This is a genomic window from Moraxella sp. TY6 (genome assembly GCF_048551375.1).
GTDB lineage: Bacteria > Pseudomonadota > Gammaproteobacteria > Pseudomonadales > Moraxellaceae > Faucicola.
In genome coordinates, this window is sequence record NZ_JBLYZJ010000008.1 from 57,672 (window position 1) to 151,756 (window position 94,085).

Below are 94,085 nucleotides of genomic sequence, written 5' to 3' on the forward strand. Positions count from 1 at the left end.
GGGACAAGCTGTATCAACAGATTGAGGACAATCCCAAAGCGATTTTGGTCGGTACGCAAATGGTGGCAAAAGGGCATCATTTCCCCAATGTGACTTTGGTGGCGATTCCCAATGCCGATAGTGGGTTTTTGTCGTCCGACTTTCGCTCACCAGAACACACCGCCCAGCTTATCGTACAAGTCGCAGGGCGTGCAGGGCGTGCCGATAAAACAGGGCGTGTGTTGATTCAAACTCGCCAGCCCGAAAATCCGATTTTGCTGACCCTTGTGCGTGATGGCTATTGGGTGTTTGCCGAGCAACTGCTACAAGAACGCCAATTGCTCGGCTTACCGCCCTTTAGCCATGCCTGTTTGATTCGGGTGGAAAGCAAATCATTGGACAATAATAAAGTGATTTTGCAACACGCCATGAATCTGTTGCCAAATCGTGCCGACTTAACGCAACTGGGGCTTGCGGTGTCTAGCGTGGTCGATGCACCGATGGCGAAGCGAAATAGCCGTTATCATTCGCAGTTGTTGATTTTGGCAAAAAATCGGCAGAATTTGCACGCTTTGCTTGATGGTTGGTGGCAACAGGTGCAACAATTGGATAGCGTTAAAAAGTTTTATGCACGGCTATCGCTCGATATCGACCCAAGTGGGTGGGGTTAACCGTTTTACCATCAATCCTGTGCGATTTTGGGCGTAAGCATTACGCCCCTACAAAAATCTGTCTGATTTTTAATTTAAGTGACGGTAAATCACCACTTAGCCAAACTTTACTTTTTTGCTTAGGCTAAATATGCTAGGATGATAAAATAAAGGATAAAAACTAAAGTCGCCAAAATCATAAGGACTTTTATCATGTCAAACCGTTCTGCCCCCTTTATCGCCCCCCAATTGGTCGATGAAAACAACCAAACCCTTGACGATAAAAACAATAAAAAACAAGTCAAAGCCCTACTTTCAACTTTGCAAGCCGATATTGCCCAATTTCGAGATGATTTTTTTCCGCCACCCTTTTTGACCCAAATCCAAGACCTACCGATTTATCAAGGTAACTTAGCAGAAGTGCAAACCTACGAAGCGACTTGGCAACCTTTGATTGAACGTGCCAAAGGCTTTTATCCGTCCGCTTATTTACCGCCTGATTATTTGCCGTTGCCTGCCAGTTTGGAAATTCCGCAATTTGTTTATCATGTGCAAAAACTCCATCTCACTCGCACCAAAGCCAAAGAATCCAAAAGTTTCGGCTCAGTGGGGGCATTGGTGGCGAAGTGTGGCGATTATGACAGCGAGCAGTTATTGGCGATGGAAACGGCGTTAGATAAATACCCCAACGGCAAATTGGTCGCCCATCGTGAGTTTATTGATTTGCGTGCGTATGTGTTTTGCCGTGATGCCAAAGGTGAAATGCTAGAGCCCGAGCGATTGCGGTTTTATCGCACAGGCTTGGTAATTCAGGCATTAGAAGACTTTAAGCTAGTCGATAGTCGCCAGACCCCACGCAAAAAACGCAATGATGCTTATAAAAATCCGATTGCGGATAATGGACTATGGAAAGTTTTTATTAAAATTAATTAAACAAAAAATTATAAATTGGAAATCCTATGCTTTTAGCCAGCACACCCAGTAATTTAATGTTAGAGGCGACCCTATTTTTGGGGGCGGCGATTGTCTTTGTGCCACTTGCCAAACGCTTTGGTATTGCCACTGTGTTGGGCTATTTGCTGGTGGGGCTATTGCTTGACCCATTTACTGCCAAGTTGATTAAGCATCCCGAAGATTTATTGCATTTTTCGGAATTTGGCGTGGTACTACTGCTGTTTATCATTGGGCTAGAGCTTCAACCCTCACGGCTGTGGGCGTTACGCCGTTCGATTTTTGTGCTGGGGGGCTTGCAGGTCTTAGTGACAGGCGGTGTGCTGATGCTGCTTGTGTGGTATTTTTTACATATTCGGCTATCCACCAGTTTTGTGATTGGCTTTGGTTTGGCATTGTCGTCCACTGCTTTTGTGTTGCAATTATTGACCGAAAAAAAGCAGTTATCCAGTACCCACGGTCAGCATGCTTTTACCATTTTATTATTCCAAGATATTGCGGTGATTCCGTTATTGGCGATTTTGCCGTTTTTATCGGGCGCACAACAGCAAAATTATGACTGGATTTATTTTGCCAAAATTATCAGTGTGTTTGCAGGGCTGATTTTTGCCAGTCGCTATATTGTACGACCATTTTTTCGCTTTGTGGCATCCAGTAATGCCAATGAATTGCTGACAGCGGTAGCATTGTTTATTGTGATGGGCGTGTCATTATTGATGGATTATATTGGTCTGTCGATGGCGTTGGGGGCGTTTTTGACAGGGGTGCTACTGGCGGATTCGGAATATCGCCATGAGTTAGAAGCCAGTATTGAGCCGTTTAAAGGCTTGTTATTGGGGCTATTTTTTATGTCGGTGGGGATGCTCACGGATGTGAAGTTAATTTTGACCAAACCCGAAATCGTCATCGGTGGTGCAATATTGTTAATGTTGGTGAAGTTTGCCAGTATGTTTATCATTGCACGGCTGATGGGCAACCGCACCCCTACCAGTATGCGATTGGCAGTGACATTGGCTCAAGGCGGTGAGTTTGCGTTTGTGTTATTTAGTGTAGCAAGAGATCAACATTTATTAAATAGCCATCAACAAACCCTATTAAGCTTGACAGTTACCGTGTCTATGGCATTAACGCCTTTGGTATTTTTGTTGCTTGAAAAAATTGGCGAGCCGATTTTTGCCAAACGCCAACCCAAACGTGCCTTTGATAAAATCCCAGAAACCGAGCATCCTGTGGTAATTGCAGGGTTTGGGCGTGTCGGACAAATCATTGGGCGTGTGCTACGCATGCACAATGTGGAGTTTACAGCGATTGAACGCTCTGCCAACCAAGTGGACTTCGTACGCAAGTTTGGTAATCAGGTGTATTATGGCAATCCGCAAAACCCAGAGATTTTGCGAGCCGCTGGGGTGGGTAAAGCCAAGTTATTTATTTTGGCGATTGGTGACCCTGTACTGTCGGTGTCGGTGGCGACTTTTGTGGCACATAAATACCCCAATTTGACCATATTGGCTCGTGCTAGAAACCGTGACCATTATTATCGGTTAAGAGAAGCTGGGGTGAAATATATTTGGCGTGAAACCTATTTATCCGCCCTTGATATGTCGAGAGAATCGCTTGAGGTGCTTGGCTTTGATGCAGAAAAAGCTCGCCGTACCGTGCGGATGTTCCGTGATTATGATGATGAATTGATTGAACGCCAACAAGCGATTTATGATGATGAAGCCGAGATGATTGCCTCGGCTCAATCAGCGATTTTGGAATTAGAAAGTCTGTTTGACAGTGACATCGGTGAAGCGAGAAAAGAAGGCTTAACCGATGAGAAATTGCCAACTTAAAAAATATCTTTATCAAAGGTGGACGAGATTTTATGAATACTCAAGTCCGCCCCATTAAACTCTTCTTCGTCACCCAAGCGTAGTCCCATCACTTTTTGGATAAAACCATACACCAAAAAGCCAGTCGCTATCGCAAACATCACACCACCAAAGCTACCGACTAACTGAGCAAAAAAGCTTACCCCACCATGTCCACCAAAGGCTTTTTGTCCAAAAACCCCTACCGCAATACCACCCCAAAGCCCACACACACCATGCAATGGAATCACGCCTAGCACGTCATCGAGCTTGATACGGTTTTGAATCAAGGTAAACAAATACACAAACAAGCCCCCTGCCACGCCACCGACAAACAACGCTCCCAATGGGTGCATCACGTCCGAGCCTGCACACACGGCTACTAAACCTGCCAAAGGACCATTGTGCATAAAACCTGGGTCGTTTTTGCCGACTAACATAGCGACCAACGTACCACCGACCATCGCCATCAGCGAATTGACTGCGACCAAGCCAGAAATATTGCCGATTTTTTGGGCGGACATGACGTTAAAACCAAACCACCCAACAATCAAAATCCACGACCCCAATGCCAAAAATGGAATGGACGATGGTGGATGGGTACTGGCATAGCCATGCTTGTAGCGGTTACGTCTTGCCCCTAGCAGATACACCGCCCCCAAAGCGACCCAACCGCCAAAAGCGTGTACCACGATTGAGCCTGCAAAGTCATGGAACGGCACGCCAAATAACGATTCGATACCGCTTTGAATACCAAATTTACCACCCCAAACCACGCCTTCCATCAAGGGATAAAAAAACGACACAATCAAAAAAGTCGCTATTAACAACGGCAACATTTTGGCTCGCTCTGCCACGCCCCCAGACACAATCGCAGGAATCGCCGCCGCAAAGGTCAATAAAAAGAAAAACTTCATCAACTCATAGCCATTATCCGCCAATAACACATCGGTGCTGTGCAAGAAGTTGATGCCATACGCCAACGGATAGCCGATAAAAAAATACGCCATGGTCGATACGCAAAAATCGCCCAAAATCTTGCTCAAGGCATTGACTTGGTTTTTGGCTCGTACTGTGCCAAGTTCCAAAAACGCAAACCCTGCGTGCATCGCCAAAATCATCACTGACCCAATCAGCAAAAATAGCACGTCTAAACTTGAATGTAGCGGTGTCGCCATCGCTGTTCCCCTTACCCACGGATGGTATTAGCATCGTTATTTTTAAACAATACCAAACCCAAAGTTTGAATTTGTAGGGGCGTATTGAATACGCCCTAAAAAATGGGCTTATGCAATAAGCCCCTACAATATCTCTTAGGCTTGATATAAGTAATTTTTAAAATAATAGAACTTCAAAAACTGTGCCAATTTGAAAAAAAACCCCCACTTATCTAAAGTGGGGGTTAATTAAGCTTAAAATGCGGAATATCACCTTACCCAAATTTTAACACGGACACCGCTTCATATCACCGCCTGTCGGATAGCGGGCATCGACACAGTAGCGAAAAAACGTCTTTTCGTCCATCGGTTCAAGGTCTGGGTGATATTGTTGCATGTGTGAAAGGTAAGTTGGATAATCCGCCACACCCACCATCAAGCGAAAGCTTTGCTGTAAACGTTTTACCAACGTCATCAAGCGTGAAATATTTTTTGGGCTAAATATCACGTCTTTTTGGGCTTGTAGGGTAAATTTGATGAGTTTAGTCACCAAGGTTGTGCGATTATCCATAGAGCTGACCTATTTTTGGTAGGATATTATTAACAATGCACCAAAATAGTTTATTTAACCATTTTGGTGCAAGCAATTCTTTCATCACCTTAATGCGAAGCACCTGCACTCAATGGTACTGGGTCACGATACACAGCTTCCCCTTCGACCACGGTTGGGTTCGGATTAGCGAGGGCTTTGCTCAAGGCTTTGAGAGAGCCAATAATCATCACCACGAGTACCAACATAAAGAACCCGCACAACACCGCATTCACTTGGTTAGAGAATACAATGGTGTGCATTTCGGCAACAGTTTTAGCAGGTTTAATCAACTCACCTTTGGCAATGGCATTGCTGTATTTATCCGCTTGTGCCAAGAAGCCAATCGCAGGATTGCTATGGAAAATCTTTTGCCAGCCTGCATACATACAAGTGATGGTTAAGAAAATCGTTGGCGTAATCGTGACCCACGCATATTGTTGTTTTTTCATTTTAAACAACACCACCGTGCCTAAAATCAACGCCATCGCCGCCAAAATCTGATTACCAATACCAAATAACGGCCAAAGCGAATTGATACCGCCCAATGGGTCAACCACGCCTTGATATACGAAAAAGCCCCAACCGCCCACAGCAATCGAAGTTGCTAGCATATGCACACCCACATTATGTGAGTTTTTGACGCTTGGCACAAGAATGCCAATGGTATCTTGCACCATAAAGCGACAAGAGCGAGTCCCTGCATCGACCGCAGTCAAAATAAACAAGGCTTCAAATAAAATCGCAAAATGATACCAAAAGCCCATCATGGCTTCACTACCAAAGATTGATGACAAAATATGAGCCATACCAATCGCAAAAGTCGGTGCCCCACCCGTACGAGAAATAATTGAGTTTTCCCCAACTTGCTGAGCTAAAGTCGTCAATGCCTCTGGGGTGATGACAAAGCCGAGTTTTTGAACCGCAAGGGCAGCAGATTCAGGCGTTGTACCCAACAAAGCTGCTGGGGCATTAATCGCAAAATACATCCCTGGGTCAAGAATCGTGGCACAAATCATCGCCATTACACCGACCATTGATTCCATCAACATACCACCGTAACCAATGGCACGAGTGTCCATCTCATTATCGACCAGTTTTGGGGTCGTACCGCTCGATACCAACGCATGAAAGCCCGAAATCGCACCACAAGCAATGGTAATAAACAAAAATGGAAATAACGAACCTTTAAACACAGGGCCTGTACCATCAATGAACTTGGTCACCGCAGGCATTTTTAATTCAGGCATGGTAAACACAATCGCCAACGCCAAGCCAGCAATCACGCCAATTTTTAGGAAAGTTGATAAATAATCACGAGGGGCAAGCAACAACCACACAGGTAACACCGAAGCCACAAAGCCATAGATAATTAAAGCCCATGTTAACTGCGTGCCAGTTAGGGTGAAAATCGGTGCAAAGGTCGCACTTTTGGCAATATCACCACCAAACACAATCGCCATCATCATCAGCACAAAGCCAATAATCGACACTTCCATGATTTTACCAGGGCGTAAAAAACGCATATACACGCCCATAAACAGGGCAATCGGAATGGTCATGGCAATGGTAAACAAGCCCCAAGGACTGTTGGTCAAGGCTTTCACCACCACCAATGCAAGTACGGCAAGGATAATCACCATCACTGCCAATGCCCCAAGCATCACGACTGTCCCAGAAAACTTGCCCAGTTCGTCTTTTGCCATCTCGCCCAGTGACTTACCGTCACGGCGAGTTGAGAGGAATAGCACGGTAAAATCCTGCACCGCCCCTGCAAACACCACCCCAACCAATAGCCACAATGTACCGGGTAAATAGCCCATTTGAGCTGCCAAAATCGGGCCAACCAACGGGCCTGCCCCTGCAATCGCTGCAAAGTGATGCCCAAATAATACGGATTTATTGGTAGGAACATAGTCCAAGCCATCTTTAAGTCGATGGGCTGGGGTAACACGGCGAGGGTTTAACTCAAACACTTTTTTGGCGATAAATAAGCTATAATAGCGATACGCAATGCTATAAGTACACACGGCGGCAATGACCAGCCATACCGCATTGATGCTCTCACCACGGTGTAGAGCCAATGTGCCAAGAGCCACTGCTCCGATGACTGCTACGGCAAGCCAGAGCAGTTTACTCAGTAAGGGGTTTGACGGTGAGCCAAACGCTGAAGAAGAGGGTGTTTGCATAATCATTCCTTGTTTTTATCAATCTATAAAATCGCAAACCAATACTATGATAATCCTTTGCAAAGTTTAACATGAAAACATAGTTGTGTAACCTATTCCACTAAGTAATTAACCTAAAAATACTGAATTAAAACTGACACTTATTTCCTCACGGTATGCCCCATGACTAAAGCCACGCCAAACCCACAAATTCCACCGCCTCAGCATTATATTCCCAATCAAAAAACACCCACTGGCGTATCAGCTGACCCTACCACCGAAATGATGAGCGATAAGCAACGTGAACTTTACCAAACCCTAAAAACTGGGGCTGTGCCTGAGCAAATGCCCAATATTTCCCAAGTACAAAAAAACCAATTCAACGCCTCAACCCCAAAGACCAAAAAACCCTTTCAATGGCAGTTTTTATTACCCAAATATTGGGGGATTTGGCTCGCCTTTGCAATATTCTTACCGTTGGTGTATTTACCGTTGCGTTGGCAATTTAAAATTGGCAAAGCCCTTGGGGTTTTGATTTTTCGGTTTGCCAAACGCCGTCACCATGACACTTTGACCAATTTACGCCTTACCTTTGCCGAAAAAACCGAGGAAGAGCGACAACAAATGGCAGAACAGGTGTTTATCAATGCAGGGGTGGGGTTGTTTGAAAGTTTGTGTGCGTGGTTTCGCCCCAATGTGTTTACACGGCTGATAACTGTGTCTGGGCTACAACACGTCAAAACCGCTGAACAAAAAGGCAAAGCAGTAATGATTTTAGGGGCTCATTATACATTATTGGATTTGGGTGGGCTGATGGCAAGTTTGTTTATGCCTGTCGATGTGGTATATCGCCCACAAAATAACGCCTTGCTTGAATGGTTTATTTATAACGCTCGGCTCAGTCTATATCACGACCAAATTGACCATCATAATATGCGTCACCTTGCCAAAAATCTTAAACAAGGGCATCGGATTTGGTACACGCCAGACCAAGATTTTGGGCTACAACAAGGCGTGATGGCAAAGTTTTTTGGGGTGTCGGCAGCCACGGTCACGGCTCAACGGCGATTGGTAAAACTCGGTGATAAAAGCAATCCGCCTGCGGTGGTATTGGTGCATTTTTACCGAGAAACCCCAGTCGATATGCCCAAAGGCAGACGACCGCATTATCACATTCGCTTTACCCCTGTGTTGGACAATTACCCCAGTGACGATGAACTGGCGGATGCCAACCGCATCAATCAGCAACTGGAAAATCTGATTCGCATCGACCCCACACAATATATGTGGTTTCACAGACGCTTTAAAACCCAAGTGGATGGGACGAATTATTATAGTCGTTTAAATTAGCCATAGGACAGTTTTGTAGAGGTGTATTGCATACGCCCAAATTTCTAATTCTCATTTTTGATTTGATTCACTATATCACCAAATCATGCCTAAAAGTTGGAAGTAGAATTAAATCCATTTTTTTATTTTTAGATTCTCAAATCCTTATTTAATCTTTGCTATAATATAATTATGCCACAGTGGATAGGCGAAAAAGTCTTGCCATTTCCCACACATAGTTCGGCTGTTACCGCTTCTTTGACAATTAAATAATCAGAACCCAATAGTATAATCCCTTGTTTTAGTAAGGGTGTTTTAACTATAATAAATATTTTAATCTCTCATATTTGGAGAATCGCTTTGTCAACCCGCTCTACACTTCGCTTTTTAACACTTACCTTGCTTGCCTCAAGCACCTTGACTGCCTGTAATAAAACACCTGAAAAACCTAGTCAGCCCAGTTCAAACACTGCCACAAGTCCTGCCCCAGCCAGCCAAAACACATCATCAACCACCCAAAAAACCAACCTAAATTTACCAACTTATAATGTCGCTGTCATGGGGTCTAATCCACCCTATGTTGCACTTAATGAGAAGGGTAATATTACTGGATTGGAGGTTGATTTACTCAAGGCGATTGGTGAAAAACAAGGATTTAATGTTCAGTTCAATGCTACCCCTTTTATTGGAATATTAGATACGCTCAATTCACAGAAAGCCGATATAGTTGGCTCAGGTATTTTTCTAACACCCGAGCGTGTGAGCAAATATCAACCTACTAACCCTTATATGCAGGTAGGATTGGGGGCATTGACACTTAATGACCGTACCGATATCAATAAAATTGAAGACTTACAAGGTAAAAAAGTCTTGGGGCAAAAAGGATTCTTCCTATTTGAAGAAGTGCTAAAAAAAGATGTATTAAAAGGCAAAGTTGAGAATGCGATTCCTGCTAATACCACCTTCTTGGCAGTACAATCCATAATACAAAAAAAAGGAGATGCGGCCTTTGGGGTGGATGTATCACTCAATGATATCCAAAAACATATGGATCATAAAGTAAAATTAAAGCTTATCCAATATCCACATTCAACACCATATTATGTGAGCTTTTGGGTGAAAAAAGGGCGTAATGATGATTTGCTTAACAAAATTAACAAAGGCTTAGAGCAAATCAATCAAGATGGTACGTATGCCAAAATCATGCAAAATTGGACTGGTAAGCAGGGCGGTGTGCCGAACCCAAATGTGATAGCAACGATTCCTGCACAGCCTTAATTGACTATCAACAACAACCAAAACGCCTAGCTTATCTAGGCGTTTTTTTATGCCAAATTCCCTCAACCTAAACTACCCAAATTTGCTATACTAACGGCATTTTTAATTTTGTAATATCATTGAGAAAACCATGACCGAAACCACCCAAAACTCAGCCCAAACTCCAACGCAAAAACGCATCCTTACAGGCATTACGACTTCTGGCATTCCGCACCTTGGCAACTATGTTGGAGCGATTCGCCCTGCCATCCAATCTGCCATGCAAAGCGAAGACGAGGCGTATTTTTTCTTAGCAGATTTGCACGCACTGATTAAATGTAGCGACCCTAACATGGTTCACGCCTCCACCAAAGCCATCGCCGCCACATGGTTAGCCTGTGGTCTTGACCCAGAGCGAGTGACTTTTTATCGTCAATCCGACATCATCGAAATCCCAGAGCTATCATGGGTGTTAAGCTGTAACTGTGCCAAAGGCTTGATGAACCGAGCCCACGCCTACAAAGCCCAAGTCGATATCAACAACGCCACCCCAGACACCGACCCAGACTATGGCATCAGCATGGGCTTGTTTAGCTACCCTGTGCTGATGGCGGCGGATATTTTGATGTTTAACGCCACCCACGTCCCAGTCGGCAAAGACCAAATTCAACACCTTGAAATGGCTCGTGATATCGCAGGGACGTTTAACTTTAAATATTGCCAAGACAATCCGCTATTTGTCCTACCCAAAGAAGTCGTTGACGAAGACACCCCTCTACTGACAGGGCTTGATGGTCGTAAAATGTCAAAAAGCTATGGCAACACCATTCCGCTATTTGGCGAAGACCCACAAGTGGATGGTGAAAAGGCATTGAAAAAAGCCATCATGCGAATCGTGACTAACTCGCAATTACCAGAAGAACCCAAAAATGCCGATGACAGTACGATTTTTGAAATTTATCGTGCGTTTGCCACCCCTGCGGAACAAGCGGAACTGCGTCAGCGTTTTGAAACTGGCATTGGTTGGGGTGAAGCTAAAGAGATTTTATTTGAGAAAATTAACAGCGAAATTGCCCCTTTCCGTGAGCGTTATAATCATTTGATGGCAAATCCGAAAGAACTGGAAGAAATCCTACAATTAGGGGCAGAAAAAGCCCGCCGTGAAAGTCGTAAACGTATGGAAAAAGTGCGTAAAGCGATTGGGATTAAGCCACTGGCGAAATTGAAAAAATAAATGCTAATGGATAGCAAATGGTAGGGTGCGTTTTACGCACCTTTAAGTAAATGGATAAAATTATATATCGTTTTCCGTTCGCCCTGAGCTTGTCGAAGTGTAGCGAAAAACCGTTATGGTTCGACAAGCTCACCACGAACGGTTTTTATAACGCAATATTGTCCACTTGAATCAAGATAAGCTTTTCAAATGGTGCGTAAAACGCACCTTACAGCTACTAAAACTCGTACAGACAACAAAGGCAATCATGGAAATTAATTACAAAAACTTTCTCACCTACACCCATACGCTATACCAAACCGACAAAGCCTATGACGACAGCCAAGCCGACCGCCTTGCTCGTCATCGCCACCTTGAGCCAGACTCTGCTGAGTTTTTGGCAAGTTTTGTCATCAGCAAAAATGTCAAAAACGTGCTAGAAATCGGCACTTCGACAGGCTATTCTACGCTGTGGATTGCGTATGCGTTACACCAAATTAACGCCCAACCTCAAGACCCATCAGCCAGTTTAACTTCCATTGATATTGATGAATGGCGACTGTTGACCGCTCGCAATCATTTACGCACGTTACGACTGGAAGATGCAGTGACGTTACAACAAGTCGATGCCAAGGACTTTTTACACCAGTCAAATGAACGTTACGACATGATTTTTTTGGATGCGGAACGTAAGTTCTATGGGGAGTATGTGGCGGATTTGAAGCGATTGATGCGGTTTGGGGATGTGTTGGTAGTGGATAATGTCGTTTCTCATGCCGATGAAGTGGTGGATTTTTTGGCAGAGTTTCAACAAGATGACAGCTATCTTTGCTCTACTCTGCCAATTGGAGCAGGGCTTTTTATTGCTGTTAAACAAAATTATACCAATCCCAAAATTTAAAGTTGTAGGGGCGTAATGCTTACGCCCTATTGAAGATTTTAAATATTGGGCTTATTCAATAAGCCCCTACAAATACTATATGTATTGGGTTTGGTATTAAATTTCCCCCTTTAATTTCACAAAAAAAATGACCAGAACTTTTATTCTGGTCATTTTTTTTAATCAATCAATCCATTACAAGGCTTGTTGCTCTTGGTTTAGATTTTTTGACACAGCTTTATCCGTTTTTGCATCAGCTTTTGGTGCTTCAAGCGGTATATGCGTAGTCTTGGCTTGTGGCGTTAAGGCTGTCGGTACAGTCAAATAAGGCAATTTTAACGCTTGGCTGGTATAACCACGCACTTCATTGGTTAACTCGGCACTCTCATTGAGTTTTAGACCATATGATGGGATGATTTCTTTAATCTTACTAGACCATGTGGTTTTCATCTGATTTGGGAATACTTGGTTTAGCACTTTTAGCATAATCGGTGGTGAAGTCGATGCCCCTGGTGATGCACCTAGCAAGGCAGCAATGGTCGAATCTTTATCACTTACCACTTCTGTACCAAATTGTAGTACCGTACCTTTATCGGTCTTTTTGATGACCTGTACACGCTGACCTGCGGTAATCAGTTTCCAATTTTCACGTTTGGCATTTGGATAATATTTTAGCAATTCTTTATGACGGTCATCATCGTTTAGACGAGCTTGTCCCATCAAGTAGGTAATCAAATCGGTATTATCAACACCGACTTTCATCATGCCAATCACGTTATGGTTGTTGGTGACAGACAGGATGTCAGTGATTGAGCCATTTTTTAGGAAACGAGTATTAAACAAGGCAAACGGCCCAAACAACATGGTTTGTTTACCATCCAAACGGCGTGTATCCAAGTGTGGTACTGACATCGGTGGTGCACCGACTTCCGCTTGACCATATACTTTGACGTTGTGGCGTGTAGTTAAGGCTGGGTCTTCAAACGATAAGAACTGACCACCGACTGGGAAACCAGCATAATTATTGGCCTCAGGGATACCAGACATTTGCAATACTTTTAGGGCTGCACCACCTGCACCGATAAACACAAACTTGGCTTTTACGGTACGTTCTTTTTGGGTCGCAAAGTCATATACAGTCACGTTCCACGTTTTATCCGCATTTTGATTTAAGGCACGGACTTCATGTTGTAAGTGTAATTTGAAGTTGGGATGTTTCTTCAGTGAATCAGTCAATTGGTTGGTAATCACCCCAAAATTCACATCCGTACCCAATGGCATATAAGTCGCTGCGACTTTTTGTTTTGGGTCACGCCCTTCAATCAATAATGGTGCCCATTTACGGATTTGCTCTTGGTCGGTTGAGAACTGCATACCGTAGAATAGTGGATTTTTGGTAATGGCTTCATGGCGTTTACGCAAATATTCAATATTCTTATCGCCCCACACAAAGCTCATGTGCGGTGTTGGGTTGATAAAGTCTTGTGGGTTGGCACTTAAATGACCAGTCTTAACTTGGTGAGACCAAAATTGACGAGATACCTCAAACTGTTCGGCAATATCGACCGCACGGTCAGTTTCGACCACGCCATTTTTTTCTGGGGTATAGTTCAACTCGGCAAAGCCTGAGTGACCTGTGCCTGCGTTGTTCCAGCCGTTTGAGCTTTCTAACGCCACGCCATCAAGACGCTCGAAGACTTCCATTTTCCAGTTTGGTTGTAATTCTTGTAAATAAGTCGCCAGTGTCATGCTCATGATACCACCGCCAATCATTACAACATCGACAGGTTGTTCATTTTCAGGGGCAGGCACGGCTCGTTTGTATAACGGCCAATATAAAAATAGGATAAGGGTAAGAATCGCTAAAAATAGCAATATCCCTACAATTTTGAGAGATTTTTTCATAATTAGGTGATGTGCTTGGCATAAATTTAATTAACGGACGCCTATTTTAGCAATACTTTTTAATTAATCTTATCAAATTAACAGTATTGCTTTAAAATAACTACAAGAATGTCTTAAAATTTACACAAAAAGATACCTTTAGGGTAACGTGCTAGTAAATTGCGACTTGAAATAAAGCGTTGATAATCAAGCCTCTTTATATTATTGTACGCATCTGTAATGTCAAAATCTAAAAACCAACATCACCCATGACCAACCTCGCTATCCGTCTATATGAAACCCCAGTCCAATCGCTCCCCGAAGACCTCTACATTCCGCCAGAGGCGTTTGCGATTTGGCTTGAGCAGTTTGAAGGCCCTCTCGACTTTTTGCTATACCTTGTCAAAAAGAATAACTTTGACATCACCACCACCGCTATTTTGCCTATTACCGAACAATATCTCACTTATATTGACGAATTGGACGAAGCCCATTTTGAATTGGCAGGTGACTACCTGCTCATGGCAAGTACGCTGATTGCGATTAAAAGTGAACTGCTATTGCCCTCGCCCACCCTACCAGACGAAGAAAAAAATCCCACCAAACAACTTATCGACCGCCTTGAGCAATACGCCCAAATCAAGCACGTTGCCCAGCGACTTGACGGACTCATGCGACTGGAAAGGGACGTGTTTTTGGCGTTTGCCAGTTTGCCGAGTGCTGATGTACTTGCCAAAGAGATACCGCCTTACCCACCCACGATGTTGGTCGATAGCTTAATCAAAATGCAACTCAAGCCCGACTACCAAATGCACCATATCAAAGCCGATATCGTGCCGTTGGCTGACCGTATGGCGAGTATCAGTCGGATTTTGGCAAGTCGTGGCAAGGGGTCGTTCTTTGATGTGTTGGATAAAAATCAAGGCAGAATTGGCGTGGTGGTCAGCTTTGTGGCGATTTTGGAATTGGCGAAACAACGGCTGATTGACTTTATGGTCGAGGGCGACAATGATGCCGAACTTAACCAACTCACCCTTGTGTGGCTGAATAGTGAAAAGGCATAAATAACGACTGCCACGGTAATTTATTGTGCTTGTACTTATGTTGACTCAAGCGTACAATTATTACAGAAGTTTTAAAGATTGTAACCAAAGTTAGGACAATAAACCAAAATTTCTTTAATAATTAATAGTTTAATTGTCATTTATTTAACAATAATAGCCACACAATAAGGAGTGACGCATGAAAACTAAACTGTCTTCCCTTTCCACTGCCGTATTATTCGGTTTGACATCGCTAGTTAGCCAACAAGCTTTGGCAGATTATGGCGACTACGGCAAACAAACTGCCATTGACCTTGCCGAGCAGTATGCAGGACGTTATACAGGCACAGAACAAGAAGTCAAAGCCTCAAAATATGTCGAAGACCGTATGCGAATTGCAGGTAGCAAATACCAACCCACTCGCCAAGATTATTCTTTTGTTGCCAAACGTGGTGTGTTGGCAAAACAAACCCTTAACAGTAGCAATATCATCGTTGAGCAAGCAGGCACAGGCAACACAGGCAAAACCCTCTATGTGGGGGCTCACTACGATTCAAACCCATCAAATAAAACCACTGACCGCTCAACCTTACAAGGCTTAGATGACAATGCGTCTGGCTTGGGGGTTTTGACTGAATTGGTAAAAAATCTTAGCCAAATCCAAACCTTACATAATGTGAAATTTGTTGCTTTTAGTGGCGAAGAGTATGGCTTAGAAGGCTCAAAAAGTTTTGTCAACAGCTTGAGCGATAGCGAAAAACAAAATGCCATTGGCATGATTAACCTTGACAGCTTGATTACTGGCGACCATATGTACGCCAATACAGGCGACAAAGCCTATGACAAAACCGCCCAAAAAGTCGTCCCACAATACGCTGCCTTGCGTGAAAATGCCGAAGCGATTGCCAAATCATTGGGTATTGATTTACAAAAAAATGAGGGCGACTTAATCGCTGAAGAAGCCACCGAACCGTACAAACCCTATGGCGTTGGCTGTTGTAGTGACCACGAATCCTTTGACGAGGCAGGTATGCCTGTGGTTGCCTTTGAAGCGACCAACTGGCGACTTGGGCCAGAATTTGACGGCTATACCCAAACTGACAATCCAAAAATCCCAGATGGTTCAACATGGCATCAACCTGCCGAAGATAACAAACAATTTTTGACCAATGCCTTGGGTGAAGAGCGTATCAATCAACGAATGCGTGATTTTTCTAAAATTGTCACTCGTCTTATTGTTGAACAAACAGGGGCAGATGTTCAACAAGCCAATTTTAGTGCTATTGAACAACAAAACAAATTGGCAGGCTATTTACATAAACAAATCGCCACCACCCAATCCAATCATGGCGTATTTGAACGTGCTAACTACCTTGCTAGCAACGTATTGACTGACAATACCCCCAATGCCAACCGTGTTTGGTTTGATGCCAACCAAAGCTATCAAGACACCGCCATTAATGGTGAAGGCACGCAAGCCCAACTTGGACTATACGGCGAACACGCCATCAACCCACAATGGGCAATCGGTGCAGGCATCGAAGCCAACCATTACAAAGGCGAAAATGACAGCCCAGTTCGCAAAGACACAGGCTACGGTGTAAAACTCTACTCTATCTACGCTTCACCCCTGTCAGCTTGGTGGAATACCACCCTACTTGGCTATGGCAAACATGAGCTAGACACCAACCGCAGCGTTACTTTGGGCGGACAAAATGGCACACCTGTTATCATTGATAACCTCGAACGTGGTAACCTTGATGCCAATGTATTAAGTGTCAGCACCGAAACAGGCTACAACTTCCTTAACCGCCCTAACTACAAACACGGCGTGTATGTTGGCACAAACTACAGCGATATCAACTTTGACAGTTACACCAGTGGCGACAAATCTCGCACCGCACTTAACATTGGCGAAACCGATGCCCAAGCGTGGGATGCCGAAGTTGGCTACCAAATCCAAAGCCAATTTGCAGTCGCCAATAAACCTGTGAAAATCAAAGCCAAATTGGGCTACGTGAATGTCATTGATGAGCCTGTGGTAGATAGCATCACCACCAAAACGTTTGACGGTGTGACCCATACCCTAAACTACAAACAAGATGACCTCAATCATTACGGTCGCTTTGGCTTAGGATTAAGCAGTAACTTGGCAAAAGGCACTTGGGCTTATCTCAATGGTGAAACCACCTTTGCCAAAGACAATGACAGCGATGACGACTACTCAGTACAAGTCGGTATTCAACACGAATTTTAATCGCTAATCTGTAAGTTTTATTGTATTATCGCCATGCTTTGATAGCGTGGCGATTTTTTATGTGTAAAAAACGACATTTAAAGCACGTTTGGATGAAGAGAAAAAATTAACCACTTTACTAAATCAACTTTACACCCTTGAAAAACAACAGGAATTACAACAACGTTTAACTGCTGTTGGTTTAAAAGTTGATTAAATACTCGGTTATCATAATAATGCCAATATTTAAAATCTCAAACTGGGCGTATTCAATACGCCCCTACCAATCTCTAAAAACAACTTTAAACCATGACAAATTTTAGCCAAAAACACCAAACCACCCAAATCCACAGCCGTGAAATCGAAGCGATTTTGCACGCCTCAGAAATGCCTGTTACCGCAAAACAGCTTCGTTCATGGCTTGAGCTATCGCAAAGCGAGCTTGACACCGCCTTGATGATACTGCAAGACCGCCTATCGCAAGGGGCTTTGACATTGGCACATACTGCCAGTGGCTATCGGCTACAGATTGCCAATACCTTTAGCCCACTCATTCAAAAGGTCTTTCCACAACGCCAAGAAAGCCTCAGCCAAGCCCTACTCGAAACCTTAAGCGTGATTGCTTACAAACAGCCTGTGACACGAGCCGACATCGAGCAAGTGCGTGGCGTGACCGTATCGAGCAACATTTTACGGCAATTATTTGATAAGGGATGGATTGAGGAAAAAGGCTTTAAAGACACGCTTGGGCGACCTGCGTTATTACATACCACGGATGGGTTTTTGGATGCGTTTGGACTGGCAAGCCTTGATGACTTGCCAGAAATGCCTGTGATTGGGAAAGTTGTGGAATAGCTAATTTTATACTTGACGGGCAGGCAAGCCCCATTGATTTGGCTCTGGTTTGGTATCTGTCGCAAGCCATACCAACAGTAAAATCCCCACAAAAGGAATAATTGAAATCAACACCCACCAGCCCGATTTATTGATATCATGCAAGCGTCTAGCACTGGTCGCTAAGTTGGGAATCATAAATGCCAACATACCAATGCCGACCAGTATGCCATCTGTCCCTAACATACCATCAACAACGGCTAATAGGATGTAAATCATAATAAAAAATAAATAAAAATACCAATACTCTTTACGTCTAGCTCTACCATTGAAATTGGCATAATTTTGCAAACATTTTTTCACCCAATCAAAAAACCCATAATCCTCTTCGACTGCCCATACAGGATTAATCTCATTGCCTTGACGCATGACTTGTCCGCCCATTTGTTGTGGGGCTTGGTAGGGATTCATGGTGACTGGATTGGCTTGGGTTTGCATGGTACTCATGGTGGGCTGAATACTGGTAGCATGACCTTGAGCGTCAACTAAAAACTCGACCATCATGCCTGCCATTGGGGCATTTGGCTGTTGCCAAGCTTGGGTGCTAAATACGTAGTTTTGTCCATCCTCCCCTCGAATAATACCTTGCCCATGTTGGGCAGAAAAATTGGCGATTTGACCTTTCATATTGTTATCCTTATTAATTGTAGTTTATTGATTATTCAGCTTTATTACGTCTAAAAGGCGATTGCAACAGATGACTACGTTCATCATCACTATTGGTTTGCATAGGAATTTGTTGGGTTTGGTTCATGGTTAATAATGGTTGATTTTTACTGTTACTGAGGTCACGAATGTTTTTTTGAATGGTAATCGCCCCAAACAAGCTCATGGTATAAGCCATCATATAAAAGCCCTTTTCACTCAGCGTCAATGTGGCATTTAACAATCCCACCACAATCAACCCCACTGCAGAGGCTAATGCTACCCAGCTAATAATATAGTATAAACGGGTGGTCGGAATGCCTTCAGCACGGTCACGAATGGTCTTTTGTAAACTAATGGACGCATACAAACCCAACAACAACACCGCAAAATAATAGCCTTTTTCATTCAATTGCATGGTGGCATTAAACAAACCAAACAAATATGCCAATACACCAATCGCCATCACAGCCCACGAAGCACCAATATAGGCAGGGGTGGGTTGGGTGTGTTGTGAGTTAGGGTTCGTCATTTGTCATTCCTTTTGCCAATTTTTTATGAATATGATACGTCCATCCCATCATCTCATTGATTATTAAACATTCTTCCGTTTGGGTATGGCTTTATGGCATAACATAGCATATTATGCACAATTAGCAAGTTTTTATCTGAAATAATTCTACTTTGGTCAATCAAATTCGTGTATTTATCTTAGGAATTACGCAAACGTGAAAGAAGCGTTCGCCCTGAGCTTGTCGAAGGGTAACGTTTCCTATGGTTCGACAGGCTCACCATGAACGGAAACATGAAATTTGCACAAGTTCTATCTCTATAATGTTGACCGACTTTTTATACAGGTGATTGTTAGCCCTATGCCGTTTTCTGGATTGCTTATTATTCTGAGTTTGGTGATTGTCATTCCGTTGTGGTTTATTGTTCGAGCCAAGCGTCAGCCCACTGCCCAATTTCAGCCTAACCCCTTAAATCCCAATCATCTATCGCAAGCGTCAACCGAGCAACCGCCTGTGATTGCGTTGGGAAAATTACCCAACCTTTTTCAGCAAATTATCACCGATATCGAAGCCCAATTTGCCGAAATCGTCCGTAAAGACCAAGCGTCATTGATTGATAAAGACAGCTTTTTTACTGCAAAACGCTTGTTTTATACTCGCTTGCCAGAGATGGTCAATGATTATCTCAAACTCGACCCCCATTATGCCACGGCTGAAATTATTGATAAAGCCCAACACTTGACCAGCTATGACCTTGTGCAAAAACAGCTCAAAGCCATACTCAATGTGTTTATCCAAATTAACCAAAGTAGCAACCAACAGCAATTACAGCATATTCTTGGCAATCAACGTTATTTACAAGCCGTGTATCAACAAACAGGTTTAGTGCAAAATAACGAACTTTTATCCGTTATTACTACAAACACAAATAGCCCTACGGTTCAGCTAGACAGCCTAAATTTGTCAGCCGATTTAACCAAAAATTCAACCACCAATACTACCAATCAATTACTCGATAGTGATTGGCAGGCAGGTTATCAATATTTGCACCAATATTTACCACAAGTTCATAATCCGCAATCGGTAAAATTTTCCCAAAGTTTTGTCAGTTTGGTCGGTCAGTTGGTGTATATCGCCAGTATTACCCAACAAGCGACAAAACAGGAATTGGGTAAAGGCTTAAATAAACTACACATTCAAGCCGATTTACAACTAGAAGCCCTAGCCAATCTGTTAGCGTATCAGTTGCCACAGTCTTTGCAACAGGCTCATGCCTTGCCAAGCGATACAGTGATAAATTATGAAAATACCACTCGCCTATTGATTCAGCAATTATTGGAAATTTTGCATAATTTACTGGCGACCTTGGATAAGCCGTTACCCATTGCGGATAAATTGGCGTTGGTGCAGAATTTACATGATGATTTGGCGGATTTGGTGGAACAACAACTGTAAAATGATAGACAAAAAACATGGCTTTTTACACCAAATTTCTCTACAATAACCACCTATGTTAAGGCTATTATCCGCCTTATTCGCTTTTTTCTTACCACATTGTGAAATGTCATTCCCTGTCAAAGGACACCTTATGAAAGACGAAAAATTACAAAAAGCCCTCGCTCGCCTTGGTCTTGGCTCACGCCGTCAAATGGAAACCGTCATCGCCGAAGGGCGAGTCAGCGTCAACGGTACAGTTGCCACCATTGGCGACCGTGTTGGACAAGGCGATGAAATCCGTGTCGATGGTCGCCTACTCCGCTATACCGCCGAAAACGAAAAACGTCGCCGTATCCTAATGTACTACAAACCTGAAGGCGAAATCTGCTCAAGCCATGACCCTGAAGGTCGCCCAACCGTCTTTGAACGCCTACCACCGCTATCGCATGACCGTTGGGTGATGGTCGGACGTTTGGATATCAACTCGACTGGTTTGCTTTTATTTACCAATGATGGTGAATTGGCACACCGCCTAATGCACCCTTCCAACGAAATCGAGCGTGAATATGCCGTGCGTGTGATGGGCGAAGTCACCCCAGAGATGATTAATAATCTCAAAAAAGGCGTGATGCTCGATGATGGTATGGCACAATTTGATGACATCACCGAAAAAGGTGGTGAGGGTATCAATAAATGGTATCAAGTCAAACTTAAAGAAGGTCGTAATCGTGAAGTCCGCCGTCTATTTGAGTCGCAAGGGCTAAAAGTCAGCCGTCTATTGCGTACTCGCTATGGCTCGGTGAGCCTGCCTCGTGAGCTTCGCACAGGTCGCTATCTTGAATTGGATAGAAAAGAAATTGATACGCTGGCAAGCTTGGTAAATATCCGCCCTCGTCAAGGTACTGGGTTATATGGTATCGCCAAACGCCGTCAAGAACGCCATGAAAAAAAACCGCTAAAAGCTCGTAAAGTCAATCATTTACGCAGAGATAAGTAATCGCCAACCCAATACATATCGTACCGTAGGGGCGTATTGCATACGCCCTTTTTTATTGATGGCTTATTGGGGTGTATTCGCAATCAATACCAATTCGCTATCACCCCCTTGGGTGTCAAAACGTGCTTTGAGATAGCGATTACTAATCAGCAATTTTTGGGCGTTCTGCTCATACATAGCATCAAGCATATCATCAAATTGCTCGTTGATGGTGTCCAAATACTCATCCAATAACACTTTGGCAGTTTTGCCTGTCGTGCCGACTGCCAGTTGATTGGCTCTCACATTATCAAGGCGTTGGTAATTTTGTACCGCTTCTGGCAAATCTTCATTGAGGATTTTTTTTACCAAAAACTGATTTTCGCCCATGATGGCTTCGTCTTTAATTTGTTTGCTATCATAGTAGCCGAGCAATTTTTTGGCTTTTTGGTCGATGCTTTGCACTTTATCAATCACGGTTTTTGGCAGGTTTTTCGTGGTAACTTGGGTCAATTTTGGCATACTGTCAAAGTCAATACCTCGCCCACGTTTCATCGTTTGAAACAGTTTATACAAGCCAAACGATGCCAATAACGGCAATCCAACATAAATCAGTAATAATAAAGGGTATAAAATCAGTGGGTTAGCAAACCAATCCATTATTTTTCCTTAACATTTATCAATCTAAATACCCTCATTGTAGCATTTTGCGGATGAAGGTCTAGCAGGATTGGTTATAAGTTTGGTGAGTTTTTATAGAGATTTTTACATGGTACGAGATTTGACATAGCGATAAGTAGTCACTAATTGTTGGGTGGCTTGGTGCGACAATTCATCAAGCAAATCACCGAGTTGCTGATGCACGGCTTGTAATACATTGATTAAGACTTGTTCGGCATTTAGCTCACCATGAATCGGTTGTTGCAATGCTTGGGGGTTAAAACGTGCCAGTTGGTCGTATTGATTGACGGCTTGGGGTAAGGTTTCATTAATCAAACGATTGATAACAAACTGTTTTTCGGTCAGCCATGTCCCAGTTTGTGGGTCTGACTGTTGTTGCCATGCCAAATAGTTTGCCATACGGTCATTTATCGCCACCAGCCATTCCACCGCTGACAGAGGCATACGGTCTATTTTTTCCATATCCACCCCCACCAAATACACCAGTGACGGAATATTGCCATAACGTGTCCGCCAATAGCGTTGTTTGATTTTTTTGGAAGGTAAGACAGCTTGGGACTGGGCTTGGGGGCGTGATAGCGAATGTGGTACACTCATGCCTTGTTGGTAGCCCAACGCTTTTGGGGTGAGTACGGCATGGCGTGAAGCACCAACTTCAATACCCACAAAAGCGTGCATTTTATGCCAAATCACTGATAGCAGGGTTTTGAGTAACCACCCTACCAACAATAACATCAGCAACATTATCAACAATTTAACCAAAACCGTTCCTATTTTCGTGTTTTACTATTATGCTGATATGCGACTCCTACCACGGTTTTTCAATGGGTTATCGCCAATACCGCAATCTATTTAACACAAATAAAAACGCCACAAACATCCCCAAATAATACGCCAATTTTAATTCAAAGCTGTCATCTCGTAGCTTAAACGGCAATGCACATAACGTCACGCCAGTCGGTATCCACAACAGCATAAAAAACCAATTATCCAAGACCGACAGCCACCCATCAAGCCCATGATGTTTTCGCATCCCAGACAGCCCTAGCAATAAACAACTGATAATTAGCGTATGTATCAGCCCTTTGGGAATGGCTTTGGGATAAATAGATAACTCTTGTTTGGTATAATGGGGAAAATTCATGGCGTGCCTTTGAAATAAAATATAAAATTAAAATTTTAGGAATACATCGACATCAACCACAGCATCGCCACACAGCTAAACAATAGCCCCAATGTCAAGGCATTGCGTGACTGAATGGGGGGCTTGCCCGAAAAGCGATTTAGCACCATCGAACCTAACACAAAAAATGCAGGCAATAATACCCAAAAAATCAGCCCTGTGACCATTAACGTTGGCAAAATCATCGCCAACGTGTCACCCATATACAATCTAAAGCCAAACCCCGCTAGCCCTAACACCAACGCAAAAATTCCCAGTCCAATCGTCAAACCCATTGGGACGAGCGAAGGGGAACTGGGTGTAACATTGGATTCTGTCATCATTATTCCTTATAGCTTTATTTGGTTTGTTAAGCTTGGACACTACCCACCAACGCCAATTCGGCACGCATTTCATCAATGGCTTTTTTATAATCTTTTTGATTAAAAATCGCCGACCCTGCCACAAACATATCCGCCCCTGCTTCCGCCACGGCACGGATATTACTGGCTTTAATTCCCCCATCGACCTCAAGACGAATCGGACGACCCGAAGCCACGATACGTTGACGCACTTGTCGGATTTTATCCAATGTTCCCTCAATAAATGCCTGCCCACCAAAACCCGGATTGACACTCATTAGCAAAATTTGGTCGACTTTATCCATCACATAATCCAAATAATGCAATGGTGTGGCAGGATTTAACACCAGTCCGCACTCTGCGCCACCGTCTTTAATCAACTGAAGCGAGCGGTCAACATGCTGGCTTGCCTCTGGGTGAAAGGTGATAATATCCGCCCCTGCGTGCAAAAATTGCTCAATCATGCTATCCACAGGCGATACCATCAAATGCACATCAATCGAAGCGGTAATGCCATAATCTTTGAGAGCTTGACAAATCATGCTACCAAACGTTAAATTTGGCACGTAATGATTATCCATCACATCAAAATGCACCACGTCCGCCCCTGCCTCTATCACGTTCTGCACTTCTTCACCAAGGCGAGCAAAATCGGCTGATAAAATTGAGGGGGCAATTAAATAAGGGGTATCATTTTTGGGGTTGGATAGGGTTTTGACACTGGGTAAAGGTGAGGTGAGGTAATCATCGGTTGAATTTGGCATAAAACACCTAGCTTATGATGGGCGAAAAATTGGCAAACAAACTATCATTATTAAACTTAAAATAACACCAGTAGGGGCATATTGCATACGCCCAATACCTTAAAGCATGATGGCTAATTTGATTCACGATACTTTGGCAAGCTATTGTAGCAAAATTTTGACCCACAAAAAAGAATAAACCCAAGTCTTAGGGCAATAGACTTGGGTTTAGTTGGGCATTTCATATCGTTGTTATTGTTCTTCCTTGACAACACTCATCCTGAGCGAATCAACACTGCTATTCCTTAGCATCATCCTTGTGTTGATGGGTTCATTATAGGCAATCCGAATGCCTGTGACTATTCGCAAATGGCGGATATTGGTGTAAGTTTTTGCTTACATGGGTGTGCGTTTTTATCAGTTTATAATTTATGATAATTTTAATTATTCTCAAAAGTTTGGGCAACACCAATAAAATCTACTTGCAAAAAGTAACAAAAACAGGCATGGTAATAGGTTGCAAAAACGTATTTGCAACGGCTTGCTTTTTTAATTTTTAATTGTAAGGATATTATCATGAGTCAGCTTCGTGTTGGTCTAGTTGGGTGGCGTGGTATGGTCGGTTCGGTTTTGATGCAACGTATGCTTGCAGAAAACGACTTTGACGGTATTACGCCTGTATTTTTCTCTACCAGTAATGCTGGTGGTGATGCCCCTAAGATTGATGGCATTAACACAGGTAAGCTCGAAGATGCCCATGATATTGCGACCTTGGCAAGCTGTGATGTGATTATCACGTGTCAAGGCGGTGACTACACCAAAGCGGTGCATCAACCTTTACGTGATAGCGGTTGGACTGGTTACTGGATTGATGCGGCGAGTACCTTACGAATGACGGATGACAGCATCATCGTGCTTGACCCTGTTAATCGCAATGTGATTGACGATGCTATCAAAAATGGGCAAAAAGACTTTATCGGCGGTAACTGCACTGTGTCATTGATGCTGATGGCAATTGGTGAGTTATTCAAACGTGATTGGGTCGAATGGGTATCTGCCATGACTTACCAAGCCGCCAGTGGTGCTGGGGCAAACAATATGCGTGAGCTGATTAAAGGCATGGGCTATATCCATGATGGCGTAGCAAGCGAACTTGCTGACCCTGCCAGTGCAATTTTGGAAATTGACCGTAAAGTCGCCGAACTTCAACGTGGCGAAGGCTTTCCAAAACAATATTTTGGTGCACCGCTTGCAGGTAGTTTGATTCCTTATATTGACGTACAGCTTGATAATGGTCAATCCAAAGAAGAATGGAAAGGCTGTGTTGAAACCAATAAAATCCTTGGTAATCAAGGTGATGACGTGGTGCAAATTGACGGTATTTGCGTACGAATTGGGGCGATGCGTTGCCATTCACAAGGCTTAACCATCAAACTTAAAAAAGACATTCCCTTGGCAGAAATCGAAGAAGCCTTACGTAACAGTGGCAATGAATGGCTAGATGTGGTCGAAAATGATAAACCTGCATCTGTTGAGCGTTTAACGCCTGTTGCTGTCACTGGTACACTAAAAGTCGCTGTCGGTCGCTTGCGTAAAATGAACATGGGCGGTGAATACCTAACTGCCTTTACTGTGGGTGACCAACTACTTTGGGGTGCTGCTGAACCACTACGCCGTACTTTAGCCATTTTACGTGGCAAATTATAAGAAGTGACTATTAAGAAGTGACTTTGGCATCATACCTGTTTAAAATGCCATTTCACAAAAAATACCCCAACAAAAACACGTCTATGATGGCGTGTTTTTAGTATTTGTGTTATTTTATTGTGTGAAAACCTACTTGCAAAACATTTAGACTGGTATTTTATCGCAACTTTTGTTATAACTCTCTTATTGTTACGTGTAGTGATGGTTTAGCAACATTTAGTATTTTTTGTTACAAACAAAACCAAACCCAATTTTAGAATGCCCCAATAATATTAACAGTAATATTATAACCTTGGTTAATAGCTACTCACTGGTAATGTCTCTTTTTCGTACAGGCAAGGATTTTATTTATGTCTTGGCAGAAACGCTCTATCAAACTTATCTTCGGATTACCTTTATCACTTCCCATTGTTGCGTATGCTGTCAATATCGGTGATACCTATGTAAAATCTCAACAAAATGAACCGCTTGATGCCAGTATCAATGTCAGTGATATTGATCCTGCTACCTTTTCGGTAAAACTTGCCAATACTGAAATCTATCAACAGTTGGGATTATCCAAAGAAACTGATATTAACGTTCGCTTTGTCCCAAGTAGCAGTGATGGTGGTCAAATTATTTTAAGCACCTCACAGCCTGTCAATACGCCCTTTACAGATGTTGTGCTAGATGTTGCTAATAAGGGCGAAACCAAAACATTACCCAAAACCCTATTATTGCCGATTGATGAAAAAAGTAAAGTCTTGACACAATCAAACACATCATTGGTCAAAACTGAAGCCACCAAAACCATTGTTGGTGAAAGTAACCCTGTTGAGCTTCCTGTCGTTAAAGAAGCCATACCTGTCACCACCAATGAGCCTGTTGTTGCTGATATAGCAGACCCAGTGACCATGACTAACCCCAGCAACGATAACGATACTCAATCGTATAAAAACCTTGTGATTAGCGAAACTCGTCACTATGGCCCATTATCTGATATGGTGGCGAATAACGATACACCCACAATTACGCCTATTCCTCAACCAACAGAGCCTACCCAAACGCCCCAACCAGCTAAACAATCAAGCAAACAGCCAAATAAACAAGGCAATACCCCCACAAACACGCCCTCTAGCTCTGATGAAAGTGTCACCTATGTTGTTCAACGTAATGATAACTTATGGACAATTGCCAGTGAACTAGCACATCGTAATAAAAAAGATGTCAACACGGTGATGAAAGAAATCATGTCTGCCAACCCTCATGCGTTTGTCGACAATGACCCAACCAAACTCATCGCCAATACCGAGCTAAATGTTCCTCGTTATCAAGTTATGCCCTCACAGATTGGGGTGAAATCAGCGAATAATCTCAAAAAACAATATAAAGCCACTCAAGCCAAGACTATCAAACAGCAAGTCAAACGCCCAACAACCAGTGCTAAATCAAATACATCAGCAAAACCAACCATTGCAAAAAAAATCACCCCAAAACCAACTGCCCCAAAAGTTGTGCATAAAACAGAAATGAAAATTATCGCCCCAAGTCAAAATAATGGAGCAACACAAGGTTCAAACAAAAGCACATCAACCCTAACAAAAGGGGTATCGTCACAAATCGTTAGCCAAGTTCAACAAAAACGCCAATTCACTGCCCAACAAGCCAGCAAAGTCGGTCAATTAAACCAAAGCCTTGTCAATGCTGAAAAACGCTTAAAACTCCAAAACAGTAAATTAGCCCAACTTGAACAACGCTTAAAAGAACTGAATAAACAATAAAATTGAAATGATAAGATTAAGGAGAAAGGCATGGATCCTATGATGATTGGTATCGCCGCTGTCGTAATTGTGGTAATATTGCTGGGCGTGTTCTTGGTGATGAAAAAACGCCAATCAAGTGACAATACCACACCAACGGCAAATTTAAACCGCCCAAAAACATTGGCAGAGCAACAACAAGAACTACAAGCTCAACGCCAACAACAACCTACGACACCTGCTGTTATGGCAACACCAGTCGAAGAACCTGCCTCCACTACTGATCTAGAGCTAACGACGGCTCAAGACTTTATTGAAAAACAAGACTATGGCAGTGCAGCTCAAACCCTTAAACAAGCGATTCGACAAAATCCTAAGCGTGCTGATTTACAGCTAATGCTACTCAACACCTTTGCCTTAGCCAAAGATTACGCCAGCTTTAATGCTTTTTACCCAAATGTCGCAAAGCTTGCTGATCCTGTCGTAAGTTTACAAGCCAAAAACCTAAAAAACCTACTTGATGAAGAGCAATCTTTTATTGAGCAGATTCAGCACCAAGAAGAGGTGATTGTTGATGATGACAAGCCTTTAGAGTTTGATTTTCTTGACCAAGCGGAACAAAGCCTTACCACAACATCACCTGCTCCTGCTGTCGCACAAGTGGCGAATATCCCTACGCCAATGCCTGTGGCTGATAACGACTTTTCCTTTGATTTGGGTATCGACACACCTGTTACTGCAAGCAAACCAACGCCAGCCCCTGTTGTTGCCCCAACGCCTGTGGTAGAAGAAGAGTTAGACTTTGATTTTGATATGGATATGCCTGCGGTCAGCAAAGCACCCAATCCATCAATTAGCCCATCAGTTATTCCATCCACACCTGCACCTACGGTAGTTTCAACACCTGCAGTGGAAGCGGATCTAGACTTTGATTTTGATATAGATACGCCTGCTGTCAGTCAAGCACCTGCACCTGCTGTGGTCGCACCCAAACCTGTGGCAGAAGAGCCATTAGACTTTGATTTTGCGATGGATACACCAAGCATCAATGAGCCAATGGCTAACCCTGCACCCACTACTGAGGTATTTGCGGTATCCGAACCCACTGTTGCCATTCAACCTGCCACCACTCAACCTGTTGAAACGGCTCAAACCGTGGCGATTGACGACAGCTTTGATGACTTTGATTTTGACATCAGTACAACTGAGCAACCTGCTCGTGTAACCGCTGTCGCTGACATCCCTGCTGTACCTGCCAACAAAGCAGATATGGTTGAAGATTTTGACTTTGATTTGTCTGACAATTGGGATGAACCAAAAGCAGATGCCCCCACTATGCCAACAGCTAGCCAAAATCCAACACCAGCCCCATCGGTTGTGAACGTTGAGTCTGAGCCATTATTAGCTGATGATTTGGTATTTGACCTTGATACTGACCCCGTTGCTCCTGTCGCACCTCAATCAACCGTTGCACCACAGCCTATGCCGTCTGTAGAAGCGGATAATCTATTTGATTTTGACGCCAATGAGGTTGATTTAACCGTACCAACACCAACCACTGCTTCTGTTCCTCAAGCTGAAATGATTGCAAAAGATACTGCGGTAGACTTTAGCTTTGACGAAGATTTTGCATTGGATATGCCAAGCACCACTGCAGAGCCTTTGGTAGAACCTGCTTTGACTATTGCAACTACCAAAGAGAATACCCCTGTCGCCGATAGCATTGACTTTGGCTCAGACTTAGATTTGGATTTTGGTACACTTGAAACCGAACCTCAAGCAACGACTCTAACCGCTCCTGTCGCACCTAATTTTACCGTTGAACCCGAAGTTTTAGGGGATAATGTCGAAGATACATTAAGTCAGCTTGATGCCTTATATGCCCCCTCTGCGGAACAACCACCTAGCGTAACTGCTGATACCGTCACCGTAGCAGAGCCTGCTCCAATAGTTGATAGCATTGAAGGCGTTGATGAATTTGATTTTGATTTAGACTCAAGCTCAGATAGCGTAGAAGCCCCTGTGGTTGAAACGCCAGCACCAACGGTGGAAGCCCTTACTAGCGAGAGTGTTACAACAAATCCTGCAAGTATTGAACAGCCAGTGGCTACACCTGCTGAAATCACAACAGATGCGGTTACTACAGCAATGCCTGTCAGCAATATATTAGGCAATACATTTGATTTTATTCAAGAATTGGATGTCACTCAGCTCAATATTGACCTTGCAGAACAATATATCCAATTGGGTGAATATGACAGTGCCAAACGCCTATTGGATGAAGTTAGCAACACCAATGACATGGCATTACAAAGCAAAATCAATAGCTTACTTGAAAAAATCGGTTAATATTGATTGATTACAAAAAAGGACGGTTCATTGGGCTGTCCTTTTTTATCACCCCCTTACCATAAGTCAGCATAAGTTGAATGACCATGATAAACAAAGTTTTAGGCTCACACGCTCATAATCTTACGGTCTTACATTACACCCATGTCAAAATATCAGCACAGCGTGTTTTAGCTGTACCTCTTAGCAATCATAAACCACGCAATCAGCACATACAAAGCCTCAGTGCCTCAAATGTTGAAGAAGAGCTTATCCCTTCAGCGATTCACCTTAGCCAAACAGAAATCCATCAATTAGAGCAATTTGATACCACCAAAAAACCGATCAATACCTCACTCCCTTCTGCCCATCCATCTTCAGAAAATGCCTCTCACACGACTAGTCACCCTCAGTATGTGAGTGACCCACAAAATCATAGACAAACTGTCAACCCATCAGATCAACCACTGGCAGAGATTATATTGCCCAAACCTAGCTTGATGAGTCGGCTATGGCAAATGCTAGGTGTTACCTTAATTTTTGCTATTTTTGGGTCACTATTGGACTGGTTAACCAACTTAATTAAACTGTTTGGCTCGGTAGGCAATGCGGAAATGGTATGGCTATTTTTACCAATTTTAACGGTATTGGGGCTAGTGAGTGGCTGGTTTTTTGGCACAAAAGCTGTGGATATGATTTTTGGGTTATTTCGCACCACGCCTTATGAAAACAACCCAAGCAACGATGATTATTCATTTTCATCAGGCTTGCTAAAAGCCATGGGCATTGGGTTGTTATTGGGATTGATGGGTTGGGTATTGCTGTTAATGCTAAATTAGGCAATAAAATCAACTGCTTTCAGACTATGTTTAAAACTTTGGGCTTTTGCGACATAACTTTTTGCAGAGAGCTTTAACATTTCGATTTGTTGCTCACTCAAAGTTTTGACGACTTTGGCAGGGCTACCAATGACCAGTGAGTTATCAGGGATTTGCATATTTTCGGTGACAAGGGCATTTGCTCCTACGATACAGTTTTTGCCAATCACCGCATTGTTTAACACCACTGCCCCAATGCCGATAAGGCTGTTATCACCGATGGTACAGCCATGAAGCATAGCAAGATGCCCGACAGTCACGCCTTTACCGATGGTGACAGGAATGCCAACATCCGTATGAATGACGCTGTTTTCTTGAATGTTGGTGTCATCGCCTAGGCTGACTGGGGCATTATCGGCACGAATCACCGCTCCGAACCATACGCTGACGTTATCGCCAAGCACGACATCACCGATGACTTCTGCTGAGTCAGCGACCCAGCCTGTAAAGGGGGCTTTGTATTGGGGTTGTTTGTCATTCCATTGATATAGCATGATTGTTCCTTAGGTTGGTTAAAAAAGGGCGTATTCAATACACCCCTACTCGTTATAAAACAGAAAAATTATAACCCTGCTTTTAAACTCGCTTCAATAAATTTATCCAAATCCCCATCCAGTACCGCTTGGGTATTGGATGTTTCCACGCCTGTGCGTAAATCCTTAATCCGTGAATCATCCAACACATACGAGCGAATCTGACTACCCCAACCGATATCCGACTTACTATCCTCAAGGGCTTGCTGTTTTTCCATTCGCATTTGCATTTCACGTTCGTACAATTTGGCACGGAGCATTTTCATCGCCGTATCACGGTTAGCGATTTGGCTACGTTCATTTTGACACGCCACCACAATACCAGTCGGTTGGTGGGTAATCCGCACCGCAGAATCCGTGGTATTAACGTGCTGACCACCTGCCCCACTTGAGCGATATGTATCAACCCGCAAATCGGCAGGATTGATGTCGATTTCGATATTATCGTCAATCTCTGGCGACACAAACACCGCTGAAAACGAGGTATGGCGACCATTGTTGCTGTCAAACGGCGACTTACGCACCAAGCGATGTACGCCAATTTCGGTGCGTAACCAACCAAAGGCATAATCGCCTTTGACATGAATGGTTGCCGACTTAATGCCTGCCACACCGCCTGCCGATACTTCCATGACTTCGGTTTTAAAGCCTTTGGCTTCCGCCCAACGCAAGTACATTCTAAGCAACATTTCCGCCCAATCTTGGGCTTCTGTACCGCCAGAGCCTGACTGAATATCGAGATAGCAGTCATTGGCATCCATTTCACCGCTAAACATACGTTTAAACTCAAGGTCAGCGACTTTGGCATCGGCTTCGTCCAGCTCGGCTTGTACGTCTGCCAACAGGCTTTCATCTTCGGCTTCTTGAGCCAGTTCGAGCATGGCACGAGCGTCTTCGAGTTTGTCATCAAGGGCGGTAATCACGCCAACGATGTTGTCCAGTTGGGCTTTTTCTTTGCTGATTTTGGTGGCACGGGCTGAGTCGTTCCACAATTCGGGGTTTTCGAGTTCTAGGTTGACTTCTTCGAGGCGTTCTTGCTTGGCTTCGATGTCAAAGATACCCCCGAAGTTGGTTGCCACGGTCGGCAAGGTCTTTGATGCGTTCTAAATATGGGTTGATTTCCATGATGATTTACCTTTAAATCTTGATTAAATACAATTAAAATCGGATATTATAGCATGATTGTTATGAATAATAAAAAAGGTGCGTTCAACGCACCCTACATAAAAATCAAGTCTAAGTAAAATTTTACCCTATTGGCTCAATTTTTTCGCCATCTTCTTTGACAAACACCTCTGTCAAAGGCGTATCAATCAAATCGAGTACGACTTCCGAGGGACGGCATAGCTTTGCCCCTGTATCACTCACCACAATCGGACGATTGATTAAGATCGGCTCGACTAACATGGCTTGAATTATCTCATCATCGCTGATAGTCGGATTATCCAGTCCACGTTCCGTATAAGGGGCGACATTCACTCGCAAAAGCTGTCTTGGTGTGATGTCCATTTTGCCAAGTAACTCACGCAAGGTCGCCTCATCTGGCGGTGTTTCCAAATAGTAAATCACCGTTGGCTCAATGCCAAGATGTTTAATCAAAGCTAACGTATTGCGAGATGTGCCACAGTTTGGGTTGTGGTAAATCGTGATATTTTGCATGGATTTTCCTTTTTTAATCATTGAGCAACTGGCAACCACACCGCCAAGGCGACTAACGTGGCTATCAACACAGGTAAAGTTAAAATAATGCCGACTTTGATATAATATCCCCAACTGACGGTGATATTTTTACTTGCCAAAACGTGCAACCATAGCAAAGTCGCCAATGAACCAATTGGGGTAATTTTTGTGCCTAAATCACAACCTATCACATTGGCATACACCATCGCTTGCTTGACAACAGGGTCTTGAATACTCGCCCCATCAATCGCAAGGGCTTGAATTAGCACGGTTGGCATATTATTCATCACCGATGATAGCCCTGCCGACAGCAAGCCTGTGCCAAGGGTCGCTGTCATCACGCCTTTATCCGCCAGTTGGTTGAGGCTATGCGATAAATAGTCGGTCAAACCTGCATTTTTTAGCCCATACACCACCAAATACATACCAAGCGAAAATATCACCACTTGCCAAGGGGCATTTTTGAGAATGGGAAAAACAGCGATTTTCTGCCCCATTTTTGCCACCATGAACAATATGACCGCCCCAATCCCTGCAATCAAGCTAATCGGCACGCCCATCGGCTCAAACACAAAAAAGCCCACCAACAGCAACGCCAACACCACCCAACCCATGATAAAGGTGTTTTTATCACGGATAGCCGACTGGGGTGGCTCTACCAAATCCAAGCCATACACCAGCGGAATGTCCTTGCGATAAAAACCATACAGCACCAACAGGGAGGTGACGACCGCCACCAGATTGACAGGTAGCATGACTTTGGCATACTCGGTAAAAGAGATGTCAAAAAAATCTGCGGATACAATATTCACCAAGTTTGACACCACGAGCGGAATACTTGCCGTATCAACGATAAACCCTGCCGACATAATAAACGCCAACGTGGTCGCAGGTGAAAAACGCAATGTGGTCAAAATCGCAATCACAATCGGGGTCAAAATCAACACACCCCCATCATTGGCAAACAATGCCGACATCACCGCCCCAAGTAATACGATAAATACAAATAATCGTTTAGCACTACCTTTTGCCATCTTGGCAATGTGTAGGGCAATATAGCGAAAAAACCCCGCCTCATCCAATAGCAAACTAATGATGATAATCGCAATAAAGGCAAAAGTCGCATTCCACACAATATCCCACACCATAGGGATATCGGCAAGCGTGATAACACCCAAGCCCAATGCCACCAATGCCCCAATGCTAGCCGTCCAGCCAATACCCAAACCTTTGGGTTGCCATATCACCACGACCAAAGTCGCTAAAAAAATCAACAACGCAATAACCATTGACGACCTTCAGAAATCTGCTAAAATTGCGAGATACTATAATCTATATATTTGGATATGTAAATATATGAATAAAACAGATTTTTTAAAAGCCTTAAGTGACCCCTCACGCCTCAAGATTGTGTTACTCCTGCAACAAAAACAAGCGTTATGCGTGTGTGATATTATCAGCGAGTTACAACAGCCTCAACCGACCATCTCACGGCATCTCAATCAACTCAAGCAAATCGGGATTTTGGAAAGTGAGCGTAAAGGTACTTGGATTTGGTATGCGATTAGCCCCAATCTACCAAACTGGGCAAAAGCAGTGATTAAGAGTTTGGAAGAGTAGCGTATATTGGATTTAAATCCGCCAATCTTCCACCACCCAATGATGAGCAAGGGCATGAGCGTGCAAGATATCATCTGGACACACGCACACTGGCACATCCGCCCATTCCAATAACGGCAAGTCGTTACGAGAATCCGAATACGCATAGGTTTTGCCAAAACTAATGCCTTGCTGACTCTGCTCATCAATCCACGCCTGCAAATTCAGCAATTTACCGTCTTTAAAATTCGGTCGCCCTGCCACTTTACCTGTATAACCCTCCGCTGTCAGCTCAAGCCGAGTCGCCAACACATCACTTTCCGCCACACCAAACAACTTAGCAATCGGCACAACCACAAAATCATTGGTCGCTGACACCACCAAAATCTTATCACCACGCTCACGATGAGCCTTGATAGTATCCATCGCTTTAGGTCGCATATTGGGAATTATCCAACGCTCTAAATATTTCTCTCGCCAAGCATATAAATCATCCAGTTGTTGCGACTTTAAAAAACTCGCCACAAATTCATTATACTCAACTGGGTCAAGGGTGCTGGCGATATAGTCTTGATAAAATTTATCATTGGCTTCTTCATACACGGCTTTATCCACCAAGCCTTGCTGTACGATAAACTGCCCCCAACTGTGGTCGCTATCCACATCAATCAAGGTATGGTCGAGGTCAAATAACGCAAGGTCTTGGGTGGTCATGGTGGGTTCTCTTTTGGGTTTGGTATGATTAATTTTCCGCACTATCCACCGTCAAGCTATCACCAAATCGCCAAGTACGAATAATCCGAAGCTCTAAGATATCTTTCATATCTTTGGTAAACGCCCCAAATGGAGCAGCTTTTCGCACAGAATTTTTGGCAGCCTCATCAAGAATCGGTGAGCCAGACGACTCTAGCACTTGCAAGGCTTTCACTTTACCTGTTGGATCAATAATGACCAATAAACGCACATCACCTTTTAAGCCTTTGGCACGAGCTTCTTGCGGATATTGTTGATTACCGATATGGTAGGCTTGCTGACGGAAATTTTCGATATATTTGGCGGCTTCACCTGTGGTGGTTGAATTACTGCTGATGGTTTGCACGGCAGATTTTTTGGCAAGCAGTTGTTGATTGGTACTAATTTTAGTTTCAAGTGTGGCTATTTGCTGTTGTAGGCGTTGCTCTTGTGCCTCAAGATCACTGGTGTCCTTTTTCTTTTTATTGTCATTTTCTTTATTGACTTCTTGCCAACTAATAGTAGTGCGTAGATAGCTTTCTTGGTAGGCTTGTTGGCGAGTTTTTTGTTGTTGGGTCACGATATCGTCCGTTTGATTGACACTATCCGACTCGACAGGGCTGATGGTATTGTTTTCAAAACGCACTTTTTCATCCGACTCACCACCACCTTCTTGACTGGCATTGGCAATAAAATCAGCTTTTTCGTTTTTTTGGATATTTTCGGTCAAAACCGTGGTCACTTCCTGCACCGCTGCTGTGGGTGATGCTCGGTCTTCAAAACTGATACCAAAAATCAGCAAAGCATGCAACCCCACAGCCGTCAAGGTCGAAAACCATAACACACGGTCATCGTGATGGGCGATTTTTTTAAAATGATAACTGCGACTGTCTTTGATATGTACCAAAACTCACACCTAATTACTTGGCAAACACACTATTTTACAACAACTCGTCTATGAAAGTTTATACAATTTTACCATAATAGACTAAACCAACGATTTTACCAAAAAATGCAACGACTAAAACATTTATTTCTGCCTTTTTATACCCTATAATCAGCTAATTATAACCAAATAACCAACCAATTAAAGAGAATTGCCTGTGACCACCCACGCCCATCAGATGCTTGAATTTTTGCAACCGTATGTTCGGCAATTTTCTACTGCGTCCTTACAAAAAGCACAATATCTGTATGATAAACTGGAAGATGGGGTGCAACAAGAATTTTTCATCCCTGCCAGTGAAGCCCAAGTTAATCAAGCCTTGACCCGCTTTGTGGTCAATAATGTCAAACAATTGCTTGACCTGCATTTAGAATTACACAATGGTTGGTTGCGTCTGTATGCCACAGTCAATTACCAAGGGATTTTTGCCAAACTGGCGGTCAATCTCGGTTTGGTACACGTCCAACTCGACCGCCATCGCCAACGCTTTGTATTTAACCAACTGGGCGATACCGAAGTATTAAGCCTATATACCAATTCCTACCTCAAAACCCAAGCCATTAATACCGCCATTTGGGGTTTTCATCGAGTGTTAAAACGTGACCCTTTGGGGTTAATTTTGGGTAAAATTAACTTGGTACGCCAAAAAGAAGACGTTTTATATTTGGACATCGGACGTTGGTTAAAAAAGAGCGAAAAAATCATGTCCACGCTCAATAAAGTGCAAGTCAATCATGGGCTATTGGTCGAAAAACAACTACTGCTCAAAGCCAATGCCAACATCGCTGAGGTCTTGAATCTTGGCGGTTCGCAACAACTCATTAGCGAAGCGGATAATCCGAATCACCAATAATTTTCCACCGCAATATTCCCCTCGCCTCGGCGGTTCATGGTTAATCCCCTCGCTTTTAGAGCCTCTTTGGTGTCCTCCACCATCTGTGGATTACCACACAACATGATATGACTGGACGCAGGGTCAAATGTCAGTCCTGCCTCTTGCTCCAACTGACCATTAGCAATTAACACAGGCAACCGTTCCGTCAAACCTGCAAAATTTGGCTCACGAGTGATAATAGGTATAAAGCGAAAATTTGCACCGTTTGCCTCGCTATAGGTGGCTTGTAGCGTGTGGATTTCATCAAGATAGGCTAATTCTTGGCAAGTTCTAGCACTATATACCAACACAATTTCACGATACTGCTCCCATACCTCAAGGGTTTTGAGAATAGACAAAAATGGGGCAAGCCCTGTCCCTGTCGCCAGTAACCAAAGGTCTTTGGGCAAAGGAGCTTGATAACGTGCTAACGTCAAAAATCCAAATGGCGTGGTATTCAAATATAAGTGGTCGCCCACCTGCAAATATTGCAATTTCGCCGTCAATGCCCCATCTGGAATCACCACCGAAAAAAACTCAACAAACTCATCATAGGGCGATGACACCACCGAATACGCTCGAAAAATCAGTTCATCACTGACCGATTCGTTCATGCAAACCTCAGCAAAATGTTGCAATTCACTGGGCTTCATACCCAACCGCACAAACTGCCCTGCGGTGAACTTAAGCCCTTGTGGACGAGTCACACGAAAACTAAATAACGTATCCGCCCATTGCTTTACAGCCAATACTTCTACGCTAACTGCGGTGATATCTGACATCATTTGACCTTATTTTAAACCAAAAAAAAATGTATCTTAATGGTGGTTAAGATACATTTTTTTCACACTAAATGGTAGCTAAATACGATTAATAAATTTTTACCAAAGTCAATATTTTAGCCAATCCATCTGGGAAAATACCCAAGTATAACACAGCAAGCGTCACCAACATCACCATAATACCACCTGCTTGGATACCCCAGTGATTCACTGCATCGTAAGCTGGCTTATCTTGAGGACGTTTGAACAAGGTTACCATCAAGTGCAAATAATAATACAAACTAATCGCACTACCTAAAATAACCATTGCCACCAACCACCAGCTTTGTGCTGATACCATCGCAAAAATCGCAAAGAATTTGCTGATAAAACCAGCAGTTAACGGAATCCCTGCCAATGACAATAACATCACGGTCAATACTGCGGTTAGAATTGGGCGTTGCCAAAAAATCCCACGGTAATGGTCAATATGCTCGGCTTCACCATGACGTTTGTAAGGGCTAGACATAATAGTCACCACACCAAATGCACCGACTGTCGTCAAAGCATACACCGCCATATAGAGGCTCGCAAAACCGACCGATTGGTCTTTTACACTGCTAATGATTGCCAATACATAACCCAAATGGGCGATTGAAGAATAAGCTAGCATACGTTTGACATTGGTTTGACGTAATGCCAATAAGTTACCCACAATCATGGATAAACTCGCAATCACCACAATCACCGCATTAATCGCAGGTAAGGCAAGCGTGGCAGTGGTCAATAAGAAACGTAAGCCCAACGCCAACATAGCAACTTTGGCAACACTACCTAAAAAAGTCGCCACAGGTGCTGGTGCACCTTGATACACATCCGAAGTCCATGTATGAAATGGCACAGCCGATAGTTTAAAGGCGACCCCAAATACCATCAAGGCAGAACCGACCACCACCATTGGTTGGCTAAAGGCTTGCTGTATGCCAGTCACCACACCCATACCGATACCACGGAACGCCAAAGAACCTGTCGCTGAATAAATCAACGCCATACCCATCAACATCGTGGCAGAAGCGGTCGCAGATAGCACCAAATATTTCAGCCCTGCTTCCAACGATTTGCCTCTGGCATAAGTATACGCCAACATACCATACATCGGCACAGACAATAGCTCAAGACTCACAAAGAACGAAGCCAAATGGTCGCTACAGACCATAAACAACGCCCCAAGCGTGGCAATCAACATCAACAAATACAGCTCTTCTCGGGTATCATCATAGCCTTCGATATAGCCATACGCCAACGTAAAACATGCCAATGAACTCACCAAAATCACCAACATATTAAACTGGGCAAAACCATCCACCACAAACAAGGAACTAACAAACCCTTGACTGGGTGAAAAATACCCCAACATTTGGGCAATCAGTACCAACAACGCCACATTCAAACCGACAACACTGAGCGTACCTGCTACCATATTTGAGCGTTTGACCGCAATGGCAATCATCACCACCACCACTGTCAATGATAAAATCAACATGGGGGCAAATGGCATGAGCATATTGCTACTTAACGGCATTACTGCATTCATTATTTGACCTCCATATACGCAAATGGCTCTTGTGATACAGGGGCAACATTGAGCTGATGATACGCTTGCTCAATCCACTGCATACTATGGTCAGAAGTATCCAAGAATGACTGTGGATATAGACCCAACCATAACAAACCAAACGCTAACACTAACAAAATTGACGCTTCACGTACATTGATATCACGCAACGGTGATACCTTTTCAATCGTGGCAGTTTTTTCGCCAAACAATGCACGGTAAATCATAATCAAAGCGTACAAACCTGCCCATACCAAACTAAAGGTCGCCAATACCACCACTACAGGATGTGATTTAAACGAACCCAATAAAATTAAGAACTCACCAATAAAGTTACCTGTACCGGGAATCCCCATCAAGGCAGCACTAAAGAACATCAATAGCGGTGGGTAATAACGCATTTGTCCCCACATACCACCCATCAACGTCAAATCACGGGTATGTAAGCGTTCATACAACTGACCACTCATAATAAATAACGCCGCTGAACTTAAACCATGAGCCAGCATTTGAATCATCAAACCTTGGAAACTCATCAACGTGCCTGCATAAATCGCCAACACCACAAAGCCCATATGCGAAATACTTGTATAAGCCAATAGACGCTTGATGTCATTTTGCATAAATGCCAACCACGCCCCATAAAAAATACCAATACCACCCAACATAATTGCAATCGGTGCAAACTGGGCTGACGCTTCTGGAAACAATGGCAACACAAAGCGTAATAAACCATAAGCGGCTGTTTTAATCAAAATACCTGCCAAATCCACCGAACCTGCGGTTGGGGCTTGGGCGTGGGCATCTGGTAACCAGCCATGCAATGGGAAAATAGGCAATTTAACCGCAAAACCGATAAAGAACATCAACATAATTGGATATTGCCATTTACCCAAATCAGTCCCCAATAGCTCCATATAACTAAAGGTCATTTTGCCTGTATAAGACGCATTAATCATCACCAAAATCAAAATACCAATCAGCATGATTAAGCCTGAGGCTTGGGTATAAATAAAGAACTTAGTCGCTGCGTATTCTTTGGTTTTGCCACCTGTGGCGTTATGTCCCCAAATTGCAATCAAGAAATAAATCGGAACAAGCATCATTTCCCAAAAGAAAAAGAACAAAAACATATCAATGGCTAAAAATACACCGATGACCCCACCCAAACTCCATAATAAGTTAAGATGGAAAAAACCCACACGGCGAGTAATCTCACCCCATGAACACGCCACTGCCATCATACCTAAGAAAGCCGTCAAAGCCACCATCAGTAATGACAACCCATCAATCGCCAAATGGAAGCTCACACCCAAGGTATCAATCCAAGGTAATTGGAACTCAGCAAACCATGTGGGTTTGGTCGAAGGTGAAATTAGACTATTCGCCGCACCTACAAACGAACCTTGATGCCACATTACCACCGTCAGCATAAAGGTGATAAACATACCAATAAAAGCAATCCATCTTGGCAAGCGTTCATCAACCTTTTCTACCAACCAACACAGAAACCCTGCAATGATAGGCAAAAAAACCAAGGCGGGTAATAAGAGATTATTTTGCATAACTATTACTTCCCTATCATCATCATTACCAACACCAACAACACTGCCATACCAACACCAAAGCTAGCAGCATACCCTCGTAGCGAACCTGACTGGAAATAACTGGCAATACGATTACCTACCACTGCAAATGCAGGCAAGATACCCCACGTTTTATCCACTGGATCAGATTTTAGCAAACCACCAATCAATAAGAATGGCTTAACAAACACGATATCATACAAGGCATCAAAACCTAAACCGTTATAGCACCAGTAATACATCGCACGACCAATACTTGACTGTTTAAACTGGGTCAAAATCGCCCCTTTATTCAATACATACAAGAAGCCTGCCACCGCAAAACCAGCCAACATCGCACCCATCGCAATAAACTCTGCCGTGTGCTTGCCGTGTGCTTCGCCTGCTTTTTCAAGCAATACCCCATGACTATCTGGCAATACGCCTGCCAATGGTGGTACAAGCATCGCACCCACAGCGGTCGATAACACCAACAACACAACCAAAGGAATTTGATATGACAAACCTGTCAATTTGTGAGCATGGGTTTTTTCTTCACCAAAGAAAGTAAACCAAATCAAACGGAAGGTATAAATCGAAGTCAAGAATGCCCCAAACACTGCCATATAAAATAGATAGATATGACCTGTGGCAAAGGTTTCCCAAATAATTGCGTCTTTAGAATAAAAACCGACCGTTACCCAAGGAATCGCTGCCAACGCACCGCCACCAATCACAAAACACCAAAATACGAGGGGAATAGTTTTGCGTAAACCACCCATTTTAAAGATATTTTGTTCGTGATGAACACTAAGAATCACCGCACCTGATGACAAGAATAACAAGGCTTTAAAGAACGCATGGGTCATCAAATGGAAAATCGCAATTTTCCAAGCCCCTACGCCCAATGCCAAAAACATATAGCCGATTTGGCTCATGGTGGAATACGCTAAAATACGCTTGATGTCAGTTTGTGCCAACGCACAGAAACCAGCCACCAACAAAGTCGTTGCACCCACAACACCCACCCAACTGATTAATACATCAGGGGTCAATAAAAATACAGGGTGTAAACGAGCGATTAAATAAACCCCAGCGGTCACCATCGTAGCAGCGTGAATCAACGCAGAAACAGGCGTTGGGCCTGCCATTGCATCGGCAAGCCAAGAATGTAACGGAATCTGAGCCGATTTACCCATCGCACCCAACACCAACATCACGGCAGCGATATTAATGGTTGGATAATAACTACCAAAAATCTTCACCGTAGAACCTGCCGAAGTGAGCATTTGCCCCACGTTGGCATTGATATCACTAATATTGAGCGTACCCAACTCACAGAATAATAAAAACAAACCAAATGCCAAAAACACATCACCCACACGAGTCACGGTAAAAGCTTTCATGGCTGCTCGACCGTTGGCACGTTCATGGTAATAAAAACCAATCAATAGGTAAGAACAAATCCCTACCCCTTCCCAACCAAGGTACAATAGCACCAAGTTATCCGCCAATACCAATAACAACATACTGGCAACGAATAAATTCATATAACTAAAAAAACGGGCAAAGCCAACTTCACCACGCATATACCATGACGCAAACAGGTGAATCAAAAAGCCCACCCCAGTAATCACGCCCATCATGGTCACGCCTAACCCATCGAGAGCCAAGCCAAATTTGGGTGCAAAACTACCGACTTGCATCCATGTCCATAGCGGATAATGTACCAAAGCCCCTGCTGGGTGGCTGGTCAAAAATGCACTACCTGCCACCAAGGCACATAATGCTGACAAACCCATACTACCCACGCCGACAATGGTCGCCACATTTTCGCTTAGTTTATCACGCAAGGTCGCTAGGATAATAAACCCTAATAGTGGCAGGATAAACGTTAAAGGTAACATACTCATTTTTATTTCACCCTTTCATCTCGTTTGCCGTATCCACATCTAAATGACCACGCTTATGATAAAACTGCAAAAGAATAGCCAACCCAATCGCCACCTCGGCAGCCGCCAAAGTTAGCACCAAAATAAACATAATTTGCCCATCAGGATTGACCCAACGGCTACCTGCCACCACAAAGGCAAGGGCAGCAGCATTCATCATAATCTCAAGGCTCATCAGCATAAATAAAAAATTGCGTCTTACCATCACACCACAAAAACCGATGGCAAATAAAATCGCTGACAAGATAAGACCATGCTCTAATGGCACATGCTCTAATGGAAAGTGTCCCATTATGCCTTCTCCTCCTGAACTTGGCGTAACTCAACTGTCGCTCCTACTGGCGTATCAATCACATTATTGATAGCAGGGGCAGTTACATTACCCATCACACTATTATGACTATCATTTTCATCATCAATGGCTTTTCTTGCCAAATGATAGGCGGCCACCAAACCTGCTAACAATAAAAAGCCTGCAATCTCAACCAATAACAAATATTCTGTGAATAATTTTGCCCCAATCATCTTAGCAGACACAGTTTCACCACCAATATAAGCAGGCATTACCCCAGCTTGGTCATTATGATTCATGCCAATAAGGCTCACCACAATCAACCCAGTGATAAATGCCAAACCTGTTGGCACAGCCCATGCTGATGACGTTAACCAACCACGCTCCATCAACACATTTTGTGTGCCTAAATTGAGCATCATCACCACAAACACGAACAATACCATGATTGCCCCTGCGTAGACGATAATTTCTAATGCCCCTGCAAAGGGTGCTCCAATGGCAAAAAATACCCCAGATAATGCCAACAAAGTGACAATCATATTGAGCAAAGCATGCACAGGATTATCTCTGGTAATCACACGCAAACTGGCAATAATAGCCACCACTGACAATAAATAAAACCCAATCACTGACCCAGTTATCATGGCAATAAGCTCCGTAAATCAATCGGTGCTGACTCATTTTGAGCCGTCCCTTTAGGTTTATCTTTAATCGCCATACCTGTCACACGATAGTAATTATAATCAGGAAATTTACCTGGCCCTGAAATTAATAAATGCTCTTTTTCATACACCAAATTTTGGCGGTTATATTCACCCAATTCAAAATCTGGGGTCATCTGAATCGCCGTGGTCGGACAGGCTTCTTCACACATACCACAAAAGATACAACGTGAAAAATTAATGCGGAAAAATTCTGGATACCAACGCCCATCTTCTCGCTCGGCTTTTTGCAAACTAATACAGCCGACAGGACAAGCCACCGCACACAGGTTACACGCCACACAACGCTCATCACCATCTGGGTCACGAGTTAGCACAATACGTCCACGAAAACGAGGCGGTACAGGCACTGCTTGCTCTGGATACAAAATCGTATCACGCTTGCGAGTGGCATGGCTTGCCACCATCACCAAAGTACGCATGATTGTACCAAAGCCCGTTATCGTATTTTTTACCATATCTAAGTACATAGGTTCTTCTCCACCCCTTATTCTATCACTTAGCCTAGACCATTGCTTCGCCATAGGACAAAGGCAGCCGTACCCAATAGATTAATGAGCGTAATCGGCAAACAAATTTTCCAACCAAAATTCATCACTTGGTCATAACGAGGACGCATCAACGCCCCACGAGCTAGTACAAACATGGTCATAAAGAACAATGTTTTTAGCATAAACCAAAAAATTGGTGGAATAAAACTCAAACCATCAAATAATGGTAACCACCCACCAAAAAACAACACAGTAATCAGCGATGACACCAACACAATATTGACATACTCACCCACAAAGAACATACCAAACTTCATGCCTGAATACTCAACATGATAACCCTCAGCAAGTTCTTGTTCGGCTTCTGGTTGGTCAAATGGGAAACGGTGCGTCACCGCCACACCTGCCACCATAAAAGTCAAAAAGCCGAATAACTGACCAAAGATATTCCAATGCCAAAAACCGCCTGCTTGTGAATACACGATATCACGTAAATTAAATGAGCCAGCCAATGCCACCACACCCATTAATGATAAACCTAAAAACACTTCATAACTAATGGTTTGGGCTGCCGAACGCAAGCCACCTAACAACGCATATTTATTGGCAGATGCCCAACCGCCAAACATCACCGCATACACTGCCAAACCTGCCATCGCAAAAAAGAACAAAATACCAATGTTCCAATCTGCCCCACCCAATGATGGTGATACAGGCACGATGATATAGGCTGCCAACGCAGTAAATAACGAAATCGCAGGGGCTAACACAAAGATAAATTTATCCGCAAATTTGGGTGTCCAGTCTTCTTTAAAGAAGATTTTGAGCATATCGGCTGCCACTTGGAGCGAACCTTCCCAACCGACACGGTTTGGGCCATAACGGTCTTGCCATAACGCCAACATACGGCGTTCGTAAGGAATCATCAAGGCAGCAAAAATCACCACTGCCAAAAAGATAACGATAGACTGGACTGCCAAAAATAGCATTGACCAAACTTCTGGCGACATCATCCCTGCTAACCAAGCAGGTAGCTGAGGCATTTCTCGAATAGCGTGTTCCATTATACCCCCTCAGTTGGCGTGGTGGTGTGGGTCGTTGGGTTGATTGACGATGAATTGGCTTTTTTAACATCCACGGTAAAGTTAGTTTGAGCCAATGCACCCATCAATGCAGGCACTTGACCGACTGGATAACCAATACAGTTTTCTGCCAAATAATCAACGATTTGTACAGGCAAGGTCGCTTGTGCATCATTCACCGTTACCGTAATCGCATCGCCTTGTTGTAATTGCCACGCTTGTGCATCGTCAGCCGATACGCTAAACACAGGGGCAATCAGTTGTGACTGCATCACCTCACTGCGAGCGGTCAACGCATCACTGGCAAAAATATTATAAATCGGTACAAGTTGGTTACTGGCAGGTGTCACGGTTGGGGTGACATAATCACGTTTTGGCAAACGGGTCATACGGTCAAATAAACGCACACCGGGGTCACCGTGTTTTAGGTGTCCGCCTACTTTGTCTTGGTATTTATTCCAAGCTTGTGGTGAGTTCCACCCTGCTGACCATGCAAACGGAATCATCGCAGAATCAGTCTGTGTACCGACATAACCTTCTTGTGAGAAAGTCAAACCTGTGTCAATATCTTTGGGTTGCTCTGGCTCATGCACCGAAATCGGGGCTCGCATGGCGGTACGACCAGAATAACGGCGTGGCTCACGAGCAATTTTTAGCCCTGTAATGCGATAATCAGCACTTGGGGCAGCTTCGGTAATGGCTTCTAGCACAGGGTGGGTATTGGCAACCGCAGTCACCACATCGTCAAGCTGTGTCCAGTCAATCGCACGACCATTGAGTTCTGACTCAACAGCGTGTAACCAACGCCAGCTCTCTTTTACCATACTTTGTGGGCGGTAATACACAGGGTCATACACTTGGAAGAACCGCTGGGCTCGACCTTCAGCAGATACCAATGTACCGTCAGCCTCGGCAAAAGTTGCCACAGGTAGCACCACATCGGCTTGGGCGTGCCACGCATAATGCTCATGGTCTAGCACAATCACGGCTTTATTGGCGGTTAATTGGGCAAATTGGGCTTGGGTCAAACGACTGGCAATGTCATTTTCCATCACCACCACCACATCGGCATCGCTCGCTTGATTCGCCAGTTCATCAATACCCAAACCACCCAATAGATTGACACCAATGCTATTGGCATTTGGGACAGTCAAATACAAACTGGCTTTATCGGTATAGCCTTTGGTCATTTGCATCCGTTGTGGGCGTTTGACTTGTTTGGCTTGTTCGGCAAATTGAGCCTCGTCCATGGTTTGTTTTAGCTGTGCTTGCTCTTCATCAATCTTGGCAATTTCAGCATCCACTGCGACATTATGCGTATCGACAATGCCTTTTTCATAAGTCATCACATCGCCACGTTTTGGCTGAATGGCATTGGCAATTTGAGCTGCCGATTCAATGATGGCGGTGCTACCCAACGCTGTGCCTGAAATAATCAGCGGATTGGTGGCTTTTAGCAAAGTTTGGGCGATATGTTTGGCAAAGGCTTGCATATCGCTGTTATCGCTACTATCAATCACTAAGTCTTTGGGTAATTGATTGGTGCTAAGTCCGCCCAACTGCTCGGCAATGGCAAAGCCCAATTGAGCGATATCGTCTGGGGTCGCCACACAACTGACTTCGGCAATATCATCAAGACGAGTATCTTTGACATCAATGATAAAAATGGGGCTGTAGTCTTTTTGTCCAATGCGTGCCACTGGCTCTGCCAACCAATCTTGGGTTTTTAGGGCATCTGCCATCGCCTTGGCTTTGTTTTTGGCAGCTTGACGTACCGCCAACGCAACACGAGGACTGGTTTGGGTAATATCTTCACCCAAAATCAAAACCGCATCATGTTTTTCGATATCACGCAAGGTTGGTGTCACTACATCTTCGGTGGTTAACACATCAATGCACTTTTGCACCAAGTCTTTTTGTGCCTTACTCACGCCAATGCTAAAGTTTTCTGCACCGACCAAGCGTTTGAGGGCAAAGTTAGATTCAAGGCTAGCGACTGGTGAACCAATGCCCACGATTTTTTTGCCTTGTAAACGGGCTTTCACCGCATCAATGGCATAATCGACACTCACAGGCGATTGTTTACCATTAATGGTTTCAAGGGCTTGAATCGGACGGTCAGCACGGTTGACATACCCATAACCAAAACGCCCACGGTCACACAAGAAATACGCATTAACATCACCATTAAAGCGATTTTCGATACGGCGAAGTTCACCATAACGCTCACCTGCCGAGATATTACAACCTGTCGAACAGCCATGACAAATGCTAGGTGCATACTGCATATCCCATTTGCGATTGTAGCGGTCAGAGTGGGTTTTATCAGTAAATACCCCAGTTGGACAAACTTCGGTCAAGTTACCAGAAAATTCGCTTTCCAATTGACCGTCTTTATCACGCCCAAAATACACACGGCTGGCAGACGCATACACGCCCAAATCCTCGCCCCCTGCGTAGTCTTTATAATAACGTACACAGCGATAACAGGCGATACAACGGTTCATCTCATGGTTGATAAACGCCCCCAAATCTTGGTTTTGGTGGGTACGTTTGGTAAAGCGATAACGGCGACGGTTATGCCCTGACATATAAGTCATGTCTTGTAGATGACAATGACCGCCCTCTTCACAAGTCGGACAGTCATGCGGATGGTTGGTCATCAAAAATTCGACCAAACTTTTGCGGAAGTTTTTGACTTCGGCATCTGTCACTGAAATATACATATCAGGGGTAGGATTGACCATACACGACATGACCAAACGTCCACGCCCTGCTTCATAATCTTCTTTGTTATTGTATTGCTTGACCGCACATTGACGGCATGACCCCACCGAGCCTAACGCTGGGTGGTAGCAAAAATACGGAATGTCGATACCCAAAGACAAACAGGCTTGGAGCAAGTTATCCGCACCATCGACTTCAACATCTTTTCCGTCTATATGAATAATTGCCATGTTAATTCCTTACGCTTGCCCAGTGGCTGTTTTGACAGGTTGATAAACTTCCACCTTCCCACTATTGTTGCTAGTATGAGTAGTGCTACTGTGAGAAGGAACGCCTGTTGGCGATAATTTCTCAACAACCGCTTGACTGGCTAATTTGGCTTCAAATTCTGGTTTAAAATATTTTAACGCACTCATTAAGGGTTCCATCGCCCCTGGGGCATGAGCACAGAAGGTTTTACCCAGCCATAAATCTTTGGTCAATTGTTGCAATACATCAATATCGACCTGTTGACCTTGCCCTTCATTCAATGCGGTTAAACATTTGACCGCCCACGGCAAGCCATCACGGCAAGGCGTACACCAACCACAAGATTCACGAGCAAAGAATTTTTGCAAATTCAACTGTAACGCCACCATGTCTTGCTGTTCGTCAACGACCATAATCAAACAAGTGCCTAGACGGCTACCTGCTTTCATGATGGGTTCAAAATCCATCGGTAAATCCAAATGCTCATCACTGGCGGTCAAAAAGTCAGTTGACGCACCCCCAGGTAGCCACGCTTTAAGTTTACGACCATCTTTCATACCTTTGGCATAATCAAAAATAATCTCACGAGCAGTCGTACCAAATGGCAATTCCCATAAACCGGGTTCATTCACCAAGCCAGAACAGCCCATGATTTTCGTACCGGGGTTTTCGGATTTGCCTTGAGCAAGCCCTTTATACCACTCCACGCCATGTAGCATAATCGCTGGCATATTGTTGAGTGATTCAACATTATTCACCACGGTTGGGCGACCCCATGCTCCAGAGATTTGCGGAAATGGTGGCTTGGTACGAGGATTGGCACGGCGACCCTCAAGCGAGTTAATCAATGCGGTTTCTTCACCGCAGATATAACGCCCTGCCCCTGTGTGAACGTGCAAATCAAAACTATAACCAGAGCCAAGAATATTATCACCCAATAAGCCATTGGCACGGCATTCGGCAAGGGCATCGTTTAAGCGTTTGGCTGCCTCAATATATTCACCACGAATAAAGATATAACCTGCGGTCGCCCCAATCGCATAACCCGAGATAATCATGCCTTCAATGAGCTGAAACGGTAGGCGTTCCATCAATAGGCGGTCTTTGAATGTGCCAGGTTCCATCTCATCGGCATTACAAATCAAATAGCGAGGTCCGCCGTCTGGTGGGGTCATAAACGTCCATTTTAACCCCGCATTAAAGCCTGCACCCCCACGCCCACGCACGTTGGCATCTTTAATCATGTTGCCGACTTCTTTGGTGGTTTTGCTAAGGGCGATTTTTAAGCCCTCAAAACCTTTTAAGCTTTCATAAGTGGCTAAATCAAGCACCGATTCATGGTGTGCCAAACGCCATGTTAGAGGCTTGGTTTCACTGGTAGCGGTGGCTTTGTCGCCATAAATAGGAATGGTCTGCTCACCAAGCTGACTGGGTGATTTACCAATTTTGCGGTTATTGATTTGACGGGTCAAATTCATCATACATATAGCTCCAATAACTCAGCGACTTCTTCTGGTAACACAGGCCCATAAGTGTCTTCATCAATGAGTACCGCTGTGCCTTTGTCGCAGTTGCCGAGGCAACAAATCGGCAATAAGGTAAAGCGATTATCAGGGGTGGTTTGACCAAAGCTAATGCCCAACTGACGCTCAAACGCTTGTCCCACACTCTCACTGCCGACCAAATAACAGCCAATTGAATCACACACCATAATGATATGGCGACCGACTGGCGAGCGGTAGATACGGTTATAAAAAGTTGCTACACCCTCAACATCAGTCACAGGAATTTGCAAAATATTGGCAATGGCATTGACTTGGGCATCATCGACCCAGCCATTACGGCGTTGCACAATTTTGAGTGCGTCCAATGAGGCAGCACGGGCTTGGGGATAATGGTGCATAAACTCATGGATTTCATGAATTTCTTCTTCGGTTAATATGCTATTAATATCAACCTTTGGCGTTTTATCAGTTACTATTTTCATGATAATTCTCTTTTATCTATCCACATCCGCCATGACTACGTCAATTGACGCCAAGTAAATAATCAAATCCGACACAAGGCTACCATTAATCACACTTGGCATCTGCTGTAAATGGGCAAAAGTCGGCGTGCGAATACGAGTACGATAGCTCATGGTTGAGCGGTCAGAAATCAAGGTATAATTGGTAATCCCTTTTACTGCCTCGACCATCATAGACGTTTCGCCTGCTGGCATGACAGGTCCCCACGATACCGAGATAAAGTGGTTAATCAAGGTTTCGATGTCATTTAAGGTACGGTCTTTTGGTGGTGGCACTGCCAATGGGTGGTCAGCTTTATACGCACCTGATGGCATATTGTTTAGACATTGTTCAATAATACGCAGTGACTGACGAATTTCTTCGATTTTGACCAAACAGCGGTCATAAGCGTCGCCATTGTAAGCAATTGGCACTTCAAAATCAAAGTTTTCATAGCCAAGATAGGGGCGTGCTTTACGCAAGTCATATTCCACGCCTGTGGCACGCAGACCTGCCCCTGTCACACCCCATGCCAATGCCGATTTGGCATCGTATTGGGCGACTTGTTGGGTACGCAGTTGTAGCACCTTGTTTTTCATGGTGGCTTTAAAATATTCATCAATACGTTTTGGCATCCAGTCAAGGAACTCTCTTACCAAGCGTTCCCAACCATTTGGCAAGTCCATCGCTGTACCGCCAATCCTAAACCATGCTGGGTGCATCCGATAGCCTGTCACCGCCTCGATGACATCGTAGGCTTTTTGACGATCGGCAAACATATAGAATACAGGGGTCATACCGCCTGCGTCTTGGATAAATGTTCCCCAAAACAGCAAGTTATTGGTAATACGGAAAAATTCACTCATCATAATACGAATGGTGTTGGCACGGTCTGGCACGGTAATGCCTGCCAATTTTTCCACTGCCATGATGTACGGCAATTCATTCATCACACCGCCAAGATAGTCGATACGGTCGGTATAAGGGATAAATGAGTGCCAAGTTTGGCGTTCGGCAATTTTTTCTGCCCCACGGTGGTGATAGCCGATATCAGGAATACAGTCGATGACTTCCTCACCATCGAGCTGTAGCACGACACGGAATGCACCGTGAGCCGATGGGTGGTTTGGTCCAAGATTGAGGAACATAAAATCTTCATCACGCCCAGAGCGTTTCATGCCCCACTCTTCTGGGATAAAACGAAGATTTTCCTGCTCAAACATCTGTTTACCTTTATCAAGGTAATACGGTGGTACTTCGGTCGCACGAGAGGCGTATTCTTTACGTAGTGGGTGACCTTCCCAATATTTTGGCAATAAAATACGAGTGAGGTGCGGATGACCGTCAAATTTAACACCAAACATATCCCACACTTCACGCTCATACCAGTTGGCATTTGCCCAAATCCGAGTGGCGGTAGGAATGTTGAGGTCGCCTTCTTTGAGGGCAACTTTGACACGGATATCACTGTTACGCTCAAGCGACATCAAATGATAAAACACGGTAAAGTCGCTATCAGGCTGACCGTCACGGTGCTGACGCAAACGCTCGTCAATGGCGGATAGGTCTAGCAACATGACATAAGGCTTTGGCACAGTGCGAAGTGTCATCAATACGTCAAGTAAATCTTGTTTGGCAACCCAAATGGTGGGCGTACCATCAACGGTTTGTTGGGTCACAAACGTATGATTTTTTTGCGTTAAGACTTCTAAAATACTAAAGTCATGGCTGTGATTTCCAGAACTGGGATTTATACTCATCATTTATTCCGTATTACAAGAAATTAGTTTAAAATTTCTAATCAATCTAACCAAATACCTAATTTATTTGCTTGGGTCTATTTGTTTGGGCGTAGGCTTTACGCCCCGACTGCTTACCTATTAGGTTTGATATCACCCGAATCACTCAATATTATCTGGACTACGTAAGTTTTTGACAGCAATACGGTCAGCTTGTTTACGGTCACGCTCAGGTTGCATAATCGGCTGATAAATCCCATCGTCTTTAACATGGATACCCAGCGGACGGCGTTCTTTGGTCACTTGCTCTTGCAATAACATAATCGCTTGAATCAATGCCTCTGGGCGTGGCGGACAGCCTGGAATATAAACATCAACAGGGATAATTTTATCCACCCCTTGCACCACCGAATACACATCGTACATACCGCCAGAATTGGCACACGCACCCATCGAAATGACCCATTTTGGCTCAAGCATCTGCTCATACAAACGCTGAATAACAGGGGCCATTTTCATAAAACACGTCCCTGCCACAATCATCACATCTGCTTGACGAGGTGACGCACGAATCACCTCTGCCCCAAAACGTGACAAGTCATGCACACCTGTCAAAGTCGTGGCATATTCCACATAACAGCAAGACGTACCAAAGTTAAAGGGCCAAAGCGAGTGTTTACGCCCCCAGTTGGCAAGGCTATGGGTCAAATCTTCAAGACGTGTCATCACCACGTTTTTATTGACTTCTTCTTCGTCAATGATTTGACGTGTCTGAGCGGGGAATCTATCCGCATCAGGATTGGCTTTGGTCAACGTGTATTTCATAATCTACAACCTTACATCGCTAAAACGTCATCGGTAAACTCATCACAAAAAACCCTGTCAGCATGGCTCACAAGGCTTAGGGATTAGTTAAACGTATTTTTGTTTGTGGTTTTGTTCATTGCCCCAGATAATTGGGCAGGGATTTTGCCTGTAGGGTCAACTTCTAACTCTTCAATACCATTAAAGCGGGTGATATCCGCCAAATTAAACCCAGCAGGGGCTTGTGTGAGGCGTGGGGCTTTAGGCTTACGGTCAATGGGCGACCAATTTAACGCACCCAGTTTTAGCAAATAATATAACCCAATCAGTAGCTCTACCACGAAAATCAACACGGTAAAAAAGCCTATCCAACCTGCTTCTTTCACAGACACCGCATAGGTGTATAGGTACAAGGCTTCAAGGTCAAAAATCACAAAGAAAATCGCCACAATATAGAATTTGGCAGACAGGCGAATACGAGCCGTCCCTGCACCGACCACACCTGACTCGAAGTTCTCTTGTTTTTGGAAACCCTTGGATGTACCGCCGAGCAAACGTGGCACGACCAACATAAAAATGCACAGCCCAACCGCCGCCAAAATAAAGACTATCGCTGACCAATCAAAGGCTGGAATCATAGGAACGCTCCGACACTACTCATCAGTGATTTAGTGAGCTGGCAAGTTCATATTGAACCATCGCCTCTACTCAGCCAAATCGTTTACACTAGAAACTAGAAATACAATATTAGCCGTCCCAGCCTTGTGATGATGATAATGATAAAGTAGGCGTTTGGCTGTCAACACAATAAGCCTTTGACCGCCTTGATACTGGCACGGATAAACCTTCGCTTGACATGAATTGCTAGCGTTTGGTAACTTATTATTGCTGATAACTGGCTAAAACACGCATAGTTTACTCATTTTAACAAAAAAATGCTAGGGGCAAGGCAAAAACTTGCCATAAAACCCACAAATTTCTCGCATAAAAAAACCTTACACAGGGTAAGGTTTTTGGTGACTTTTCATGTAAATTGAAACATCTTTTTAGCATACGACTTACGCAAAAATGCCATTTGTAGGTTGGGTGGAAGAATGGCACTCAACATAAACCATTAAAATTGTTGGGTATCGCAAGCTCTACCCAACCTACGATTTGGTTAAATACGTAAGTCCTATAGCAAATATTATTGTTCAATCACATCCACGCCTTTGGGTGGGGTAAAGCTAAACTGACTGCTTGGAATACTGGTATTACGTTTGATATTGCTATATTTAATGGTGGTGACTTGCCCCAAATTGTCATTAAGCACCATCATCACAGGATTACCACTGTTAAAGGCAATACCTAGACTTTTAAAACTACCATTGTTATTTTTTGGGTAAAGCACATAATAATTTTTGCCTGCGGTGGGCTGAGTCACGTTGAAGTTTGCACTGATGGTGCTAGGATTGCCTGACAATAACAACGCAGGGGTATCGCCTACTTGACTATTGACACTTTGGCGAGTGGCTTGATTAAGGTCTTTGTCATAAATCCACAAGCGACTGCCATTGGCAACGACCAACTGTGACGCTGAACCATCAATCTGCCAACGGAAGTTATTGGGGCGTTGGACTGCCATTGTTCCGCTAAAATTACGGTTATTTTTGCCACCCACGGTGCTTTGGTTAAAGTTGGCGGTCATGCTTTTGACATTGGATAATAAAGCATTGAGGTTTTTGGCAGCTGATGGGTTATGGTTGGTGCTAGCTTTGGCGACTGCACTGGCAGATGGTAACCCCATCATCACAGGGGTAGCCATCAACATGGCGATTGATAAAGTGGGGGTTAATAGTTTTTTCATTGAATTTGACATCTGTTTTGTCCTCATAATGATAAATAAATGATAACTACAAATACATGAATTTGATGAGTGGTATTGTGACGCAATTTTTCTTACGCTTCTAGTTGAGCCATGCAATGGTTATTGGGCGAGTTGTAACAATTGTAACAGGTTTCAAAATGATGTTTCAAAATAACATAAAGGCAAGCAACAAAAAACCCAATAAGCAAGCCTATTGGGTTTATTTTGTTAGAAGTTAAACTGAAATTATTCAGCCGCGCCTTCAACAAATACATAACGGCGGTTGAATTTGCCTTTTACTGCAAATTTTACCACGCCATCAGTCAAGGCAAATAGGGTATGGTCACGACCCATGCCTACGCCTTCACCAGCGTGGAATTCTGTACCACGTTGACGAACGATGATGTTGCCAGCGACAACTTTTTCACCGCCAAATACTTTTACGCCCAACATTTTTGGGTTTGAGTCACGACCGTTACGAGTCGAGCCTGCTGCTTTTTTATGTGCCATGTCAGTTTCTCCTAGCGAGATAAATTAGGTTAGGTCAAATCGCAAATTAAGCGGTAATCGCTGTAATTTTTAGCAAAGTGTACCATTGACGATGACCTTGCTCTTTGTGGTAATGCTTACGGCGGCGGTGTTTTACGATGCGTACTTTTTCGCCACGACCGTGTTCAACAACTTCAGCAGTCACAACCGCACCTTTTACAACAGGTTGACCGATTTGGATGTTAGCACCGTCAACAATCATCAATACGTCTTCGATTTTGATAGTGTCGCCTTTTTCAGCTTTTAAAAGCTCAACTTTAAGAAATTCGTCTTTTACGACACGGTGTTGTTTACCGCCACTTTTGATTACTGCATACATTTTGGTTGCTCCAAAACTACCCGTACACCGTGGCTGTTACCTTAACAACACTTCTTAACGGATACACAGGGATAAAATTTGAATGCGAAATTCTATAGGTTTTTGGGGCAAAATGCAAGGTATTTTGCTTTTTTAGCAACAATAATTTTAATTTTTAAATAAATTGCTATGGCTGTCAAGTGCAACCAATTTGATATCATCGTCTAACACTTCATACACTAACAATAAATCAGGTTTGACATGGCATTCTCGGTATTGTTTGAGCTTGCCTTTTAATTGATGGTCTTTGAACTTTTCGGGCAAGGGTAAGTCATTGCTCAAACAATTTAACACTTCAATGAGCGAAGCGGAAAAGCCATGTTTTTTCAAGTCTTTAAAAAATTCATTGGTAGTTTTAATGGCTTTCATTGACCGCCCTTACCAACTCATCGACATTATCAAAACTTAATAAGTCATCACTTTGTGCCTGTGCAATGGCTTTGAGGAGTTTGGCAGTCGGTACTTTGCTCACGTTTTGTGCGGTGTCATTTTGATAGGATAAGGACAAAGGGATTTCTTTGGTGCTGACGATTTGGTTAAAAAACATTTTGATGGCTTGGGTGGGTGATAAGCCATAACTGGCTAACACTTCGGTGGCTTGGTGTTTAAGACCTTCATCAATCCGCACGTTAAAATTGGTCGCTGTCATGGTTTTACCAGTATTTGTATATAAATTTATGGCTATTGTATGGTTTTTTTTATACAAATTCAATGTAAAACATGATGATTTTGATAGGTAATGCTTTTTATAATCATCACTTTAGCAAAAATTTACTACTTCACGGTTTTGGGCTGTGATATATTTAATGCGTTTATGCCAATTTTTGCCAAATTAGGCTTATAATACACGCCAAATTTTGATAGTTAGGGTCAAAGATGACAGCCAATAACAGCAATCCCATTACCTATAACCAAATCCAAGCCATTGTTGCTCAAGATTTTGACACCATGGATAAACAAGTTTTTGGTAGCCTAAACTCCAAAGTCAAATTGGTCATGGCAGTCAGCCAACACGTGATTGACGCAGGGGGTAAGCGGATGCGTCCGCTAATTTCGCTGTTATGCTCTCGCATTTGTGAGGATAAGCCATTTGAGCCTGCGATGCACTTGGGAGCGATTACTGAGATGCTCCACACCGCCACATTAGTGCATGATGATGTGATTGATGCGTCTGGCATGCGTCGTGGCAAACCCACTGCCAATGCGACTTGGGACAATCCGACAGCCGTGCTAGTAGGGGATTATTTGATTGCTCGTTCGTTTAATTTGATGGTGGATTTTGGTTCGTTGCCGTTACTCAAACTATTTTCGGATGGAACGTGCGATATCGCTGAGGGCGAGGTGTTGCAACTCCAACATCAACATGACCCACAAGCCACCGAAGATGATTATATGAAAATCATTGACGGCAAGACTTCACGGCTATTTATGATGGCAAGTCAAGGCGTGGCGATTTTGCATAGCCGCCCAGAGTTTGATGAGGCGTTTGGTAAGTTTGGACAGCATTTTGGCAATGCGTTTCAGATTATTGACGATGTGTTGGATTTTACAGGTGACAGTGCGGTTTTGGGCAAAAATGTCGGTGATGATATCGCTGAGGGCAAGCCAACTTTGCCTTTGATTAAGGCATTGGCAATGACGACTGGCGATGTGCATGAGAAACTACGCATTGCGATTCAGACAGGGGAAGTGGCGGATACGGCTGAGATTATTGAGATTGTGAAGTCAAGTGGTGCGTTGGATTATTGCCGTCAAAAGGCGATTGATGAAAGTGACATCGCTCGTGAGGCGGTGTTGACCTTGCCAGAATCACAATATCGTCAAGGGTTGTTGGATTTGATTGCGTTGGCAGGGCAACGCTTGTATTAAATTTTGGTCACTTCAATCATCTGTTGCCAATCCTCGACCAGTCCTGTAGGGAGTGGCAAATCTTTTTCAAAATAATACTTAAAACTTGCCAAAAAAATCGTGGACATCATGGTGGCTTGATAGTCTAAGGTTGCGTCTGATACATGGCTCATGGTTGGATGTTTTTTGGCAAGCTCAATAAAATTCTGCTTGCCCATATTGAACATATCTAGATATAAGTTGTGACGGCGAGTACGAATCTTCCATAATGCCAACATTTGCTTGCGATGTTCAAACATTTTTTGGGTATGATTTTCCATAATCACTTGCAAAAATTTGGGTTCTGCATTTAGACGGTCTAAAAATACTTGGTTAATTTCTTGTTTAAAATCATCAATCATTTGTTCCGCAAGGTCACTTTTACCATGATAGTATTTATAAAAAGTGGCACGATTGACCAACGCTTTGTCGATAATCGCTTGAATCGTGATGTCGTCATAATCTTGCTCGGTAAGCAAATCAATAAACGCCGTGCGAATTGCGACATGGGTTTTAATAATGCGTAAGTCCATTGCGTGTAACTCTCTAGCAAAGTAACGGGAGTTTTTTTACAATTTTAACAAATTTTAAAGAAATAAGCATACGGTTTTGGGTATTTAGTTTATTAAACAGTCGCTTTGTTACACATTGTTGGTTTAACTTAACTGTGTTTTTTATTTAAAATATAACCGTGATAATTTTTAGACAGCTAAACAATTATTTTTATCATCCCATCGAATAAGTAAACAATTTTAAATGATGATTTTGCCTTGTTATATTGGTTGTTTTGTCTTATTGAATTTACCCTATCCAAACAAATGTATCGTTACCCAAATTTAAGAGGTGTTTATGAAATACCCCGTTTTATTGCTAGCCTCATTGGTAAGCACCAGCCTATTAGTGGCTTGTAATAAATCCGACCCTGCCGCTGAGCAAGCGGCCGCCATGCAAAATATGCCCCCACCGACTGTGAATGTGTTGCCTGTGCAGTTTCAAGCCGTGCCATTAACCAAGCAATTATCGGGTAAAATCGTGGCGTATCAAGAAGCCGTGGTCACACCACAGGTGTCTGGGATTATCGAAAAACAACTGTTCCGTGAGGGCAGTTTTGTCAAACAAGGTCAGCCGTTATTCCAAATTAATGCCGATAATTACACGACAGGATTGGCAGGCAGTCAAGCTCAGTTGGAGCAAAGCCTAGCAAGCGTGAATACCGCTAAAGCCAATTATAACAATGCGGTGGCAAGTTTGGAAAGCCGTCAAGCGGAATTGGCATTGGCTCAAGCCAATCTCAATCGTTTACAAACCCTAAAAGGTACAAATGCCATTTCTGCCCAAGAATATGATGCAGGCGTGACCCAAGTGCGTACTGCTCAAGCGGCGGTCAAAAATGCCCAAGCCCAAATTGGTGTGGCTCAAGCCAATATCAATGCAGCCGAAGCAACCAGTCGTGGGGCAAAACAAACGGTTAATAACAATCAAATCAATGTCAATCGTACCATTGTCAGAGCCCCCATCAGTGGTGTGACAGGGCGTTCTGCGGTGAATATAGGGGCATTGGCAAATGCAGGGCAAACCACGCTATTGACCATTTCACAGATGAATCCTGTTTATATTGACATGAGCCAATCATCTGCCGAAATGCTTGCCCTCCGCCAACAACTGGGCAATGGCTCAATGCAATCCCCTGATAAAGTGCAAGTACAATTAAAACTACCCGATGGTTCGATTTATCCGCAAATCGGTCAGTTATCGTTCCGTGAATCTCGAGTGGATTCTGCCACTGGTACGGTGAATTTGCGTGCGATTGTGGGGAATGATGCAGGCTTGCTCCTTCCGGGTATGATGGTGACGAGTGAAATCATTCAAAGTGTGATTAATAACGCCGTGCTATTACCATCCACAGCGGTCACCCAAACGCCAAAAGGTGATGCGACCGTTAATTTGGTCGATGCCAATAGCAAAATCCAAGTCCGCCCGATTAAGACCAATGGCACGTTTAGAGGGCAATGGATTGTCACCGAGGGGCTTCAACAAGGTGAAAAAGTAGTGATTACAGGTGGTGCAAAAGTCAAGCCTGACCAACAAGTCGTGGCAAAACCTTACACCCCAGAAAGTAACGGAGCGTTATCGGCACAGCCACCAGCTCAAGCCCAAACTCAAGTGCAAAATCAGCCAACGGTGAAATCCAATGCCAGTGCAAGCACCGCTGTGACAGCAAATCCAACTGCCAGTAGTCCAGCCAAACCCTAACCCCATCGCAAATACAGGTGAATTATGTCACGCTTTTTTATCGACCGCCCTATCTTTGCATGGGTGATAGCCATTATGATTATGCTTGCAGGGGTGTTGTCTGTTTTTAAACTCCCTGTCGAGCAGTACCCTCGCATTGCACCGCCCACGGTGTCGGTCAATGCCATGTACCCCGGTGCATCTGCCCAAACCATCGAAGATTCTGTCACCCAAGTCATCGAACGCCAAATGAAAGGCTTGGACGGCTTGATGTATATGTCATCCACCAGTTCATCGAGTGGTATGGCACAGATTACCTTGACCTTTGAAAACGGCACAGACCCAGATACCGCTCAAGTCCAAGTCCAAAACAAACTCCAAGCCGCCACCAGTTCATTACCAGAAATGGTGCAACGCCTTGGGGTCACGGTCAATAAATCATCAAGTGGCTTTTTGATGGTATTGGGCTTTGTATCCGAAGACGGTAGCATGAGTCGTGCCGATATTGCCGACTATATTTCTGCCAATGTGGTTGACCACATTAGCCGTGTGGAGGGTGTGGGCAATGTGAATTTGTTTGGCTCACCTTATGCCATGCGAATTTGGCTTGACCCTGCCAAACTCCAAAGTTATGGTTTGATGCCTCAAGATGTCGTGCAAGCGGTACAAGCTCAAAATGCCCAAGTATCGGCAGGACAAATCGGTCAACAGCCTTCTAACAATGAACGTCAAGCCATTAATGCCACTGTCACCGTGCAAAGCTATCTACAAACACCAGAGCAGTTTCGCAATATTTTACTAAAATCTAGCAATGATGGCTCACGAATTCGCCTAGGCGATGTGGCAACCGTTGAGCTAGGCAGTGAAAACTATAACGTTGTGGCTCGATACAACGGTAAAGACTCAGCAGCTATGGGGATATCATTGGCTTCTGGGGCAAATGCGTTGGATACTCGTGAAGCAGTCGATGCTCGTATCAAACAGCTTCAGCCAAATTTCCCCAAAGGGCTAAAGGTCATCGTCCCTTATGACACCACGCCATTTGTTAAATTATCTATCGAACAAGTCGCCAAAACCTTGGGCGAGGCGATTTTATTAGTATTTGTGGTGATGTTTTTGTTTTTACAAAGTTGGCGAGCCACCATCATTCCGACCCTTGCCGTGCCTGTGGTGTTATTGGGGACGTTTGCGGTACTGTATATGTTTGGCTTTAGTGTCAACGTACTGACCATGTTTGCCATGGTCTTGGCGATTGGTCTATTGGTCGATGATGCGATTGTGGTGGTGGAAAATGTCGAGCGGATTTTGGAAGAAGACCAAAATATCTCGGTCGTTGATGCTACTCGTCAGTCGATGGGTGAAATTAGCAAAGTCGTAATTGGTATTGCGTTGATTTTATCTGCGGTATTTGTACCGATGGCATTTTTTGGTGGTTCGACTGGGGTGATTTATCGCCAGTTTGCCATTACCCTGATTACCAGTATGACATTATCGGCGGTTGTGGCATTGGTGTTTACCCCTGCGTTATGTGCCACGATTTTAAAACGCTCAAAATCACATGAAAAACATGGTGAAGGTCAAACAGGATTTTTTGCCGCCTTTAACCGTGGTTTTGAAAAGTTAAGCCGTGGTTATGAAAATTTTGTCGGTAAAAGTATCAAGCTAAAATGGCTGTATGTCATCGGTTATGCCGTGATTATTGCGGTGATGGGCTTGCTATTTATGCGAATCCCCAGTTCATTTTTACCCGAAGAAGACCAAGGCGTGATGATGACACTGGTGCAATTGCCTGCTGGTGCAAGCCAAGACCAAACCCAAGCGGTACTTGATAAAGTCAATGCGTATTACCATGAAGCTGAAAAAGCCAATGTTGAATCAGTGTTAACCATCAATGGTTTTAGCTTTGCAGGACAAGGGCAAAACATGGGCTTAGCGTTTGTCAAACTTAAAGATTGGTCAGAACGCCACGGTGAAAAAAACAGTGCTAAAGCGGTGGCAGGGCGAGCGATGGGTTATTTTATGACCCAAATGAACGAAGCCCAAGTGTATGCCATCGTACCGCCTGCGATTACCGAACTGGGTACAGCGACTGGTTTTAACTTACAACTACAAGACGGTGCAGGGCTAGGACATGATGCGTTGCTAGAAGCTCGCAATATGCTACTGGGCATGGCAAGTCAAAATAAAGACGTGACAGGCGTGCGTCCCAATGGGCTAGAAGACTCACCACAATATAAAATCAACGTAGACTATGACGCTGCCAATGCGATGGGCGTCAGCTCAACAACCATCAATGGTTTACTTAGCACAGCTTGGGGTAGTAGCTACGTCAATGACTTTATGGATAGAGGACGTATCAAAAAGGTCTATCTACAAGGTGATGCTGATAGCCGTACCACCCCAGACGACCTTACCAAATGGTATGTCCGCAATAACCAAGGCGTGATGGTACCCTTTAGCTCGTTTGCCACAGGTGAATGGCGTTATGGCTCACCCAGCCTAAACCGCTACAACAGCCTTGCCTCGATGAATATTCAAGGCAGTGCCGCTATGGGCAAAAGCACAGGCGATGCCATGAAAGCCATGCAAGATATGATTGCCAAGCTCCCTCAAGGCATTACTTACGAATGGACAGGGCTATCGCTAGAAGAACAAAAATCTGGGGCTCAAGCTCCCCTACTCTACGCCATTTCGATTTTGGTGGTATTCTTATGTTTGGCGGCACTGTATGAAAGCTGGTCGATTCCGTTTGCGGTATTGCTAGTCGTGCCATTGGGCGTACTTGGAGCGGCGATTTTCACAGGTATGCGAGGCTTTGCCAATGATATTTATTTGCAAGTCGGTCTATTGACAGTGGTGGGTCTATCCGCCAAAAATGCGATTTTGATTATCGAATTTGCCAAAGAACGCCAAGATGCAGGCTACAGCCTCTATGACTCGGTCACTGTGGCGGCTCGCCAACGTCTACGTCCGATTATTATGACTTCACTTGCATTTGGTATCGGTGTTGTGCCATTATTCTTGGCAAAAGGGGCAGGTTCTGGTAGCCAAACCGCCATTGGTACAAGCGTATTGGGTGGGGTAATTAGTGCGACCTTACTCGGGGTGTTCTTTATTCCAATGTTCTATGTGTGGATTCGCTCAATCTTTAAGGACAAACCTAAAGATAAACAAGTGACATTAACAAAAGAAGAGGTTGTTGAAGTTTAAATATCATAAATCCCCCTTTATGTAAAGGGGGACTTTCTGCTCATAAGTAACTGAACAAATTTAAATTATAGTCTTATTTTCCGTGGGTAACGCTCTGCTAACCCACGCTACAATATGGACTATTATAAGATAATTTTATTTTTGTGCTTATTAAATTTATGTATAAGACAAAGTCCCCTCTTTTATAAAGAGGGGGTTGGGGGAGATTCAAACAAATCCTTTTAATCCATTTATTTTCCCAAAGTTTCCAAAGGAAAAGCCATGAAATCCTTAAAGCATACCACCACTGCTCAACCAAACAAAATTAATATGAGCAAAATTGGCGGACTTAGCGTGTTGTTTTTAAGCCTAACCGCTTGTCAAACCATTCCCAAAGCCCAAACTGAGCCTGTCGTTGCCAATCCACAGATTGCCACCGAACAGCCTTACCAAACCTACGATAGCCAAACCATCAGTAATGCCAATCAACCCAGTATTGCCCATCAGCGTTGGCAAGATTTTTATAGCGATGCCAATCTTAAACAATTGATTGCACTGGGACTGGAAAACAACAAAGGCATTGAAGCCCAAATTCTTGCCATCGAATCTGCCAAAGCCCAATACCGCATTAAAGACAATGCCAACGTGCCGAATCTCAGTGCCACAGGCAGTGCAGGTTATAAAGGCGATTTTGACGGTAATAATAGTGATAATTATAGCGTTGGCTTAGGTACATCCTACGAATTTGACTTTTGGGGCAAAGTGGCGAATCAAAAACAAGCCAGTTTAGAGCAATTTTTTGCCACCGCTGCCGCCAAAGATACCGCTCAAATCACCTTGATTAGCAATATCGCCCAAGCCTATGTCAACTACGGCTATATCAATTCACAATTGGCACTCGCCGAAAAAACCCTCAAAAACCGTGACCAAGCCTACCAAATCAACCGTAAACGCTTCCAAGCAGGACTGGATTCCGAGCTAACCTCTGCCCAATCGCTTGCTTCGGTAGAAAGCGTGAAGAAAAACATCGCCCAACTCACTACCCAACGCCTACAAGCCCAAAATGCCATCAGTGCGTTGGTGGGATTGCCTGCTGATAACCGTGTGCTAGCCCTATTACCCAAACAAGCCGTTAAGCAAATCACGCAACAAAAAGTCTTTAGCACAGGCTTGCCCAGTGAATTATTGCTATACCGCCCTGACCTACGTAAAGCCGAACATGAGCTAAAAGCTGCAGGGGCAAATGTTAACATCGCACGTGCCAGTTATTTTCCCAATATCAGCCTTTCTGCCAATGCAGGTACAGGTAGCCTAAGTTTGGGCGATTTGTTTAAATCGGGCAGTTTTAGTTGGGGAATTACACCCAGCATCAATTTACCGATTTTTAACCCCAGCTTAACCCAACAATATAACATTAGTGAAATTGCCCAACGCCAAGCCTTGAGCCAATATGAACAAAACATCCAAACTGCTTTTACCGAGGTAAAAGATGCCCTCGCCACACGTGCGACATTAAACGCCCAATTAAACGCCAGTGTTGGAGCGACCAACGCCAACAAAAAGAGCTATGATATTTCTTATGCTCGCTTCCGTGCAGGGCTAGATAATTATCTGGGTGTGCTAAGTGCCGAAACAGGGCTATATAATAGCGAACAAGAAATCCTTGCGATTGGCAAAGAGCGTTTGTTAAGTGAAATTACACTGTATAAAGTCCTTGGTGGCGGTGCAAATGTCGATGTACCACTAGAAGCACCCATCGACACGCATAAAAACGCCAGTGACTATATCACTGATATTGCTAAAAAAGCAAAACAGTAAAATAACCTAATTTTGGGTTAGGCTAAACTATAAGCCATTGCCATTGCTATCATTTAAATCTCCCCCAATCCCCTCTTTACAAAAGAGGGGGCTTATCCCAAGTTCAGGTTAAAACGCATAACTGGCGATACCGTGAGCGATTTTTTTACCCTCGTCATTGACAAGCAACATCCGACTGGTACAGCCTTTCCGCCCCATTCGTAAAATTTCAGCCGTGGCAATAAATTCCTTGCCACGTCCGGGGGCGAGATAATCAATACGCAAATCCACCGTTGCCAAGCGTTTGACTTTTTTGGTTTGCTCCTCAAACGTGCCTTGATTGCGTTTATAAATCTCAAACATCCCCACCAAACCGCCAATGGTATCCAAAATCGTGGCGGTCATGCCCCCATGCAAAATCTGAAAATTGGGGTTGCCGATTAACTCTGGTTTTAGTTCAACACGCCCGACCATTTCCCCGTTTTCATAACTAAATTTGCTGGAAGTGTGAGCATTGAATGGGCTAAGCCCCATGATAAAGGCTAATCGCTCGCCTATTTCGTCAATATTGGCGTGTGTCTCTTGGCTATGGTCGGCTTCAGATTGCAATTCGATTTCATCGACTAAGTCGCTATGCTCTTGAACATCAGGCTCTTGAACACCAAGTTCTTGAACATCAGTATCTTGAAAATTGGACTGTTGAAAATCGTCTAAATCGAGATTATTGTTTGGTTGATTAGCGTCATGATTAGTTGATAAATTCACAGCCCACTCCTTGCGTATGTTAGAATATCGCTTAAAATCTGGCTATTGTAACAAATTTACACCTTTATTCTAAGCAGTTGAAAGAATTTTATCCAAAAGCGAGGCTGACATGACCTATATTTTTAACCGCTCTTTCCCCAACACTCGCCTACGCCGTCTGCGTTATAACGACAATATCCGTGCAATGGTACAAGAAACTTCGCTTGAACCGAAACATTTGATTGCCCCTGTGTTTGTACTTGATGGTAAAAATCAACGCCAAGCCATTGCCAGTATGCCGAATGTCGAACGTATGAGCGTGGATTTGCTGATTGACCATGCCAAAGAGTTATTAAGCCTTGGTGTAACCACCATTGACCTATTTCCTGTCATTGACCCAAGCCTCAAAACCCCTTTGGCAGAAAATGCCTATGACGAAAACGGACTTGCCGTCACCGCCATTAAAGCGATTAAAGATGCCGTACCAGAAATGGTGGTGATGACCGATGTTGCCCTAGACCCTTACACCAGTCATGGACAAGATGGTGTGCTAGACGACACAGGCTATGTGGAAAATGACCGCACCGTGGAGATTTTGGTCAAGCAAGCCCTTAGCCACGCACGAGCAGGGGCGGATATCATCTCGCCTAGTGACATGATGGACGGACGCATTTTGGCACTTCGCCAAGCCCTTGATGGCGAAAAATTCGTCAATACCGCTATCATGGCATACTCTGCTAAATATGCCTCTGCCTATTACGGTCCTTTTCGTGATGCGGTCGGCAGTGCAGGCAATCTCAAAGGCGGACATAAAAAACAATACCAAATGGACTTTGGCAACCGTGCCGAGGCGTTACACGAAGTCGCCCTTGATATCCAAGAGGGAGCGGATATGGTGATGGTCAAACCCGGACAGCCGTATCTTGACCTTGTGCGAGAAGTCAAAGACACCTTTGGCGTGCCAACTTACGCTTATCAAGTTTCTGGCGAATATGCCATGCACATGGCGGCGATTCAAAACGGCTGGCTCACCGAGGCGGTAATTTTGGAAAGTTTAATGGGCTTTCGCCGTGCAGGGGCGGATGGGATTTTGACGTATTTTGCGATGAGTGCAGGTAAAATGCTGAATAATTAAGCAACAGGACAAAATTAAACTTTGAATCCCTCCCCTAGCCCCTCCCAAAGGGAGGGGAATTCCCTCCACCTTTGGGGGTGAGAAGCACTGCTTCGTAAGGGTGGGGGTAAAGTAAGAGTAGGTAGTAAAATTTGTCCAATTATTTACCCCCAACTTTTACAACTAGAATTTGAAACTTTTTGTTACTTTTTAAGATTTTGCTCAACTTTTTGGGCGAAATATGGTTTAATAGCGTGATATTTTTGGTAATGCGATTTTTACGCAATTTAACTATCATGTTGATATCCCCATTATTTTGGCGACACGACTAAATTTTATATTAAACCGCTTGGCTTACGGCTTGGCGGTTTTTGTGTTTTATTTGTTTAACGATTTATTAATTTTCACTCTCTTATTGTTTGGAGTTTTATATGACCACCCCGATTGACCTTAACGTACCAAGCTATGTCAAACACCAAGGCGTGATTGATTTTGTACAGAAAATCGCTACTTTAACCAAACCTGACCGCATTGAATGGTGCGATGGCTCGGAAGAAGAAGACCAGCGTTTGTTACAGTTGATGGTCGATAACGGTACGATGGTAAAACTCGATGAAAGCAAACGCCCCAATTCGTTTTTGGCGTGTTCTGACCCGTCGGATGTGGCTCGTGTCGAGGGTCGCACCTTTATTTGTAGCGAAAAAGAAACCGATGCAGGGGCAACCAACAACTGGGCAAACCCTAGCGAAATGCGTGAAACTTTGAACGGCTTATTTGACGGCTGTATGCAGGGTCGCACCCTGTATGTCGTGCCTTTTAGCATGGGGCCTTTGGGCAGTCATATCGCTCATATTGGTGTGGAATTGTCCGACTCACCGTATGTCGTGGTGAACATGAAACGCATGGCTCGCATGGGTAAAGCCGTGTTTGATGTGTTGGGTACGGATGGGGAATTTGTCCCTTGTGTGCATAGCGTGGGCAAACCGTTGGCACAGGGCGAGCAAGATGTGAAATGGCCTTGCAACGACAATAAATACATCGTGCATTACCCAGAAACTCGTGAAATCTGGTCGTATGGCTCTGGCTACGGTGGCAATGCGTTACTTGGCAAAAAGTGCTTGGCACTGCGTATCGCCTCGGTGATGGGTCGTGAGCAAGGTTGGCTTGCCGAGCATATGTTGATTTTGGGCGTGACCAATCCGCAAGGCGAAAAACACTATGTCGCCGCCGCCTTCCCTTCTGCGTGTGGTAAAACCAACTTTGCCATGCTGATTCCACCGCAAGGTTATGAAGGTTGGAAAGTTGAAACGGTTGGTGATGATATCGCTTGGATTAAGCCGAATAAAGACGGCAAACTATATGCCATTAACCCAGAGGCAGGCTTTTTTGGCGTTGCCCCTGGTACGTCGAATTTAACCAATCCTGTCTGCCTAGACACTTTACATAAAGACGTAATTTTCACCAATGTGGCACTCACCGATGATGGCGATGTATGGTGGGAAGGGATGTCAAAACAAGCCCCAGAGCATCTAATTGACTGGCAAGGCAACGACTGGACAGCGGAAGACGGCAAAAACGGCAAAAAATCTGCCCATGCCAATGCTCGCTTTACCGTGTCTGCCAGTAACTGCCCAATCATCGACAAAGACTGGGAAAACCCTAACGGTGTGCCAATTTCTGCCTTTATCTTCGGTGGTCGCCGTGCCGATACCATGCCGTTGGTAGTAGAAAGCTTTGACTGGGTCGATGGCGTGTATAAAGCCGCCACCATGGGTTCGGAAGTCACCGCCGCCGCCGAGGGCAAGCAAGGCGTGGTACGCCGTGACCCATTTGCGATGTTGCCTTTCACAGGCTATAACATGGGCGACTATTTCCAACACTGGCTCGATATGGGCGAAAAAGTTGCCGAACTTGCCAAACAAAACAACACCACTGCCCCAAAAATCTTCCAAGTAAACTGGTTTAGACGGGATGCCGATGGCAAATTTGCGTGGGACGGCTATGGGCAAAATATGCGTGTGCTTGAGTGGATTTTGCAACGTACGACTGGCAAGGGCGAGGCGGTGGAAACACCGATTGGCTATATGCCACGTTATGAAGATTTGAACTGGGAAGGGCTAGACTTTAGCCAACAGCAGTTTGAAACGGTGACAAGTCTTGATAAGGATAAATGGCAGGCGGAATTGGCAAGCCATGATGAGTTGTTTGATAGATTGGGTAGTCAAGTGCCAGAGGCATTAAAACAGGCTCGTCAAACGACTGGTAGCCGTGTTGAGGCGATGTGATTTTCTCATTGATTTTCTGATACTGTTAAAAAGCCCAATTTGATGAATTGGGCTTTACCTTCATTAGTATATATTTTGACAAATACTTCGTTGTGACTGATTCTTATACCATTCTTGCAACTGTAGGTCGCCACCCACATTGATTCCCCAATAGTAAGACGCATCGAAAAATAAACTTTGGTTATTACTGATTTGAAATAACAAAGCTTCACAGGTTATAGTTTTTTCTAAGTCATCTACCTCATTAAAAGTTATGATTTTTTCAATTCGATTTGAGGCATCATCATCAACCAAAAGTAATTTAATGATAGAATTTTTATAAAATGGCATATCTTCAATTTCTGGTATCTCTTTATAATCTATAACATCACTTTTACTCACTGTAATTAGGCTATCTTTTGCTTCGATTTTTACATAACATTGATTAAAAGCAATAAAAAATACTTGGTTATTATTTATCAATTCAATTTCATTGCCTTTCATTGACACTAAACCGATTTGGACTATGTCTGTTATGTCATCACTTTTCAATATATTTAAAATATTTTTCATTGTCATAATTTTTTTGTTTTAAACTCAAACATTTTGAAAAATCAATTTACCACAACCCTACCCACGACCACCAATCCAAATTTACAAATATCGTCATTAAACCCCCAAAATGTTACCCAAATCTATCTTGGCAAGCCCAAAAAATTAAGGCACAATAGCTTATACAAAGAAAAAACAAAAATTTAAAAACAAATGGACAAAATGGGCTAACCCCCACCAACTCCAAGTAATGGAAAAATGCAAAGAGGCACTCACCATGCGTGAACACCTATTTAACCACCCCCTAAAAAACGTCATACTTGCCGTTGTCATGATGCTATTTTTGGCAATCAGCTTTAAAATCGGTGGCGACCTATCAACCGATAACCCAAGCGTCAGCCAAACCGACAGCGTGATTAGTACACTTAATCAGCCTAATCAACCTGTAATACCAACTACCGAGTAGAGAATAAACAAGTAGTTGGTCGCTAAAGTTTCTTAAACTGTTAAGGGTTAAACGGTTCGTTGTGTTATTTTGTTAGGCTTACACGACATACTGTTTCATCGCCATTATTAGATAGACAGCCCTGTTCTAACTTTTTACTCTTATTATACATTTCGATATAGTTCCCATCGCTAGTAATATGGTAGAAAGTATCATCTTCTTTAGACCACATAAAATTCTGATATTTACCTTTATAGACAGTAAAAGGCTTGTGTTCAAAATTTTCACCAATGATGGTAACATTACCATTTTTTTTGATAGTCATTAACCGATTGTTAATTGTACCGCCATTAAAGTTAAATTCTGCCTCCCCTACGAAGGGCAGTTTTGGTGAGGTTACAGCGATTGCAGATGAGCAAATAGCTGATAAGGTAGCAAGTAAGAGAAGTTTTTTCATATTAATTCCTTGTTTTAGTGACAGTTTACTGTTTTGCCTTGTGTGTTAATGCAAGATTTTTTACCATTTGCTGTCGTAACTTGAGCTTTGCCATTAACAAATCCGAGTGAATCAGCATAATCGTCTTCTTCATAGTAACGATATTTGATAGGAATCACAATCGCACCAGCTTTATTGATAAAACCATATTTATCGCCTTTAATAAACACTGCTAAACCATTCGAGAAATCCCTAGCATCACCATCAACGGATACAGCAACTTTGCCTGTTTTATCGATGTATTGTGTCTTAATTTTTTGGGAATTACTTGGTAAGCTGACTCTAGCTAATCCTTCTGAAAAACTATTTGCAGAATCGAATCTTGCAGGAATAATCATGCGATTATTTTTATCAATGTAACCATAACGATTATCATCATTACCTACAACCGCTAAGCCGTCGCTAAAGTTTTCTGCACTGGTATATTGAAACGGAATCACAGTTTTACCAGTTTTATCAATAAAACCATAAATACTTTGCCCAAAGATATTTGCGTTAGGGTCAGTTTTTTTACCAACTGCTACCAAACCTTCAGAAAAATCATTCATTTCTAAATCTTCACCACCCTCACCGACTATATTCGGTGCATAAACAAATGGAATAATAGTTTTGCCATTTTTATCAACATAGCCACCGATATACTCATTATTATTTTGCGGTTTTACCACACCTGATAGACCTTCAACAAGACAGCCAACATATTCAGCCCCTTTGACAGTGGGTTTGGCACATTCTGCATGAGAGAATTGCGTTAATAATAGAGATGTAGCTATAGCAGTAGCTTTTAGGGATATGTTCATGATAGTTTGGAATCCTTTGGTTTTAACAAAATAATTGACACTAGTTTACTTGAATTGCAACTTAAAACAAATAAATTTAAAAAGAAATTTGCAGATTAAAGCTAAAAAATCATTAATTTTCATGTTTTACGATAATATCTTTAACTATTAACTAGTGAGATTATTCCCCAATTTTAAGTCGATGATTGAAATCAGATAACATCACAGCCAAAATTTTTCCTATTCCTTAGAATATCCCTTTTTTTTATCAAGTTTATACTATAATAGTCGCTCGTCAATTTTTATCCCATCTAAACGGAAACGACTATGAGCCAACTCAACCCCCAACAACTCGAAGCCATGAAAGACGTATCAGGCCCTCTACTGGTCTTGGCTGGGGCTGGGTCTGGCAAGACTTCCGTGATTACTCGCAAAATCGCCTACCTCATTGAGCAGTGCCAAATGCCTGCCGAGCGTATCACCGCTGTGACTTTTACCAACAAAGCCGCTCGTGAGATGAAAGCCCGTGTGCAAAAACTATTGCCTGCGGAAAAAACTCGTGGCTTGACCGTTTCGACCTTTCACCAGTTTGGGTTACAGTTTTTACGCTATGAACTCATGCACACGCCACTCAAGGGCAATTTTTCGATTATGGACAGCGAGGACAGCAAACGCCTACTCATGGATTTAATGGTGCGTGACAACATGAGTGGGGCGGAAAGCCGAGAATTGGTCGGCAAAGCGATTAAGATGATTTCAGATTGGAAAAATGACTTGATTCCGCCCGAAAAAGCCATGGAAACCCTATCCGACCCAGAAGATATGCTATTTGCCACGCTGTACCAACTGTATGAGCGGAATTTGCGTGCCTATAATGCGGTGGATTTTGATGATTTGATTGTGCTACCCACCATGATTTTGCGTGACAACACCACCGTGCGTGACAAATGGCAGGCTCGGATTCGCTATTTGTTGGTGGATGAGTACCAAGACACCAACACCGCCCAATATGAGTTGATTAAACTGTTGGTGGGCGTGCAACCACGTTTTACCGTGGTGGGCGATGACGACCAGTCGATTTATGCGTGGCGTGGGGCAAAACCTGAAAATATGGCGTTGTTGCAAGAGGATTTTCCAAGGCTAAAAGTCATTAAACTGGAGCAAAATTACCGCTCAACGTCTCGCATTTTGCACGCTGCCAACTCGGTGATTACCAATAACGAGCATTTATTTGAAAAAAAACTCTGGTCGGATAAAGGGCATGGCGAGCTGATTCGAGTGATTAATTGTCGCAATGACGATGACGAGGCGGAAAGGGTCGCCAAAGAAATCATCACCCATAAACTGCGTAACGGCAACGACTGGGAGCAATATGCCGTGCTATACCGCAGTAACTTTCAAGCTCGGATGCTCGAGGCTCAACTGCGACAGCTACAGATTCCCTATAAACTGTCTGGCGGTACGTCATTTTTTGCTCGCAGTGAAATTAAAGACATCATGAGTTATCTACGCTTGATTTTGAACCCTGAAGACGATTCGGCATTTTTGCGAGTGATTAACACGCCAAAGCGTGGATTAGGGCCTGCGAGTCTTGAGAAATTGGGGCTGTTTGCTCAAGAACATCAGATTTCACTCCTTATGGCAAGCGGTCACAGTGGCTTGACCCACGTTTTGCCCAAAAAAGCCAGTGGTGAACTTGCCGAATTTGCCGAGTTTATCGAACGCTATACCCAAGAGTTGTATCAGCACCCAGACCCTGTGCCACTCGTTAAGCAGATGATTGACGAAACAGGCTATATGGACCTTGTGCGTCAAGAGGCGAAAACCCCACAGCAAGAAAAGATACGCATTGACAATATCGAAACCCTGTACGCCAGTATCCAAAATTTGATAAATAAAGCCGATGATGACGATGACCGCACCATTGATGCGGTGATTCGTAAACTGGTGCTACTCGATATGCTCGAGCAACAGCAAGAAGAAGAAAATACCAATAAAGTCAATCTGATGACGCTACACGCCGCCAAAGGCTTGGAGTTTGACTATGTGTATATCATGGGGCTTGAGGAAGAATTGCTACCGCATAAAAACTCCATCATCGCCGAAAGTATCGAAGAAGAACGCCGTCTGATGTATGTGGGTATTACTCGTGCAAGAAAGGAACTGACTCTACTCCACGCCAGCCAACGCCGTGGTGGTGGACAAATGAAAACCACCTCGCCTAGCCGATTTTTAGAAGAATTGCCACTCGAACACCTTGATGCACCGAGCATGAAAAAAGCAGGGGCAAGCAATCAACCTAAGAAAACGGCGGATGATTATTTGGCGAATATCAAAGCGTTGTTAGAGGGGAAAAAATAATAATAGCGTCAATATTATAGGTCAAAAGCCCCCTCTTTTGTAAAGAGGGGGTTGGGGGAGATTCAAAGCAGATAATAACAAATATGTGTTACCTATTTTATCAGTTGTAACCAAATATGTCTTTACCCTATCAGATGTAACAAAATATTAAATACTTGATATATAAGAACTTTATTAAAACCTCACTCATTTATCCGCCTCAAAATGTAAGCAAATATTGCAATAATTATTACAAAATATTTCAAACTGGTATTAGAGTAACATTTTGGGAAAATTTAGTTGCATAACATTACGTCATATCATTCAAACACTGACAAACTTTTTGATTTATCTTGGTATTATGTGTTCATCGACAGCGAAGTACAAATAATCATTAAATGGCTTCATCGCTAACACAATGATTATCATTCATTACCCCCTTAAACTTTCTCGCTGTACATGACTTCTTACTAAGGAGAAGAAAATGAAAACTCTAACTAAAACTTTATTGGCATTGACTGCTGGTACTTTAATGACTGCTGGTGCAAATGCTGCCCTATATCAACACACTTCTCACAATGCTTATGCAGGTCAACCTTACGTTGGCGTAAAAGCTGGTCAAGTGACTGCTGATGTTAATAACGTAGATAATGACAATGCCACTGTTTATGGTATCTATGGTGGTTATAACTTTGATCCAAATTTTGGTGTAGAAGCTGAGTACGTTGGCTCAGATAAAGAAAAAGTCAATGGTTTTGATGTAAAAGGTCATACCTTCGGTGCTTATGGTACTTATCGTATGGGTATCCCAAATGTACCTGTATATGGTAAAGCCAAACTGGGTATCGCTCAAGCTAAAGGTGAAGTCAGTACCACTGGTTATTCAAGCGATGCGAGCAAAACTGGCGTTGCAGGTGGTTTAGGTCTTGGCTTTAACGCAACACCAAACATTGCTGTAGAAGCTGAATATGATTGGTTGCCTTCAGTAGAAAATATTGACACTAACCTTTGGACCATCGGTGCTCATTATAAATTCTAATGCCACTTAGCGTCAGTTGACCCATCGTTTTATCAGATTGGTTAATAGAAATAAAAAGCTACAAATAAAAAGCGATAACTTTCGGGTTATCGCTTTTTTTAGTACAATATCTTTTGGCAGAAATCTGTTACTGCCTCAAGCGAGTGAGTTTAATTAAAAGCAAAGCAAGGACATCTCATGCAAGTACAAGTCAAAATTCTCAATCCAAAAATTGGACAACAAGCCGATTTTCCCCTACCCACTCGTGCCACGGATGGTTCGGCAGGTATCGACTTACGTGCCTGTATTGATGCCCCATTGACCATCAAAGCAGGCGAAAGCGTGTTGGTCGGCACTGGCTTGGCGATTTATATCGCTGACCCTGACTATGTGGGATTGATTATGCCTCGCTCTGGCTTGGGGCATAAACATGGCATTGTATTGGGCAATTTGACAGGCGTGATTGATGCGGATTATCAAGGTGAATTGATGGTATCAGTGTGGAATCGTAGCCAAACTGACTATACACTTCAACCTGCGGAACGCATGGCACAATATTTGGTCGTACCTGTAATGCGTCCTACTTTTGAGGTGGTCGGTGAATTTTCGGATATCAGTGTGCGTGGGACTGGTGGTTTTGGTTCAAGTGGTACACATTAGTAACACATTTTTGCCATATAAAGGTAACAATTTATAACAATGTTGTTATTTGATTTGTTTTTATAATGAAAGTCGTATTTGCCTTTGATTATGATAAATTATAAGTTGTGATTGCCATGTTTCCTACGTTTCTCCACCCTTTTTTACCACAAAAAAAACTCTTTAAGGCTTATGATATTCGTGGCGATGTCACGTTATTTACGGATGATTTTGTGTGGGCATTGGCTCGTAGTTTTGCCAAATTATTTGGTAATGCCAATAATGGTGATGTGGTAATTGGCTATGATGTGCGATTACACAGTGCTGGTATTGCCCAGTTTTTGGCGTATGCGTGCCATCAAGCAGGCTTGCAAGTGCATTGGCTTGGGCAAGTGACCACACCCATCATGGCATTTATGGCAAATGAATACACAGGCAATGGGCTAATGGTCACCGCCAGTCATTCCGAAAAACATATCAATGGTATCAAGTGGTTAGTCAATGGTGAATCACCCAGTAGCCAAGATATTCAAGATTTATTCGAGTGCCTTGCTGATGAAGCGGTGATACTACCTGATGAGGCATTATTGGCAACCATCACCCACCACGCCAGCCAGCTCACCACCACGGATACTCAAGCTTATTTTACCCAATACCAATCCGCCATCTACCAAGCCATTGACACCATCAATCAACAACGCCAACCGCTCACTCACCATAGCAATAGCCATGACTGCACCGTAGCCACCCCTCAGTTATTGGTGATTGATTGTATGAATGGGGCGACCAGTCACTATGCCAAAGGGCTATTTGAAGGATTGGGCTATACTTGTGTGATGCTTAATGAGCAAGCTGATGGCACATTCCCCAAAGGCAATCCAGACCCCACAGAAGTAGGACGGCTAGACGAACTTTGCCAAGCCGTGCTTGATTATCAAGGGGACATGGGCTTGGCATTTGATGGCGATGGCGACCGTTTGATGGTGGTCAATCGCTTGGGGCAAGTGGTATCACCCGACCACTTATTATATTTGCTTGCAAAAGTGGCATTAATGGAATTACCACCACAACATTTGGCTCACACGCCCATGCCGTTTTCAAATCACCAAATCACTCCCTCGCTGTTACCCAAAGCTGAAGTGATTTTTGATGTCAAATGTTCCCACCATATTCCCAATCTCATTGGGCAACAGGGGGCGATTCCTGTGATGGAAAAAACAGGCAGTAGCCTCATGCGAAAATCCCTACAAAATAAATCTCGCTTTTCGGTATTTGCAGGCGAATTATCTGGGCATTTTTTATTTAATGACGGCTATTTTGTGTTACATGATGATGCCATGTATGCTGGCGTACGCTTGCTCAACTGGCTACAGTACCAACCCCAAGACTTGGTGACGCTACTTGAATCCTTACCCCAAGGCGTGAGTACAGCGGACATGTATTTGGCGGTTGAAAATGCCGAGGCAGGGCAAAAAATCATCTCAAACATTGTATCCATCAGCAAACGCCCATTTCGTGCCATCAAACGTAGCTTTGCCATCAAAAATATCAACACCATTGATGGGTTACGCTTGGATTTTGCCCACGGCTTTGGTATTGTACGCAAGTCAAATACAGGTAATTTTTTGACGGTGCGGTTTTCGGCAAATACCCTAAAAGATTTACGCCAAATACAGGGGGTTTTTGTCGATTTATGCCGTTCGGTGGATAAAGAACTTGCCCAACAAGTAGCACAGATTCAGCCTGTTTAGATATTTTACACGAATACCCAATGCAATAAACATCGCAATGTGGGTGAAAGGCACTGCTTCGCAAGGCATACCCAATATTTAAAATTTCAAACAGGGCGTATTCAATACGCCCCTACGACTTTAATTTTCAAGTTTAGTCTCACCTATTATTGCTAACTCAATTGAGAAAAAGGAATCCTCATGGCACTTGACCTCGCACAAGCCCTACAAACCGCTGAAGTATTGACCGAAGCCCTACCCTATATCCAACGTTTTGAGGGCAAAGTGATGGTGGTCAAATACGGTGGTAATGCCATGACTGATCCTGAGCTTGAAAGTTCCTTTGCCCGTGATATCGTACTCCTTAAAGCGGTCGGTATCCATCCTGTCATTGTGCATGGCGGTGGGCCTCAAGTCGATAGCCTGCTCAAAGAACTGGGTCGCACCTCTGAACGTATTGATGGTATGCGAGTGACCGACAAAGCCACGATGGACGTGGTCGAGATGGTACTGGCTGGTAGTGTGAACAAGCACATTGTCAACCTTGTCAATAAACACGGCGGACACGCCATCGGACTGGCAGGCAGTGATGCCAATTTGATTGTGGCACGCAAATTGCCGATGAGCAAAGTCAATGAAAATGGTGATGTTGAAACCATTGATTTGGGGTTTGTGGGGGATGTGGTCAAAGTCAACCGTGAAGTGATTGACTTAATGATTGATTCCAAGTTTATCCCTGTCATCGCACCGTTAGGGGTTGATAGCGAAGGCAATACTTACAACATCAATGCCGATGTGGTCGCAGGTAAAGTCGCTGAATATATGGGGGCAGAAAAGCTAATTTTGCTCACCAACATCAAAGGCGTACTCGATAAACAAGGCAATGTTGCCACAGGCTTAACGCCCAAAAAAGTCGATGAAATGATTGCGGATGGCACGATTTCTGGCGGTATGATTCCCAAAATCAGCTATGCTCTAGAAGCGGTCAAAAATGGGGTCAAAAGTGCGGTTATCGTGGATGGGCGTGTGCCACATGCGACCTTACTTGAAGTCTTCACTGACCAAGGTGTTGGCACATTAATTAGCCGTGAAATGGAATAATTGATATTTTGGTACTTATTGTTAATATATTTTACCAACAAAAATTCTCAATTTTTTGACAATCCGATATAAGATACTTAACAACATCACCCAAAATAGCCATCGTTTGAGCCAACTGGGAAGCTGATAGTCATTTGCTTTTATGGTTGGCTTTATATCAAGGCTTGTTTGCCACGTTAATAATGGATATGCCGTCTGATATTGGGCAAGTAATTGATACATGGCTTGATATTGCTGTTGACGATGGTATAACTGCTTTTCGATTGCATACCTATCTCGCAAGGTAATGATTTTTAATAAGTTACTTTTTGAATCACTGATGGTCAGTGCATAAATTTGCTCATAGTTCAGTGATTTCTCATCAATTGATTTATCAATCTCCTGTAATAACGCCTCATCTTGCCAAACTGCTGAATAATCCCCTGCATAATGTTGATTGAGATCCATGCTAAATTTTAGCAAGGTTTTGGTTTTATGTTGCAATTCATCATTAATATACAATGCTGATATTCTTAACTTAATCACTGCCTTAGCACTGGCGGATGGGCTGATAGTTGAGGCGTTCACCGCTTCTAATTCAGCCGTTTCGGTCAAGCGATAATTGAGCATGGTTTTGGTTTGGCGTGGCGTAATAGCGGATTTTTTGGCTTTTTTTGAAGCAGGGTGTGAGGCATTAGACGGATTTGCTTGCATCAGTTCATGTTGACATTGATATTTTTCGTACTTTTGTTTGGCAATTTTACATTGCTCTAACGTCACTTCCCACGCCAATTGATTATGAAATTCAGTCAGCCAAACTGTGACAATTTTCCCTGTATCATTACCCCTCACGGCAACGTAACAAAGCTCGTCTTTGGGGCTATAAAAAAGCAAGGATTGGCGATGCGTCCCCGGTTGTGTGCCAATATCAATCACACCACCATTGTCGAGCAAATGTGTGAGTTCAATGGCTGTCATTTGGGTACGTTCACGCAAACGTTTGACAGCGTGTTTGGATAAATAGCTAAAATGCCCGCCTGTCTTAGCGACTCGAAAAAGCTTATTTTCTCGCCGTTTCTGTTGAGCTTTATTTTTTGCTCGATGTACCTGCCTTTTGCCCATGTGATGCTACCTGCCAACAATGCTGTATCAAATTTTTGTCAATTATTTTACTTGTTATAACACAAATTTTCATAATATTTATATACTTTTTTTTAAATTTGGCGTAAGACAAGAAAATTGTAACCAATTATGACAATGATAGAAAAGTTCATAAAATAAACCAATTAACAACCACAAAACCGCCCATTTTTCCAGTTAAATAACCAAAAGTTATATTATGTCAAAAAATATTTTCACAGTTTTTGTGTAAAGTATTGTTATAGTATCCTAACTTATTTGTTAAAGTTCAAACTGATGTCACATTTTGGAGTGAGCCATGTTTAACCCAAACCGTTTTCATACCCAATCATTAACCAAAGCCTTGATGTTAGGTGGTTTTTGCATGGCAACCTTGGTTGGTTGCAATCAATCCAATACCGCCAGTCAGTCTGCTCAAGGCAATGCCAGCACCCCTGCCCCTGCCAGTAACGCCACGGCAACAGGTAATAAAACCTTGGCTATCACTGCCATTGTAGAGCATCCTGCCCTTGATGCGGTGCGTAAAGGCGTGCTGGATGAGCTAAACACCCAAGGCTATGCTGATGGCAAAAACCTGAAAGTCAATTTCCAATCGGCTCAAGGTAATACCGCCACCGCAGGACAAATCGCCAAGCAATTCGTGGCAGATAAACCTGATGCGATTGTTGCCATCGCCACCCCATCCGCTCAGTCTGTGGTCGCTGCCACCACGAGTATTCCTGTGGTCTTCGCTGCCGTCACTGACCCTGTGGAAGCCAAATTACTCAAATCATGGGACGCTTCTGGCACAAATGTGACTGGCGTGTCTGACCTACTACCACTTGACCCCCAAGTTGATTTGATGAAAAAAGTCGTGCCAACCCTCAAAAATATCGGCTATGTGTATAGCCCTGGTGAGGTCAATTCGACTGTGGTACTAAAACAGCTAGAAGCCAAAGTAAAACCCATGGGTATCAACGTGGTGGCTGTTCCTGCCCAACGTAGCACCGATATTCCGCAAGCGGCTCGTAGCCTACAAGGTAAAGTGGATTTGATTTATACCTCGCTTGATAACAACGTGGTATCGGCTTATGAGTCATTGTACCAAGCTGCCAAAGAAATCAAAGTGCCATTGATTGCCTCGGACACGGACTCTGTGCCTCGTGGTGCGGTGGCGGCTTTGGGTATCAACTACGAAGAATTGGGACATGAAACAGGTAAAATCGTGGGTCGTATCCTAAAAGGTGAAACTGCAGGTAGCATCAAGCCTGCCACCATGCCAAAGTTGGATTTATACCTTAGCCCAAAACACGCTCAAGAAGTCGGTATTACCTTATCACCAGAATTAATCAGCCAAGCCAAACAAGTCGAACCACCTGCCAAAGCGAAATAAGGCGATGGTATGTTACGTTTGATAGCGTATCGGCTATATTGTCAATGCCATAACCAAGCCCTGTTTGGGACTTGGTTTACCCTTACCCCTGACTGTCTATTGAATTAATAGGCAGTTTTTACTTTTATCTGATTTGTAGAAATTTGCTATGTCATTACTTGCTCTATTTAGTGCCTTAGAAAGTGGTTTAATTTATGCACTGGTCGCCTTGGGCGTGTATATTTCGTTTCGTGTGTTGGACTTTCCAGACTTGACTGCTGATGGTAGCTTTCCTTTGGGCGGTGCGGTTGCTGGGATTTCTATCCTCGCAGGGTTCAACCCTTGGTTAGCCTGTATCTTTGGTATGTTGGCAGGGGCAATGGCAGGGGTCGTCACCGCTTGGCTTCATGTCAAACTCGGCATTTTACAACTATTATCCAGTATTTTGGTGATGGTTGCCCTCTACTCCATCAATCTACGTATTATGAAAGCCCCTAACTTGCCGTTATTGGGTGAGCCAAGTGTGTTTCAAGCCTTGGTCACGGACACCAATGGTTTTTGGATGCGATGCCTGATTATTGGGGCGGTGGTGATTGCAGGTAAGCTATTTTTGGATTGGTTTTTTAGCACCGAAACGGGACTTGCCATGCGTGCCACAGGCTCAAACTTGCGGATGTCACAGGCTCAAGGCATTAACACCTCCAAAAGCATCGTACTGGGCATGGCGATTTCTAATGCCTTGATTGCATTGGCAGGGGCATTATTTGTCCAAACGCAAGGCGGTGCAGATATTTCTATCGGTGTGGGAACGATTGTGATTGGTTTGGCAGCGGTGATTATTGGAGAAACCATTATCCCTAGCAAACGTATGTTATGGATTACCTTATCGGTGATTGTGGGGGCGATTTTATATAAATTATTTATTCAAATTGCCTTATCAAGCGAGCTGTTACGCAGTATTGGCTTTGGCTCACAAGATTTGAATCTAATTACCGCTTTACTGGTCATTGTGGCGTTAATTTTGCCAAAAATGAAAGCCAAAGCCCTGCAACAAAGACACAAAAACGTCTAGTGGCTAATCCCCCTATTTTGGTTTCTTTTAAAGGACATTTCACTGATGATGCAAGCTGACAATTTACGCCTAACCTTTAACCCTAACACCCCCATCGAAAACCCTGCCTTGCGTGGCATCAGCCTACGCATCGAAGAAGGGGAATTTGTGACCGTCATCGGCACGAATGGGGCAGGTAAATCCACCTTTCTCAACACCATCGCAGGCACATTGCGAGTGGACAGTGGCAAAATTTTACTCAATGACATTGACGTGACCAAAAAATCAGCCCACCAACGCTCGCATTGGGTCGCAAGGGTGTTTCAAGACCCGATGGCTGGGACATGCGAAAGCCTAACCATCGAAGAAAACATGGCTCTCGCCTATAAACGTGGCGAGTCACGCTTTTTAAGAGGGGCATTAAATGCCAAAAATCGTGAAATTTTTCGTGAAAAATTGGCGATTCTCAAACTCGGCTTAGAAAACCGTTTGACCGACCGAATGGGCTTATTATCTGGCGGACAACGTCAAGCCGTGAGCCTACTAATGGCAAGTTTGCAACCGTCCAAAATTTTGCTTCTTGACGAACATACCGCCGCCCTTGACCCAAAAACAGCGGCTTTTGTCTTAGAGCTAACCGATAAAATCGTTGCGGAAAACAACCTCACCACCATGATGGTCACTCACTCCATGCAACAAGCCCTGCACCACGGTACACGCACCGTCATGCTTCACCAAGGGCAAGTCGTACTGGATGTGGCTGGGGAAGAACGTAAAGGCATGACCGTGCATGACTTACTGGATATGTTTGAAAAAACACGTGGCGAAGTGATTGAGGATGACAGCCTAATTTTGGGCTAATTGACAAAATTTAACGCAAGGGCGTAAGCTTTACGCCCCGATAATTTTAATTTTTGGCTTCGGTATTATTTGTGTTTTTTGACACTAATACGCACAGGAGTCATCTTTTTATCAGATTTGACAGGCGTGGTGGCATTGGGATAATAACCTTGAAAATTTTCTGGTATTTGATGAATCGCACCAACGACCAATGCACCATTTGTAAGATTTAACGTATTCATTTGACTACTCCTTATGACAGGTTTATGAATATCGACATCCATAAAGTAGCCATATTTGGTTAATTTTTATAATTTAAAAGTTTAATATTTTTAAATCACTGGTTGATAATTAGCCATTTTAAAGTAGATACTTAATTTTGAATATCATCTTTTTGTGACAATTTAATGAAAAAAAGCGGTATTTTTATTGTTTTTGTAAAAAATTTAGCCGATTTATCCAAAAAAATTACATTTCATCAACTTTTGCAACTGTTCACAATCTAATCAGTCAAAACTTTTTTCAGCATAATATTCGTCATCTTTTAACAAACATTTTGGTAAAAACAACAAATACCGCCCAAAATTAACACAAGCTATGTATTTTATTACACAAATTTTCGCCAAAATTCGCCATAATTTGCAGACAAAATCAATTTTATTAATTTGGAGGAAATATCATGGTCGATTTAAAATCGTTATTTACCAAGGCTATCGAAGATAAAACCTTAAATGTGAATGAATATATTTTTATGCCTGAACGGGTCGATATGATGATAAAAGATGGTCGCCTAAGCTGTGTGTTAAACACCAATGGTAAGGTGGATTTTATTTATCACAAAAGTGGCATTACGGAAGTGCGGTCTGGCTTGCGGAAAAGCCCATTTACCTCGTTCCGTAATGAGTTGCATTATGGCGTATATGATGATGTGGTGGATGAAGTGATTGAAGCAGTGGAAAAAATCGTCAGCAGTCAGTCAAAATACTTTAACTTTGCGTCTGATTCAGCGGTTTAATCTGACAAATCATCAATTTGACAAATCAAAGGCTTTATCAATCGCCTCATCAAGCCGTTCTACCGCCGTAATCTCAATCCCTGCAAACTGCTCAAGATGCGTTTTTGGGGCATTGGCTTTTGGCACAATCGCATGGGTAAAGCCGTGTTTTAACGCCTCTTTAATTCGCTCTTGCCCATTTGGCACAGGGCGAATCTCCCCAGATAGCCCCACTTCACCAAATACCGCAAGCTGATTCGGCAATGGTTTTTCTTTGATACTGGATGCACAGGCGAGCAAAACCGCCAAATCCGAGCCAGTTTCTAGCACTTTCACCCCACCGACCACATTGACATACACATCTTGCCCGCTGGTATGAATCCCACCATGACGGTGCATAACCGCCAACAGCATGGCAAGGCGTTGATAATCCAAGCCAATCGCCATCCGTCTGGGCTGACCTTGCGTGTCATCGACAAGGGCTTGTACCTCCACCAGTAGCGGACGAGTTCCCTCACGGCTGACCATGACTACCGACCCTGCAATCGGCTTGTCATATCGGCTTAAAAATATCGCTGAGGGATTGGCGACTTCTTTTAGCCCTGTGTCGGTCATGGCAAAAATACCCAACTCATTGACCGCCCCAAAACGGTTTTTCACCGCTCGAATCATGCGAAAACGACTGTCAGACTGCCCCTCAAAATACAGCACGGTATCGACCATGTGTTCTAGCACACGAGGGCCTGCCAATGCCCCTTCTTTGGTGACATGACCGACCAAAAATAGTGCCGTGCCTGTCTGCTTGGCATAGCGAGTGAGAATGGCGGCGGATTCACGGATTTGGCTGACGCCTCCCGGAGCAGATTGAATGGCTTCAGTAAATAGGGTCTGTATCGAGTCGATGACGGCAACGGCAGGTTGCTCTTGGGTAAGGGCGTGGCAGATGGTTTCGACATTGGTTTCGGCAAGCACTTTAAGGCGGTCATTGGGTAGCCCTAGACGACTGGCTCGCATGGCGACTTGTGATAGGCTTTCTTCGCCTGTGACGTATAACGCACTACCTGCAAGGTTATCGTTACTTGCCATGTGAATAGCAGTCTGTAACAGAATGGTCGATTTACCGATACCAGGGTCGCCACCAATCAGCACGACTGACCCTGCAACCAGTCCACCGCCCAGTACACGGTCAAATTCGCCCACGCCTGTGGGTAGCCGTGTGTCAAGTGACATCGGCACGGCATTCAGGGGAATGACGGCGGATTGTTCGCCTGCGTAGTTGTTGGCTTTTTTGGCGGTGGGTTTGTGGTGGGGCATGAGGGTGACGGTGGGGGCTTCGGTAAGGCTGTTCCATGCACCACATTCGCCACATTGTCCAGACCATTTGCCGAAGTTTGCACCGCATTGCTGACAAACATAGGTAGATTTTGATTTTGCCATTGACTTATAAATCCTGCGTTCTTAAAAGCTGTATTTCGCCTGTAATATTTCTTAGCTTTCTATTCAAGTTAATTTGTAAAAATTCAAAATCTTTTGGGTCTGTATCATTTTTTAGGACAATCATCAGTTTATAATCTACTTTGCCACTGTCAGCATTTAATCGTAGCAATCGTTCGTAACACACCATACTACCAATAAACTTGCCTTTAAACTCTTCTATCACTTCAAACCAAAGTTTTTTACTAAAGACTTTGACATTCAGACCTGCACTTTTTAATAAAGTCATCAACTCTGAAGGTTTAGCATCTAAAATCAATTGATTTTCAAGGCAATTTTTTATCTCAGTTGTTAAGTCCGTCAACTCTATCAAAAAAACGGTTTGCCCCTTGGTTTTGATGTAATCCACCTTTTTGAAAGCTAAAGGATTATGGAAACCAAGTGTTTGTAAAAAAGCATCATTATCCAACACACTAGCGATTAAAGTGGATTGCTCAATAACGCCATGCTCATCGACACTGTGCCGAATGGTTTCTTCTTGCATTTCAATCATCGAAGAAGCCACCTTTTTTTGCAAAAGTAAGCGAGGCATACGGCTCTAGTAATTTATTACGCACCAAAGCAATCTTACCCACATTGTTAATTTCTTCTTCATCAAAACTTGCTAAATGACCATCCTTTTCAAAATATTGTGTAGAAACAAAGTTTTGTTGCTCTAAACTACTCGTATAAACGTCTAACGCTTTGAGCATATCGGAGCTATGGGTAGTGATGACAACAAACACGCCATTTTCGGCAAGTTTGACTAAGATTTTGGCGAGGATAGCTTGCCATTCGGGGTGTAGGTTACTTTCAGGTTCGTCAATAAAAACAAATGAGCCTTTATTGATGATATTTTTGCTTAATACGGCTTGAATTACACCTAGATTGGTCATGCCAAAGGATACCAAGTTTTTGGCAATGGCTTGTCCTTGATTGGTTTCAAAGGCTAAATCATTGCCATTACTGCTAAATTTGCCGTTAAGGTAGCTTTGTAATTCATCAGCACATTCTTCAATAAAGGCAGGGCGTTCACCATGTTTGAAATTGGCGAATACCAACTCTCGTAAGTCTAAAAAATGTTGGGGGATGCCTGTTAAACGTTCATCTTTGATATTTCCTGCTAAATAGAAAAAGTTTCTATCACTCACCAAACCTTTTAGAAATGATGCTGATAATCGCCAATAAATAGGTGATTCAAAAAAGACTAAGCGATTAAGGTTTAATACTTTACCAATGTTGTAAGACATTTGGGAAATTATTATCTCATTCTTCTCAATATAGATAGAAACCTTATCTTTAATTTCAAAAATTAGTTTATCTTCGCTATGTCTTATTAATTGCTCAATAGTTGAAATTTGGAAGTTTTCTTTGAGTTCTGTTATTAAAAACTCTTTAACTATACCAAAATACGTGTATTCAGGTTTATCCAACATCTTATAAATAGTGTTTAAAATTAGTTTATTATCTTCGAGCAACCTTAAAGCATTTGTTTTCTTTATATTGAAACTTATATTGATTTCTGAGTTATTAGTTACATTTTTTTCATTTTTCGTTAGTTTTCTTATATGTTCATCTATTTCTTCATTAAACATAGGAAGTAAACTATTAAGGCTATTTTTAATATAACTCAAATCACTATAATAAACCAAATTTTCAGCATTAATTAAATCCATCTTTTTTTCATTAATAAAAGCAATTGAATGCAAGACAGCACTATTTTGAGATGAAATTATGAACTCTTGTAGTATATTTGAGTTTTGTAAAAACTGATTAAATTTCTTAAACAGTTCAATCTTATAAACATCTTGATTTAAAACTTTTAGAACCGAATACAAAAACTTAGTGACAAAACTTTTCCCTGTGCCATTCTGCCCAGCCAGCACCGTCAGCGGATTTACCGTAAACTCCGCTTTCTCAATCGCCCCCAAATTTTCAATATACAGTTCTAATTCCATCTTATTATCCTTGTCTTAAACCAACAACTCACGTTTACCACTTTTACCCATCCCACTGACCAAGCCCCCCGCCTCCATCGCATCAACAATTCTCGCAGCACGGTTATAACCAATACTAAACTTACGTTGAATACTAGAGGCAGATACCTTGCGAGTTTCCAGCACAAACGCCACCACATCATCATATAAGGCATCTTCATCGCCTGTCCCAATACCCCCAGAGTCCGAACCACTCGGTGAAGTCAGTTCAAAATTATCAAACATATTATCAATATAGTCAGGCGAACCACGCTCACGCCACGCATCACAAATGCTATTGACCTCAGCATCACTGATAAACGCCCCATGAACACGAGTTGGCTCATTTTGGCTAGGGGCTAAAAACAGCATATCCCCATGCCCAAGCATATCCTCTGCACCACCTGCATCCAAGATGGTACGAGAGTCGACCTTTGAGTTGACACGCAAGGCGGCACGCACAGGGATATTGGCTTTGATAAGCCCTGTGATGACATCGACTGAAGGGCGTTGGGTCGCCAAAATCAAGTGAATCCCTGCGGCACGAGATTTTTGGGCAAGGCGAGTAATCAATTCTTCGGCTTGTTTGCCCACCTGCATAATCATATCGGCAAATTCGTCCGCCACAATGACGATTTGTGGTAATGGCTTGAGTTTGGGTGGTTTGTCTTGGCTGACGCTGTCGTGCATCCGCCATAGTGGGTCGAGCAATGGATGACCTTGTTGTTCTGAGGCGATGACTTTTTTATTGTATTCGTCCAGTTTTCGCACTTTAAACAACGACATCAGTTGATAACGGCGTTCCATTTCTGCCACACACCACGACAAGGCACTGGCAGCCTCGGTCATGTCGGTGACGACTGGGGTCAATAAATGCGGAATGTCATTATAATTGGCAAGTTCAAGCTGTTTGGGGTCAATCAAAATCAAGCGTAATTGCTCTGGGGTGTATTTGAGCAATAGCGACAATAACAATGAGTTGACTAACACCGATTTACCAGAGCCAGTCGTCCCTGCAACGAGCATATGAGGGGCTTTTGCCAAATCCGCAATCACAGGCTTGCCAGAAATATCTTTACCCATCGCCATGCTCAGTAGCCCATTGGGGTCGGCAAAGGCTTCGGTTTTTAATAATTCAATCAGCCGTACCATTTGGCGGTTGGGGTTTGGCACTTCGATACCAATATACGGCTTTCCCGGTATGACCTCGACCACACGCACTGATGCCATTGACAATGAACGAGCCAAATCCTTGGAAATACCTGTGACTTTACTGGCTTTGACCCCCGGAGCAAGCTCCACCTCAAAGCGTGTGACCACAGGCCCTAGTTGGGCATTGACGACATTGGCTTTGATGTTGAATTCTTGTAGTTTAATTTCGAGTAATTCAGATAGCTGTTGCAGTTGTTCACGGCTATAGCTAGGCTGTTGATTGGGGTCTGGCAATTCCAGCAAACTTAATTCAGGCAACGGACTAAGGCTTGCTCGATATTGTGCGGTTTGCATGGCACGAGATTTACTGGCAAATAATGCGTCATTATGAATGTCTAGCGGAGCTTCGGCAGGAATAATGCCAATTTCTACTGAGCGATGGTCAACGCTAGGGCGTTTGGCGGTGTCAATTTTTTGAGCTTGAGCCACTGGCTGAGGGGCTGAAATCACTGGCTGAACTGTAGGTTCAACAATCACATCAGCGACAGGTTTCGCCATGAATGCCATCGGTTCTGAGTCATCAGCCGCCCCACCATCATTATCTTGATAAATATCCACTGTATCGCTATGTGTTTTTTGATAATCCGCTTGAGGGTATACCTCCTGCTCTGCTAAATTCGGTACAGGATAATAAGTCTGCATCCCCAACAACTTAGCCACGGAGATAGGTTCTTCAACTGGTGGCGGTGGTGGTGTGGGTGTATTTGCTTGGTTGTCCCAATGGTCTGGCAATAGCACAGGGCTAGACACAATCACCATTTCTTCACTGTCATCGGTGGTATGTTGTGGCATTGTGGTAGGTTTAACAGGCTCGGTGCGTTTAAAAGGGTCAGTTTTGTTTGTGATGACCTCATTTTGTAATTTGGCATCAATCTTTTTGGTCAATTTGGTATTGGCAAGGTGTGCCGAACTGATGGGTCTAAACGGATTTGAACCGTCATCACTATCCATCCAAGCATATTCTTTGGCATCACTAAAGCCTGTTTCATCCAAAAAGTCATCCAGTGGGCTGTCATAGCCCATATCAACCGTATGATTTGATGCTAAAACCTCATCATGGGCAGGCAATGGCAACGGCAGTTGAAGGCTATCAGTGGATTTTTTGCCTGTTTTTTTATCATTTGCCAAACCATCATCGGCAAGCGTATCAGTGGCTTGTTCGGCTGATTGATTTGCAGATTTAGCAATATAAGTTTGCCAAAAATGCTTAACATCCAAATTAAAACTAAACACCAAGGTAATAAGGCTAAATACCAATAAAAATAGCAAGGCTATCCAATGACTTAATAGACCTGCCAATCCTGAAGCCACCACTTGCCCAATAATACCTTGATGCAACCAGCTAAATGTCAGCAAGCCTGTCAGCCCTGCACTACCAATCAGCAAAAACACATAGCCTAACGTGCGAAATACCCCCATCGGTTCGGTTTTGGGATACCACACTCGCCACGCCTCATAACAGGTAATCACAATCAGCCACCAGCTTGACACCCCAAGAAAGGTATACAACATATCCGACAGCCATGCACCGCCCTCGCCCACCAAATTACTGACAGGTTGGTTAAGACTACTGACATGCGACCAACTGGGGTCATTGGCAGAATAGCTCATCAATGACATTAATAACAACAAAGCCACAATCAGCCAAAGTAGTGTCAAAATACTACGGCGAAAATAGAACGACAAGTGAACCTACCTTAATTTTTATGCAAATTTTATGGGGTGTTTATAAAACGATTATCATAGCAAAACTTTGGCTAATCGTGGGTAGGTTTTTTGCCCATTCGGATGATTTCACTTAGCTTTTAGGCGGTTTTTGTCGAATGATTGTTTTTTCCAATCCGATTTATCAATTCACCAATAGCCCTTGCTATTTTTGGCATAAAACCCTATCTTAATAACCATACCAATTAGCCATCACTGATTGACTTCATTTCGTTAGACATAACCCTGTTATCAAAGGGCGTAAGCATTACATCCCTACAAAAACCAATATTATTTCCATATGAAATCACAAGATAAGGAACGACCATGGGCGATACCATTCACCACAATCTAATCATTTTAGGCTCAGGCCCTGCAGGCTATGCCGCCGCTGTATACTCGGCTCGTGCCAACCTCAAACCTGTCATCATCACAGGGATGCAACTGGGCGGACAGCTCACCACTACCACCGAAGTGGATAACTGGATTGGCGATGCCCACGGCTTGACAGGGCCCGAGTTGATGGTACGTATGCAGGCTCATGCTGAGCGTTTTGGCACGCAGTTGGTATATGACCACATTAACGAAGTCAATTTAAGCCAAAAACCCTTTACCCTAGTCGGTGGCAACGCCACTTATACTTGTGATGCACTCATCATAGCGACAGGGGCATCGGCTCAATATTTGGGCTTAGAAAGCGAACAAAAATTCATGGGACAAGGCGTGTCTGCCTGTGCCACTTGCGATGGGTTCTTTTATAAAAACCAAGATGTCATTGTCATCGGTGGGGGCAATACGGCAGTTGAAGAAGCCTTATATTTATCGAATATCGCCAAACACGTCACGCTCGTGCATCGCCGTGATAAGCTAAAATCCGAAAAAATCCTTCAAGACCAACTATTTGAAAAACAAAAAAATGGCAATGTCAGCATTGAATGGAACTACCAACTTAAAGAAGTAGTCGGTGACAGCTCAGGTGTGACAGGCGTTATCCTCGAAAATGTCAATGACCAAACCACCAAGCAACTGGATGCAACAGGGCTATTTATCGCCATTGGTCATAAACCCAATACCGAGATTTTTGACGGTCAACTGACCATGAACAATGGCTATATCGTGGTAAACAGTGGCTTAAATGGCAATGCGACAGCGACCAGTGTTGACGGTGTATTCGCTTGTGGTGATGTGGCAGACCATGTGTATCGTCAAGCCATCACCTCAGCAGGCACAGGCTGTATGGCGGCGTTGGATGCAGAAAAGTATCTTGATGCGTTGGCGATGAATACCCCAACCGCCTAAATCTAACTAATCACTTGCTCAATTCAATTAGAAATAAGACAATGGTCAAAGGGCGTATGCAATACGCCCCTACAAAAACTTATCTTGTTTCTATTTTAAAGCACTATATCTATGCCTCTACCGCCCAACTGTCGCTATGACTTCCCTACCCCTCACCAAATCGCCCAAATTGACCCCAATGGTGAGGGGTTAATTGGCATTGGGGCAGACCTTGCGTGTGATACACTGATTGAGGCGTATCGGCATGGGATTTTTCCGTGGTTTAGTGAGGGCAACCCTATCGCATGGTACTGCCCCGACCCACGCTGTATCATCTATCCGCAAGATTTTCAGCCCAGTAAATCACTGTCACGGCGTATCAAAAATAGCGACTGGACGCTACGCATTAATACCGACTTTGCCCAAGTGATTCATGCCTGTGCTGAAGTGCGAGCCTATGCTGATGGCACTTGGATTGGTGAAGACATGATTGAGGCTTACACCCAGTTGCACCATCAAGGCATTGCCCATAGTGTAGAAGTGTGGGATGGTGAAACGCTGATTGGTGGGCTATATGGGTTAAAATTGGGACAAGCATTTTTTGGCGAAAGTATGTTTCATCGTGTCACGGATGCGTCCAAAGTGGCGTTTTTTGGCTTGATGAAACTTTGCCAAGCCTCTGATTTTGCATGGGTGGATTGTCAGTTACCTAATGAACACTTGATAAGCCTTGGGGCGGTGACGTTGCCAAGAGAGCAGTTTTTGGCACAACTGGCAATACAAATTGATTTACCCAGTTATGATTGGTCAAAGTTATCTGATAAACATATCAAAGTAAGTGAGTTATTAAGCCAAAATAATCCTTTTGATTTAGGCAAGGGCAAAATGTAAATGCAATCACCTCCAACTATGCCCACACTAAACAGCCAAATCACCCCACTTCACCAGTGCAATTATCTGCCTGACCGAGCCTCACGCCTCGAATTTATCGAACTTACCGAACCCAACAGCCTACCAACTGCCCAATTTTCGCAATTCACTCGCCAAGGTTTTCGCCGTAGCGGTCAACACCTCTACCGCCCCATCTGCCATCATTGCCAACGCTGTATTGCCACTCGCTTACCTGTTGCTGACTTTCAGCCGAATCGCACCCAACGCAAACTTTGGCAGAAACTCAACAACATTGACATCATCCTTACTGAATTATCAGAACTAAACGAACAGCATTTTAACCTTTATGCTCGCTATATTTGTGAGCGTCATAGTGATGGCGATATGTATCCGCCAAGCCTAGCCAGCTTTCAGCGTTTTTTACAATTTTCATTTACTGATACCTTTGTGATGGAATTTTGGCAAGCCGACACCCTTATCATGGTGGCGGTGTGTGACCGTTTGGACGATGGCATTTCCGCTGTTTATACGTTTTTTGAACCGTCATTGCCTCAGCTAAGCCTCGGCACATTGGGAATTTTGGCTCAAATCGACTATGTTAAACAGCATCATCTTGATTATGTATATCTTGGCTTTTGGATTCCAGACAGCGATAAAATGCAGTATAAAGCCAATTTTCACCCCATTGAGCTATTAATTGACCGCCAGTGGCATCATTTTGACGATAAAGTTACCGCCCAACAGATATCACCCTATCTACAACACGCTATCAAACAACATTATGGCACTCGTTGGCAAAATGGATGATTACGCCTTATATTAAAAGATTACAAGATTTTTTGCATAATCATCGCATCGGTCGCACTACCATTGGCATTTTTATAATAGCCCTTTCGAGTATTAATCAGCTTAAAACCATTTTTATGATAAAACGCAATCGCAGGGGTATTATCGGAACGCACCTCAAGCATTAAGGTTTCCGCTTGCCTATTTACCAATGTCACCAATAAACTATCTAGCAATCGTTGAGCAATGCCTTGTTGGGTAAAATTTGGGTGGGTAGCAATTCGCAGAATTTCAGCAGTTTCAAAGACACTTGAGTACAGGCAATAACCCATCACTTGCTCATCTGTTGTTTCAAGCAATAAACCATTATAAGCTGATTTGAGCAATCCTTCGATGGCTACTTCGTCCCAAGCATCTTGAAAGTAATGGGATTCGATATCAGCAATTTGTTGGAGCGTATTCATAGTTACAAACCCAAGCCATTATTTAATGAAAAATTTAACACATAAAAAAAGAGCCATCAAACGATGACTCTTTTTTAGCACTAACTTAGAATACAAATTAGTTAGTAACGTTGGCAACAACACCAGCACCAACAGTACGTCCGCCTTCACGAATCGCAAAGCGAAGACCGTTGTCCATAGCGATTGGGTGGATTAGCTCTACAGCCATCTCAACGTTATCACCAGGCATTACCATTTCTAC

Annotated in this window: 84 protein-coding genes and 2 pseudogenes (1 of these 86 only partly in view); 37 read left to right on the top strand and 49 right to left on the bottom strand. The window is 43.5% G+C overall.

Annotated elements, in window-relative coordinates; all coding sequences use genetic code 11:
- From ACK1U4_RS07520 to ACK1U4_RS07530, 3 genes are all read left to right on the top strand, one after another.
- Positions 1–650, top strand: the final stretch of a protein-coding gene (locus ACK1U4_RS07520) for a primosomal protein N' (RefSeq protein WP_419400612.1). It extends 1,585 nt beyond the left edge of the window; the window shows 650 of its 2,235 coding nt (coding positions 1,586–2,235); its start codon lies off the left edge, out of view; the stop codon is at positions 648–650.
- Positions 651–842: 192 nt separating this feature from the next.
- Positions 843–1,562, top strand: a complete 720-nt coding sequence (locus ACK1U4_RS07525; protein ID WP_419400613.1) for a hypothetical protein — start codon at positions 843–845, stop codon at positions 1,560–1,562.
- Between the two features lie 26 nt (positions 1,563–1,588).
- Positions 1,589–3,415: a monovalent cation:proton antiporter-2 (CPA2) family protein gene (locus tag ACK1U4_RS07530; RefSeq protein WP_419400614.1), complete on the top strand. Its 1,827-nt coding sequence runs from the start codon at positions 1,589–1,591 to the stop codon at positions 3,413–3,415.
- Here the strand turns inward: ACK1U4_RS07530 and ACK1U4_RS07535 are convergent.
- The 3 genes from ACK1U4_RS07535 to ACK1U4_RS07545 form a co-directional block, all read right to left on the bottom strand.
- A complete protein-coding gene (locus ACK1U4_RS07535) occupies positions 3,412–4,611 on the bottom strand; it encodes an ammonium transporter (protein ID WP_419400615.1) in 1,200 nt (399 codons plus the stop codon). The genes ACK1U4_RS07530 and ACK1U4_RS07535 overlap by 4 nt on opposite strands.
- A 265-nt stretch (positions 4,612–4,876) precedes the next feature.
- Complete coding sequence (locus ACK1U4_RS07540; RefSeq protein WP_419400616.1) at positions 4,877–5,161, bottom strand: YbdD/YjiX family protein; 285 nt, start codon at positions 5,159–5,161, stop codon at positions 4,877–4,879.
- An 89-nt stretch (positions 5,162–5,250) separates the two neighbouring features.
- On the bottom strand, positions 5,251–7,368 hold the full coding sequence (locus tag ACK1U4_RS07545; RefSeq protein WP_419400617.1) for a carbon starvation CstA family protein: 2,118 nt from the start codon (positions 7,366–7,368) through the stop codon (positions 5,251–5,253).
- Positions 7,369–7,632: 264 nt separating this feature from the next.
- Between ACK1U4_RS07545 and ACK1U4_RS07550 the strand changes: the two genes are divergently transcribed.
- From ACK1U4_RS07550 to ACK1U4_RS07565, 4 genes are all read left to right on the top strand, one after another.
- A complete protein-coding gene (locus ACK1U4_RS07550; RefSeq protein ID WP_419400696.1) occupies positions 7,633–8,697 on the top strand; it encodes a lipid A biosynthesis acyltransferase in 1,065 nt (354 codons plus the stop codon).
- A gap of 339 nt (positions 8,698–9,036) precedes the next feature.
- On the top strand, positions 9,037–9,954 hold the full coding sequence (locus tag ACK1U4_RS07555) for a substrate-binding periplasmic protein (protein ID WP_419400618.1): 918 nt from the start codon (positions 9,037–9,039) through the stop codon (positions 9,952–9,954).
- A gap of 130 nt (positions 9,955–10,084) precedes the next feature.
- Entirely contained in the window at positions 10,085–11,167 is a 1,083-nt protein-coding gene (gene trpS / locus ACK1U4_RS07560; protein ID WP_419400619.1) for a tryptophan--tRNA ligase, read from the top strand.
- A gap of 247 nt (positions 11,168–11,414) precedes the next feature.
- Positions 11,415–12,047 carry an O-methyltransferase gene (locus ACK1U4_RS07565; RefSeq protein WP_419400620.1) on the top strand — a complete coding sequence of 211 codons (633 nt, stop codon included), beginning with the start codon at positions 11,415–11,417 and terminating at the stop codon, positions 12,045–12,047.
- 174 nt (positions 12,048–12,221) lie between these two features.
- On the opposite strand, the gene mqo is transcribed toward ACK1U4_RS07565, so the two are convergent.
- Positions 12,222–13,931, bottom strand: a complete 1,710-nt coding sequence (gene mqo, locus ACK1U4_RS07570) for a malate dehydrogenase (quinone) (RefSeq protein WP_419400621.1) — start codon at positions 13,929–13,931, stop codon at positions 12,222–12,224.
- Between the two features lie 248 nt (positions 13,932–14,179).
- Between mqo and ACK1U4_RS07575 the strand changes: the two genes are divergently transcribed.
- The 3 genes from ACK1U4_RS07575 (at position 14,180) to scpB (ending at position 18,044) form a co-directional block, all read left to right on the top strand.
- A complete protein-coding gene (locus ACK1U4_RS07575; RefSeq protein ID WP_419400622.1) occupies positions 14,180–14,974 on the top strand; it encodes a segregation and condensation protein A in 795 nt (264 codons plus the stop codon).
- Positions 14,975–15,152: 178 nt separating this feature from the next.
- A complete protein-coding gene (locus ACK1U4_RS07580) occupies positions 15,153–17,210 on the top strand; it encodes a M28 family peptidase (RefSeq protein ID WP_419400623.1) in 2,058 nt (685 codons plus the stop codon).
- Between the two features lie 288 nt (positions 17,211–17,498).
- Positions 17,499–18,044 (top strand): SMC-Scp complex subunit ScpB, encoded by a 546-nt coding sequence (gene scpB / locus ACK1U4_RS07585; protein ID WP_419400624.1) that lies wholly within the window; start codon positions 17,499–17,501, stop codon positions 18,042–18,044.
- Positions 18,045–18,050: 6 nt separating this feature from the next.
- On the opposite strand, the gene ACK1U4_RS07590 is transcribed toward scpB, so the two are convergent.
- Positions 18,051–18,710, bottom strand: a complete 660-nt coding sequence (locus tag ACK1U4_RS07590) for a DUF805 domain-containing protein (protein ID WP_419400625.1) — start codon at positions 18,708–18,710, stop codon at positions 18,051–18,053.
- Positions 18,711–18,741: 31 nt separating this feature from the next.
- On the bottom strand, positions 18,742–19,260 hold the full coding sequence (gene yiaA, locus ACK1U4_RS07595) for an inner membrane protein YiaA (protein WP_419400626.1): 519 nt from the start codon (positions 19,258–19,260) through the stop codon (positions 18,742–18,744).
- A 340-nt stretch (positions 19,261–19,600) separates the two neighbouring features.
- Here yiaA and ACK1U4_RS07600 point away from each other — a divergent pair, with 340 nt between their 5' ends.
- Positions 19,601–20,695: a hypothetical protein gene (locus tag ACK1U4_RS07600; protein ID WP_419400627.1), complete on the top strand. Its 1,095-nt coding sequence runs from the start codon at positions 19,601–19,603 to the stop codon at positions 20,693–20,695.
- A gap of 133 nt (positions 20,696–20,828) precedes the next feature.
- A complete protein-coding gene (rluB, locus tag ACK1U4_RS07605) occupies positions 20,829–21,674 on the top strand; it encodes a 23S rRNA pseudouridine(2605) synthase RluB (protein WP_419400628.1) in 846 nt (281 codons plus the stop codon).
- 63 nt (positions 21,675–21,737) lie between these two features.
- On the opposite strand, the gene ACK1U4_RS07610 is transcribed toward rluB, so the two are convergent.
- From ACK1U4_RS07610 to rpe, 5 genes are all read right to left on the bottom strand, one after another.
- Positions 21,738–22,313, bottom strand: coding sequence for a hypothetical protein (locus ACK1U4_RS07610; protein WP_419400629.1), 576 nt, complete (start codon positions 22,311–22,313; stop codon positions 21,738–21,740).
- 105 nt (positions 22,314–22,418) lie between these two features.
- Positions 22,419–23,096 (bottom strand): hypothetical protein, encoded by a 678-nt coding sequence (locus ACK1U4_RS07615; RefSeq protein WP_419400630.1) that lies wholly within the window; start codon positions 23,094–23,096, stop codon positions 22,419–22,421.
- Positions 23,097–23,163: 67 nt separating this feature from the next.
- Entirely contained in the window at positions 23,164–23,478 is a 315-nt protein-coding gene (locus tag ACK1U4_RS07620; protein WP_419400631.1) for a hypothetical protein, read from the bottom strand.
- A 35-nt stretch (positions 23,479–23,513) separates the two neighbouring features.
- Complete coding sequence (locus ACK1U4_RS07625) at positions 23,514–23,837, bottom strand: hypothetical protein (RefSeq protein WP_419400632.1); 324 nt, start codon at positions 23,835–23,837, stop codon at positions 23,514–23,516.
- 29 nt (positions 23,838–23,866) lie between these two features.
- Positions 23,867–24,622: a ribulose-phosphate 3-epimerase gene (rpe, locus tag ACK1U4_RS07630; RefSeq protein ID WP_419400633.1), complete on the bottom strand. Its 756-nt coding sequence runs from the start codon at positions 24,620–24,622 to the stop codon at positions 23,867–23,869.
- Between the two features lie 555 nt (positions 24,623–25,177).
- On the opposite strand from rpe, the gene asd reads away from it, so the two are divergent.
- From asd to ACK1U4_RS07650, 4 genes are all read left to right on the top strand, one after another.
- On the top strand, positions 25,178–26,308 hold the full coding sequence (asd, locus tag ACK1U4_RS07635) for an aspartate-semialdehyde dehydrogenase (protein WP_419400634.1): 1,131 nt from the start codon (positions 25,178–25,180) through the stop codon (positions 26,306–26,308).
- Positions 26,309–26,658: 350 nt separating this feature from the next.
- Positions 26,659–28,068, top strand: coding sequence for a FimV family protein (locus ACK1U4_RS07640; protein WP_419400635.1), 1,410 nt, complete (start codon positions 26,659–26,661; stop codon positions 28,066–28,068).
- Positions 28,069–28,098: 30 nt separating this feature from the next.
- A complete protein-coding gene (locus ACK1U4_RS07645; protein ID WP_419400636.1) occupies positions 28,099–30,396 on the top strand; it encodes a FimV/HubP family polar landmark protein in 2,298 nt (765 codons plus the stop codon).
- An 86-nt stretch (positions 30,397–30,482) separates the two neighbouring features.
- The gene (locus ACK1U4_RS07650) at positions 30,483–31,214 is read left to right on the top strand and encodes a hypothetical protein (RefSeq protein WP_419400637.1); all 732 of its coding nucleotides are present in this window, start codon (positions 30,483–30,485) and stop codon (positions 31,212–31,214) included.
- Here the strand turns inward: ACK1U4_RS07650 and ACK1U4_RS07655 are convergent.
- The 4 genes from ACK1U4_RS07655 to ACK1U4_RS07670 all read right to left on the bottom strand — a co-directional run bounded on the left by ACK1U4_RS07655 (position 31,211) and on the right by ACK1U4_RS07670 (position 34,755).
- The gene (locus tag ACK1U4_RS07655; protein WP_419400638.1) at positions 31,211–31,747 is read right to left on the bottom strand and encodes a gamma carbonic anhydrase family protein; all 537 of its coding nucleotides are present in this window, start codon (positions 31,745–31,747) and stop codon (positions 31,211–31,213) included. The genes ACK1U4_RS07650 and ACK1U4_RS07655 overlap by 4 nt on opposite strands.
- 68 nt (positions 31,748–31,815) lie before the next feature.
- Positions 31,816–32,911, bottom strand: a protein-coding gene (prfB, locus tag ACK1U4_RS07660) for a peptide chain release factor 2 (protein ID WP_419400639.1) whose coding sequence is annotated in 2 segments (ribosomal slippage) — positions 31,816–32,838 and positions 32,840–32,911 — 1,095 coding nt in all. Because the reading frame shifts where the segments join, the coding sequence is not laid out codon by codon here.
- Between the two features lie 123 nt (positions 32,912–33,034).
- Complete coding sequence (gene arsC / locus ACK1U4_RS07665; RefSeq protein ID WP_419400640.1) at positions 33,035–33,445, bottom strand: arsenate reductase (glutaredoxin); 411 nt, start codon at positions 33,443–33,445, stop codon at positions 33,035–33,037.
- Positions 33,446–33,462: 17 nt separating this feature from the next.
- A complete protein-coding gene (locus tag ACK1U4_RS07670; RefSeq protein ID WP_419400641.1) occupies positions 33,463–34,755 on the bottom strand; it encodes an arsenic transporter in 1,293 nt (430 codons plus the stop codon).
- A 67-nt stretch (positions 34,756–34,822) separates the two neighbouring features.
- Between ACK1U4_RS07670 and ACK1U4_RS07675 the strand changes: the two genes are divergently transcribed.
- Positions 34,823–35,086, top strand: coding sequence for an ArsR/SmtB family transcription factor (locus ACK1U4_RS07675; RefSeq protein WP_419400642.1), 264 nt, complete (start codon positions 34,823–34,825; stop codon positions 35,084–35,086).
- A 12-nt stretch (positions 35,087–35,098) separates the two neighbouring features.
- Here ACK1U4_RS07675 and ACK1U4_RS07680 read toward each other — a convergent pair whose 3' ends face one another.
- Positions 35,099–35,779: an HAD family hydrolase gene (locus ACK1U4_RS07680; protein WP_419400643.1), complete on the bottom strand. Its 681-nt coding sequence runs from the start codon at positions 35,777–35,779 to the stop codon at positions 35,099–35,101.
- Between the two features lie 28 nt (positions 35,780–35,807).
- On the bottom strand, positions 35,808–36,704 hold the full coding sequence (locus tag ACK1U4_RS07685) for an energy transducer TonB (protein WP_419400644.1): 897 nt from the start codon (positions 36,702–36,704) through the stop codon (positions 35,808–35,810).
- A gap of 196 nt (positions 36,705–36,900) precedes the next feature.
- On the opposite strand from ACK1U4_RS07685, the gene ACK1U4_RS07690 reads away from it, so the two are divergent.
- Positions 36,901–37,596: a hypothetical protein gene (locus ACK1U4_RS07690; RefSeq protein ID WP_419400645.1), complete on the top strand. Its 696-nt coding sequence runs from the start codon at positions 36,901–36,903 to the stop codon at positions 37,594–37,596.
- On the opposite strand, the gene ACK1U4_RS07695 is transcribed toward ACK1U4_RS07690, so the two are convergent.
- From ACK1U4_RS07695 to ACK1U4_RS07785, 19 genes are all read right to left on the bottom strand, one after another.
- A complete protein-coding gene (locus ACK1U4_RS07695; RefSeq protein WP_419400646.1) occupies positions 37,587–38,399 on the bottom strand; it encodes a ferredoxin--NADP reductase in 813 nt (270 codons plus the stop codon). The genes ACK1U4_RS07690 and ACK1U4_RS07695 overlap by 10 nt on opposite strands.
- Positions 38,400–38,487: 88 nt before the next feature.
- Positions 38,488–39,972 carry an NADH-quinone oxidoreductase subunit NuoN gene (gene nuoN / locus ACK1U4_RS07700; RefSeq protein ID WP_419400647.1) on the bottom strand — a complete coding sequence of 495 codons (1,485 nt, stop codon included), beginning with the start codon at positions 39,970–39,972 and terminating at the stop codon, positions 38,488–38,490.
- The gene (nuoM, locus tag ACK1U4_RS07705) at positions 39,972–41,558 is read right to left on the bottom strand and encodes an NADH-quinone oxidoreductase subunit M (RefSeq protein ID WP_419400648.1); all 1,587 of its coding nucleotides are present in this window, start codon (positions 41,556–41,558) and stop codon (positions 39,972–39,974) included. The genes nuoN and nuoM overlap by 1 nt, the downstream gene beginning before the upstream one ends.
- A 5-nt stretch (positions 41,559–41,563) precedes the next feature.
- Complete coding sequence (gene nuoL / locus ACK1U4_RS07710; protein ID WP_419400649.1) at positions 41,564–43,471, bottom strand: NADH-quinone oxidoreductase subunit L; 1,908 nt, start codon at positions 43,469–43,471, stop codon at positions 41,564–41,566.
- Between the two features lie 7 nt (positions 43,472–43,478).
- Positions 43,479–43,802, bottom strand: coding sequence for an NADH-quinone oxidoreductase subunit NuoK (gene nuoK / locus ACK1U4_RS07715; RefSeq protein ID WP_419400650.1), 324 nt, complete (start codon positions 43,800–43,802; stop codon positions 43,479–43,481).
- Entirely contained in the window at positions 43,802–44,449 is a 648-nt protein-coding gene (nuoJ, locus tag ACK1U4_RS07720; protein WP_419400651.1) for an NADH-quinone oxidoreductase subunit J, read from the bottom strand. The genes nuoK and nuoJ overlap by 1 nt, the downstream gene beginning before the upstream one ends.
- A complete protein-coding gene (gene nuoI / locus ACK1U4_RS07725; protein WP_419400652.1) occupies positions 44,446–44,997 on the bottom strand; it encodes an NADH-quinone oxidoreductase subunit NuoI in 552 nt (183 codons plus the stop codon). The genes nuoJ and nuoI overlap by 4 nt, the downstream gene beginning before the upstream one ends.
- Before the next feature lie 29 nt (positions 44,998–45,026).
- Positions 45,027–46,061: an NADH-quinone oxidoreductase subunit NuoH gene (gene nuoH, locus ACK1U4_RS07730; protein WP_419400697.1), complete on the bottom strand. Its 1,035-nt coding sequence runs from the start codon at positions 46,059–46,061 to the stop codon at positions 45,027–45,029.
- Positions 46,062–46,081: 20 nt separating this feature from the next.
- Positions 46,082–49,057 carry an NADH-quinone oxidoreductase subunit NuoG gene (gene nuoG, locus ACK1U4_RS07735; RefSeq protein ID WP_419400653.1) on the bottom strand — a complete coding sequence of 992 codons (2,976 nt, stop codon included), beginning with the start codon at positions 49,055–49,057 and terminating at the stop codon, positions 46,082–46,084.
- Between the two features lie 9 nt (positions 49,058–49,066).
- Positions 49,067–50,554 carry an NADH-quinone oxidoreductase subunit NuoF gene (gene nuoF / locus ACK1U4_RS07740; RefSeq protein ID WP_419400698.1) on the bottom strand — a complete coding sequence of 496 codons (1,488 nt, stop codon included), beginning with the start codon at positions 50,552–50,554 and terminating at the stop codon, positions 49,067–49,069.
- On the bottom strand, positions 50,554–51,063 hold the full coding sequence (nuoE, locus tag ACK1U4_RS07745) for an NADH-quinone oxidoreductase subunit NuoE (RefSeq protein WP_419400654.1): 510 nt from the start codon (positions 51,061–51,063) through the stop codon (positions 50,554–50,556). The genes nuoF and nuoE overlap by 1 nt, the downstream gene beginning before the upstream one ends.
- Before the next feature lie 12 nt (positions 51,064–51,075).
- Positions 51,076–52,842 carry an NADH-quinone oxidoreductase subunit C/D gene (gene nuoC / locus ACK1U4_RS07750; RefSeq protein ID WP_419400655.1) on the bottom strand — a complete coding sequence of 589 codons (1,767 nt, stop codon included), beginning with the start codon at positions 52,840–52,842 and terminating at the stop codon, positions 51,076–51,078.
- Positions 52,843–52,983: 141 nt separating this feature from the next.
- Entirely contained in the window at positions 52,984–53,646 is a 663-nt protein-coding gene (locus ACK1U4_RS07755) for a NuoB/complex I 20 kDa subunit family protein (protein ID WP_419400656.1), read from the bottom strand.
- A gap of 83 nt (positions 53,647–53,729) precedes the next feature.
- Positions 53,730–54,260, bottom strand: a complete 531-nt coding sequence (gene ndhC, locus ACK1U4_RS07760; RefSeq protein WP_419400699.1) for an NADH-quinone oxidoreductase subunit A — start codon at positions 54,258–54,260, stop codon at positions 53,730–53,732.
- Between the two features lie 551 nt (positions 54,261–54,811).
- A complete protein-coding gene (gene lolA, locus ACK1U4_RS07765) occupies positions 54,812–55,483 on the bottom strand; it encodes an outer membrane lipoprotein chaperone LolA (RefSeq protein WP_419400657.1) in 672 nt (223 codons plus the stop codon).
- 234 nt (positions 55,484–55,717) lie between these two features.
- On the bottom strand, positions 55,718–55,981 hold the full coding sequence (gene rpmA / locus ACK1U4_RS07770) for a 50S ribosomal protein L27 (RefSeq protein ID WP_419400658.1): 264 nt from the start codon (positions 55,979–55,981) through the stop codon (positions 55,718–55,720).
- A 46-nt stretch (positions 55,982–56,027) separates the two neighbouring features.
- Positions 56,028–56,339 (bottom strand): 50S ribosomal protein L21, encoded by a 312-nt coding sequence (gene rplU / locus ACK1U4_RS07775; protein ID WP_419400659.1) that lies wholly within the window; start codon positions 56,337–56,339, stop codon positions 56,028–56,030.
- Between the two features lie 147 nt (positions 56,340–56,486).
- Positions 56,487–56,747 (bottom strand): type II toxin-antitoxin system YafQ family toxin, encoded by a 261-nt coding sequence (locus ACK1U4_RS07780; protein ID WP_419400660.1) that lies wholly within the window; start codon positions 56,745–56,747, stop codon positions 56,487–56,489.
- On the bottom strand, positions 56,734–57,027 hold the full coding sequence (locus ACK1U4_RS07785) for a type II toxin-antitoxin system RelB/DinJ family antitoxin (protein ID WP_419400661.1): 294 nt from the start codon (positions 57,025–57,027) through the stop codon (positions 56,734–56,736). Before ACK1U4_RS07785 ends, ACK1U4_RS07780 begins: the two co-directional genes overlap by 14 nt.
- A 227-nt stretch (positions 57,028–57,254) precedes the next feature.
- On the opposite strand from ACK1U4_RS07785, the gene ACK1U4_RS07790 reads away from it, so the two are divergent.
- Positions 57,255–58,247: a polyprenyl synthetase family protein gene (locus ACK1U4_RS07790; RefSeq protein WP_419400662.1), complete on the top strand. Its 993-nt coding sequence runs from the start codon at positions 57,255–57,257 to the stop codon at positions 58,245–58,247.
- On the opposite strand, the gene ACK1U4_RS07795 is transcribed toward ACK1U4_RS07790, so the two are convergent.
- A complete protein-coding gene (locus ACK1U4_RS07795) occupies positions 58,244–58,798 on the bottom strand; it encodes a TetR/AcrR family transcriptional regulator (protein WP_419400663.1) in 555 nt (184 codons plus the stop codon). The two genes, ACK1U4_RS07790 and ACK1U4_RS07795, sit on opposite strands and share 4 nt — an antisense overlap.
- Before the next feature lie 316 nt (positions 58,799–59,114).
- Between ACK1U4_RS07795 and ACK1U4_RS07800 the strand changes: the two genes are divergently transcribed.
- The 3 genes from ACK1U4_RS07800 to ACK1U4_RS07810 all read left to right on the top strand — a co-directional run bounded on the left by ACK1U4_RS07800 (position 59,115) and on the right by ACK1U4_RS07810 (position 65,504).
- On the top strand, positions 59,115–60,518 hold the full coding sequence (locus tag ACK1U4_RS07800; protein WP_419400664.1) for an efflux RND transporter periplasmic adaptor subunit: 1,404 nt from the start codon (positions 59,115–59,117) through the stop codon (positions 60,516–60,518).
- Between the two features lie 24 nt (positions 60,519–60,542).
- A complete protein-coding gene (locus tag ACK1U4_RS07805; protein WP_419400665.1) occupies positions 60,543–63,707 on the top strand; it encodes an efflux RND transporter permease subunit in 3,165 nt (1,054 codons plus the stop codon).
- Between the two features lie 261 nt (positions 63,708–63,968).
- Entirely contained in the window at positions 63,969–65,504 is a 1,536-nt protein-coding gene (locus tag ACK1U4_RS07810) for an efflux transporter outer membrane subunit (RefSeq protein ID WP_419400666.1), read from the top strand.
- 108 nt (positions 65,505–65,612) lie between these two features.
- Here ACK1U4_RS07810 and ACK1U4_RS07815 read toward each other — a convergent pair whose 3' ends face one another.
- Positions 65,613–66,098, bottom strand: a complete 486-nt coding sequence (locus ACK1U4_RS07815) for a thioesterase family protein (protein ID WP_419400700.1) — start codon at positions 66,096–66,098, stop codon at positions 65,613–65,615.
- A gap of 259 nt (positions 66,099–66,357) precedes the next feature.
- On the opposite strand from ACK1U4_RS07815, the gene hemB reads away from it, so the two are divergent.
- Together hemB and ACK1U4_RS07825 are read left to right on the top strand one after the other, a co-directional pair.
- Positions 66,358–67,362 carry a porphobilinogen synthase gene (hemB, locus tag ACK1U4_RS07820; protein ID WP_419400667.1) on the top strand — a complete coding sequence of 335 codons (1,005 nt, stop codon included), beginning with the start codon at positions 66,358–66,360 and terminating at the stop codon, positions 67,360–67,362.
- A gap of 410 nt (positions 67,363–67,772) precedes the next feature.
- Positions 67,773–69,626 carry a phosphoenolpyruvate carboxykinase (GTP) gene (locus ACK1U4_RS07825; protein ID WP_419400668.1) on the top strand — a complete coding sequence of 618 codons (1,854 nt, stop codon included), beginning with the start codon at positions 67,773–67,775 and terminating at the stop codon, positions 69,624–69,626.
- A 63-nt stretch (positions 69,627–69,689) separates the two neighbouring features.
- Here ACK1U4_RS07825 and ACK1U4_RS07830 read toward each other — a convergent pair whose 3' ends face one another.
- Positions 69,690–70,184, bottom strand: a complete 495-nt coding sequence (locus ACK1U4_RS07830) for a hypothetical protein (protein ID WP_419400669.1) — start codon at positions 70,182–70,184, stop codon at positions 69,690–69,692.
- Between the two features lie 250 nt (positions 70,185–70,434).
- On the opposite strand from ACK1U4_RS07830, the gene ACK1U4_RS07835 reads away from it, so the two are divergent.
- Positions 70,435–70,623, top strand: coding sequence for a hypothetical protein (locus tag ACK1U4_RS07835; RefSeq protein ID WP_419400670.1), 189 nt, complete (start codon positions 70,435–70,437; stop codon positions 70,621–70,623).
- A gap of 64 nt (positions 70,624–70,687) precedes the next feature.
- Here the strand turns inward: ACK1U4_RS07835 and ACK1U4_RS07840 are convergent, their stop codons facing one another.
- Positions 70,688–71,059 (bottom strand): hypothetical protein, encoded by a 372-nt coding sequence (locus ACK1U4_RS07840; protein WP_419400671.1) that lies wholly within the window; start codon positions 71,057–71,059, stop codon positions 70,688–70,690.
- Positions 71,060–71,073: 14 nt separating this feature from the next.
- Positions 71,074–71,898, bottom strand: coding sequence for a WG repeat-containing protein (locus tag ACK1U4_RS07845; protein ID WP_419400672.1), 825 nt, complete (start codon positions 71,896–71,898; stop codon positions 71,074–71,076).
- Between the two features lie 306 nt (positions 71,899–72,204).
- Between ACK1U4_RS07845 and ACK1U4_RS07850 the strand changes: the two genes are divergently transcribed.
- From ACK1U4_RS07850 to argB, 5 genes are all read left to right on the top strand, one after another.
- Positions 72,205–74,238 carry a UvrD-helicase domain-containing protein gene (locus tag ACK1U4_RS07850; RefSeq protein ID WP_419400673.1) on the top strand — a complete coding sequence of 678 codons (2,034 nt, stop codon included), beginning with the start codon at positions 72,205–72,207 and terminating at the stop codon, positions 74,236–74,238.
- Positions 74,239–74,701: 463 nt separating this feature from the next.
- Complete coding sequence (locus tag ACK1U4_RS07855; protein ID WP_419400674.1) at positions 74,702–75,256, top strand: porin family protein; 555 nt, start codon at positions 74,702–74,704, stop codon at positions 75,254–75,256.
- A 177-nt stretch (positions 75,257–75,433) separates the two neighbouring features.
- Positions 75,434–75,895: a dUTP diphosphatase gene (gene dut / locus ACK1U4_RS07860; RefSeq protein ID WP_419400675.1), complete on the top strand. Its 462-nt coding sequence runs from the start codon at positions 75,434–75,436 to the stop codon at positions 75,893–75,895.
- Positions 75,896–76,011: 116 nt separating this feature from the next.
- Positions 76,012–77,625 (top strand): phosphomannomutase/phosphoglucomutase, encoded by a 1,614-nt coding sequence (locus ACK1U4_RS07865; protein ID WP_419400676.1) that lies wholly within the window; start codon positions 76,012–76,014, stop codon positions 77,623–77,625.
- A gap of 180 nt (positions 77,626–77,805) precedes the next feature.
- On the top strand, positions 77,806–78,705 hold the full coding sequence (gene argB, locus ACK1U4_RS07870) for an acetylglutamate kinase (RefSeq protein WP_419400677.1): 900 nt from the start codon (positions 77,806–77,808) through the stop codon (positions 78,703–78,705).
- Between the two features lie 21 nt (positions 78,706–78,726).
- Here argB and ACK1U4_RS07875 read toward each other — a convergent pair whose 3' ends face one another.
- Complete coding sequence (locus ACK1U4_RS07875) at positions 78,727–79,806, bottom strand: DUF4258 domain-containing protein (RefSeq protein ID WP_419400678.1); 1,080 nt, start codon at positions 79,804–79,806, stop codon at positions 78,727–78,729.
- Positions 79,807–80,122: 316 nt separating this feature from the next.
- Here ACK1U4_RS07875 and ACK1U4_RS07880 point away from each other — a divergent pair, with 316 nt between their 5' ends.
- The 3 genes from ACK1U4_RS07880 to ACK1U4_RS07890 all read left to right on the top strand — a co-directional run bounded on the left by ACK1U4_RS07880 (position 80,123) and on the right by ACK1U4_RS07890 (position 83,087).
- Positions 80,123–81,196, top strand: coding sequence for an ABC transporter substrate-binding protein (locus ACK1U4_RS07880; RefSeq protein WP_419400679.1), 1,074 nt, complete (start codon positions 80,123–80,125; stop codon positions 81,194–81,196).
- A 148-nt stretch (positions 81,197–81,344) separates the two neighbouring features.
- Positions 81,345–82,247 (top strand): ABC transporter permease, encoded by a 903-nt coding sequence (locus ACK1U4_RS07885; RefSeq protein WP_419400680.1) that lies wholly within the window; start codon positions 81,345–81,347, stop codon positions 82,245–82,247.
- 45 nt (positions 82,248–82,292) lie between these two features.
- Positions 82,293–83,087: an ABC transporter ATP-binding protein gene (locus tag ACK1U4_RS07890; protein WP_419400681.1), complete on the top strand. Its 795-nt coding sequence runs from the start codon at positions 82,293–82,295 to the stop codon at positions 83,085–83,087.
- 65 nt (positions 83,088–83,152) lie between these two features.
- Here the strand turns inward: ACK1U4_RS07890 and ACK1U4_RS07895 are convergent, their stop codons facing one another.
- Positions 83,153–83,308 carry a hypothetical protein gene (locus tag ACK1U4_RS07895; protein WP_419400682.1) on the bottom strand — a complete coding sequence of 52 codons (156 nt, stop codon included), beginning with the start codon at positions 83,306–83,308 and terminating at the stop codon, positions 83,153–83,155.
- 437 nt (positions 83,309–83,745) lie between these two features.
- Between ACK1U4_RS07895 and ACK1U4_RS07900 the strand changes: the two genes are divergently transcribed.
- Positions 83,746–84,081, top strand: coding sequence for a hypothetical protein (locus tag ACK1U4_RS07900; protein ID WP_419400683.1), 336 nt, complete (start codon positions 83,746–83,748; stop codon positions 84,079–84,081).
- 12 nt (positions 84,082–84,093) lie between these two features.
- Here ACK1U4_RS07900 and radA read toward each other — a convergent pair whose 3' ends face one another.
- From radA to ACK1U4_RS07920, 4 genes and pseudogenes are all read right to left on the bottom strand, one after another.
- The gene (gene radA, locus ACK1U4_RS07905) at positions 84,094–85,497 is read right to left on the bottom strand and encodes a DNA repair protein RadA (protein WP_419400684.1); all 1,404 of its coding nucleotides are present in this window, start codon (positions 85,495–85,497) and stop codon (positions 84,094–84,096) included.
- 4 nt (positions 85,498–85,501) lie between these two features.
- Positions 85,502–86,047: a hypothetical protein gene (locus ACK1U4_RS07910; RefSeq protein WP_419400685.1), complete on the bottom strand. Its 546-nt coding sequence runs from the start codon at positions 86,045–86,047 to the stop codon at positions 85,502–85,504.
- On the bottom strand, positions 86,040–87,491 hold the full coding sequence (locus ACK1U4_RS07915; protein ID WP_419400686.1) for an AAA family ATPase: 1,452 nt from the start codon (positions 87,489–87,491) through the stop codon (positions 86,040–86,042). Before ACK1U4_RS07915 ends, ACK1U4_RS07910 begins: the two co-directional genes overlap by 8 nt.
- A gap of 15 nt (positions 87,492–87,506) precedes the next feature.
- Positions 87,507–90,407, bottom strand: a pseudogene (locus tag ACK1U4_RS07920) (DNA translocase FtsK); the annotation flags it as partial.
- Between the two features lie 345 nt (positions 90,408–90,752).
- On the opposite strand from ACK1U4_RS07920, the gene trxB reads away from it, so the two are divergent.
- From trxB to ACK1U4_RS07935, 3 genes are all read left to right on the top strand, one after another.
- Positions 90,753–91,724 (top strand): thioredoxin-disulfide reductase, encoded by a 972-nt coding sequence (trxB, locus tag ACK1U4_RS07925; RefSeq protein ID WP_419400687.1) that lies wholly within the window; start codon positions 90,753–90,755, stop codon positions 91,722–91,724.
- A gap of 111 nt (positions 91,725–91,835) precedes the next feature.
- Positions 91,836–92,594, top strand: a complete 759-nt coding sequence (gene aat, locus ACK1U4_RS07930; RefSeq protein WP_419400688.1) for a leucyl/phenylalanyl-tRNA--protein transferase — start codon at positions 91,836–91,838, stop codon at positions 92,592–92,594.
- Positions 92,595–93,401, top strand: a complete 807-nt coding sequence (locus ACK1U4_RS07935; RefSeq protein WP_419400689.1) for an arginyltransferase — start codon at positions 92,595–92,597, stop codon at positions 93,399–93,401.
- A 20-nt stretch (positions 93,402–93,421) separates the two neighbouring features.
- On the opposite strand, the gene rimI is transcribed toward ACK1U4_RS07935, so the two are convergent.
- Together rimI and tuf are read right to left on the bottom strand one after the other, a co-directional pair.
- Positions 93,422–93,844 carry a ribosomal protein S18-alanine N-acetyltransferase gene (gene rimI / locus ACK1U4_RS07940; protein WP_419400690.1) on the bottom strand — a complete coding sequence of 141 codons (423 nt, stop codon included), beginning with the start codon at positions 93,842–93,844 and terminating at the stop codon, positions 93,422–93,424.
- Between the two features lie 97 nt (positions 93,845–93,941).
- Positions 93,942–94,085, bottom strand: a pseudogene (tuf, locus tag ACK1U4_RS07945) (elongation factor Tu); the annotation flags it as partial.

Excerpts from the sequence above, each read along its gene's own strand:
- ACK1U4_RS07525 (WP_419400613.1), top strand. The coding sequence starts at position 843 with ATGTCAAACCGTTCTGCCCCCTTTATCGCCCCCCAATTGGTCGATGAA.
- ACK1U4_RS07530 (WP_419400614.1), top strand. The coding sequence starts at position 1,589 with ATGCTTTTAGCCAGCACACCCAGTAATTTAATGTTAGAGGCGACCCTA.
- ACK1U4_RS07535 (WP_419400615.1), bottom strand. The coding sequence starts at position 4,611 with ATGGCGACACCGCTACATTCAAGTTTAGACGTGCTATTTTTGCTGATT.
- ACK1U4_RS07540 (WP_419400616.1), bottom strand. The coding sequence starts at position 5,161 with ATGGATAATCGCACAACCTTGGTGACTAAACTCATCAAATTTACCCTA.
- ACK1U4_RS07545 (WP_419400617.1), bottom strand. The coding sequence starts at position 7,368 with ATGCAAACACCCTCTTCTTCAGCGTTTGGCTCACCGTCAAACCCCTTA.
- ACK1U4_RS07550 (WP_419400696.1), top strand. The coding sequence starts at position 7,633 with ATGAGCGATAAGCAACGTGAACTTTACCAAACCCTAAAAACTGGGGCT.
- trpS (WP_419400619.1), top strand. The coding sequence starts at position 10,085 with ATGACCGAAACCACCCAAAACTCAGCCCAAACTCCAACGCAAAAACGC.
- ACK1U4_RS07565 (WP_419400620.1), top strand. The coding sequence starts at position 11,415 with ATGGAAATTAATTACAAAAACTTTCTCACCTACACCCATACGCTATAC.
- mqo (WP_419400621.1), bottom strand. The coding sequence starts at position 13,931 with ATGAAAAAATCTCTCAAAATTGTAGGGATATTGCTATTTTTAGCGATT.
- ACK1U4_RS07575 (WP_419400622.1), top strand. The coding sequence starts at position 14,180 with ATGACCAACCTCGCTATCCGTCTATATGAAACCCCAGTCCAATCGCTC.
- ACK1U4_RS07580 (WP_419400623.1), top strand. The coding sequence starts at position 15,153 with ATGAAAACTAAACTGTCTTCCCTTTCCACTGCCGTATTATTCGGTTTG.
- scpB (WP_419400624.1), top strand. The coding sequence starts at position 17,499 with ATGACAAATTTTAGCCAAAAACACCAAACCACCCAAATCCACAGCCGT.
- ACK1U4_RS07590 (WP_419400625.1), bottom strand. The coding sequence starts at position 18,710 with ATGAAAGGTCAAATCGCCAATTTTTCTGCCCAACATGGGCAAGGTATT.
- yiaA (WP_419400626.1), bottom strand. The coding sequence starts at position 19,260 with ATGACGAACCCTAACTCACAACACACCCAACCCACCCCTGCCTATATT.
- ACK1U4_RS07600 (WP_419400627.1), top strand. The coding sequence starts at position 19,601 with ATGCCGTTTTCTGGATTGCTTATTATTCTGAGTTTGGTGATTGTCATT.
- rluB (WP_419400628.1), top strand. The coding sequence starts at position 20,829 with ATGAAAGACGAAAAATTACAAAAAGCCCTCGCTCGCCTTGGTCTTGGC.
- ACK1U4_RS07610 (WP_419400629.1), bottom strand. The coding sequence starts at position 22,313 with ATGGATTGGTTTGCTAACCCACTGATTTTATACCCTTTATTATTACTG.
- ACK1U4_RS07620 (WP_419400631.1), bottom strand. The coding sequence starts at position 23,478 with ATGAATTTTCCCCATTATACCAAACAAGAGTTATCTATTTATCCCAAA.
- ACK1U4_RS07625 (WP_419400632.1), bottom strand. The coding sequence starts at position 23,837 with ATGACAGAATCCAATGTTACACCCAGTTCCCCTTCGCTCGTCCCAATG.
- rpe (WP_419400633.1), bottom strand. The coding sequence starts at position 24,622 with ATGCCAAATTCAACCGATGATTACCTCACCTCACCTTTACCCAGTGTC.
- asd (WP_419400634.1), top strand. The coding sequence starts at position 25,178 with ATGAGTCAGCTTCGTGTTGGTCTAGTTGGGTGGCGTGGTATGGTCGGT.
- ACK1U4_RS07640 (WP_419400635.1), top strand. The coding sequence starts at position 26,659 with ATGTCTTGGCAGAAACGCTCTATCAAACTTATCTTCGGATTACCTTTA.
- ACK1U4_RS07645 (WP_419400636.1), top strand. The coding sequence starts at position 28,099 with ATGGATCCTATGATGATTGGTATCGCCGCTGTCGTAATTGTGGTAATA.
- ACK1U4_RS07650 (WP_419400637.1), top strand. The coding sequence starts at position 30,483 with ATGATAAACAAAGTTTTAGGCTCACACGCTCATAATCTTACGGTCTTA.
- ACK1U4_RS07655 (WP_419400638.1), bottom strand. The coding sequence starts at position 31,747 with ATGCTATATCAATGGAATGACAAACAACCCCAATACAAAGCCCCCTTT.
- arsC (WP_419400640.1), bottom strand. The coding sequence starts at position 33,445 with ATGCAAAATATCACGATTTACCACAACCCAAACTGTGGCACATCTCGC.
- ACK1U4_RS07670 (WP_419400641.1), bottom strand. The coding sequence starts at position 34,755 with ATGGTTATTGCGTTGTTGATTTTTTTAGCGACTTTGGTCGTGGTGATA.
- ACK1U4_RS07675 (WP_419400642.1), top strand. The coding sequence starts at position 34,823 with ATGAATAAAACAGATTTTTTAAAAGCCTTAAGTGACCCCTCACGCCTC.
- ACK1U4_RS07680 (WP_419400643.1), bottom strand. The coding sequence starts at position 35,779 with ATGACCACCCAAGACCTTGCGTTATTTGACCTCGACCATACCTTGATT.
- ACK1U4_RS07695 (WP_419400646.1), bottom strand. The coding sequence starts at position 38,399 with ATGTCAGATATCACCGCAGTTAGCGTAGAAGTATTGGCTGTAAAGCAA.
- nuoN (WP_419400647.1), bottom strand. The coding sequence starts at position 39,972 with ATGAATGCAGTAATGCCGTTAAGTAGCAATATGCTCATGCCATTTGCC.
- nuoM (WP_419400648.1), bottom strand. The coding sequence starts at position 41,558 with ATGCAAAATAATCTCTTATTACCCGCCTTGGTTTTTTTGCCTATCATT.
- nuoL (WP_419400649.1), bottom strand. The coding sequence starts at position 43,471 with ATGAGTATGTTACCTTTAACGTTTATCCTGCCACTATTAGGGTTTATT.
- nuoK (WP_419400650.1), bottom strand. The coding sequence starts at position 43,802 with ATGGGACACTTTCCATTAGAGCATGTGCCATTAGAGCATGGTCTTATC.
- nuoJ (WP_419400651.1), bottom strand. The coding sequence starts at position 44,449 with ATGATAACTGGGTCAGTGATTGGGTTTTATTTATTGTCAGTGGTGGCT.
- nuoI (WP_419400652.1), bottom strand. The coding sequence starts at position 44,997 with ATGTACTTAGATATGGTAAAAAATACGATAACGGGCTTTGGTACAATC.
- nuoH (WP_419400697.1), bottom strand. The coding sequence starts at position 46,061 with ATGCCTCAGCTACCTGCTTGGTTAGCAGGGATGATGTCGCCAGAAGTT.
- nuoG (WP_419400653.1), bottom strand. The coding sequence starts at position 49,057 with ATGGCAATTATTCATATAGACGGAAAAGATGTTGAAGTCGATGGTGCG.
- nuoF (WP_419400698.1), bottom strand. The coding sequence starts at position 50,554 with ATGAATTTGACCCGTCAAATCAATAACCGCAAAATTGGTAAATCACCC.
- nuoE (WP_419400654.1), bottom strand. The coding sequence starts at position 51,063 with ATGAAAATAGTAACTGATAAAACGCCAAAGGTTGATATTAATAGCATA.
- nuoC (WP_419400655.1), bottom strand. The coding sequence starts at position 52,842 with ATGAGTATAAATCCCAGTTCTGGAAATCACAGCCATGACTTTAGTATT.
- ACK1U4_RS07755 (WP_419400656.1), bottom strand. The coding sequence starts at position 53,646 with ATGAAATACACGTTGACCAAAGCCAATCCTGATGCGGATAGATTCCCC.
- lolA (WP_419400657.1), bottom strand. The coding sequence starts at position 55,483 with ATGTCAAATTCAATGAAAAAACTATTAACCCCCACTTTATCAATCGCC.
- rpmA (WP_419400658.1), bottom strand. The coding sequence starts at position 55,981 with ATGGCACATAAAAAAGCAGCAGGCTCGACTCGTAACGGTCGTGACTCA.
- rplU (WP_419400659.1), bottom strand. The coding sequence starts at position 56,339 with ATGTATGCAGTAATCAAAAGTGGCGGTAAACAACACCGTGTCGTAAAA.
- ACK1U4_RS07780 (WP_419400660.1), bottom strand. The coding sequence starts at position 56,747 with ATGAAAGCCATTAAAACTACCAATGAATTTTTTAAAGACTTGAAAAAA.
- ACK1U4_RS07785 (WP_419400661.1), bottom strand. The coding sequence starts at position 57,027 with ATGACAGCGACCAATTTTAACGTGCGGATTGATGAAGGTCTTAAACAC.
- ACK1U4_RS07790 (WP_419400662.1), top strand. The coding sequence starts at position 57,255 with ATGACAGCCAATAACAGCAATCCCATTACCTATAACCAAATCCAAGCC.
- ACK1U4_RS07795 (WP_419400663.1), bottom strand. The coding sequence starts at position 58,798 with ATGGACTTACGCATTATTAAAACCCATGTCGCAATTCGCACGGCGTTT.
- ACK1U4_RS07800 (WP_419400664.1), top strand. The coding sequence starts at position 59,115 with ATGAAATACCCCGTTTTATTGCTAGCCTCATTGGTAAGCACCAGCCTA.
- ACK1U4_RS07805 (WP_419400665.1), top strand. The coding sequence starts at position 60,543 with ATGTCACGCTTTTTTATCGACCGCCCTATCTTTGCATGGGTGATAGCC.
- ACK1U4_RS07810 (WP_419400666.1), top strand. The coding sequence starts at position 63,969 with ATGAAATCCTTAAAGCATACCACCACTGCTCAACCAAACAAAATTAAT.
- hemB (WP_419400667.1), top strand. The coding sequence starts at position 66,358 with ATGACCTATATTTTTAACCGCTCTTTCCCCAACACTCGCCTACGCCGT.
- ACK1U4_RS07825 (WP_419400668.1), top strand. The coding sequence starts at position 67,773 with ATGACCACCCCGATTGACCTTAACGTACCAAGCTATGTCAAACACCAA.
- ACK1U4_RS07830 (WP_419400669.1), bottom strand. The coding sequence starts at position 70,184 with ATGACAATGAAAAATATTTTAAATATATTGAAAAGTGATGACATAACA.
- ACK1U4_RS07835 (WP_419400670.1), top strand. The coding sequence starts at position 70,435 with ATGCGTGAACACCTATTTAACCACCCCCTAAAAAACGTCATACTTGCC.
- ACK1U4_RS07840 (WP_419400671.1), bottom strand. The coding sequence starts at position 71,059 with ATGAAAAAACTTCTCTTACTTGCTACCTTATCAGCTATTTGCTCATCT.
- ACK1U4_RS07845 (WP_419400672.1), bottom strand. The coding sequence starts at position 71,898 with ATGAACATATCCCTAAAAGCTACTGCTATAGCTACATCTCTATTATTA.
- ACK1U4_RS07850 (WP_419400673.1), top strand. The coding sequence starts at position 72,205 with ATGAGCCAACTCAACCCCCAACAACTCGAAGCCATGAAAGACGTATCA.
- ACK1U4_RS07855 (WP_419400674.1), top strand. The coding sequence starts at position 74,702 with ATGAAAACTCTAACTAAAACTTTATTGGCATTGACTGCTGGTACTTTA.
- dut (WP_419400675.1), top strand. The coding sequence starts at position 75,434 with ATGCAAGTACAAGTCAAAATTCTCAATCCAAAAATTGGACAACAAGCC.
- ACK1U4_RS07865 (WP_419400676.1), top strand. The coding sequence starts at position 76,012 with ATGTTTCCTACGTTTCTCCACCCTTTTTTACCACAAAAAAAACTCTTT.
- argB (WP_419400677.1), top strand. The coding sequence starts at position 77,806 with ATGGCACTTGACCTCGCACAAGCCCTACAAACCGCTGAAGTATTGACC.
- ACK1U4_RS07875 (WP_419400678.1), bottom strand. The coding sequence starts at position 79,806 with ATGGGCAAAAGGCAGGTACATCGAGCAAAAAATAAAGCTCAACAGAAA.
- ACK1U4_RS07880 (WP_419400679.1), top strand. The coding sequence starts at position 80,123 with ATGTTTAACCCAAACCGTTTTCATACCCAATCATTAACCAAAGCCTTG.
- ACK1U4_RS07885 (WP_419400680.1), top strand. The coding sequence starts at position 81,345 with ATGTCATTACTTGCTCTATTTAGTGCCTTAGAAAGTGGTTTAATTTAT.
- ACK1U4_RS07890 (WP_419400681.1), top strand. The coding sequence starts at position 82,293 with ATGATGCAAGCTGACAATTTACGCCTAACCTTTAACCCTAACACCCCC.
- ACK1U4_RS07895 (WP_419400682.1), bottom strand. The coding sequence starts at position 83,308 with ATGAATACGTTAAATCTTACAAATGGTGCATTGGTCGTTGGTGCGATT.
- ACK1U4_RS07900 (WP_419400683.1), top strand. The coding sequence starts at position 83,746 with ATGGTCGATTTAAAATCGTTATTTACCAAGGCTATCGAAGATAAAACC.
- radA (WP_419400684.1), bottom strand. The coding sequence starts at position 85,497 with ATGGCAAAATCAAAATCTACCTATGTTTGTCAGCAATGCGGTGCAAAC.
- ACK1U4_RS07910 (WP_419400685.1), bottom strand. The coding sequence starts at position 86,047 with ATGATTGAAATGCAAGAAGAAACCATTCGGCACAGTGTCGATGAGCAT.
- ACK1U4_RS07915 (WP_419400686.1), bottom strand. The coding sequence starts at position 87,491 with ATGGAATTAGAACTGTATATTGAAAATTTGGGGGCGATTGAGAAAGCG.
- trxB (WP_419400687.1), top strand. The coding sequence starts at position 90,753 with ATGGGCGATACCATTCACCACAATCTAATCATTTTAGGCTCAGGCCCT.
- aat (WP_419400688.1), top strand. The coding sequence starts at position 91,836 with ATGCCTCTACCGCCCAACTGTCGCTATGACTTCCCTACCCCTCACCAA.
- ACK1U4_RS07935 (WP_419400689.1), top strand. The coding sequence starts at position 92,595 with ATGCAATCACCTCCAACTATGCCCACACTAAACAGCCAAATCACCCCA.
- rimI (WP_419400690.1), bottom strand. The coding sequence starts at position 93,844 with ATGAATACGCTCCAACAAATTGCTGATATCGAATCCCATTACTTTCAA.